Here is a 112,967-nt window from a genome sequence, read left to right as displayed (position 1 = left end):
TCGAGCCGAACATGTGGGGCCTGCACGTGGTGAGCAACCCGCGCTACGGCGGTGACTGGCGGGAGATGGCCGAGCTGCATGTCGAGTTGCTCCAGGCACTCCGGCACGGCGACCCGGCGCAGACGGCGTCCCTGTTCGCGGCGCATGCGGCGGGCGAGGCCTCGCGGTACCGGCAGGAGCATCCCGCGCCGTAGCGCGCGGCGGGACCGGGACGAGTTGCCCCGGCCCCGCGGATGTCACGGTCGTCCCGCACAGTTGACGTCGAGGTCCCACTGGATCACGTCGAGCGCGTACGGGCTGATGGTGTGCTCTTCGTGCGTGGCGTCCTCGAGCAGTTCCCAGTGCCCGTTGCCGATGACCTGAACACGCTGGCGGACCACGGGCTCATAGCTGCGGTGACCGACGCCGTTGAAGCAGCACGCGTCGAAGCGATTGAGGATCTGCAGCTGCCGCCGGTCGCGTCCGACCGCGGCGAGCGCGTACAGATCCGGCCAGTCGCAGATGCGGTAGAACGCCGGGTGCCGGTCGAGCCGCTGCTCCCAGTCGCCCGTGGTGGGGCTCGGCTTGGGCGGAGCGGAGCGCAGGAAGAACGGCAGGGACCCGGCGGTCGGGTAGCTGCGGGTGATCCGGGGGTCGAGCGCCGGGTAGACGGTGCTCGCCCAGCCGCCCCCGGAGAGCCCGATCATCTGCAGGGACGGCGGATCGTAGGCTCGGCGCAGATGGTTGACCCCCAGGGCCAGCGGTTCGAGGAACAGCCGCAGCGTGGAGAACCCGGGGGTCTCCCAGGGCTCGAACTCGTTGTGGTTGCCGACGGTGACGACCGTGTCCGGGTCGGTGGCGCTGCGCATCTCCTTGGGGTTCCAGTGGTAGAGCGGCATGGCGCACAGCAGCACGCCGTACCCGGCGTCGATGAGTGCCTGCACGGTGCGCTGCATGGTGTCGAGCGGTTCGCCGTGCCCGTTGTGGTAGAGCGCGAACCGGCCGTGCCCCGCGGTCCGGCGCGGAAGCAGCAGGTACATGTGGACGCGGAGCCCGTAGGGCAGCTCCGCGGTGAGCCGGTCGATGCGGCGCAGACCGGTGAAGGCGGGCAACTCCTCTGCCGCGACACCCTGTTGGACCTTCGGCAGCGCGTCGGGGAGCTTCCCGTCGGCGGACTTCCACACCTCGGCGACCAGACGCTCCCGCAGCGGCGCGACGTCGCCCTCGCTGTGCACCGTCATCAGCTCTTCGACGTCGACGCCCACGACCTGCTGAGGAAGCGCCCTGTAGTCGATGCTGTGCGCCCGGGCGATCTCCTGGTCGACCGGGGCCACCGGCCGGGGCCGCGCCGCCGCCACGGCGGCCGGCTCCTGGGCGAACGCGGCGGGCGCCACGCCCCCGACCACGACACCGGCGCCCGTGGCTCCCACCGCGCCGAGCAGACCTCTTCTCGTGACCGCTGTCATGACGCTGCCTCACTTCCCTTCGGTACGTGCGGAGTCGGTACGCGGGTCCCAGCCGTCGAGGAGCCGGGCCGGCTCGCGCCACTCCCCCGCCTCGCCGGCGGTGAGCTGCCGCGAGCAGGCGAGTCGCGCGCTGGTGTCGACAGGCGCCCCCGCAAGGTCCTTGCTGCCGTACTCCCAGAACCTGAGCCCCTGCGCCGTGGCGCAGTCGAAGCCGGTGAGCCCCCAGCCGACGGGCGCGATGTGCCGGTCCATGGCCGTGTCGATGAAGACGGCCTGACTGGTCGGGAAACGGCTGTCGATGCGGCTGAGCAGCACGCTTCCATCGGGCACCGAACTCGCCCGCGTGAGGCGGGTGTTGACGAACACGTTGCCGGGCCCGTCCGCGTCGTTGCGGATCTGGCTGATGTACCCGATGTCGAGCGCCTTCAGCTCGGAGTTCTGGACGAAGACGCCACCGGTGCCCCAGACGAAGTCCACGTCGCCCTCGACGTAGCTGTCGGTGACGAACGCGCGGCCCTGAAGCCGCAGGCTGTCCTGGAAGCTGACGACGCGTACGTGGTCGAGGACGATCCGGTCGCCGTTGCCGCGGAACGCCTCGGCCTGCGAGCCGCCCTCGGGCGTCATGTTGTGCACGGTGGCGCGGCTCAGCCGGAAGTCGTCGGCGTCGACGCCGAACGCGGCGCGCCAGCAGTTGAACCGGTCGGGCTGCGGCAGCACGCGGCGCGGGCAGTAGCTCTGCTCGGGCGGCACATCGGCCATCGCGCTGTCCCCGTTGAGCAGGTTGTTGTTCGGATAGCCGATGACGGTCCGGCCCGCTCCGGCGCCGCGGACACGCAGGTGCGGCCGGCCCTGTCCGACGTACACGATCTCCCGGTACGTACCGGGCGCGACGTCGACGGTGACCTTGCGGGTGTTGCCCTGCGGGACGAAGTCGACGGCGCCCTGCACGGTGCAGAAGTCGCCCCCGCCGCGTGCGTCGACACTCAGTTTCGTGCTGCCGGGGCGCGGCCCCGCCGCCGTCCTGAAACGCCAGGCATCGGGGGAGCCGACGCCCGGGAATCCGAGGAAGAAGCCCGGGTCGACGGTGACGTAGTACTCCTGCCCGGGTTCGAGGGAGTGGTGCGGGACGACGGTGGCCGTCCGCCCGTCCACGACCACGGGCTCGTACGTCCAGCGGTGCGGTTCTCCGTAGTCGGAGCGGGCATCGCCGATCAGTCGCTGATACGTGGCCGGGTCGGCGAGGTCGATGACGTCCGCCGCGCTGCCGTCCGCGCGGTGCACGGTCAGCCGCCCCTCCTTGCCGAGGCGGACGGCCGAGTCGAAGGTGGGGCGCAACGGGGTGTCGGCGCACACCCCGGCGTCCGTACCAGCGGGCGCGAAGGACACGGCGCGCCCGGATGCGACGGTGGCGGCGGTCGTCGGCGGCGCGGCGCCGAGTAACAGGAGAACGGCCACCAGGGGTCCCGCCCGCAACTGCGGGCGGATCGTGGACACGAGCTGACGGAACATCGATCTCATGGAACCTGCCCCTCATCTCTGGCATGCCTGTGGCATGCCAGAGATGGAAGCACATGGGTCACCGCCTGAGAAGCCCTGCTGCGACGGTCAACTCTCCTTTGTGCGGCCCTTGTTGGCGGCAGGCCCGGACAGTTCGGGCCCGCCCCCACGCAGGCCCGCCCGGTGTGCGGCACCGTGCAGCATCTTCAGCGCCACCAGAAGCACCCCGATGTCGTCGAGGTAGACCGGGTCGGGCAGCAGGTCGACCGGGGAGATCGTGTAGGCGATGGCGGCCCAGAACAGTGCCTTGTTGTGGAGTGGGATGCCGGCGTCGACGAGCAGTTTGCGCGCCTTGAACACCCGGACCAGGAGCACCACGACAGCCACCAGCATCGCGACTGCCGCGATCGTGCCGAGAACGATCCACGTGGTGCTGTCCATGCCGGTCCCCCTGGGGCGTGCGGGCGAGACGTCCCAGGCTAGACGGTGTGGGGCGGGCAATCCCCCACGTGCGACGGGCGGCTCGCCGGGCGAGGATGTTATCCGAACACACACGCGGGGGTCGTGAGGAGGAGGGGCCGGCAGTGCTGATCTTCGTGGCCATGATCCTTGGAGGGATCGGCGTGATCTGCATAGGCATCACGGCGCGGCGGATGGTGACTGGTGACGTCGCCCTCGGCCCGCCGATCCTGGCACTGGTGACGGCGTTCGCCGCCGCCGCGCTGATGCTGACGGCGACGGCCCTCGGCCAGTGACCCGGGGCCGGGGCCCTGCCCCGTACGGACCTCAGGTCTCGTCGTCCACCACGTGCACGGCGGCCTCTTCCGCCGATGCCGCTCCCCCGCCGTAGCCGGCGTCCTGGGCCAGCATGTCCTTCTCGGCGTCCTCATGGGCGCCCTCGTCCGGTGCGATCAGACGGCCGGCGCGCCGGGTGCCGACCTCTGAGTCCAGTGGTTCGCCGTCGCCGTCGCGCAGATCGCCCACGTCGTCGCCGTCCTCCTCGCCGGACTCCAGCGCCTCGTACGCGTCGATGACGGGGTCGGGCCGCTCCTCCGCGAGGCGCTCGTCGAGCGTCTCGCCCGCCTGCCGCTCGGCCGCCGTGTTGCCGCTGTGCTCGACGGCCAGTGGGCGCTCGGGTGGTGACCATCCCTCGTCGTACGGGTCGACGCCACGGTCGTTCAGGGTGTCCTCGACCTCGAGGATGCCCTCGTCGTCCCGCACGTCAGGGCCCGAGGGCTGATACACCTCGTCGCCCATGGCCGAGTCGTCGCTGCGCTCGGTCATGCCGCGTCACCTCGTCTCCTCGCTCCGTGTCTCATATCAAGCGTGCACCAGTACGCGCCGCCCGGCCGCTTCGGGGGCCTCGCGCGCGTGCGCGAGGATGCGCCCGCAAGACCCGGCCTGTCCTGCCGACACCACCGGTTCGGGGACGGATCCGTCCCTCGTGGGGCGGGGCCTGCGGCCGAATGCTCGGGTCCGGCCGCGAGGACGGGAAGAGAACCTTTTGTCCACTTCCGTAACTCTCGGTTCATCCCCATTCACCATTCGCATCCGCATCCGCATCTGCATCTGCATCTGCATCTGTTCGCCATCTGTCCCATCGATCCGACGGAACGAGGTCGTCGCATGCGCCGCACCGGATTCCTCTCTCTCGCCGCCGCGCCGCTCCTGGCCTTCGCGCCCCTGGCCGAGCCGGCCCAGGCCGAGTCCCTGACCGTCACGGAGCCCGCAGCGGGCTCCGTACACAGCTCGGGCGCCAGCATGTTCGTCACCTGGAACAACCCCACCGGCCAGAAGCTGGACATGTGGCTCGTCCGGGGCGACGACGCCCGCGTCGTGCAGCTCGCGTCGCGGCTGACCGCGGCGCCGCGCAGCCAGACGTCCACCGTCCTGCCGAACGTGCCGGACGGCAACGGCTACGCCATCGAGCTCGTAAGCCGTGAGAACGGCGAGCGCGGCGTCAGCCCCTCATTCGCGGTGGGCTGACCTGCTGCGGCCTCTTCACCCGCGCCGGCAGCGGCAGCACCCCGACGGCGAGCCCGGCGGCCGCCGCGACCATGCCGGTGACCACGACGCCCGGCCAGCCGCCCGCGCCCCACGCCATGGTGCCGACCAGCGAGCCCAGCGCGATCCCGAGGAAGCGCAGCGTGAAGTACACGGTGTTGAGACGGCTGTGCACGGCCGGGTCGAGGGTGAACAGGACGGTCTGGCAGACGGCCTGACCGCCCCACACGCCGACGTCGAGGACGATCACGCCCACGACGAGTGCTACGAGCGAGCCGCCCCCGGCCGGCAGCATGACCAGCCAGCCGACCAGCACGAGCCCGGTCAGCAGGGCGATCGCCCCGCGCCTGCCGAGCCGTTCCGCGCTCCGGCCCGCGTACGGCGAGGCGAGCGCGCTCACGGCGGCGACGAGGCCGAACATCCCGGCGGCGGAGGACCCGAGCCCGTAGGTGTCCGTGACCAGGAACGTCAGGGTGGTCCAGAACGCGCCGAACGCGATGCCGACCAGCGCCCCGGACACCACGACCCGCGCCACGAGCGGCTGCCGGGCGAGGCCGGGCAGCGAGGCCAGTGCCGTCTTGTACGAGGCGGTGGAACGCCCCCGCACCCTGGGCAGCCGGCGGGCGAGCACGCCCATGAGCGCCAGCGTGAGCAGGCAGGACGCGACGTACACGGTGCGCCATCCGGCGAGCTCGGCGAGGGCTCCCGCGTACGCGCGCGAGGCGAGCACCCCAACGAGCAGGCCACCCTGCACCGCGCCCACGGTGCGGCCGCGGCCCGGCCCTCCCCCGCCCTCGTCGGCCAGGGCGACGGCGAGCGGGGTGATCAGCTGCGGCACCGGCGAGCACAGCCCGACGACGAAGCTCGCCACCGCGAGAAAGGTCACCGAGGGTGCGAGGGCGCAGGCGGCAAGGGCGACGGAGGAGGCCGTGCCGAGGGCGAGGATGATCCGGCGCCGGTCGTGGCTGTCACCGGCCGGGACGACCAGCAGGATGCCGAGCGCGTAGCCGAGCTGGGTGGCCGTCGGTACGGCGCCCAGCGCGTCGGGGGACGTGCCGAGGGAGGCGGCGACCGAGCCGAGCATCGGCTGGCAGAGGTAGACGTTCGCGGCGGTCACGGCGCAGGTGACCGCGAGGAGGACCGTCAGGGCTTGGGTTCTGGGAGGTGCGGCGTTCACATACCGCGACGTTAGGGCGCGGATGGATGGCACACTTTCGTGGTCCGGCCAATACCTGTCGAGAGTGCGCCATGTACGGCAAGAGCGAGAATCGGGACGACTACCAGGACGTGCCCCGGCCCCTGGCGGCGATGGCCCGTGACCTGGCGGACGGGCATCACATCCCGCCGCACCACCACCGGCGCGCGCAGCTGATCTACGGCACCACGGGCGCCATCACCGTCACCACCGGGCACGGCACCTGGGTCGTCCCCGCCACCCGCGGCGCCTGGATCCCCGGCGGTCTCACCCACGCGATGACCTGCGCGGGAGCCGTGTCCATGCGCACCCTGTACATCGCCACCGGCGCGGCTGTGAGCCTGCCCGACGCACCCACCGTCGTCTCCGTCTCCCCGCTGCTTCGCGAGCTGATCGAGGAGGCGACCCGGATCCCGGTGGAGTACGACCACGAGGGCCGCGACGGCGTCCTGATGAACCTGCTGCTGCACGAGCTCGCCCCGCACCCGGTGCCCGCGCTGCACCTGCCGACGCCGAGGGATCCGCACCTCGACGCGTTGTGCGCGGCGATCCGGGAGCGGCCCGACGAGCGCTGGACGACGGGGCAGGCGGCCGCGCACGCGCATCTCAGCGCGCGCAGTCTGCAGCGCCGGTTCGCCGCCGCGACGGGAATGAGCCTGGCCCGCTGGGTGCAGCAGGCCAGGCTCGTCCACGCGGTGACGCTGCTCGCCAGGGGCGTGCCCGTCACGACGGTCTCCGGCGCGGTCGGCTACGCGACGCCCAGCGCGTTCACGGCGATGTTCCGCCGGGCGCTGGGCACGCCGCCGACCGCGTACTTCACCTGAGCACGCGCGCGTACCTCACTTGAGGCGAGCGAGCACGCGCGCGTACGTCACTTCAGGGCGACCAGCGAGGCCACGCCCATCAAGCCGACGAGGACTCCGCCGCAGATGCCGACGCAGCGCGCCTTCAGCCGCTCGTAACGCTTGTCGTACTCGGTGCGCAGCTCCGCGGCCCGCGCCACGATCTGGCCGAGCGCGGCCCGGTGGAATACGAGGCGCTCCTCGACGAAGACGCGCCGCACCTCCTCGCGCTGCGCCCCGGTGAGCCATTCGAGCCGGTCGGTGAACGCCTCGGCCTGCGCATGGGCCTCGGTGACCTTGGAGTTCCACAGCAGATAGCCCTCCATCTGCTGGATTCCCGCGTTCACGTCGTGCTCGGTGCTGCTCATGCGGACGCGTCCTCGTGCCGGTTCTCGGCGTGGTCGAGGGCGGAGACGCCGGGGTGGTGCAGGTCGAAGGCCGGGGACTCGGAGCGGACGCGGGGCAGGGTGGTGAAGTTGTGCCGGGGCGGCGGGCAGGAGGTGGCCCACTCCAGGGAGCGGCCGTAGCCCCACGGGTCGTCGACCTCGATCTTCTTGCCGTACTTTCCGGTCTTCCACACGTTGTAGAAGAACGGCAGCATCGACAGGCCCAGCAAGAACGCGGAGATCGACGAGATCGTGTTCAGCGCGGTGAAGCCGTCGGCCGCGAGGTAGTCCGCGTACCGGCGCGGCATGCCCTCGACACCCAGCCAGTGCTGCACCAGGAACGTGCCGTGGAAGCCCACGAAGAGCGTCCAGAAAGTGATCTTGCCGAGACGCTCGTCGAGCATCTTGCCGGTCATCTTCGGCCACCAGAAGTGGAAGCCCGCGAACATCGCGAAGACGACGGTGCCGAACACCACGTAGTGGAAGTGCGCCACCACGAAGTACGAGTCCGAGATGTGGAAGTCCAGCGGCGGCGCGGCCAGGATGACGCCGGTCAGGCCGCCGAACAGGAAGGTCACGAGGAAGCCGACCGACCACAGCATCGGTGTCTCGAAGGACAGCGAGCCCTTCCACATCGTTCCGATCCAGTTGAAGAACTTCACGCCTGTTGGCACGGCGATGAGGAACGTCATGAACGAGAAGAACGGAAGCAACACACCGCCGGTGACGTACATGTGGTGCGCCCACACCGTGATGGACAGACCCGCGATCGCGATCGTGGCGCCGACCAGGCCCGAGTAGCCGAAGATCGGCTTGCGGGAGAAGACCGGGATCACTTCGGAGACGATGCCGAAGAACGGCAGGGCGATGATGTACACCTCCGGGTGGCCGAAGAACCAGAAGAGGTGCTGCCACAGCAGCGCGCCGCCGTTGGTCGCGTCGAAGACGTGGGCGCCGAACTTGCGGTCCGCCTCCAGGGCGAACAGCGCGGCGGCCAGCACCGGGAAGGCCAGCAGGACCAGCACACCGGTCAGCAGCACGTTCCACGTGAAGATCGGCATGCGGAACATGGTCATGCCCGGCATGCGCATGCAGATGATGGTGGTGATGAAGTTGACCGAGCCGAGGATGGTGCCGAAGCCGGAGAAGGCCAGGCCCATGATGCCCATGTCGGCACCGATGCTCGTGGTGTGGATCGCGTCGGACAGCGGCGCGTACATGAACCAGCCGAAGTCCGGGCCGCCCTGCGGGGTGAGCAGGGCGGCGGCCGCGATGAGCGAGCCGAACAGGTACAGCCAGTAGGCGAACATGTTCAGTCGCGGGAACGCGACGTCGGGGGCGCCGATCTGCAGGGGCATGATCCAGTTCGCGAAGCCGGAGAACAGCGGCGTCGCGAACATCAGGAGCATGATCAGGCCGTGCATCGTGAAGGCCTGGTTGAACTGTTCGTTCGACAGGATCTGCATGCCGGGGCGGGCCAGTTCGGCGCGCATGAAGAGCGCCATGATGCCACCGACGCAGAAGAACGCGAACGACGTGATCAGATACAGCGAGCCGATCGTCTTGTGGTCAGTGGTGGTGAGCCACTTGATCACCACGGCACCGGGCTGCCGCGCGTGGGCGGCCTCCGAATCCGGTGCCTCGGCGCTCGCGGCGCTCTCCAGGGACGTCATCAGGTAGTCGCTTCCTTGGCCGTTGTAAGACAGGACACGACCACGACTAGCGGACGTCCGCGCGGGAAGCGGGGACACGCGCGCCCGCGCGTCCCCGGTTCCCTCGAATGCAGCAGCGGACCGTCAGTGCGACAGTCGGATGTCGTGCTGTACGACGCCCAACGTGTCCTCCACGCTGACCAGTTCGGCGCGCGGCGTGTGCTGCGACGCGGAGATCACGAGGGTGTGGGTGCCCGCGGGCAGCCCCTCCACCGTGTAACTCCCCTGAGCCACCGCGGCCTTGGCGAGCCGCTTGCCGCGGGCGCTGATCACGGTGATCCAAGCGGGGCAGCCCGCGGGGTGCTCGGCGCACTCCACCCGGCCGGTGACGCGGGCCCGGCCCACGGGGGCCGCTTCACGACGCTGCTGCGGAGCCTGCGCCTGCGGGGCGGGCTTGGGCGTGGGGGCCGGCCGGGGCTGCGCCTGTGCCTGCGGCTGCGGCTCGGGCCGCGGTTCGCCCCAGGCCGCCATCACCGCGCGGGTGCGGCGCTGCATCGGCGACGCGGGCCGCTGCGCTGCGCCGTTCCCGGTGGCCACGGGCAGGCCCGCCTGCTCGGCGTACGCGGCCAACGTCTCGTCCAGGGCGTCGAGTTCGCGCAGCGCGGTGTGCAGGCGCAGCGCGCGCTGCCCGGAGCCGGCCGGGGCCAGCTCGGAGCGCAGCTCCCGCAGGAGCGGGCTGACCCTGCGGTACGTGCCCTCGGGCTCGCCGGTCGCGAAGAACCGGTCGAGCTCCTTGAGGGACGCGGTGACCGTGGCGGTGACGAGGCGGGCGCGCTCGACGAGCCGCGGCGGCAGGTCCACGTCTATGTCGGCGGCCGAGGCCAGGGCGCGGGCGTGGCCGGTGGCGGAGGTCAGCAGGGCGACGCGGTGCTCGGCCGCCGGGCCGCTGACGCCGACCGGCATGCGCACGAGCGGCTTGGCGACGGACTGCACCTGGAGCAGCGCGGCGTCCACGGCGCGGGCGGCGCCGCGCAGCCGCACCGGGGTGTCGGGCTGCGTCCAGCGCTGCTCGACCTGCGCGACGACCTGGGCGAGTACGTCGACGTAGCCGCGCTCGGCCTCCTGGACGACGGTGCGGCGGGCCAGCGGGAAGATCAGCGCGGCGCAGGCGGTGGCGACGAGGACGCCGATGCCGTTGTCCAGGAGCCGCTCGCCCAGCAGGTGGTCCATGCCGCTCTCGGGCGTGGTCATCGCGTACAGCTGGCACAGGGCGACGACGAGGCCGACGACCCAGCAGGCGTAGGCGCGGGCCATGCCCCAGGCGCCGAAGGTGAGTCCGGCGACGATGACGGCGAGCGTCCAGTAGACGTGGTCGCGACCGATGAGGTGGACGAGCAGGATGCCGAGGACGGCGCCGATGACGGTGCCGACCATGCGGTGGCCGAACTTCCGCAGCCGCTCGTGCGTGGTGTTGGTGCCGAACAGCGTGATCATCACGCCGACCAGGCCCCAGTAGAAGCGGTGCGGGTCGATGGCGTCGGAGATCGGTACGACGATCGCGGCGGCCACGGCGGCGTGCGCGGGGACCCGGATGTACGGGATGGCGCGGCGCCAGCCGGACTCGGTGGTCCCGGCGAGCACGCGGCGGGTGGGGCCCGCGGAGCCGGGCAGCCGGTTGTTCTCCAGGGCGACGGTCGGCTTGAACGGCACCTCGGCCTTGCCCGCGACGGCGCTCGCGCCGAGCGTGAGCCAGTTGTGCAGGGCGCGGGCGAGGGAGTCGAGGAGGTGGCCGACGCGGCGCGCGAGGACCGCGGCCTCCACGTCGTCGGCGGGGGCGGCCGGGTCGGCCAGGATCGCCTCGGCGCGCTCCTGGATGTGGGCGGCGGCCGGCTGGAGGCCCTCGGCCTCGCGTATCGGGGTGTCCCGGGCCAGCACGAGGCCGACCGCGAGCGCCTCGCGCAGCTGCTCGGGGACGTCGAGGCGGGTCAGTTCCTGGACGGCCTGACCGATGCCGCGCAGCGCGAGTTCGGCGTCGAAGAGGTGCCGGTGCAGCAGCTCGGCGGCGTCGGGGTCGGCGGCGACCTCGGGCTGGGCGAGCCGGCCGTCGATCGTCACGGTGGTGATGTTGAGGCGGCGCAGCGAGCGGTCCATGCGGCGCACGGCCCGCTCCTGGTCGGCGTCGGGGTCGACGGCGTCCACGGCGGCGTCGGCGACGCGCCGCGCCTCGACGACGAAGGCGCGCTGGGTGCGCAGCAGGTCCTCGCGGGGCATCGGGTAGCACAGCACCAGCCGCGTCACGAGGACGGCGGCGGCGGACACCAGGGCGACCGCGAACGCCTTGCCGACGAGCGCGACGGGGATGCCCGCGAGCATGCCGACCATCATGCCGTTGAACAGCATCATGCCGGTGACCAGCGGAATCGACCCGAACCTGGCGAGCAGGAAGGTCACGGCGAGGGCCGCGATCATCAGCACCATCTGCGGTACGCGCTCGCCGTTGAGGGTCGCGCACAGCCACAGCGCGGCGGTGTAGGGGAACGGCATCCACAGGATGGCGCGGGCGAGGCGGTCCCAGGTGTTCTCGGCGACCGCGAAGGCGCTCATCAGGCCCATCATCCCTGCGACCATCATGCCGATCATGTCGGGGATGCCGAGCGCCTCGGCCATCGCGTAGCCGACGACGAGCGCGGTCACCATGGCGACGAGGGTGCGCCAGCCGGTCTGCAGCTGACCGAGTCCGGGGTCGGCCGCGAGGACCCAGTCCCACCATCTGCGGGGTCCTGCGACCCGGTGGGGTGCGAGGTCGGCCCCTGGTGGGGCGTCGCTCGCGGCTGTGTGCTGGTCCGGCAGGGTGCCCGGGGTGGTCAACTGGCCTCCGCTTCCATGGCGTTCAACAGGGTGTTCAGCGCATCCCGCGCGGTGGACACCGCGCGCTCCGGGTCGTCGACGGCGCCGCTCTCGAGCGCGGTCAGCAGGGCGGCGGCCATCCGCTGCCGCCCCGTTTCGAGCAGGGCGCGGCCCGCGGGCGTCAGCGAGGTCTCGACGGCGCGCCGGTCGTCCTCGCAGCGCCGCCGCTCGACGAGCCCGGCCTCCCCCAGCTTCTGGAGGAGCACGGTGACGCGCGGCTGCGCCATGCCGGTACGGGCGGCGAGCCCGGTCACCCGGCACGGCCCGCCCTCCAGCGCGTCGAGCAGAGCGACCTGGCTCCGCGTGAGCCCGAACTCGCCTTCCCGGAACAGGGACTGCCCGAGCTGAGCGATCCCCCGCAGCAGCCCTCTGGCGGCACCTTCGATGCGCTGGGCCTCGGTGGCGTCGAGGGATCCCGGAGATAGATGCATATAGAAAGAATATACATGGGACTTACACGGGACTGGTGGGCGGGGGCGGGTGCCCCGTGCTTTCGGCGGTGGGTGGGCATTCCCAGCCCCTGCGGCGCTCGAGCAGCGGGGTCCGGGGCGGAGCCCCGATCTTTCAAGCCCCGCTCTTCCGACGAGAGCCCGCGGGGCCCGGGGCAGAGCCCCGCGACCGCGACCCCGCCCGACCGCACGCACCGCATCCCGCGATAGACGTATCCGCCCCGCCACCCGCTCCCGGCGGACGCCCTCCGGTGCGAGGATCCACCTATGGACGGGGGGATCCTCGAGCGGGATCTCGAACTGGGGCGACTGGCCGACGCCGCAAGGGACGCCGCGGACGGCGACGGTTCGATCACACTCGTCCTCGGCGAGGCCGGCATCGGAAAGTCGTCCCTGGTCCGGGCCCTGCCCACCGTGCTGCCACCCGCCGCCCGCCTCCTCGTCGGGCACTGCGACGACCTGGCCACCGGCCGCCCGCTCGGCCCGCTGCGCGACCTCGTCGGCAGCGTCGGCGCCGATCTGGCCCGCGCCGTGCGCGACGCCGGCGACCGGCACCGGATCTACGAGGCGCTGCACGCCGAGCTGGCCGACGCCCCGCACCCCGCAGTGCTCGTCGTGGAGGACGTGCACTGGGCGGACGAGGCCTCACTGGACGCGCTGCGGTATCTGGTGCGCCGCATCGAACGGCTGCCCGCCGTGCTCGTGCTCACCTACCGGGACGACGAGCTGGGGCGCGGCCATCCGCTGCGCCAGCTGCTCGGCCAGGTGTCGGGCGCGGCCCGCGTGCACCGCCTGCCCCTCGCTCCGCTCTCGCGCCGGGCCGTCGGCAGCCTGTGCGCGGCGGCCGGGCTCGACGCGCCGCAGGTGTACGCGGCGACGTCGGGCAATCCGTTCTTCGTCGCCGAGGTCGTGGCGGCGGGCGGCACCGGCGTCGTGCCGCCGACGGTGGTGGACGCGGTCCTGGCCCGGCTCCGCAGGCTGGACGACCGCACACGCGACGCGCTCGAGCAGCTGGCCGTGGTGCCGTCGGCCGTGGAGCGCGCCATGGTCGACGCGCTGGTCCCGGAGGGCGACGGCGCACTCGCGGCGGCCGAGCAGGGCGGGCTGCTCGTGGTGGCGCCCGACCGGGTGGCGTTCCGGCACGAGATCATCCGCCGCGCGGTCGCCGACTCGCTGCCCGCGGCCCGGCGCATCGCGCTCGACCGCGCGGTGCTGGCCGCGCTGGTGGCCGCACCGGACGCCGACCGCTCCCGGCTCGTGCACCACGCGGCGGCGGCGGGCGACCTCGACGCGGTCGCACGGTACGGGCCCCGGGCCGCCCGTGACGCGGCGCGCGCGGGCGCGCACCGGGAGGCCGCCGCGCATCTGCGCCTCGTCCTGCGGCAGCGCGGGCGCTACGGGCCAGCCGAGCTGGCCGGGCTGCTGGAGCAGTACGCGGTCGAGAGCTACACCATCGGCGATTCGGTCGCCGCCGTCGCCGCGCAACGGGAGGCGGTGGAGCTGCGTCGCGCGCTCGGCGAGCCGCGGGCGCTCGGCGCGGATCTGCGCTGGCTGTCGCGGATCCACTGGTGGGCGGGCGACGCGGTGGCGGCGGAGACGGCCGCGCGGGAGGCCCTGGCAGTGCTCGAACCGGCCGGTGACGACCGGCTGTTGGCGCTCGCTCTCAGCAATACGGCGCAGTTGCGGATGCTGTCGGACGCGTACGCCCAGGCCGTCGAGTACGGCGAGCGGGCCATCACGCTGGCGCGCAGGGCGGGCGACCCGGCGATTCTCGCGCACGCGCTCAACAACGTCGGCTCGGCGCGCTGGCGGGACGGGGATCCGCTGGGGCAGCGGCAGTTGGAGGAGAGCCTCGCGGTGGCGCTCGACTCGGGCGAGGTGGAGCACGCGTGCCGCGCCTACGCCAACATCGTCTGGTCACTGCTCGACGAGCTGCGCTTCACCGAGGCGGACCGGCTCCTCTCCCCCGCCATCGATCTCGCCGACCGTGCCGAGCACCTCGGTTTCCTGACCTACCTTCATGTCGAGCTGGCGCTACGGAAGTTCGCGGCGGGCGACTGGGCGGAGGCCGAGCGGTACGCGCGGCTCGGCGCGGACGTCTTCCCGCCCGCCCGCTGCCCCGCCCTCACGGTCCTCGCCCGCGTCCGCGTGCGCCGTGGCGAGAGCGGCGGCGGTGAACTGCTCGACCAGGCCTGGCGGATCGCGGTCGGCACCGATGAGCTGCAGCGCCTCGGCCCGGTCGCGGCGGCCCGCGCGGAGGCCGCGTGGCTGCGCGGCGACCGGGAGGGTGTGCTCGCCGCCGCCGAGCGGGTGCACGAGCGGGCCCGCCGGCTCGCCGCACCGCAGCGCTACGAGCTCGGCTACTGGCTGGCACGGGCGGGCAGGCCCGCACCGGCCGACGGAGCGACCCACCCGTACGCGCTCCAGGCCGCTGGCCAGTGGGACAAGGCCGCCGAGCTGTGGCACACGGTGGGCTGCCCGTACGAGGAGGCGGCCGCGCTCGCCCAGAGCCCCGACCCGGCCGTCAAGCTGAGCGCACTCGCCACCCTGGACGCACTGGGCGCGGCGCCGCTCGCACGTCTGGTCCGCGCCGAACTCCGCGAACTGGGCGTACGCCGTGTCCCCCGCGGCCCGTACGCGGCGGCGCGCGGCAATCCGGCGGGCCTGACCGACCGTCAACTCCAGGTGGTGCGGCTCCTGATGGCGGGCCTCACCAACGCGGAGATCGCCGAGCGCCTCGTACTCTCGGTCCGCACGGTCGACAACCACGTCCGCGCGATCCTGGAGAAGTTCGACGCGCCCACCCGGCGCCGGGCCGCCCAGCGGGCCGCGGAGATCGGGCTCACGGCGGCCGGTGAAACGTAGGTACCCGCCCGGCCCGAGGTGGGTGTCGCCCACGCATGCCCGACCGTACGCAACGCCCGTAGAACGGAGCGGACGACACCCACTCGACACGGGGGATGGCATGACCAGCACACCCGCACAGGCCGCGCGCCGCGAACTGACCGGATTCCAGGGGACGTTGACCGGACCGGACGACTCCGGGTACGAGGAGGCCCGCGCCGTCTACAACGCGATGATCGAACGGCGTCCCGCGCTCGTCGCGCACTGCGCGGGCGCGGCCGACGTGGCGAAGGTGATCGCCTTCGCCCGCCGCCACGAACTTCCGCTCGCGGTGCGCGGCGGCGGCCACCACGGCGCCGGACTCGGCACCTGCGAGGCCGGCGTGGTCGCCGACCTGGCGCCCATCAACTCCGTCCAGGTCGACGCGGCCGCCCGCACCGTCACGGTCGGCGGCGGCGCCACCTGGGGCCAGGTCGACACGGTGACCCACGAGCACGGCCTGGCCACGCCCAGCGGCATCATCTCCACCACCGGCGTCGGCGGCCTCACACTCGGCGGCGGCCTCGGGCACCTCACCCGGCAGTACGGACTGACCGTGGACAACATCCTGGCGGCGGAGGTCGTCCTCGCCGACGGCACCCTGGTGCGCACGGACGCCGACACCAACACGGATCTGTTCTGGGCGATCCGGGGCGGCGGCGGCAACTTCGGCGTCGTCACGTCCTTCACGTTCCGGCTGCACGAGGTCGGCACAGTGGTGGCGGGGCCGACGTTCTGGCCGGCCGAGCAGAGCGCCGAAGTCCTCGCCGCCTACCGCGAGTTCCTGCCCTCCGCGCCCCGCGACGTCAACGGCTTCTTCCTGTTCGGGTCGGTGCCGCCGGCGCCGCCGTTCCCCGAGGAGCTGCACCTGCGGAAGGTGTGCGGGGTCGTGTGGTGTCACACGTCCGGGGACCCGGAGGCGGCCGAGCGCGCCATGGCGCCGCTGCTCGGCGACCTGCCCGCGCCGCTGCTGCACGCGGTCGCGCCGATGCCGCACCCCACGATGCAGTCGATGTTCGACGGCCTGTACCCGCCGGGCGACCAGTGGTACTGGCGCGCCGACTTCGTCCGCGAGATCCCCGACGAGGCCGTGGAGCTGCACGCGAAGTTCGGGCCCGACACACCGTCCATGCAGTCGACGATGCACCTGTATCCGATCGACGGTGCCGCGCACGACGTCGGGCCGTCCGACACCGCGTTCAGCTACCGGGACGCGCGCTGGGCGAGCGTGTTCGCGGGCGTCGACCCCGACCCGGCCAACGCGGATCTGCTGCGGCGCTGGACGGTCGACTACTTCGAGGCCCTGCACCCGTACTCGGCGGGCGGCGCCTACGTGAACATGATGATGGACGAGGGGCAGGAGCGGGTGCGGGCGAGCTACCGCGGCAACTACGCCCGTCTGGCCCGTGTCAAGGCGGCCCTCGACCCGGACAACGTGTTCCGTGGCAACCAGAACATCCAGCCGGACCCGGCCGCGCAGGACAACGTCCGGCCGTAGCACGGCCGTGCGCTCACGACGCGCCGTCCGGCCTGCGGAAACGTAGCGTGGTCGCATGTGCTGGAGTGCGGCGGCCGATCTGGTGGCGGGTGGCGCGATCGCCGCGGTGGGCGTGGGGTGCGTGTCGCGAGCGGCGCGCACCCGGCCGCGGGCCCTGCCGCTCGCGGCACTGCCGCTGTTGCTCGGGGCGCACCAGATCATCGAGGCGGTGATCTGGAACGACGTCGGTGGCACCGGTCCCGCCGTCCTCGCCTGGGCGGTGATCGCGCTGCCGTTGCTGCCGCTCTGGGTGCCGGTGGGCGTGTGGTGCGCGGTGGCGCCGGACGCCCGCCGTCGGCTGCTCGTCCCGCTCGCGGCAGGCGTCGTGACGGCGGGGGTGCTCGTGTACGTTCTGGCGACGAGCACGGTGGCCGCGGAGGTCCGCGGCCACACGATGGGCTATTCGGTCGGCCTGCCGGGCTCCGGGTGGCTGCTGGCGGGCTATCTGGTGGCGACGATCGGCTCGCTGCTGCTGTCGGGTGAGCGGGGCCTGGTCCTGCTGGGTGCGCTGGCGGCGGTCGCCGCGGCCGTGTGCGCGGCGCTGTGGCGCTGGGAGTTCATGTCCACGTGGTGCGCCGGCGCCGCGCTGTGCTCGGTGGTGCTCTACAGGTGGCTGCGGGCGTGACGCCGCCGGGCCGCGGTCAGTCGGTGATCGTCACACAGGGCAGGCCGACGCTCTCGCCGCCCCGGAAGCCCTCGGCACACAGCCGGGTGCCCGCCGGGAAGTGCCGCTGGGGGTAGGCCTGGTCGCGGTAGGTGCGGAAGGCGTCGACGTCCTCGACCTTCGTGTTGGCGCTCCAGCCGTTCGTGGTCCACACGCGGGCGGAGATGCGGTGCGGCTGGTTGGTGTTCACGACGGACACCTCGACGCGGCCCAGGTAGGTCCCGCTGTCGTAGGTCTCGATGCACACCGCGTTGTTGCACCACTTGCCGTCGGCGGCGGCCGGCTGCCCGGCGGCGATGACGCAGCCGAGCGCGGCGACGGCCGCCGCGACCGAGGCGAAGCTCTTCTTGAAGGCGGCCCGCATGATGTCCCGCATGGGTGACTCCCTGTGTCTCGTACGACGTGGTGCGCGCAGCCCTGTGCCCGCGCTTCGCGCACCTCAACGTCGTACGCGACCAGGGGTTACGTCCCCTGCGTCCGGACGGTGAGCTCCCCGTCGCCGGCCTCGACCCGGATCCGGGCGCCCGCCGCGATCTCGCCGTCGAGCAGCATCCGGGAGAGCCGGTTGTCGACCTCGCGCTGGATGGTGCGGCGCAGCGGGCGCGCCCCGTACTCGGGCTGGTGGCCGCGCCGGGCCAGCCACTCGACGGCTTCGGGCGCGAACTCGATGGTGATGTCCTGGGCGGCGAGGCGGCGCCGGGTCTCGTCGAGGAGGAGGTCGGTGATGCGGGCCAGCTGTTCGGTGCTGAGCCGCCGGAAGATCACGATCTCGTCGACGCGGTTCAGGAACTCCGGGCGGAAGTGCTCCCGCAGCGGGCGCATCACCTGTTCGCGGCGTGCGGTCTCGTCGGCTTCGGCGCCGTCGACGTTGAAGCCCAGCGCGGCGCCGCGTCCGGCGATGGCCTCGGAGCCGAGGTTGCTGGTCATCACGATGACCGTGTTGGTGAAGTTCACCGTGCGGCCCTGCGCGTCGGTGAGGCGTCCGTCGTCGAGGACCTGGAGCAGCGTGTTGAAGACGTCGGGGTGCGCCTTCTCCACCTCGTCGAGCAGGATCAGCGAGTACGGGTGCCGGCGCACGGCCTCGGTGAGCTGCCCGGCCTCCTCGTGGCCGACGTATCCGGGCGGCGCGCCCACCAGGCGGGAGACGGTGTGCTTCTCCTGGAACTCGCTCATGTCGAGCCGGACCATGCGCTCCTGGCTGCCGAAGAGTGCCTCGGCGAGGGCGCGGGCCAGTTCGGTCTTGCCGACGCCGGTGGGGCCGAGGAAGAGGAAGCTGCCGATGGGCCGGTCGGGGCTGGCGAGCCCGGCGCGGGAACGCAGGACGGCTTCGGCGACGGCGGTGACGGCCTCGTCCTGGCCTATGACCCGCTCGTGCAGATGCTGTTCGAGGCCGAGGAGGCGCTCCTTCTCCTCCTTGGTGAGACTGCTGACGGGGATGCCGGTCTGCCGGGACACGATCTCGGCGATGTCCTCCGCGGACACCTCGACGATGTGCCCGTCGCCGGGGTCGGGATCGCGGGCTCCTGCGATCCGGCTGGTCAACTCGTTGATGCGGTCGCGCAGTTCGGTGGCCCGCTCGTACTCTTCGGCGGCCACCGCCTCGTCCTTGTCGCGGGTGAGGTCGTCGACCTGACGTTCCAGGGCGCGTACGTCGGTGGGCTTGGTTCGGTCGCGCAGCCGGACGCGGGCGCCGGCCTGGTCCATCAGGTCGATGGCCTTGTCCGGCAGATACCGGTCGGTGAGGTAGCGGTCGGAGAGGTCGACGGCGGCGAGCAACGCCTCGTCGGCGTACCGGACTTGATGGTGCGCCTCGTAGCGGTCGCGCAGTCCGCGCAGGATCTCCACGGCGTCGGCCGTCGACGGTTCGGGCACCAGGATCGGCTGGAAGCGGCGGGCGAGCGCGGCGTCCTTCTCGATGTGCCGCCGGTACTCCTCCAGGGTGGTGGCGCCGATGACGTGCAACTCGCCGCGCACCAGCGCTGGTTTGAGCATGTTGCCCGCGTCCATGGAACCGCCCTCGGAGCCGCCGCCCGCGCCGACGACGGTGTGCAACTCGTCGATGAACACGATGAGTTCGTCCGGGTGGGCGCGCACCTCGTCGATGATGCCGTTCAGGCGTTCCTCGAAGTCGCCCCGGTAGCGGGTGCCCGCGACGACGCCCGACAGGTCGAGCGAGACGAGGCGGCGCCCGCAGAGCGTCTCGGGTACGTCGCCGTCGGCGATGCGCTGGGCGAGGCCCTCGACGATCGCGGTCTTGCCGACGCCCGCGTCACCGATGAGCACGGGGTTGTTCTTGCCCCTGCGGGAGAGCACCTCGACGGTCTGCTCGATCTCCTCGTCGCGGCCGATGACCGGGTCGAGGCGACCCTGGCGGGCCCGGTCGGTGAGGTCCTCGCCGAACCGGTCCAGGTTGGGGGTGGACGCCGTACTCCTCGCCTGCTGGCCGCCGGGCCGGGGCTCGGCGGATCCGGGAGGCGGGGTCTGCGGCGCCGGGTCCGGGGTGAAGCGGGCCTGGTTGAGGAGGTGGCCCGCCGCCGAGTCGGGGTTGGCCGCGAGCGCGAACACGATGTGGTCGGGCCCGATGTAGGCGACGCCCGACTCCCGCGCGATCACGTGTGCGTCGAGCAGGGCCCGCTTGACCGCGGGCGTGACGGAGAGGGACTGCGGGGTGCGGCTCGGCTCACCGCCGCCCGCGTGCCGGTCGATCTCCTCCGCCAGCCGGTCGGGATCGGCGCCCGCCCGCGTCACGAGGGCGCGGGTGGGTTCGAGGGAGAGCGCCGCCCACAGCAGGTGCCCGGTGTCGAGGTCACCCCGGCCGTGCTCGGTGGCATAGTTCGCGGCCGTGGCGACGAGTTGGCGGGCGGGTCCGCTCATCAGCCTGCCGATGTCGATCTGCCGTCGGCCACCACCGAAGAACCGCGAGAAGAAGTCACCGAAGGGGTCCTGTCCGTAGCCCTCGGGCCCGGTGAATCCGCTGCTCATACCCATCCGTCCCGGCGCGCGCCGTCCGCGTGCGACGGAGCCGCCTTGTCGACGTCCTTCCGGGAAGCGCGTAGCCCGCTGCGGCGTGGATAAACGTGGTGAGCGGTATGGGGCGCCCGTGTCAGGCGAAGGTGCGGCGGTACGTCTGGGGGCTGACACCCGTGGTGCGCTTGAAGCGGTCACGGAACGTGGTGGGCGAGCCGAAGCCGACCTGCGCGGCGATCCGCTCCACGGGGTGCGGTGTCGTCTCCAGCAGGTGCTGGGCCTGGCGGATGCGGGCGCGGTGCAGCCACTGCAACGGCGTGCTGCCGGTCTGCTCACGGAAGCGGCGCATGAGGGTGCGGGTGCTGACACCCGCGTGCGCGGCGATGTCGGCGAGGCCGAGGTCGCGCTCCAGGTTCTCCCGCAGCCAGGTGAGCAGTGGCTCGAAGGTCGAGCCCTGCGGCGTCGGCGCGTGGTCGTGCACGATGAACTGGGCCTGGCCGCCCTCGCGCTCCAGCGGCATGACGGAGAGCCGTGCGGCGTCGGCGGCGACCGCGGAGCCGTAGTCGCGGCGGATCATGTGCAGGCACAGGTCGAGCCCGGCGGCCGCGCCGGCCGAGGTGAGGATCTGGCCGTTGTCGACGTAGAGGACGTCGGGGTCGACCTCGATCTCCGGGTGGCTCGCGGCGAGCAGGTCGGCGCCGATCCAGTGGGTGGTGGCGCGCAGGCCGTCGAGGAGGCCCGTCGCGGCGAGGGGGAAGGTGCCCGAGCAGATGGAGGCGATCCGGGTGCCGTCGGCTGCGGCCGCCCGCAGCGCGTCGCGGACGGTGGGGGCGAGCGGGGCGGTGGGGTCGGCGATGCCGGGCACGATGACCGTGTCCGCGCCCTTGAGCCCGTCGATGCCGCGGTGCGCGCGGATCGTGAACGTACCGGCGTCGACCTCCTCCCGCTCCGCGCACACCCGCACCTGGTAGCCGGGGCGGCCGTCGGGCAGCCGGGTGCGGCCGAAGACCTCGATGGGGGTCGCCAGGTCGAAGGGGATCACCTGGTCGAGGGCGAGGACGGCGATGGTGTGCATGGCGGGAATATAGCCGACCCCCGAACTCTCGCCACAGTGTCCAACAGTGACAAGGACACTCGACGGCCATTGATGGCGATGTCATGGGCCTTGGCGGTATTCCGTTGAGAGTCGTCACTATTGCCACTGGGAGAGCGGTCCGCACCGGATTAGCGTCGACGGCGATCCCGGTCGGACCGGGCGCGTGACCTGCGAAGGACCTCTCCCCCATGCACATCCAGATCGTCCTCTTCGACGGCTTCGACCCGCTCGATGTCGTCGCCCCCTTCGAGGTGCTGCACGCCGGCGCCGTCGCGTCCGGCGGGGCCCTCGACGTGGAGCTGGTCTCCGCCGAAGGGCCGCGCGAGGTCGTCGGCGGGACCGGTGGGCTCGCGCTGCGCGCCACCGCCGCGCTCGATCCCGCGCGGGCGGACATCGTGGTGGTGCCCGGCGCGTCCGGCCCTGTCGGGGACCCCGCCAAGACACCGGACGAGGACGCGGCGGAGGCGACGATCCCGGTGCTGCTCGGCCGCACGCTCTCCACGGAGCTGCCCGCCCTGCTCGGCGCGGCCATGGCCGACCCCACGACGACGGTCGCGACCGTCTGCGGCGGCTCGCTCGTCCTGGCCCTGGCCGGGCTCATCGAGGGACGCCCTGCCACCGGTCACCACCTGGGACTCGACCTCCTCGAAGCCACCGGCGCCCGCGCGGTGCGGGCCCGTGTCGTGGACGACGGCGATCTCGTCACGGGCGCCGGGGTCACCTCCGGGCTCGACCTGGGCCTGCATCTGCTGGAGCGGGAGGTCGGGCCCCAAATCGCGCACGCCGTCGAGGAGTTGTTCGCGTACGAGCGTCGCGGCACGGTCTGGCGGGCGCAGGGCCCGGCGCCCGCGGCCTTCTGAACCGCCGCCTCGGCACCCCCTTGGAAACACGGAAGCACGAAGAGAGGAAGCACCACCGCATGACCGTCGAAGGCACCTGGGACCTGTCCGTCTCGACCCCCATCGGCACGATCGCCGCCGTCGTCGAACTCCGCAGGGAGGACGGGACACTCACCGGCATCGCGCACGGCGCGGGCGAGGAAGTCCCGCTGCGTGAGCTGGAGTTGTCCGGCGACGACCGGCTCACCTGGAAGCAGGCGGTAACCAGGCCGATGCGCCTGAACCTGACCTTCGCCGTCACCGTCGACGGCGACACCCTGACCGGTACGTCGCGCGCCGGGCGGCTCCCCGCGTCGAAGGTGACCGGCAGCCGGCGTCCCGAGCGGGCGGGCGCGGGCCGCTGACCATGACGAAATTCCTGCTCATCCTGCACGTCCTCGCCGCCGTACTCACCGTCGGACCGGTCACCGTCGCCGCGAGCATGTTCCCCAACTCGCTGCGCGGCGCGCTCGGTTCACCGGGAGACGCCGAGGCGCTCGCGACGCTGCGCACCCTGCACCGCATCTGCCGCGTCTACGCGGGCATCGGCGTCGCCGTGCCACTCTTCGGGTTCGCGACCGCGAGCAGCCTCGGGGTGCTCGGCAGCCCCTGGCTCATCGTCTCGATCGTGTTGACGACGGCGGCCGCGGCGGTCCTGGCCGTGTTCATCCTGCCCGCACAGGAGGCGGCGCTCGACGCGGTCCGGGAGCCGGAACCTCCCGCACTCCCCCGGGCGGCCGGCCAACTGGCCATGCTGACGGGTGTGTTCAACCTGCTGTGGGCCACGGTGACCGTGCTGATGATCATCCGACCGGGTTCCACGACCAGCTCCTGACGGGCACCCACACTCCGCAGAACGTACAATTTACGGGTATTCCGGACGTGCCGTGCGTCCGGGAAGGCGAGGTGACGTGATGGCCGGACCGACCCCGACCCGGCTGCACCGGGCCGCGCGGGCGCCCGTCGCCGCGGCGTTCGTGTGCGCGAGCCTGTTCTCCGCGGGACCCGCCCTGGCCGACGACGGCGACGCCAAGGACAAGAGCGCGCAGGAGCTCGCCGACGCGGCGAAGAAGGAACTCCTGGACGCGAAGTCGCTGCATCTGACGATGCGGAACAGCGCGGACGCCAAGGACACCCGCACTCCGGCGCTCATCGATCTGCGTCTCGACGAGGACGGAAACTGCACGGGCGAGCTGCGCATGGGCACCGGAGGGGCCAAGGGCGGCAGCGTCGACCTCGTGAAGCGCGGCGACGAGGTGTGGATCAAGCCGGACGCCACGTTCTGGAAGACCCAACTCCCGGGCCGGAGCGGCGAGTTGGCCGCCGACCTGATCGGCGACCGCTATATGCACGGCAGCACCGACGACCCGATGCTCGACGGGCTGTCCGGCACCTGCGACCTCGACTCGTTCCGCGAGCGCCTCAAGGACGGCTCGGACCGCGCCGCCAAGGACGACCTCGTGAAGGGCGACCAGAAGAAGGTCGCGGGCACGGAGGTCGTGCCGCTGACCTCCAGCGACAGCGGTGACAGCAGGGAGCGCATCACCCTCTACGTGACCGCCGACGAGCCGCACCGGCTGGTGCGCGCGACCGAGAAGGGTTCCGACGAGTCCCTGTCGATGACGCTGACCGACTACGGCAAGGCGGTGCCGAAGAAGACACCGTCCGCGGACGACTCGATCGACGTATCGGACCTGCGCAACACCGAGCCGTCGCAGGCGCCGCACGCCGCCTGAGTCCCGGTAGCGGTCAAGTCCCCTTCGGGTAGCGAACGAAGAGGATCCCCTGGACGTCGCCGTCCGGCGCGCCGTAGATGTGCGGGGCGTCCGCCGCCCACTGGGCGTGACCGCCGGGCCCTGCCGTCGTGGGCGCGTCCGGCGGGCCGACGACGGCCGTCCCGGAGAGCACCATCAGGCTCTCCGTGGTGCGCGGGACATGCGCCGCGGACTCCTGGGTCGCACCCCCGGCGATGGTGACGCGGAAGACATCGGTGGCCGCGTCCGCGTCCTCGTACCGCTCGATCAGCACCGCGGTGACCGCGCTCCCGGAGACACCTGCGGCGCCCGCGCCCACGCTCGGCGGCGGGTCGTCGAGGACGGCGCTGAGCGGGCGGCCGAGCGCGGTGGTCAGGGCGTAGAGGGTTTCGAGGGTGGGGTTGCGGCGGCCGGTCTCGAGCTCGGAGAGCGTGCCCTTGCCGACGCCCGAACGGCGCGCGAGTTCGGACAGCGACAGGCCGCTGTCCACGCGCAGCCGCTTCAGCCTGCGCCCCACTTCGTCACCAAGCCCCATCGCCCGGCCCCCTCCCGCGCCCGTCGGCGCGTGTTGACGTGTCGCCATCCGCGTCCTTAGTGTTCCACAAACAGAACGTTCTGTTCATGGAACGCTCTATGGGGTGCCTCGCGCGCTCCCACCATCCTGCCCTCCCCCTGCCCCCGGAAGTGACACCCGCATGTCCTCGCTCGCCCGCATCCGCGCCCTCGCACCACCCTCGGCCGTGGTGGCGGGGCTCATCGCGACCACCGTCGGTGTCACCAGCGCGGCCGCCATCGTGTTCACCGCGGCGCGGACCGCGGGGGCGGACGCGCGGGAGGTGTCCTCGTGGATGCTGGCGCTCGGGGTCGGCATCGCCGTGACCACCGTGGGCCTGTCGCTGCGCAACAAGGCGCCCGTGCTCACCTCCTGGTCGACGCCGGGGGCCGCGCTCCTCGCCACGAGCCTGAGCGGCGTTTCCATGGAGAAGGCCGTGGGCGCGTTCGTGTTCAGTGCCGTGCTGACCGTGGTGAGCGGTCTCACGGGGTGGTTCGCGCGGCTCATGGACCGCATACCGGTGCCGCTCGCCTCCGCGCTGCTCGCCGGGGTGCTCCTGAACTTCGGGACGGGGCTCTTCTCACAGATGGGCGGGCACTTCGGAATCGCGTTCCCGGTGTTCGCGCTGTATCTCCTCGCCCGCCGGCTGCTGCCGCGCTACGCCGTGGTGGTCGCGCTCGCCGGTGGCGTCGTGGCCTCCGTCCTCGCCGGTGGCTGGCACCTGGAGCGGGTCCGACTGTCGCTCGCGCAGCCGGTGTTCACGGCTCCCGAGTTCGACTGGAAGGTGCTCGTCAGCGTCGGTGTGCCGCTGTTCGTGGTCACCATGGCCTCGCAGAATCTGCCGGGTGTCGCCGTGCTGCGCACGTCCGGGTACGAGGTGCCGATCTCGCCCGTCCTGACGTGGACCGGTGTCGCGCAGGCGGTGCTCGCCCCGTTCGGTGCCTTCGGCCTCAACCTCGCGGCGCTGACCGCCGCGATCTGCACTGGCGAGGAGGCGCACCCCGACCGGAAGCGGCGTTACCTCGCGGCCGTCTGGGCGGGTGTCTTCTACCTCTGCGTCGGCCTGCTCGGCGCGACCGTGGCCTCGCTGCTCGGCGCGATGCCGCACGCGCTGGTCCTGGCGGTCGCCGGGGTGGGCATGCTCGCCACCATCGAGTCCGCCCTGGCCGGCGCCCTGTCGGACCCCCGGTCCAGGGAAGCGGCCGTCGTCACCTTCCTCGCGACGGCCTCCGGCGTGACGCTGCTGGGCATCGGGTCCGCGTTCTGGGGCCTGCTCGCGGGTGTGCTCACCACGGCCGTCGCGTCGGTGGCGCGCCGCCGTAAGGACTCGCCCGCCGCCCAGCCGGTCAGTACGTCGCCGCGCACACCCGAGCGAACCTCCGTGTGACCTCCGACCACGTCACGACGGCCGCACCCTCCTCGGCCACCGCCGCGGCGTGCAGCCGGTCCCGGTCGAAGCCCTGCCGGGCCAGCGGCACCGGGTCCCACCCCGCGATCCGCGCGGCCTCCGCCTCCGGGTGGAACTGGACACCCCAGGCCCGCTCCCCCACCCGGAACGCCTGGTGTGGGCAGTCCTCGGTGGACGCCAACCAGGCGGCGCCAGGCGGCAGTTCGGTGATCTGGTCGACGTGCCGCTCGATCGCCGGAACCGTCGCACCGAGCCCGTGCAGCAGCGGGTCATCCGCGGCCTCGGGTCGCATCCGTATCCGGGTGCTTCCGTACTCCGGTCGCCCGTGATTCCCCCGCACACGGCCGCCCGCGACGTGTGCGAGCAGCTGGCCGCCGAGGCAGATCCCGAGGACGGGCGTGCCACTGTCGAGGCCCTCCGCGACGAGGCGGCGGGTGGCGGGCAGCCAGGGCGCGCGTTCGTCGTCGTCCGGCAGGAAGCCGCCGCCCAGCACCAGCAGGGGCCTGCCGTCGAGCGTCTCGGGCATCTCCGCACCCTCGTACGGGTGCAGCACCTCCAACGCGAGGCCCGCCTCGCGCAGCCGGTCGCCGACCCGGCCGGGGCCGCCGCTCTTCGTGTTCTGCACGACCAGGACGGGAGCAACTGCCTTGGTACTCATCCGCGTTCGCCTCGTTCCGTACGTTGATGGGGCCCGGCCCCCGCGTTGATCACCGCAGCAGAACAGCGCGCGGCATGCGACGTCAACGGCCTCGCGGTCGTCCTACGCTGAGGGGCATGTCAGCACTCGCAGCCGCCGCCACCCGCTTCACCGGCCGCCCGGCCACCGCCCAGCGCCGCCTCTCGTCCCACCTCGGCGAGGTCACCCTCGACGACGGCCGCGTGGTGATGGTGAAGCAGGCCGACGACCCGGCGGCGGTGCGGGCGGAGGCGGCCGGGCTGCGGTGGCTCGCGGCGGCCGGCGCGGTGGCGGTGCCCACCGTGCACGGATACGACGAGCGGTGCCTGGTCCTCGACCGGGTCGAGGAGGGGCGGCCGAGCGGGGACGCCGCGACGCGCTTCGGCGGGGACCTCGCGCGGTTGCACGGAGCCGGAGCCCCGGCGTTCGGCGCGGCGCCGCCCGAAGGGCCGACGGAGGCGTACATCGGGCTCGCCCCCATGCGCAATGTGCCGGGCGACGACTGGCCGCGCTGGTACGCCACCCACCGGGTGCTCCCCTACCTGCGCGAAGCCGTCGACGCCGGGACCGTCTCCCCCGCCGAGGCGGAGCCGATCGAGCGGGTCTGCGAGCGGCTGCCCGAACTCGCGGGCCCCGCCGAGCCGCCCGCCCGGCTGCACGGCGACCTGTGGAACGGGAACCTGTTGTGGGGCGCCGACGGCGCGGCCCGGCTCATCGACCCGGCCGCGCACGGCGGACACCGCGAGACCGATCTGGCGATGCTGCACCTGTTCGGCGCGCCGCACCTGGACCGGATCATCGACGGCTACCAGCAGGTGGCGCCGCTCGCCGCCGGCTGGCGCGACCGCGTCCCGCTGCACCAGCTCTTCCCGCTTCTCGTACACACGGTTCTGTTCGGCCGCGGCTACGCCGAGCAGGCGGTGGCCGCGGCCCGCTCCCAACTCGCGTAGGGGCTACGCCGTCGCGAACCGTGTGAGCACGGCTTCCGGGCGTACGCCGGGCAGCGCGGCCCGGAACGTCCGGTAGTAGCCGAGCTCCTCCTTGCTGCGCAGCTCGGGCGCCCCGGCCTCGGCGGTCGCCGCCGCGAACTCGGCGTCCGTGATGCGGCTGTCCCACAGCGGGCTCAGGACGCCCTCCGCGCCGCTGCCCGTGCCGAACTGCTCCTTGCGCCGCCACAGCAGGTGCTCCGGGAGCCAGCCCGTGAAGGCGCGGCGCAGGTGTCCCTTCTCCATGCCGTCGGCCTCAAGTGCCTTGACGGGCGCGGGCAGTGACATGGCGTGCGCGATGACGTCCCGGTCGAGGAACGGGACGCGTGCCTCCAGGCCGTGCGCCATGGTGACGCGGTCGCAGCGCTGGAGGTTGAGGCCGTGCAACGCGCCTATGGTGCGGCGCAGTTCGGCGTCCAGCGCGTCGGGGGCGGCGTACCGCTCGTGGTAGTAGCCGTATCCGGCGAAGAGTTCGTCGGCGCCCTCGCCGGTGAGCACGGCCTTGACGTGCCTCGAGGCGAGCTCGGACAGGAACCAGTTCGGGACGGCGCTGCGGATGAGGCTGGCGTCGAAGGACTCCACGCACCCGACCACCTCGTCGAGCACCCGCGCCGCGGCCTCGGCGTCGAGCACCGCCTCGTGGTGCTCGGTGCCCAGGAACGCGGCGGCGTCCCGTGCGGCGAGCAGGTCCGGGGAGTCCTCCGTGCCGACGGCGAAGGTCTTCAGGCGACGGCCCTGGCGGGCGTACTCGTCGGCGGCGACCGCGGCGACGAGGCTGGAGTCGAGCCCGCCGGAGAGGAACACGCCGACCTCGACGTCCGCCATCAGATGCCGGCGGACGGAGTCGGCGACGGCCTCGAAGGTGGCCTTCTCGACGACCTGCTCGGACACCCCGTCCCAGGCGCCGGTCACCTCAGGGACCGGCTCAGCGAACCGGCGCAGACCGTCCTCCGGCGTCCACCAGTGACCGGGCGGGAAGATCTCGGCGTGCGGCTGGACCTCGGGGTCGAACGCGCGCAGCTCGGAGGCGAAGTGCACGGCGGTGTCCGTGCGCGCCCAGTACAGCGGCTTGATGCCGATGGCGTCGCGGGCGGCGACGAACCGTCCGCCGGGCGTGGCCGCGCACAGCGCCCACATGCCGCGCAGCCGGAGCAGCCCCTCGGGCCCGTCCGTGCGCAGCACGGCGAGCGCCGCCGCCGAGTCGGAGGAGGAGCCGAAGGCCTCGGCGGGCAGGTCCTCGCGCAGTGTCTGGTGGTTGTAGATCTCGCCGTTGCACACGAGCGACCAGTCGTCGTCGCCGTTCGTGCCACCGAGGGGCTGGTGTCCGCCGTCGAGGTCGACGATGGAGAGGCGGCGGTGGCCGAGCCAGGTGTGGCCGCCGACCGTCCGGGTCCCGCTGTCGTCGGGCCCGCGGTGGGCGAGCCGGTCGAGCATTCCCTGTGCCGCCGCGTCGGCGCACTCGGTGTCGAGACTGTCGAGCTTGTCGAGACTTCCGTGATGACTGTGTATCGCTGCGATTCCGCACATGTGGATCGACCATAGGGCGGCCCGTGCGAATGGAACAATGCGAGTTGCTCTATACGCACGCCGCTGTGGCACGCTTGCGTCATGGCAGCGGAGAACCTGAGCAGCGTGCACCGCGCGCTGGACGTGCTGCGCGCTCTCGCGCAGGGCCCGATGGGCGTACAGGAAGTGGCCCAGGCGGTGGGCCGGGAGAAGACGCAGGTGTCACGGACCCTGAAGGTCCTGGCGCAGGAGGGATTCCTGGAGCGGGATCCGCGCACGCTGCGCTATCGCGTCGGCTGGCAGCTGCTGGCGCTGGCCTCCTCGGCGGGCGAGGAGCGGCTGTACGGGGAGGCGCCGCCGGTCCTGCGGGATCTGGTGCACCGCGTCGGGGAGCCGGCGTATCTGACGGTGCTGTCCGGGCACGGCGTGGTGACGGTGCTGACCGAGCGCACCTCGCGCGGCCTTCAGGCGCACGAGTGGATCGGCCGCACCTCGCCCCTGAACTGCACGTCCGCGGGCCGCGCCCTGCTGTTCGGGCTGCCCGACGACCAGGTGGCGGCGCTCCTGACGACCGAGAACGGGGCGCCGCTGCCCGGCACGGACGCGGCGCCCCGCGACGTACCGGCCGTCCTGGAGCGGCTGCGGGCGGAGCGGGCGCGCGGCTTCGCGCTGGCCGCGGAGGAGATGGAGCCGGGCCTGACCGCGGTCGCCGTGCCGGTGCACGATCACCGGGGCGATGTGGTGGCGGCCGTCAATGTGTCGGCACCGGTGTTCCGGCTGCCGCCGGAGGCGCTGCCACAGGTCGCGGAGGCGGTGGTCTCGGCGGCGCACCAGCTGTCGGCCCGGCTCAATGGCGCGCCGCCGTCCGCGTGACTCAGGAGACCCGTATTCAGGAGATCCGTGCGACGCCCGAGTAGATGCCGCTCGGCTCGGGCGCGGGGGCGGGCTCCTCGCGGAACCACTCCGTGGCGGTCACCAGACCCGGGTCCACGAGGTCGAGCCCCTCGAAGAACCGCGCCACCCCGTCCCGGGTGCGGAAGCCCAGCTGGATCCCGGCCTTCGTGTACTGGGCCACGACCTTCTCGACCAGCTCGGGGAAGATGTCGCTGGAGGCGTTGGACAGCACCAGGTGACTGCCGGGCGGCAGCTCGGACACCAGCCTGGAGACGATGCCGTACGCCTCCTCGTCGTCCGGGATGAAGTGCATCAGCGCGATCAGCGACAGGGCGATCGGCCGGTCGAAGTCCAGGACGGTGCGGGCGTGTTCGAGGATGGCGTCCGGTTCGCGGACATCGCCCTCGATGTAGTCGGTGGCACCCTCGGGGCTGCTGACGAGCAGCGCCTGCGCGTGCCGCAGCACGATGGGGTCGTTGTCCGTGTAGACGACCTTGGCCGAGGGGACGATCCGCTGCACGATCTGATGCAGGTTCGGCGCGGTCGGGATGCCGGTGCCGATGTCCAGGTACTGGTCGACGCCCTGCCCGGCGAGCCAGGCGACGGCCCGGTGCATGAACTCCCGGTTCTGCCGCGCCGCGTCCCGCGCCTCGGGCGGCAGCTGCTCGCCGACGGCCTCGTCGACGGGGTAGTTGTCCTTCCCGCCGAGCAGCCAGTCGTAGACCCGCGCGGGGTGCGCCTGGCTGGTGTCGATACGGGGCCGGGGAGCTGGTGCCGTCATGAGGACTCTCCAACGTCGCTGAGCGGGCGGGGCGATGCGTGTGACCTGCCCGCAGTCTTTCATGCCAACTCCCGGCATTCATCACGGAGTTGCAGGTCACGGCGGGTGCGCGGGCGACAGCGCACGGTACTCGCGGACCGCGGCGGCCACGCCTACTCTTGATCACCCAACCATGATCCACCCGAGGGGCCACCATGCGCGACTGGCAGTCCGAGCTCGACCTGGAGCCGCACGGCGAGGGCGGCCACTTCCGCCGCGTCTACACGAGCCCGCACACCCTGACGACGCCGCACGGCCCCCGCCCCGCGGCGACATCGATCTACTACCTGCTCGACGAGCGGCAGCCCAGCGGCCTGCTGCACCGCAACCGCAGCGACATCCTGCACTTCCTGATCGACGGCGGCCCCCTGGAGTACGTGACCGTCTCCCCCGCCGGCACACTCCACCGCACAGTCCTCGGCCCGGACGACGAGCGCTTCCTGCTGGTGCCGGGCGGCCACTGGAAGGCCTCGCACCTGCTCGGCGACGCCCGCCACGGCCTGGTGGCGGAGGTCGTCACCCCGGGCTTCGACTACACGGACCACGAGTTCGCGACGCGCGCCGTACTGGAGCAGCATCCGCACCTCGCGAACGAGCTGCGGGAGTTCGTACGCGACTGAGCCGAGATCAGCCGAGGGTGCGCACGGGACTCCCCGCCAGATACGCCTCGATGTCCTCTACGGCGCCCTGGTAGAAGCCCTCGTAGTTGCGGCGCGTCACGTAACCGAGGTGGGGCAGGCCGAGGAAGTTCGGGGCCGTACGCAGGGGGTGTTCTGCCGGGAGGGGCTCGGTGTCGAAGACGTCGCTGCCCGCGCCGGCGATCCAGCCCTCGCGCAGCGCCCGCACCAGCGCTTCCTGGTCGACGATCGCGGCGCGCGAGGTGTTGACGAGGTAGGCGGTGCGGCGCATGCGGCGCAGTTCGTCGGCGCCCAGCAGGCCGCGGGTGCGGTCGCCCAGGACGAGGTGGACGGAGACGAAGTCGCCGGCTTCGAGGAGTTCTTCCTTCGAGGCGGCGAGGGTGGCACCGGCTTCGGCGGCCCGCTCGGCGGTGAGGTTCTGGCTCCACGCCGTGACGTCCATGCCGAAGGCGGTGCCGACGCGCGCGACCCGTGCGCCGATCTTGCCGAGGCCGAGCAGGCCGAGCCGGCGGCCGTGCAGGTCGGCGCCGAGGGTGGACTGCCAGGGACCGCCGTCGCGGAGGTTGGCACCCTCGGTGAGGACACCGCGGGCGAGGCCCAGGATCAGGGCCCAGGTCAGCTCGACGGGCGGTTCGGGGTTGCTCGCGGTGCCGCAGACCGTGACGCCGTGCGCGGCGGCGGCGTCGAGATCGATGGACGCGTTGCGCATGCCCGACGTGACGAGGAGCCGCAGCTTCGGCAGGCGCGCGATCAACTCGGCCGGAAATGGGGTGCGTTCGCGCATCACGACGACGATCTCGCAGTCGCCGAGCAGCGCGACGAGTTCATCATGCGTATCGATATAGCGATTCAGGTATGTGACATCGACGCGACCTGACAGGCGGTCCCAGTCGGCAAGTTCACGGGCGACGCCCTGGTAGTCGTCGAGTACAGCGCACCGCAGCATGCTCACATCACTCCTGGTTCGAAGATCGTCGGGAAACCTTAACCGGGAACACTGGTACGGACTTTCTGCGCAGTCCCTTGACGCCCCTTCGCCCCACCCCTTAAATCAACTCTTGAACAGAACACGTCAAGCGCAGCTTTCTTGCCTTCACTTTCTGGCGTGCCGCGGGACGGCACGACCCCCTACCCGAAGTGATGTGATGCCCCATGCGCAGTTCCCTCCGCCCGCTGAGCCGCAGACTCCCGCTGGGCGCCGCGGCCCTGCTGTGCGTCGCCGCGGCGTTCGTGCCCTCGGCGAACGCCGCCGAGACCGACGGCGACGCGCACACCGCGGCGGTCACCTTCTCCGACGACTTCGACGGGCCCGCGGGCTCGGCGGTCGACGGCTCGAAGTGGCAGACCGAGACCGGAGACAACGTCAACAACCACGAGCGGCAGTACTACACGGCGGGCAACAACAACGCCAAGCTCGACGGCCAGGGCAACCTGGTCATCACCGCGAAGCGCGAGAACCCGTCCAACTACCAGTGCTGGTACGGGACATGTGAGTACACCTCGGCGCGGCTCAACACGTCGGGGAAGTTCCAGACGACGCACGGCCACGTCGAGGCCCGGATGAAGATCCCGCGCGGGCAGGGCATTTGGCCCGCGTTCTGGATGCTGGGCAGCGACATCGGCTCGGTCGGCTGGCCGAACTCCGGCGAGATCGACATCATGGAGAACGTCGGCTTCGAGCCGTCGACGGTGCACGGCACGATCCACGGCCCCGGCTACTCCGGCTCGGGCGGGATCGGCGCGGGGTACTCACTGCCGAACGGCCAGGCCTTCGCGGACGCCTTCCACACGTTCGCGGTGGACTGGACGCCCAACAAGATCACCTGGTCGGTGGACGGAACGGTGTACCAGACCCGCACGCCCGCCGACGTCGGCGGCAACCAGTGGGTCTTCGAGAAGCCGTTCTTCCTGATCCTCAACCTCGCCGTGGGCGGATACTGGCCGGGCGACCCGGACTCCAGTACGCAGTTCCCGCAGCAGCTGGTGGTGGATTACGTGCGGGTGAGCACGTGAGTGCATAGAGAACGGAGAGGGGCCCGGCGCCGTGTGTTGTGCGCCGGGCCCCTCTCCGCTGCCTTCAGTCGTCTTCGGTCACGCCGACGTGCGGCACTCCGGGTGGCCCCAGCCGTCGGGGTTCTTGGCGATGTCCTCGCCCGCGGCGTACGAGCGGCCGCAGCGGCAGCGGCCGGGGAACTTCGCCTTGAGGGTGCGCGAGGAGGAGCCCGAAGAGGTGCGCTTGGCGGACGCCGACTTCGCGCGCGGGGGCTTCGCGGCGGACGGGCTGGACGGCGGCGGCTCGGGAGAGCCGAGCGCGCTGCCCGCGTCCTCCTGGGCGACGGCGGCCTGGCTGGCCGCGCGGTCCGCGAAGTCGTTCAGCGGGTCGCCGTCGACCTGGTGCGCGGGCACGTACTTGAACTCGACCTTGCGGCCGTCGAGCAGCGCGTCGATCCGCTGGACGAGCTCCTGGTTGGCGACGGGCTTGCCGGCCGCCGTCTTCCAGCCCTTGCGCTTCCAGCCGGGCAGCCACGTGGTGACCGCCTTCATCGCGTACTGCGAGTCCATCCGCACCTCGAGCGGCACGTCCGCCGAGACCGTGCTCAACAGCCGTTCCAGGGCGGTGAGTTCAGCGACGTTGTTCGTCGCGGTGCCGAGCGCGCCGGCCTCCCACTGCACGGGCTTCTCGTCACCGTCGGCGACGACCCAGGCCCAAGCCGCGGGTCCGGGATTTCCTTTGGACGCGCCGTCACACGCGGCGATCACACGTTCTGCCATGCCCCCGATCATGCCAGGTCAGTCGTCGAGGTCGACGCGTACGGTCAGCAGGTCGACGCCGAGGCCGCGGACGGCGGCGCTGTTGAGGCGCGGCAGGGCCTTGAGGCGGGCGCGGGCGTCGTCGTCGGGCAGCAGATGCGCGGTGCCGCTGTGCCAGTGGCCGCGCAGGCGGACACGGACGCGGGGGTCGGCCTGGATGTTGCGCACGTACTGCGACGTGAACCCGAATTCCGAGACCAGCCAGAAGGCGCCGCCGACGCGCCGCCCGCCGACGGGGGTGCGGCGCGCGAGCCCCGACGTGCGCCCGGTCGTCTCCAGGAGGACCTGGGTCGGCAGGCGCCGGGTCACGGGGTTGGCGACATGGCGCTGGAAGGTCGTGACGAGCCGGTGCTTGGTCTCGTGGAAGCGCGTCATGGGCGAACTGTAGACCGGGGCCCGGCGGCGGTCATGCGCGAACCCCGGACCGGGGTCCGGTGGCGCATGAGGAAGCCCCGGCCGTGACGGGGGACCACGGCCGGGGCGGCTTGGGGTGAACACGGATGGCGGTCGCCTCGCGGCGGAGGGCTCCACAGGGCTTCAGCCGAACGATCTTCCCTGCGGGCGATAGGTTGGGCCCGGGGACACTGTTCCATCCGTGTCCACATATGGGTCAACGGACCGGGTTGCCGGGTTGTTCCCGACGGTGCCGGGAGGCGGCGTGAGGTGAGTCACGACCGGTGCCGCTCGGTGACCGTTCGCCCCGCCCACCGCGAACCCTGACGAAGGAATCGTTGATGCCCGAGCTGCGCGCGGCCCGCGAGGGCGACCATCTCTCGCTCGTACGACGTGTCCAGGAGTGGTGGGGCGACTCGCGCACGCCGCAGGAGGCGCGCGAGTTGTCGCTGCTGCTGCCCCGCCTGTTCCTGCAGTTCTTCGCGGGCACCAGCCTGGTGGCCGAGGACGCTTCGGGTGTGCGGGCGTTCCTGGTGGGCCTGTACTCCGCCGATGACGACACCTCCGCGTACATCCACTTCGTGGGGGTCGACCCGGCGCTGCGCGGCTCGGGTGTCGGGAGGGGGCTGTACGAGGAGTTCTTCCGGCGGGCGGAGCGGGCCGGCCGCAAGGACGTGCGGGCGGTGACCTCGCCGGGGAACGCCGGGTCGATCGCCTTCCACCGGGCGCTGGGGTTCGTGGTGGAGCCGGGTGACCGGGAGGTGGGCGGGGTCGCGGTGCGCGAGGACTACGACGGTCCGGGGCAGCATCGGGTGTGTTTCCGGCACCCGTTGTGAGGGGCGGCCGGGTTTCTCGTTCTAGGCTGCGACGATGATCTTCCGCCCGGCTTCCCGACGTCTGTCGGCTTTGTGCCTCGCCCTGACCGCCGCGTTCGCGCTGTCCGCCTGTTCGTCACCGGAGTCCGGGGGCCGCTCCCCGCGCGTCCAACGGCCGACGCCGGACGCGCGGTTCGACTACCAGCTCGGCGGCGCGTACAAGCCGCCCGCGGGGGTGCGGGCCGTCTCGCGGGACCGCGGGGACGCCCCCGCCCGCGGGCTCTACAACGTCTGCTACGTCAACGCCTTCCAGGCCCAGCCCGACGCGGTGAAGTGGTGGCGGGCCCACCACGACGACCTGCTGCTGCGGGACGACGACGGCAAGTTGGTGGTCGACGAGGACTGGCACGAGCCGCTGTTCGACATCTCCACGAAGACGAAGCGGGCGCGTCTTTCGAACATCGTGGGCGGCTGGATCCGGGGCTGCGCCGACGACGGGTTCCAGGCCGTCGAGCCGGACAACCTCGACTCCTTCGAGCGCTCCGACGGACTGCTCGACTCCTCCGACGCGGTCGCGTTCGCCGAGCTCATCGCGGACCGGGCGCACGGGTCCGGGCTCGCGGTCGGGCAGAAGAACACCGCGGAACTCCTGCCGAAGCGCCGCGACATCGGCTTCGACTTCGCGGTGACGGAGGAGTGCCAGGCCTACGACGAGTGCCGGGGGTACGCGTCGGCGTACGACGACCGGGTCTTCGCCGTGGAGTACCGCGAGGCCGATTTCGAGCGGGCGTGCCGGGAGTGGGGCGACCGGCTCTCGATCGTGCTGCGCGACATGGACGTGCGCCCCGCGGGCACGAAGGGGTATGTGCGGCGGGCCTGTTGAGCGGCGGCGGGGTCAGGCCTTTCGGGCCGGGTCGCTCAGCGCGTCGAGGCGGCGCCTGATCGCGTCGAGGGCGCCGGGACGTCGGCCCGGCACCTGTTCCCGCAGGGCGGTCAGACCGGCGGCGTGGCCGCGGGCCCGGTCCGGGTCGCCGACCTGTTCCCACTGGTGGTGGGCGCGGTCGACGGCCGCCTCCACGTCCTCGTCGGAGGGCGACTCGCCGCGCGCGATGCGGGCGTGTGCCACGGCGATCCACAACTCACAGCTGCGCCCCGGCTCATCGGCCAGCCGCGCGAGGTCGGCACGCACCTCCATCCAGTGCACGACCTGCGAGGACCGCATCCCGTGCACCCGCAACGCCTCCCCTTCCCACGCCGCAGCGATGGACGCGGCCTCGCCATGCCGCCCCGCCTGCACGGCAGCGAGCAACAGGGCGTGCGGGTCGGGGTCGGCGGGGGCCGCGGGCGCGGTGGGGACCGCTGGCGCGGTGGCGGGCATCGGCGGAATGACGGTCGCGGCCGTCGCGGGGGCCGGGCTGGGCGCGGGCGTGGCGGGGACCGATGCGGGCGCGGGCGCCGGGGGCGCGGCAGCGGCAACCGGGGGCGGGGTGACCTGGCTGGGCGTCGGCACCTTGGCGAACTGCACGGCGGGGGCGGGGGCCGAAGAGTGGGCGGGGGCCTCAGACACGGGCCGCGCGCTGACGGGAGCGGCAACAGGGTTCGGGCCGGCCTGACTCGGCGCCGGTGCCTTGGCGAGCTGTACAGCCGGGGCGGAGGCAGGAGCTTGGGCATGGCTCGGACCCGGAGCCGAAACCGTGTCCGCCTCGGGAGCGCAGCCCGGAGCCGAGGCATCTGCGGGTGCCGGAGCCGCGGCGGTGGCCAGGTTCGGCTGAGACCCCGAGGCAGCCGCCGGAGGAACTCCCGGCCCCGCAGACTGGGCCGGAGCCGAGGTCGAGTCCTGAGCCGCTGCCGGCACCCCGTCCGGTGCCGGTGCCCCGTCCGGTGCCGGTGCCGGTGCCGCGACCGAAGCGGGAGCCGAAGCCGGGCTCGGAGCCGGCACTGCCGCACGGGCCGAACCTGAATCCGAAGCCGAGACCTCAACCGACTCCGGAGCAGGCGCAGGTGCCGGCGCCCCGCCCGGAGCAGGTGCCACGACCGAAGCGGGAGCCGAAGCCAGGCTCGGAGCCGGCACCGCCGCAGGGGCCGAACCTGAATCCGAAACCGAGACCTCAACCGCCTCCGGTGCCAGTGCCGGTTGCGCGGGCGGTATCGGAGGCGGGGGCGAGACGTCAGCGGGTCCTGGACCCTCTGACGGGGCCGAAGCCGCGGACGGGCCCGAGTCCGGGGCCCGGCCTGAAGCCGCTCCCGAGTCTGCGGACGAGTCCACAGGCCGACCCGAAACGGAGACCGGCCCCGGAACCACTTCCGCGACTCCGGCCGGGGCCGCAGGCTGACCCCACTCGCGCGCCGGAGGACCTGAAGTGGCCGCCCCACCCTCAGACGAAGGCGGTGCCGGCACGGGACCGGCGCCCGCAGCGGCGGCAGGTGTTCCCGCAGGCTCCGGCCCAGCGGGTGGCCCCGAGGGCGTGCGCTCGCGCGCGTCCACGGTGCCGGGCGCGTGGTCTGTCCCCGTCGCAGGCGCGTGCGCGTGACTGCCGCTGGGCGTGCCCGTCGGCACGTAACCCGAACCCAGGGCCACGAAGAGCGCGTCCTTCGGGCCCGCGTGGGACGCCGCCGTTTCGTGGAGGTCGGGTGGGGTGGGGCGGGCCCCGGTGCGCCAGATGTCCGCGTAGGCGCGGAGGTACGTGGGGGTGAGGGTGGTGCGGCGGGGCGGGGGCGGCAGCACCCGGCCGAAGACATTGGTGCCGTGGCCGAGGCCGAGACCGCCCGCGCCGACGTGCTTCCACGCCTCCGCGTCGGCGACGAGGTCGAGCACGACGGTCGTGGTGTGCGGGCGGCGCAGGGTGAGTTCACCGGTGAGCCAGTGCCACGGCAGCGCCGTGTAACGCAGCGTCGACGGGGTGGTCCTGGCGAGGGCCAGGTGCAACAGGCGCTGGCGCTGGTCGAGGTGGAGCTGGCCCGCGACGTACAGGTGCAGCGGTCCGGGCTGCGCGGCCACCGTCCGCAGGCGGGTGAGGACGGCCTGCGGGTCGAGCGGGTCCGCAAGTTCGACGACGGACGCCGCCGCCGTGCCGGTCAGCACGCTCGGCGGCACCGCCGCGAGCGTGGGCAGCACGGAGACCGCGTCGATGAGGCCCGCCTTGCCGACGGGCGCGGCCGCGAGAAGCAGCGCCGTGCCCGGCTCGGTGGAATATGCCTCGTTGTTGCCTTGCGCGTTGATCACCACAGCAGAACCGTAACCGCAACACAGAGCGTCGCGCTGCCGTCACGGAACCCCAAGTGGCCCCGCCGTGGTCGGTTTTCAGCCCTTTTTGCCCGAAGGGTGCCCGCAGCGCAGCCGGTCTCCGGTAACCGGCGCCCCTTCCACCATGCTGCGGTCGTACGTCACTTGCGTCACACCACGATCGTCATCGCCGACGACGACGCGGAACGCGGGGCCGAATCCGGCCACGGACCGCAGCTTCGCACCGGGGAGCGCGGCGGCCAGCGAGGGCGCGAAACGGGCGCGTTCGGGATCGTACGTGACGACGGTGGGCCCGCTCGGACGGCTGCTCGGCGCGGGCACCTCGCTCACGTCGAAGCCGCTCTCGCGCAACCCGTCGGCGACGCGCGGGTCGTCGACCGTCACCTTGGTCTCCTGGGGCGGCATACCGACCGGGACAGGACCGCCGGATTTCCGCGTGGAGGTCAATGGCCGGTCGGCCCGCAGCGCCCCGAACATCCGCTTCGCCCGCTTGTCGTCCCACAGCAGCGACGAGCCCCACGTGGGGTCCCGGTAGTCGAAGTTCGAGATGGGCACGGTGGCGAACTCCGTCTGCCGCGGCGTGAGGTCGCGCAGCTTCCACGCCAGGGACGTCAGCGTACGGACGTCCGTGTGGCCGTCGGTGCGTACGTGCGACATCAGCGCGCGGGCCGTACGGGCGGTCGCCATCGGGTCCTTGAAGACCTGCGCGTCGGAGAGCCGCGCCAACATGCCGAGCAGCAGCTTCTGTTGGCGGCGGACCCGTCCGAGGTCACCGGGCGGGTTGAGGTGCCGGGCGCGGACGTAGCGCAGGGCGTGCTTGCCGTCGATGTCGTGCGTCCCCGCGGCGAGGTCGAGCCCCGAGTTCTCGTCCCGCAGCGGCTTGTCGCTGCACACCTCGGCGCCGCCCAGGCCGTCGACGGCCGCCACGAACCCGCGGAAGTCGGCCTCCATGTAGTGGTCGATGCGCACGCCGGTGGCGCGCTCGACCGTACGCACGGTCAGGTCCCGGCCCCCGTGGGCGTACGCCCCGTTGATCTTTCCGCTGTGCGCGGGGTGGTCGTGCCGGGCGAAGCGGACGAAGGAGTCGCGGGGCAGGGAGACGACGCTGAGCCGGCGGCCGTCGGCGGCGATGTGCACGAGCATCAGCACGTCGGTGCAGCCGCACTCCTGGCCGCCGACGTGCAGCCGCTGGATCTCCTTGCGGGACATCCCGCTGCGGCGGTCGAGCCCCGCGACGAGCAGGTTGGTCCCCTTGCCCTTGCCGACGGCCTGACCGGATCCGTGGCCGGCGGCGGGGGCGGATCTGCCCTCCGCCGCTCCGGACCCCGCGGGCGCCGCACCCGCGAGCGTGGTGATCAGCAGGGCGGCCGCGGCCACCGCGTGGCGGCGGCGGAGACGGTGCTGAGGGGCCATGGAGTACCTCCGTCGAGCGGATGTCGGGGCGGGTGCGACCTGACCCCTATATTCCGCATCGCCCCTCTCGTCCCACGCCGCCACGCCTGATTCACCGTCATGTACGCATGGGGGCCTCCCCCGTCGGAACCAATCGCCACAACGACGCCGTCTCCGCGGCGACGCGCAGGCCCGCGGCGACCTCGAGGCGTCAGCGGTACCCCGTGACGTCGGCCGGCTTGCCCGCGTCCTGGACCTCGACGAGGTAGCGCCAGGAGTCGGGCCTGCTGCCGTCCAGGTCGGTGAAGCCGTAGATCTTGGCGAGGCCGCCGCTGGACTGGGACGTCCCGTTGAACCGGGCGACGTCCGGGTCCGCGGCGAGCGCGGCGACGGCGCGACCGGTGTAGCGGGGTGTCTCGGAGATGGCGAAGTGCGGCTGCACCCGCACCGCGTCCTGCCAGTTCTCCTCCGTGACGTCGTAGTGCCCGAGCATGATCTCCGAGCGCATCCAGCCCGGCGTGAGGGCGACGGCGGTGGCGCCGCGTGAGCCGAGTTCGTGGCCGAGGGCGAATGCCATGCGCAGGACGGAGCTCTTGGCCAGGTCGTAGAAGAACGACACGCGGTAGTTCGTGCTGTTGTACTCGGCCGTGCCGTCGGTGACCTCGACGACCAGGCCGCCGGGGTTGCGCAGCAGGAGCGGCAGCGCGTAGTGGCTGGTGATCGCGTGTGTCTCGACGGCGAGGCGGTGCAGCCTGAGCCCGTTGTCGAGGTCGTGCTCCCAGACGGGGGTGTCCCATTCGAAGAGGTTCTCGCCGCCCCAGATGTCGTTGACGAGGACGTCGAGGCGGCCCTGTTCGCGGTCGATGCGCTCGACGAGGGCGCGCACCTGGTCCCGTTCGAGGTGGTCGGTGGGGACGGCGATGCCGTGGCCGCCCGCCTCCGTGACGAGGTCCGCGGTGTCCTCGATGGTCTCGGCGCGGTCGTACTCGGAGCGGTGGGCGCGGGTGGTGCGGCCGGTGACGTAGACCGTGGCGCCGGCCGCGCCGAGTTCGACGGCGATGCCGCGGCCCGCGCCGCGGGTGGCTCCCGCGACGAGGGCGACCTTGCCGCGAAGGGGTTGTTCGTCCGTCGCCGGGTGGGCGTTGTCAGGCATGGGGTCGTCTCCCGTGGGTTCAGGTGTGTCGCGTCGGTGCCGGGTGGCACGCGTTGCCGCCGTGTGGCTCGCTCTCACGAGCATGTCCCGGAAACCCGACAACCCTTGTCCTGCTTTCGGTGGGACTTTGTCCGGGACCTTGCCAGGCCCATCGAGCCGGGCACCTGCGGCACACCTACGGGGGCACGCGTTGATACCCTCGGGGGTATACCAGTGAGACAGGAGAGAGACATGAGCACCACCCTCGCCCCCGCCGAGCTGCACGGCAGCGCCGCCGACGACACCCTCGTCCTCGATGTGCGCGCGCCCGCCGAGTACGCGTCCGGTCACGTGCCCGGCGCCCTCAATGTGCCCGCGGAGCTCATCGACGAGCTGCTGCCCGAGCTGCGGGACGCGGCCGCGCGCCGCCGGATCGTCGTCGTGTGCGCGGCCGGGCACCGCTCCGCCGCGGCCTGCGCGAAGCTCACCGAGGCGGGCGTCGACGCCGTGGGGCTCGACGGCGGCACCCAGGCCTGGACCGCCGAGGGGCTGCCGGTGGACACCGCGGCGCGCCCCGAGCGCGCCGTCTGGGCGATGGACCGCCAGGTCCGGTTCACCGCCGGCTCCCTGGTGCTGCTCGGCCTCGCGCTCGGCCGCCGCGCCCCGAAGGGCCGGCTGCTCGCCGCGGGCGTCGCCTCCGGTCTCGTCTACTCCGGTGTGAGCAACACGTGCGGCATGGCGGCGCTGCTCGGCAAGCTTCCGTTCAACCAGCCGGCGCCGGGCGCGCTCGAGACCGCGCGCGCGGCCCTGCGCTCGTGAGCGGTACGGGCGATCCGGAGGCGATGGACGCCGTCCTGAAGCGGCTGCGCCGCGCGCAGGGGCAGCTGACCGGCGTCATCGCGATGATCGAGGCGGGCCGCGACTGCAAGGACGTGGTCACCCAACTGGCCGCCGTTTCACGCGCGTTGGACCGGGCCGGGTTCAAAATCATCGCCTCCGGCATGCGGGACTGCATGAACGCGGCGGACGGCGAGCAGCCGCCGCTCAGCGAGGAGGAGCTGGAGAAGCTGTTCCTGTCGCTGGCGTGACAGCGGCCGTGGGCGCGCCGTCCTCCTTCGGGGCGGCGCGCTTCTTCGGTGCGCCGCGCCCCAGCAGCACGACACCCGCGAGCGTCACGACCCCGCCGGCCACCTCCACGGGCGTCGGCACCTCCCCCAGCCACAGGTACGCGACCACGAGCGCCACACCCGGCACCAGGTACAGCGCGGCGGTCGCCGCCGTCACGGTCAGCCGGGCCACCGCATAGCCCCACACCACGAACCCGGCGGCGGACGGCAACAGCCCCAGATACAGCGCGGCCATGGTGGCACCGGCCGGAGCCCGGACCAGCTCGCCGAACGCACCCGGCGCCAGCGGGAGCAGCAGCGCCGTGCCTGCCCACATCGCGTAGCAGGCGACCTCGAGACCGGTGCGGTGCCGCAGCAGCGGCTTGATGGCGAAGTGGTAGACGGCCTGCACGACGGCCGCGCCCATGACGGCCCAGGCGGCGGTCGTATAGCCGGTCTCCCCGCCCGCGAGGGCGATCAGCGCGCAGCCGGCGAGCGCCGTGCCGGACCCCGCGACCGTGTGCCAGGTCGGCCGCTCCCCGAGGAACGCGACGGCGAGCAGCGCGCTGATGGCGGGCACCGACGCGACGATCAGGCTCGCGGTTCCGGCGGGCACCCTCGTCTCGCCCCAGTTGAGCAGGAGTTGGTACGCGCTCATGCCGCAGGCGCCGACCACGAGGATGCGCGGCAGATCGGCCCGACTCGGCCTGCGCACGCCCAGGAACGGCGCCACGGCGAGCAGCCCGAGCGACGCGGAGGCGAGCCGTACGAAGGAGAGCGCGGCGGGCCCGTAGCCGTCGAGGGCGACGCGGATGGCCGGGAACGCGGAGGCCCACAGCAGCACGGTGGCCGCGAGGGCGAGGGAGGTCTTGTCGAACGTCACGGACTTCACCCTCCCGACCCTGCTCCGTAGAATGAGAAAGGTCCAGTTACTCTTTCTTTCCCTTTCGAGAAGGTGAGCTTTGGTGTTGGAGGTGCGGCGGCTGCGGCTGCTCGCGGAGTTCGCCACGCACGGCACGGTGGCGGCGACCGCCGGGGCCCTGCATCTGACGGGGCCCGCGGTCTCGCAGCAGCTGGCGGCCCTGGAGAAGGAGACGGGGCTGACGCTCCTGGAGAAGCACGGCCGGGCGCTGCGGCTCACCGGCGCGGGGCGGCTCCTCGTGGAGCACGCCCAGGTGGTGCTCGCCGACCTCGCCGCGGCCGAGGCCGACGTGGCGGCGCTGCGGCAGGGGCGGCCGGGCGCGGTGCGGATCGCCGCGTTCCCGTCGGCGGCGCGGGTGCTGCTCCCTCTGGTGTGGCCGGAGCCCGGTGCGGACGCGCCGCGGCTGCACCTCGTCGAGCACGAGCCGGACGCCGCCGACGAGGCGCTGCGGCAGCGGACGGTCGACGTCGCGGTCACGCACGCGTACAGCCTGCTCCCCCGGCCGCTGCCGCCGGGCTGCGAGCAGCGTCATCTCTTCGACGAACCGGTGGAGTTGGCGCTGCATCCCGATACGGCGGCCCGGCACGGTCTCGCGCCGGGCGACAAAGCGGACCTCGCCGCGTTCGCGCAGGAGGCTTGGCTCGTGCCCGGCACCGACACCGCCTGCCACGAAATGACCCAACGGGCCTGCGGGGCCTCCGGGTTCGTGCCGCGCGCGGTGGCGCGGGCGAGCGACTTCGGGGTACTGACGGCCCTGGTGACCCGGGGCGCGGGTGTGGCCCTCGTGCCCCGACTCGCCCTGCCGACACACCTGGAGGGCGCCTCCCTGCACCCGCTGCACTCCCCCGTGCTGCGCACCGTGCGGGCCGTGTACCGGGCGGGCACGGCCGGGCACCCCGACGTCGCGTACGTACTGGACCGGCTCAGCGAGGCCGCTTCCGGTCGGCCCCACTGAACAGGTGGCTTCAGGCGGCCCGCCGCGCCAGCGCGCCGTGGCGGCGCACGAGGTCCGCGTACCGGTGGCCGCTGCCCTTGATGGTGCGCTTCTGCGTCGCGTAGTCGACGTGGACGAGACCGAACCGCTTGTCGTAGCCGTACGCCCACTCGAAGTTGTCGAGCAGCGACCAGGCGAAGTACCCGGCGAGCGGGACGCCCTGGCCGATCGCGCGGGCACAGGCCGCGAGGTGCCGCACCAGGTACGCCTCGCGCTCGGGGTCGTCGACGGTGCCGTCGGGACGTACGACGTCGGGGTACGCGGAGCCGTTCTCGGTGACGTACAGCTTGCGGGCGCCGTAGTCGTGGGTGAGGCGGAGCAGCAGGGCCTCGATGCCGGCGGCGTCGACCTCCCAGTCCATGCCGGTGCGCGGGAGGCCGGGGCGCGGCACGGCGTCGGCGAACGGGGCGGGTCCCGACGGGTCGTCGGCGATGGCCGAGGAGAAGTAGTAGTTGAGGCCGAGCCAGTCGAGCGGTTCGGCGATGGTCGCCAAGTCACCGGATCTCTCCGGGAGTTGGACTCCGTACACCTCCAGCATGTCCGCCGGGAAGCCGCGGCCGTGCACCGGGTCGAGCCACCAGCGGTTGGCGTGGCCGTCCATGCGGCGGGCGGCGGCTACGTCCTCGGGGCGGTCGGTGGCGGGTTCGACGTGGGCGAGGTTGTTGACGATGCCGATCTCGGCGTCCGGCACGGCGGCGCGGATCGCCTGCGTGGCGAGGCCGTGGCCGAGGAGCAGGTGGTAGGAGGCACGGACGGCGGCGGTCAGGTCGGTGAGCCCCGGCGCCATCCGGCCCTCCAGGTGGCCGATCCAGGCCGAGCACAGCGGTTCGTTCAGCGGTGTCCACTGCTTCACCCGGTCCCCGAGGCGTTCCGCGACCACGGCGGCGTACGCGGCGAAGTGCTCGGCGGTCTCCCGCACCGGCCAGCCGCCGCGGTCCTGGAGCGCCTGCGGCAGGTCCCAGTGGTAGAGCGTGACCGACGGGGTGATGCCCTCGGCGAGCAGCGCGTCGATCAACTCGTCATAGAAAGCGAGGCCCTTGGGGTTCACCGGCCCGTCGCCGCCGGGGACGACGCGTGGCCAGGCGACGGACAACCGGTAGGCATTGGTGCCCAGTTGACGCATCAGGCCGATGTCCTCGCGCCAGCGGTGGTAGTGGTCGCAGGCGATGTCACCGTCGTCGCCGCCGTCGATCTTTCCCGGTGTGTGCGCGAAGGTGTCCCAGATGGAGGGCGCGCGGCCGTCCTCGGCGACGGCTCCTTCGATCTGGTACGCCGATGTGGCCGTGCCCCACAGAAAGTCGGGCGGGAAGGCGGCGAGGTCAAGAGGGTCGGACACGAAGTTCCTTTCAGTCATGGCCACTTGACCGTTGACGGTCACTTGACGGCTCCCGCGGTCAGGCCGGTCACGAGGTAGCGCTGGAGCAGCAGGAAGCCGGCCACGACGGGCACGCTCACGACGAGCGAGGCGGCCATGATCTGGTTCCAGTACACGTCGTTGAGGTTGGCGTAGGCGCCGAGGCCGACGGAGAGCGTGCGGGTGGTGTCGTTGGTCATGACGGAGGCGAAGAGGACCTCGCCCCACGCGGTCATGAACGCGTAGACGGCGACGGCCACGATGCCGGGGATGGCAGCAGGGACGATGATCCGGAAGAGCGCGCCGAGCGGCCCGCAGCCGTCGACGAGGGCCGCCTCGTCGAGATCGCGCGGCACCGACTCGAAGTACCCGATGAGCATCCAGATCGAGAACGGCAGCGTGAACGTCATGTACGTGAGGATCAGCCCGCCGCGCGAGCCGAACAGGGCGATGCCGGTGGCGTTGCCGATGTTGACGTAGATCAGGAACAGCGGCAGCAGGAAGAGGATGCCGGGGAGCATCTGCGTCGACAGCACCGTCACCGTGAAGACGCGCTTGCCGCGGAAGCGATAGCGGCTGACGGCGTACGCGGCGAAGACCGCGACGACCACCGAGCAGACGGTCGCCGTGCCCGCCACGACGAGTGAGTTCATGAAGTAGCGGGCCAGCGGGACCGTCGACCAGATGTCGATGTAGGGCCGGATCGTCAGGCTGCTGGGGATCCAGCGGAACGCGCCCTGGACGTCCTGGAGCGGCTTGAGCGAGCTGGACACCATCACGTAGACGGGCAGCAGGACGAAGCCGGCGAGCAGGGTGAGGAAGATCCGGCGGGACCAGAGGAAGGAGCGCGGCGGCGCCGACGGCGACCTGTACCGCGGACGCGCCGGCTGTGTGTCAGACATCGGCGGTCTTCCTCCCCCTGGACGTGAGCACCAGGTACACGCCCGTCACGACGAGCAGGAACAGCAGCAACAGGACGGACATCGCGGAGCCGGTCCCGAAGTCCCATGTCACGAACGATGCTTGATAGATGTGGACCGAGATCAGGTCCGCTGCCTCGGGCGCCGCCTTGCCGAACATCACGTACGGCGTGTTGAAGTCGTTGAACGTCCAGAGGAACAGGACGAGGACCAGGACCTGGTTGACGGGCCGCAGCGACGGCAGCGTGATGCGGCGCAGTTGCTGCCACAGGCCCGCACCGTCGAGGGCGGCGGCCTCGTACAGGTCCTTCGAGATGTTCTGCAACCCGGCCATCACGATGAGGAAGGCGAACGGCCAGCCCTTCCACACGGAGACGGTGAGCAGCGCGAAGAAGCTGTTGTCGCCGATGAGCCAGAACGACGGCTTGTCGGTGAGGCCGAGCTGGTCGTGCAGTACGTGGTTCACCAGGCCGTTGTCGTGCTGGAACAGGAACACCCAGGTGATGACGGCGGCGTACACGGGCAGCGCGTACGGGACGAGGAACAGGGCGCGCAGCAGGCCGCGCCCCTTGAACGACTCCTGCATGAAGACGGCCGCCGCCGTGCCGATCACCCAGCACAGGGCGACCGAGGCGACGGTGAACAGGCAGGTGGTGACGAAGGACTTGAGGAGTGCCTCGCCGATGGCGCCGTCGAAGTCGACGGCGACCTTGAAGTTGTCGAGGCCGCTCCAGGGGGCGGTGGTCCAGTCGCGCAGGAAGAGCCGGGTGAGCTGCTTGAAGCTCATCAGGATGCCCATGGCCATGGGCACCAGGTGGACGAGGAGTTCGAGCACCAGGGCGGGCAGGAGCAGGAGGTAGGGCAGGCCGAACCGGCGGATCCGTCCGGGGCGGCGGGCCCGGCCGCCCGCCGCCTTGGGGGACTTGGGGCCGACGGCCGGCTCGGCCGACCGTTCGACCGTCGTGGTGGGTGTGGTCGTCATCGGGGTTCCGCTCACTTGGTCGGCATCTGCTGCTGCGCCTTGGCGAGCTTGGCCTTGACGGTGGCGGTGGTGACGGGCCGGCCCGCGGCGGCGTCCGCGAAGAGTTCCTTCACGGCCGTGCCGACGGAGGTCTCGAACTGCGACTCGTCGGCGACCTGGGGCAGCGGCGCCGCGCTCGTGGCGATGGTCTCCTTGAGTGTCGCGACGGCCGGGACGTTGAACGCGGCGTCGTTCTGCGCGGACTTGACCGGCGGGATGGACCCGTACGCCTTGTTGAGGATCTTCTGCTCGGGGTCACTGGTCATGAACTTCACGAACTTGGTGGCGCCGCCGAGGTTGTCGGTGTCCTTGAAGACAGCCATGTTGATGCCGGCGACCATCGAGTTGGTGCCGCGGCCCTGGCCCGGCGCGCCGGACTGGACGGGCGCGGGCACCACGCCCCACTCGTCCTCCTTCATGCCCTGCGTCTTGAAGGTCGCGGAGGCGGTCTGCCACAGCACCATCGCCGTCTTGTCCTTGGAGAAGTCGCTCAGGGACTGGTTCTGCGCGTACTCGGCGTTGCCCGGCGCGATGATCTTGTCCTTGGCCATCAGGTCGACGTACTGCTTCACGCCCGCGACCGCGCCCGGCGAGGTGAAGTCGGGTTTGCCGTCCGCGGTGAACCAGTCGGCGCCGTGCTGCTTGGCGAGGACGAAGACCTGGTGGATGTTGTTGGACAGGTTCGAACCCTCGGCGCCGATGCCCCACTTGCCGCCCTTGGAGATCTTCTTTCCGGCGGCGACGACCTCGTCCCAGGTCGCCGGGGGCTTCGCTATGCCCGCGTCCTTGAACATCTGCTTGTTGTAGTAGAGCGCGTACGCCATCGAGTACAGCGGCACCGCGGCCGGGTCCTTGCCCTGTACGCCCGCCGAGCCCAGTGCGGAGGCGACGAACCGGTCCTTGCCGCCGATCTTGTCGAAATTCTTGGCGTCCCAGGGCAGCAGGGCGCCGCTCGCCTGCAACGAAGCGCTCCAGGTGTTGCCGATGTTGAGGACGTCCGGGCCCTGGCCCGAGGTGGTCGCGGTGAGGATCCGGTCGAGGAGGCTGGACCAGGGAACGACCTCCAGCTTCACCTTGATGCCGGACTGCTTCTCGAACTTGTCGAGTTCCGGCTGGAGGACCTTCTTGTCGACTTCGACGCTGGCCCCCTGGTTCGAGGCCCAGTACGTGAGGGTCTTCGGGGAGTCGTCGGATCCACCGCTGGTCGGCGAACCGCCGCCGCAGGCGGTGGCCGCGAGGGCGAGCGAGAGGGTGATGGCACAGGCACAGGCGGCGCGGATTCTGCTCATGGCTCCAGGCGTCCCTTGTCCGGAGGATGGTCCGACGCGTTCAGGAACTGAACGCGGTCAGGACTTAATTTAGGACGTGAGTTAAGCGCCGAGGGGCTGGGGCGTCAAGGACTTCGACAAGTTCCGGGCCCAAGCGAACAGAGCGGGTTCAAGACTCGGACCCGCCGGCGTACCGCGCCGACCGGTCAGCCGATCACGAGGGGCAACTTCCGTGCCAGCGCGCCGAGTTCCTCCTTCTCCCGCTCCGTCGCAGGTCGGCGCCCCGTTCCGACGAGCAGCACGTCCGTGTCGGGCCACGACGCGGGGAACGCGGTGCCGGCGATGCCCTCCAGGAGCGCCCGCGCCCGTCCCAGACCCTCCTCCGGCGGCCCGGGCACGTCCGTGAGGTGGGCGACCAGGTCGAGGTGGTGCAGCGTCCACTCCAGGACGTACGCGGTGAGGTAGTCGCCCACCGTGAGGACCTGCTCCTGCGTGCTCACGCGGGCGTCCGGGTCGGCGAGCCCTGCGGCACGCCCAGCCGCAGAGCCGACGTCGTCGAGGTGGAACGTGAGCAGCGCCGGGTCCTGGTAGGCGGCGGCGAGGCGGACGGTCAGCGCGTCGAGCGGGTCCTCACCGGTCGGCGGCTCGTCACTCACGTGCCAGTACGTCACCGCGTCGACGGTCGGCTCCGCCGACGCGGGGGTGGCGAGGGTGATCAGCACGTCCTGCGCGTCGATGACCAGGTGACACACCAGGTCGCGCACCAGCCATCCGGTGCAGCCGGAGGGCCGCTCGAAGGCCGGCTCGGGGAGGTCGGCGACCGCGGCGCGCAACGCGGCCCATGAGCGCGAGAAGAGTTCCGTCGAACGCGAGGAGAGATCCGCCGAACGCGAGAAGTGATCCACGGCGGCACGCTATGCGGGGCGGGGACGCGGGACAAGCGCATTCGACGTGTGTGGTTCGATGCCCTCGACGGGACCGGCGGCGAGATGGATGTGCGCGTGTGAGCGGGGATACGGGTGTCAGGGCGCGGCGGAGCAGTGATCTGGCCGACTGTGTGGAAGCGATGCGCGCCGTGCACCACGCGGACGGCTATCCGACCAACTGGCCGAAGGATCCCGCGGGTTGGCTGAGTGACGGAGAGGTCGTGGGCGCGTGGGTCGGATGCCACGACGAGCGTGTCGTCGGGCACGTCCTGCTGGCCCGGCCCGCCCCGGGCGACGTGGCACCCACCATCGTCCCGGCAGGCACTCCGGTCGCCGTCGTGGGGCGGCTGTTCGTGGCGCCGTCCGCGCGCGGCCACCGGCTCGGTGCGGCACTCCTGGAGCGGGCCGCGCGCGAGGCCCGTCGGCACGGCGCCCTGGCCGTGCTCGACGTCGTCGCCACCGACTCCGCCGCGATCGCGCTGTACGAACGGCTCGGGTGGCGGTTCCTCGCGCGGGGCCAACAGGAGTGGGGGACGGGCGAGTTGGTGACCGTCAGGTGTTATTCGGCGCCGTCCGGGGACTGACCGCCGGATGCCGGGCGCCTGCGGCGGCGCAGCGGCACCACGTCCATCGACGCCAACCGCTGCTCGTCCGCCACGAGTTCGATGCCGGTGATGCGGGGCGGGTCCGTCGTGAGGTCGACCTCCACGGCGAAGGCGACCTTGAGGGTGCCCGCGTGCGTCCACACGACACCGGCCGTGCCGTCGAGCAGAGCGAGCCGGGCGGCCTTGGCACGGCCCGCGTACAGGGAGGCCACCGCACGCGCGCCGACCACCTCCCGCTCGGAACCCATGGCGATCGCCGCGGCGTCCGAGCGGACCACGACCTCCGGGTCGAGCACGGTGAGCAGCGCCTCGAAGTCACCGCCCTGCGTCGCCGCGAGGAAAGCCTCGACGACCTCGCGGCGGCGCTCGCGGTCGGCCGCCTCCGTGGCGCGCGGGTCGGCCTCGCGCACCCGGCGCCGCGCGCGGCTGGCGAGCTGGCGGGTGGCGGCGGGGGTGCGCTCGACGATGGGCGCGATCTCGTCGAACGGCACGGTGAACAGGTCGTGCAGCACGAAGGCCAGGCGCTCCGCGGGGGCGAGCCGGTCGAGGACGACCATGAGCGCGAGACCCAGGGAGTCGGCGGTGACCGCCTCGTCCGCCGGGTCCACGGGCCCCTCGCCCCTCTCGCCCCTCTCGTCCTCCTGTGCCTCGAGCGGGTCCTCGCGGCGGGTGGCGCGGGCGCGCAGCGCGTTGAGGCAGATGCGGGAGACGACCGTGGTCAGCCAGGCGGCGAGGTTGTCGATGGTGTCGGCCTCGTCCGTGCGACCGAGCCGGAGCCATGCCTCCTGCACCACGTCGTCGGCCTCCGCGGACGAGCCGAGCATCCGGTGGGCGACGGCGCGCAGCCGCGGGCGGTGCTCCTCGAAGCGGGCGGCCAGGGCTTCGGCATCGGCCATCTGTCACATTCCTTCGTGATGTCGTGTCATGGCAGTGCGCCACCCCATCTTGTCCGTAAAGGAGAACCGCATGTCGCAGGCCGCGCCCGCCCGTTCGGCGAAGCAGCGCAAGCAGGACACCCTCGACCGCCTGGAGCGGGAGGTCGACGCGTGGGTCGCGACGGCCGGGTCCGAGGGCGGCACGCCGTACATGATGCCGCTGTCGTTCCTGTGGCGGGACGCGTGCCTGTACGTGTCGACGCGTGCCACCAATCCGGTGGCGCGCAACCTCGTGGCGAGCGGGCAGGTGCACCTCGGCATCGGGCCGACGCGAGACGTCGTGCACATCACCGGACGCTGCGAGGCGCTCTCCGCCGACGAGGTCACCGAACCATTCGCGGACGCGTTCGCGGCGGCCGCCGGGTTCGATCCGCGTGCGGCCGACGGCCCGTACGTGTACTTCCGCATCCGGCCCGTGCGCATCCAGGCCTGGCGCGAGGCGAACGAGCTGACGGGCCGTGACCTGATGCGGGACGGGGTGTGGCTGGACATGGACTGACGCGACCGTGCCCCCGTCGCGCTCCGGAAGCGCGGCGGGGGCACATGTCGTACGGGAGGACGGGACAGGGGCGGAGGTCAGCCGACCGGCTCCGGCTCCTTGTCGGCCGCGGGGCCCGTGTTCTCCGCGTGCCAGTCGGCGTTGTCGGCGAGCGGCTTCTCCTTCAGGACGAAGGCGAGGACGAGGCCGACAGCGAAGACGGGCAGCAGGTACAGGAAGATCGGGACGAGCGCTTCCTGGTAGGAGCTGACGACCGTGTCGCGCAGGTCGGCCGGCAGGGCGCGGACCAGCGCCGGGGTCAGCGAGTCGCTGTCGCCGACCTTGGCGGCGGCCTCGGCGGGGATGCGCGAGGCCAGCTGGTCGGTGAGGCGGCTGGCGAACACCGCGCCGACGACGGCCGTGCCGAGCGTCGCGCCGATCTCCCGGAAGAAGTTGTTCGCGGAGGTGGCGGTGCCGACCTCCGAGCCCGGGAAGTCGTTCTGCACGGCCAGCACGAGGGTCTGCATCATCAGGCCGACGCCCGCGCCCGCGAGGCCGACGTACACGCACACCAGCCAGACCGGGTCGGACACGTCGAGCGTCGACATCAGGTAGGCGGTGAGCATGATGATCGCGGTACCGGCGATCGGGTAGATCTTGTACTTGCCGGTCTTGGACATGATCGCGCCCGACGGCAGGGCGGTGCCCATGATGCCGACGACCATGGGGATCAGCAGCAGTCCGGACTCGGTGGCGGACTTGCCGTAGACCATCTGCAGGTAGGTGGGCATGTAGCCGACGATCGCGAACATGCCGAGACCGATGACGATCATGCCGAGCAGGGTGGCGACGTTGAAGATCGGGCTGCGGAACAGGTGCAGCGGGATGACCGGCTCCTCGGCGCGCTTCTCGGCGAAGAAGAACAGCACCCAGGCGACGACCGCTCCGATACCGAGGCCGATGACCAGCGGGTCGGACCACTCGTACTGCGTGCCACCCCACGAAGCGAACAGCACGGTGCAGGTGACGGCCGCGGCCATCAGCGCCGTGCCGAGGTAGTCGAGCGTGACCTGGACGGCCTTGCGCGGCAGCTTGATCGCGACGGCGGCGACGAAGAACGCGAGGATGCCGAGCGGCAGATTGATCCAGAACGCCCAGCGCCAGGAGTGCTCGTCGGTGAACCAGCCGCCGAGCAGCGGCCCGACGACGGAGGAGAGACCGAACACGGCGCCCATCGGGGCCATGTACTTGGCGCGCTCACGCGGCGGCACCAGGTCGGCGATGATCGCCTGCGAGGTGATCATGAGGCCACCGCCGCCGAGGCCCTGGAGGGCGCGGCCGACGATCAACGTACCCATGTTCTGGGCGAGTCCGCAGACCACCGAGCCCACCAGGAACAGGGCTATGCCCGCGAGAAAGATGTTCTTGCGGCCCATGAGGTCGCCGAGCTTGCCGTAGACCGGCATGCCGATGGTGGCGGCGAGGATGTACGCGGTGGTGATCCAGGCCATGTGCTCGATGCCGTTGAGCTCGCCGACGATGGTCGGCAGCGCGGTCGAGACGATGGTCTGGTCGAGCGCGCCGAGCAGCATGGTCAGCATCAGCGCGGCGAAGATCAGGCCGAAGTTGTGCGGCTTGACCGTGCTCTCTTCGATCCCGTCGGCCGCCGGGTCGGGGCCGGAGTCGATGCCCTCGGAAGCGGGGGCGTGCGTCATTGCGGTGTTCTCCGATGTGGTGTGCGAGTGGAGTGGTACAGGGCTGACCCTGCGGCGGGAGAGCGGTTGCCGCGTACGGGTGATTCGGTGGTGCCGGTCCGGGGAGGAGCGGGGAGAGGGGAGTTCCATGGGTGACCGCGAGGGGGAGGTGGTCACACGGGTGGCGCGCCTACTTCACGGCGGCCGGTCCCAGCAGCGCCCGCAGCGCATCGAAGGATGCGCGTACGCGCTCGGCGGGCCCGGCGCCTTCGTCGGCGTGCGTGCCCGACTGGTGCCATCGCTTGATCCCGCTGCGTACGGTCGCCATGGCGACGCCCGCGAGCAGTTCGGCCGCCTCACCGTCGGGCGGGGTGCCGGTGCGCCGGGCGATGAGTCCGGCGAGGTCCCGTTCGACCGCCTCGCACTGGGCGAGGAACGTGGCCAGGACCGAGGGCACGCCCTCCGCGATGCGCAGCGAGTCCTCCAGTTCCTGCGGCTCGGGGGCCGCTTCCTGGAGGTGGTCGGCGAGAATGTCGCCGAGGTCGCGCAGCACCGCGTCGGTCCCGCTCCCCTCCCCCTCGGCGAACCGCTCCGCGAGTGCGGGCGGCACGGTGCCGGGGAGTGCGAAGAGGGCGGCTTCCTTGCTGGGGAAGTAGTTGAAGAAGGTCCGCGGTGAGACGCCGGCCTCCTTGCTGATCATCTCGACCGTGACCTGCGCGAAGCCCTGCTCCCGGGCCAGCCGGACCGTGGCCGCGTGCAGTTCGCTGCGCGTCTGGCGGCGCCTGCGAGCGCGCAGCCCCTCGGCGGGGGCGCTCGGTTGCTGGTCGGAGACGGTCACGGGCGTGATTCTTGCACACTGTGCAAACCTTGCGCGCACTGCACCCCCGTCCCGCGACGTGCCTCGCGTCACACATTCGCGTTAGGGTCGTATGCCTGCATTCGCCGCATTTCATTCCTTTGGCGGCACGAAACGACCACGACGGACCAACCACGGACTGGGGACTTCCGATGCGCGCTCGTCACGTCACACGTCATGCCACGGCGGCCGTCGCCGCCGCCCTCGCTCTGACGGCACTCACCGTGCCCACCGCGGGAGCGGCCGGCTCCGCCGCGCGCACCGCACTCGAGCGCTGCGGCGAGAACGATGTGACCGTGCGGGCCGCGCCCTCGGACGACAACGCCGACATCCTGAAGCTGAGCGTGCGCAACGACTCCTCGAAGGCCTGCCTCGTCGACCGCGTTCCGACGGTCACGTACGGGGAGCTGGACGGGGCGGCGCTGCCGCTGCCGACGGTGCCGCACGCCGGGCGCACGCTGGCCGCGCACGACACGGCGTACGCGGCGGTCCTGTCGGTCTCCGACGCGGAGGACGCCAAGGACGAGGCGCCCGCCGTCATGTACGTGACGGTGGCCGCGATCCCCGATCAACAGGGCCGCAGCTTCCAGGCGCTGACCCTCGGTTCACCGACGGGCGTGCGGGTGTGGGAGCCCGTGACGACGCTGTGGCAGCCCTCGGCCTCACAGGCCCAGCAGGTACTGGTGGAGCAGACCACGGGCCGCGACACGCTGGCGGTCTGACGGCCCGTAGAACCCCGGTCGGGTCGGGACCAACGCCCCCGCACCGGGGACCTTGGTCCCGGCCCCCTGCCCCGTACGCCGCGCCTAGCCTTGGGTTACTCCCCCGTATCGAGTCCGCACGAGACCGAGGCACCACGATGGCGCATCTCCCCTACCCGAGTGGCCCCCGCCCCTCACGGCACAGGCGGCGTTCGACACGTACCCGGCTCACGCTCGCCGGCGCTGTCGCCGCGGCCGCCGTCGCCATCGGCGTGATCACGGCATCCGGCGGCACCCACACTGTCACCGGTGGCTCGGCACCCGTGGCGCCCTTCGCACACGCGCGGTGAGTGCCGAGTCGTCGTGCACGCGCGCCCCGGGCAGCCGGTGTCGGGCGGCGACGAATGCCGCGTCCACGTCGCTCGTGCCGGTGGCCATGCACAGGCTGTAGCCGATGTCGTCGAGCCGGCGCTGCGCGGCAGGGCCCCCGTCGTCGGCGTCGAGCGCGCTGAGCATCTCGTACTCGCGGATGAGATCGGTCAACAGGGCGGGATGGGCGAGGAGCATGTTCTGCCACTCCCTTCCGTCGTCGTCTGCTGTCACACGGTCCACCCTCTGACTCCCCTGTCACAGGAGACCAAAACACACCCCGGGACGGGATTTCAGAACGCTCATGCGTGCGTCAGCGCGAGGCGGGCGGCGCGGAGTTCACCGGTTCCAGTGCCAGCAGCGTCGCGTCGTCCTGGAGGCGGCCCCCGGCGTGGTGCAGCAGGTCGGCCGAGAGCGCGGCGGTGAAGGGGGCGAGCGGCAGTGCGCTCAGCTCGGTGGCGCGCTCGGCGAGGGGGTAGAACTCACCCTCCGCGTCACGGGCCTCGGTGGCGCCGTCGGTGTGCAGCAGCATGCGGTCCCAGGCGGCCGCGGATATCTGCTCGGCGCCGCACCAGCCGTGCGCGAGGTCGAGCAGACCGAGCGGCGGCGCCGGGACGGGCACGGCGGCCGGCACCGCGGACCCGTCACGGATCAGGAGGGGCGGCGGATGCCCGCAGCACACCACCTCCGCGGACCCGTCGGGTGCGACCGTCACCAGCGTGGCGGTGACGAACCTGTCGGGGTCCTCGGAGTGCGCGACCAGCGAGTGCAGCCGCACCGCGAGCACCTCCAACGTCCGCTGCACGCACGCGAGCCGGCGCCAGGTGCGCAGGACCGCGTCGGCCGTGCGGGACAGCTCGGCGCCCTTGCCCATCACGTCCCCGATGAGCAGCCGGGTCCCGTACGGCGTGTCCACCACGCCGTGCAGATCGCCACCCGCGCCGCCGTCAGGACCCGCGCCGGCCGCCAGCCGCCGGGCGCTGACGCCGAGCGTGCCGAACGTCTCGGGCAGGGAGGTGGTCGATGACGGACGGGTGGTCATGAGGGCCTTTCGAGAGGGGGCCGGACGTCTCGGCTCCGGTTGTGCCGGTGGGGCGCGGCTCGATCGGCGCGACGGCCGTGGCGTTCCCGGAAGTGTAGTCAGCCGGGCGCGCCGTGTGACGGTTTCCCCGAAGTGCGTGCGGAAATCGCGGGAGACGTGCCAACTGCCCATGTTCCCTTTCCCGTTCGAGTGGTCGTCCGGTGAAGGGGGTTCGCTCGCACCCTGTTCCCTCTAGCCTGGCGACGGCAGTCGCAGCATCCGCGCCGCACGAGGTGAGCCCGTATGAATCCCAGTCCCACCCGGCGCACGCCGGGAGACCTGCCCGCCGAGACCACCAGTTTCGTCGGGCGGCGCCGGGAGCTGGGCCAGGTCGAGGACGTGCTGACGCGGGCCAGGCTCGTCACGCTGACCGGGCCCGGCGGCGTCGGCAAGACCCGGACCGCGGTGCGTGCGGCACGCGAGTTGCGGGAGACGTATGCCGACGGAGTGCGGCTCGTGGAGCTCTCCGCGCTGCACGACCCGGCGCTGCTCGCGAACGCGGTCGCGGCGGCGCTCGACCTGCCGGAGCAGGCGGCGCGGCCCGCCATCGAGGTGATCGCCGACCATCTGGAGGGGCGCGAGCTGCTGTTGCTGCTCGACACCTGCGAGCATCTGGTCGACGCGTGCGCGGTGCTCTGCGACGAACTGCTGCGCTGCGCACCCCGGTTGAGGATCGTCGCCACCAGCCGGCAGCCGCTCGACGTGCCCGGGGAGCACGTCCTGGCGATCGGCCCGCTGAGCATGCCGGAGCCCGCGGACGGCGCGGGGCGGGAGTGCGACGCGCTGGCGCTGTTCGCCGACCGGGCGTCCGCTGCGGTGCAGGGCTTCACGGTCGGCGAGGACAACCGGGCGGACGTGCTGGCGCTGTGCCGCCGGCTCGACGGGATCCCGCTCGCCATCGAACTCGCGGTCTCCCGGCTGCGTGTGCTGTCGCTCGACGAGATGCTGGCCCGGCTCGACGACCGGTTCCGGCTGCTCACCGGCGGGCGCCGCACCTCGGTGCCGCGCCATCAGACACTGCGTACGGCGATCGGCTGGAGCCACGACCTGTCGACCGCGGCGGAGCGGCTGTTGTGGGCCCGACTGTCCGTGTTCGCGGGGGAGTTGAGCCTCCAGGCGGCCGAGGTGGTGTGCGCCGACGAGGAGATCCTGCCGGTCGAGGACGTGCTGACCTCGCTCATCGGGCTCGTCGAGAAGTCCGTCGTGGTGCGGGTCGAGACCCCCGAGGGCACGCGGTACCGGATGCTCGACACCATCCGCGAGTACGGCCTGGAGCAGCTCGCCGCGCTCGGCGGCGAGGAGCGGGCCCGGCGGCGCCACCTGGAGTACTTCCTCGACGCGGCGCGCGCCTTCGACCAGGAGTGGACGGGCGACGCGCAGATCCCCCTGCTGCGGGCGCTCGTGCGGGACCAGGCCAATGTCCGGATCGCCCTGGAGCACTGCGTCGCGACGCCCCGGCTGCACTGCGACGGCCTGGAGATGGCGACGGCACTGTGGGGCTACTGGCACGCGACCGGGCTGCTCACCGAGGGCCGCTACTGGCTGCGCCGCACCCTGGACGGCTGCCGCGACGACACACCACAACGCGTGAAGGCCCTGTGGCTGATCAGCTGGTACATGGACATCCAGGGGGAACGGGGCAAGAACGAGGCGCTGTTGAAGGAGGCCGAGCAGATCGCCGCGCGGATCGGCGACCGCGTCGGCGCCACGTGGACGTTCTCCTTCCAGGCGCACCGCCGGTACTTCCTCGGCCAGATGGAGGGCTGCGCCGACGACTTCGACGAGGTCCGGGCCCGGATGACGGCGCTCGGCGACGACACCGGCCTGCTCATGCTGGGCTTCTACGCCGGGTTCATGCTGATCATCACCGGCGACCACGAGAAGGGCATCGCCTGGTGCGACGACTCGCTCGCACGCGGCGCCGCGCATCCGGGCGAGCAGTGGGCGCGCAGCTGGGCCCTGTGGGTCAAGAGCGTGGGGCTGTGGCTGAAGGGCGATCACGAGGCGTCCGTGGAGTGCGCCCGCGAGGGCATCCGCAGCAAGGCGGCGCTGCACGACCTGATGGGGCTCGCCCACTTCCTGGAGGGACTGGCCTGGCACGCGGGGCAGTTGCGGCGCTTCGAGCGGGTCGCGACGCTGCAGGGCGCGGCCGACGCGCTGTGGCGGCGGGCCGCGAAGGAGGCCAGGTTCGGCCTCCCCGTGCTGCACGAACTGCACACGCGGGCCGCGGACCCGGCCCGCGAGGTGCTCGGTGCCGACGGTTACCACCACTCGTTCGAGGAGGGCGCGACGCTGCCGCTCGACGCCGTGCTGGACCTGGCACTCGACGACGAGTCGGCGCCGTCCCCCGACGTGCCTCCGCAGCGCTCGGGCCCCACCGACGGGCTCACTCCGCGCGAGCGCCAGGTGGCCGCCCTGGTCGGCGACGGCTGCACGAACCGGGAGATCGCGGCGAAGCTCGTGGTGTCGAAGCGGACGATCGACTCCCATGTGGAGCACATCCTCACCAAGCTCGGTTTCACCTCCCGTTCCCAGATCGCCGCGCTGCACGCCACATCCGCCGCGGACTCCGTCGTTCCACCCTCCGAGGTGTGACGAAGCAGGTCGTAAGGGCGCGAACAGCCGCTACCTTGAGTACGAAACGACACCTCACCCAGGCCCACGGAGGCCGGATGGCCGAGGACGGTGCACGGGGGTCGGGCCCGCTGCCGAGGTTGCGGCTCGACGAACTGCTCGAGGAACTCCAGGTACGCATCGGCGCGGTCCGGCGTACCCGCGACCGGTTGCAGGGGCTGCTCGAAGCGGTCCTGTCGGTGGGGCAGGAGCTGGATCTCTCCCAGGTGCTGCGGCGCATCGTGGAGGCCGCCGTGGTCCTGGTGGACGCCGAGTACGGGGCGCTCGGGGTGATCGGCGAGGACCGGCGCAAGCTGTCGCAGTTCCTGCCGGTCGGGATCAGCGACGACCTGCGCGCGGAGATCGGAGACCTGCCGTCGGGGCACGGTCTGCTGGGCGAGCTGATCCGGCACCCGGAGCCGCTGCGGCTTTCCGAGCTCGCCGGGCACCCCGCCTCCGCGGGCTTCCCGCCGCGCCATCCGCCGATGCACACGTTCGTGGGCGCGCCGATCCGGGTCCGCGACGACGTGTTCGGGAACCTGTATCTGACGCAGAAGCGCGGCGGCGGCGACTTCGACGACGAGGACGTGGCGGTGCTGCAGACGCTGGGCGCCGCGGCGGGCGTGGCGATCGAGAACGCGCGGCTGTACGAGGAGGTCCGACTCCGGGAGCGCTGGCTGCAGTTGAGCGCCGACTTCACCGGGAGCCTGCTCTCGGGCGCCGACGAGGCCGAGGTGCTGCGCCTCATGGTGGACCGGGCGCGGGAGATCACCGCCGCGGACCTCGGGGTGGTGGCCCTCCTGGTCCCCGGCGACCACCTGCTGCACGAGACACTGGCGCTCGGCGAGCGCGCCCGTGCGCACAGCGACGTGACCCTGCCGCGCGAGGGAACCTTCGCCGGAACGGCGCTCGCCGCGGGCGAGTTGGTCACGTCGGACGACATCCGCAAGGACCCGAGGATCACCTACCAGCCGGACCGCTGGGACGGCCTCGGGCCCGCCGTGGCGGTGCCGATCGGCACGTCGGAGGGGGTGCGCGGGGTGCTGATGCTGGCCCGCCGCGCCGAGCACGCGCCGTTCTCCGCCGCCGAGTTGATACCGCTGGGCGGGTTCGCGGGGCAGGCGGCGCTCGCCCTGGAGCTCGCGGACCGGCGGCGGGACGCGGAGCAGATGAGCCTCCTGGAGGACCGCGACCGGATCGCCCGCGACCTCCACGACCTGGCGATCCAGCGGCTGTTCGCGACCGGGATGACGTTGCAGAGCGCGCAGCGGTTCGTGCACCACCCGGAGGCGGCGGAGCGCCTGCTGCGGGCCGTGGACGACCTGGACACCACCATCAAGATCATCCGCTCCACGATCTTCGGCCTGCGCGAGCGCGGCGCCCCGCCGACCGGGTCCGGCCTGCGGGTGCGGGTCGTACGGGCGGTGGAGGACGCGGCCCAAGTCCTCGGCTTCACCCCGTCGTTGCGCATGGAGGGCCTGATCGACGCGGATGTGCCGGGGCCCCTCGCCGACGACGCGCTCGCCGTGCTCGGCGAGGCGCTCACGAACGTGGCCCGGCACGCGCACGCGTCCTCCGCCGATGTCGCGCTCGTGGTGCGCGGCGGTGCGCTGACGCTGACCGTGGCGGACAGCGGCGTGGGGATCGCCACCGAGGCCGACGGCCATCGCAGCGGGCTCGCCAACCTCGCGGCCCGCGCGGCACGGCGGGGCGGAGCGCTGACGGCCGCGGCACGGGACAGCGGCGGCACCCTCCTGGAGTGGACGGTGCCGCTGACCTCACCGTCCCAGGGCGCGTGAGCCGGTGGCCCTCACGGTCGGTGCCTGTCCTGCGGCAGCCTCGTCGCGATCACGGCTGCCTGGATCCGGCGCTCCACGCCCAATTTGGCGAGCAGCCGGGAGATGTTGTTCTTCACCGTCTTCTCCGACAGGAACAGCCGCCGCCCGATCTGCCGGTTGGTGAGCCCCTCCCCCACCAGCGCGAGGATGTCCCGCTCCCGGTCGGTCAGTTCGACGCCCTCGACCACCGGCGCTCCCGGGTCGGTCGTCGCGGCAGGGCCGCCCTGCTCGGGACCGCGCAGGCTGCGCATCAGGCGGGCCGTCGTCGCCGGGTCGAGCATGGACTCGCCCGCGGCGACGGTGCGTACCGCGGAGACCAGGTCGGAGCCCTTGATCTGCTTCAGTACGTAGCCGCCCGCGCCGGCCATGATGGCGTCGAGCAGCGCGTCGTCGTCGTCGAACGAGGTGAGCATCAGACAGCTCACGTCCGGGATGAGCACGCGCAGTTCGCGGCAGATGGTGATGCCGTCGCCGTCCGGGAGGCGCACGTCGAGCACGGCCACGTCGGGACGGAGCGCGGGTCCCCGCGCGAGCGCCTGCGCGGCGGTGGCCGCCTCGCCGACGACGGTCATGTCGGGTTCCGCTCCGAGGAGGTCGCGCAGGCCGCGCCGCACCACTTCGTGGTCGTCGAGCAGCAGGATGCGAATGGGCCGGTCCGCTGAGAAAGTTCGTGGTTGTGGCATACGGCCCCCTCGGATGTGGTGTCCCCGCACGGGTGGGTGCGAACCCGTCTTGATCCTGGGGCCGGACGGACTGATCCGCCAGGGCCGAACGGTACCGTTCATCCGGCCCTGGCGGCCCGGCGTGCGGGCTACGCGGCCCCCGACCCGTAGGGGGCGTAGAGGTCGAGCAGACGGGTGCGGGTGACGCTGAGGCGGTGGGCGAGCACGCCGCCGACCCACTGGGCCACGAAGGAGCCGAGGTCGGGGTCGGACGCGCACAGGAGGCGGACCGTGAAGGCGTCGAACTCGTGGGCCCTGACCCGGGTTTCGGCCCGCGCGCCGAGCTGCCACACGTACGGCGGGAACAGCCATGACCAGCCGATCAGTTCGCCGTGGCCGAGGTATTCGACGACGGGAGCGGGTCGGCCCGGCACCCGCATGTCGAGGGCGACGGTGCCGGTGCGCAGGATCCAGAAGCGGTCGGCGCGAGAGCCCTCGGCGAAGAGCCGGGTGCCTTCCGGGAAGCTCATGTCACGGGCGAAGCGCATCAGCCGGCCGCGGTACTCCTCGGGCAGGGTCTGACTCATCCGTGGTGCCGTGGTGGTCATGGGCGGACTCCTTCCGGATCTCCGGTGGCGTCATCGCGTCGTGCGGACCACGTCCTCGCGATACCTCGACGATGCCGGGCCCGCGCCCGCGGGGGCAGGGGCCGAACGGCTCCGGCGCGGGGCCCTGTCGGCTCTGCAGGTGGGCCCTTCCGGGCCCCTGAGCAGGTGCTCCGTGGCGCCGTCGAACTCACGTCCGGCGCAGCGGCGGCCCGGCGCTACGCGTGCCGCCGGCTCCACTCGGGCCCCACTCGGCTCCAGTCCCGCTCCCATGCCGCGATCCTGCGGTGATCGAGGACGCGGCGCAGGAAGAAGCGGGCGAGGAGGGCGAGGGTCGCGGTGATGATGGTGACCAGGAAGGCAGCGGTGAGCGCGCGGGCCCAGATGGCCTCGGTGCCCCAGGGCTCGGTGGTGACCCGGCCGCCCGGGTCGAGCCAGACGGCGGTGCGATCGCCGCGTTCGAGCCCGGCGGGGACGGGCGCCGTCGCCACGACGCTGCCTCGTACGTCATCGCGCCAGCGGACCTTGACCGGGTACGTGACCGTGTTCTGTACGCCGCTCTGGGACGGCACGTCGTCCGGGGCGTCCTCGACCAGTTTGGCCCGCACCATCTGCCGCTGAGCCACCTGTACGCGGGCTTCCCCGGCCGCGTCGGCATGGGTCGCCCAGCCGGCCACCGCACCCGCGGCGGGCGCCATCAGGAGGGCGAGCAGTCCGAGCAACAGCGCCGCCCACCCCTCGACCGCGTCCGACCTGCGCCGCAGGGGGTTCCCCTTGGCTTGCCTGAACTTCTTGCAGGTCGTCATCGTCACCTCCCTGCCAGCGTAAAGCCACGCTCGCGCTCCCGGGCCGCCCGGCACAGGGGCCGAACGGCCCCTCGTCGAGGGCCGGTTCGCCTCTGCCTGCGCAGGTCGGACCGGTGAGAGGGTCCCGGACACCGGGGCCCGTGAGCACCCGATCCGTCCGTGCTCCACACGAGTGACCACCGCCAGGCGTGGAACCCGCGGCGGAGGCACACCGTCCGCGTCACCGCCACGGAGAGGTTCCCGTCATGACCAGTAGCCGCGTACTGAGCGTCGGGACGGACGCTTCACGCGAGAGCGTGCACGCCGCGGACTGGGCGGCCCGCGAGGCACTGCGCCGCCGCCTCCCGCTGCGGCTCGTGCAGGCGGCGGGCACGCAGCGGCCCGCGCCCCGGCTCCCGGACGTCGATCTGCCCGACCGGGGCGTCCTCGACCTGGTCGCGCTCCGGCTCTCGTACGCCCACCCCGCCCTGGAGATCATCGCCCGGCGGCGCGCCGAGCAGCCGGTGGCCGCCCTGCTGGAGGCGGCAGCCGAGTCGGAGGCCCTGGTGCTCGGCTCGCGGGGCTTCACCGGCTACTCGGGATTCCTCGTCGGCTCGGTCGCCCTCGCGGTCACGGCGCGCGCCACGCGTCCGGTGGTCCTGGTGCGGGCCGGCGGGCTGCCGCAGGACGAGCGGGAGGGCCCCGACTTCCGTCCCGTGGTCGTGGGGCTCGATGTGACGGCGCCCGCCGACGAACTCCTCTCGTACGCCTTCGAGGCCGCGGCCCTGCGCCGCGCCCCGCTGCAAGCACTGCACGCCTGGACGCTGCCGCCGATGCGCGGCGACCGGCCGGACGGGGCGAGGCCGGGCGACGCCGCACGCCAGGAGGAGCGGCTGCGCCGGTCCCTCACGGAGGCGGTGCGGGCCTGGCGCACGAAGTATCCGGAGGTGCGGGTCGAGGAACGGCTCCTGTACGGGCAGGCGGGCCACCATCTCCTCAAGGCGGCCACCGGGGCGAGCCTCACGGTGGTGGGGCGGCAGAGCGACGTGTCCCATCTGGGCTGCACCGCGCACTCGGTGGTGCACCATGTGACCAGCCCGGTCGCGATCGTCCCGCACAGCTGACCGCGCGGGCCCCTCCGGGCACCGCCGTGCCGGAGCCGGAATCGCCGGGTTCCCGTGGGCGATTCGACGCGAGGCCTCAAGATCGTCGAGACTCGCCGTATGCGATACGGCGTAAATCTTCTCAACTTCGGCGACGGCATGACCCCCGAGCACCTGGTGCGCCAGGCCACGGACGCCCGGGACCTCGGCTTCACCTTCGCGATGATCTCCGACCACATCGTGGTCACCCCGGACGTGCACTCGGTGTATCCGGCCCCGTTCTACGACCAGTTCACCCTGGCCGCACACCTCGCAGGACGCGTGCCCGGTCTCACGCTCGGCACGACGATCACCGTCATCCCCTACCGGCACCCCCTGCACACGGCCCGCCTCGCGGCGAACGTCGACCAGTTGAACGACGGCGGCTTCATACTCGGCGCGGGTGTCGGCTGGTCCGCGGAGGAGTACCGCGTGCTCGGCGTCCCGTTCGAGGAGCGCGGCGCCATCACCGACGAGTACCTCGCGGCGATCCGCGGCTCGTGGACGCAGGATCCGTTCACCTTCAAGGGCAAGTACGTGGAGTTCGAGGGCGTACGGACCGGGCCCGCGCCCTCGTCCACGCCGGGGCTTCCGGTGTGGGTCGGCGGCGACTCCCCCGCGGCGCTGCGCAGGGCCGGCAGGCTCGGTGAGGCCTGGCACCCGTTCATGCCGACGGTCGCGAAGCTGCGTGCGCAGCTGCCGCGTCTTGCCGAGGAGGCGGAGAAGGCGGGCCGTCCGGTGCCGGAGTTCGCGCCGCGCGTCCAGCTGATGATCGGGGACGTGCCGGACACGGAGGACCGCCCGCTCGGGCACGGGAGCGTCGAGCAGATCAAGCAGGACGTGGCGACGCTCGAGGAGTTCGGGGCGACGCACATCCTGTTCGACACCTACCCGGGCTCCCCGGAGGCCTGGCTCGGTCCGGACGAGGACCGGCGGATCCTCCAGCTGGTGAAGGAGAAGGTGCTCGGCTGAGTCCGGTTCGCGACCAGGGGGCGTCCGTGCCCCCTGGACAACCGTGGCCTCGGCGAATGTCGCCATCACGCAAACAGGACGCAAGTTCTTGCGCTAATCTTGCGCTCCATGACGCGCAGACTTGCTCAAGTGGCGAAGAAGGTCGGGGTCAGCGAGGCCACGGTCAGCCGGGTGCTCAACAACAAGCCCGGAGTGTCGGAGGCGACGCGCCAGTCGGTGCTCACCGCACTCGACGTCCTCGGCTACGAGCGGCCGACCCAGCTGCGCGGTGAACGGGCGCGCCTGGTCGGCCTGGTCCTCCCCGAGCTGCAGAACCCGATCTTTCCCGCGTTCGCGGAAGTGATCGGTGGCGCGCTCGCCCAGCAGGGCCTCACTCCGGTGCTGTGCACGCAGACCAAGGGCGGCGTCTCGGAGGCGGACTACGTGGAGCTGCTGCTCCAACAGCAGGTCTCCGGCGTGGTGTTCGCGGGCGGCCTGTTCGCGCAAGGAGACGCCGAGCACGGCCACTACCAGCGGCTCGCCGAACGTCAGGTGCCGGTGGTGCTCGTCAACGCCGCCATCGAACGGCTCGGTTTCCCCTGCGTGGCGTGCGACGACGCGGTCGCCGTGGAGCAGGCGTGGCGGCATCTGTCCTCGCTCGGCCACGAGCGCATCGGCCTGGTGCTCGGCCCCGACGACCATATGCCTTCGCAGCGCAAACTCGCCGCGGCCCGCGCCCTGGAGGGCAAGCTCCCGGCCGCGGCGGTCGAGCGGGCCATGTTCTCCCTGGAGGGCGGGCACGCCGCGGCGACCCGGCTCATCGACCGCGGCATCACCGGCATCATCTGCGCCAGCGACCCCCTGGCGCTCGGCGCGGTGCGGGCCGCCCGCCGCGCGGGGCTCTCCGTGCCCCGTGATGTCTCGGTGGTCGGCTACGACGACTCGGCGTTCATGAACTGCACCGAGCCCCCGCTCACCACCGTGCGCCAGCCCATCGAGTCGATGGGCCGGGCCGCCGTCGAGTTGCTCGTCGCACAGATCCAGGGCGGCTCGGTGCCGCCCGGTGAGCTGCTGTTCGAGCCCGAACTGGTGGTGCGCGGGTCCACGGCGCCGCCGGCTCCGGTGTCGTAGAGGACGCCTCAACTCCCCCGACAAACCCGCCTGTTCATTTTTTGCGGAATACGCGCGACATCTTGCGCCCATCGGTCGGCGGTGCTTGAGTGTGGCTCGCTCCGGCGCCCGGTCTCACCCACCGCGGTGCCGCGGGCCTCCACGTTCCTGCCTGCACAGGCTCAGGCCCTGAGGGGACCCACCGATGAGAAGCACTTCCGTGAAGGTCGTCGTCACCGCGTTCGCACTGGCCTCGCTCGCGGCCTGCGGCACCAGCAGCTCCGACGACGACGGCGGCGGGACGGGCGCCGGCTCGAAGGCCGACATCAGCGCCCCGCTCGACCCGAAGACCAAGGTCTCGCTGACCATCGACTGCATGCCGCCGAAGGCGAAGGCGGCCGAGCGGCGGCAGTGGAACGAGGACGTCAGGACGTTCAACAAGAAGTATCCGAACGTGACGATCGACGGGAAGTCGACCGCCGGACAGTGCGAGGAGCCGGCCCGGTTCACCGCCGCGCTCAAGGCGAAGTCCCAACCGGACGTCTTCTACACGTACTTCACCGATCTCCAGCAGGTGCTCGACAACAACGGCGCCGAGGACATCACCCCGTACGTCACCAAGAAGACCGTCCCCGCGCTCGACTCGATCGACCCGAACGTGCTCGCAGCGCTGAAGAAGGACAACAAGCTCTACGGCCTGCCCACCAGCAACTACACGATGGGCCTGCTCATCAACCGCAAGCTGTTCAAGCAGGCGGGCCTCGACCCGGACAAGCCGCCGACGACCTGGGCCGACGTGCGCACGGCCGCGAAGAAGATCGCCGGGCTCGGGGGCGGCATCTCCGGGTACGGCGAGTACAGCGCGGAGAACACCGGCGGCTGGCACTTCACGGCGACGATGTACGGGCTCGGCGGCGACGTCGTCACCTCCGACGGCAAGAAGGCCGCGTTCAACGACGCCACCGGGAAGCAGGTCGCCAAGCAGCTGCACGACATGCGCTGGAAGGACAACAGCATGGGCAAGACGCAGCTGTTGAAGTGGGGCGACCTCCAGAAGCAGATCGCGTCGGACAAGCTCGGCATGTTCCTCGCCGCGCCCGACGACGTGACGTACATGGTGCAGCAACTGGGCGCCGACTACGCCAACTTCGGGATGGGGCCGATCCCCGGCGGCAAGGCCACACTCTTCGGCGGCAACGACTACATGATCAAGAAGGGTTCGTCGCCCGACAAGATCAAGGCCGCCATCGCCTGGCTGAACTTCAAGACGCTCACACCCGGCAAGGGTCAGTTCGACTGGGCCAGGACCAAGGCGGACAAGCTCCCGGTCGGCCTGCCGCAGCCCAACTTCTTCACCGGCGCTGTGAAGTCGGACGACCTCCAGTCACGGACGAACAACGCCACGATGCCCGTACGCAACTTCGAGCCGTTCATGGCGAATCCGGTGCGCGGCAAGGCGGAGCCGCCGAAGGCGCAGGAGGTCTACAAGGTCCTCGACAACGTCATGTCGGGCGTCCTGACCAACGAAAACGCCGACGTGGACAAGCTCCTGTCCAGCGCCGAGCAGCAGGTCAACCAGGTGCTGGCCAACCAGTAGGACGCCCACGGCACGCAGGACGCCCCACCGGTACCTGATCCTTGATCCGAGGAGTGACCATGTCGGCCCCGACGCTGCCCGCGAAGCCCCGGCAGTCCGCACCGCCCGCACGAAGGCACCAACTCACGCCGCGCGACGGCTCGTTGACGCGCACGGTGAAGCGCAATCTCTCCGCCCACGGCTTCCTGATCGGCGCGGTGCTCTGCTTCTCCTTCTTCTCCTGGTATCCGATGGTCAGGGAGTTCCTGCTGGCCTTCCAGAAGACGAAGGACGGCCGCACCACCTGGGCCGGCTGGTCCAATCTCACGTACGTCTTCAACGACCCGGCCTTCTGGCAGGCCTGGCGCAACACGCTCCTGTTCACCGCCCTGGCCCTGCTCCTGGGCTTCGCCGTGCCGTTCCTCGTCGCGGTCCTGCTCAATGAGTTCCGGCACGGCCAGGGCTACTTGAGGATGCTGGTCTATCTCCCGGTGATGCTGCCGCCGGTCGCCTCCGTGCTCCTCTTCAAGTACTTCTACGACCCCGGCTACGGGCTGTTCAACCGGATCCTCGGCGTCTTCGGGATACCGGAACAGCAGTGGTTGCAGTCCACCGACACCGCGATGCTGTCCGTCGTCATCGCGGCGACGTGGATGAACATGGGCGGCGCGACGCTCATCTATCTGGCGTCGCTCCAGGGCATCCCGGGCGAGCTGTACGAGGCCGCGGAGCTGGACGGCGCGGGCCTGTGGCGCAAGATCTGGCACGTGACGATCCCGCAGACGCGGCTGATCCTCTCGCTGATGTTCCTGATGCAGATCATCGCGACGATGCAGGTCTTCACCGAGCCGTTCCTGCTGACGAACGGCGCGGGCCCGGAGGGCTCCACGACCACGGTCGTCTATCTGATCTACCAGTACGCCTTCAACTTCAACAACTACGGCGGCGCGGCGGCCCTGGGCCTCGTCCTGCTCGTCCTGCTCGCGGCGTTCTCCGCTGTGTACGTACGGCTGAGCCGCGCATCGGACGACTGAGGAGACGGCACCCATGGCCACCGACACGATGCGCCCCCGCACCCTGATCTCCCCCGCCCAGCTCGACCGGCGGCGCGGGAAGGTCCTCTACTGGACGGTCTTCGGCGTCACCATGACCCTGTTCACGCTGGTCTTCCTCGGCCCGCTGTACTGGATGGTGACCGGCGGCCTCAAGACCACGGCGGAGATCGTCCAGTCCCCGCCGACCCTGGTGCCCGACAGCGTGCACCCGAAGAACTACCAGGACGCCTGGAACGTGATGGACCTGGCCAAGCTGCTGTTCAACACGCTCTACTACGCGTTCGGCGCGCTCGCCTTCCAGCTCGTCCTCGACGTGGCCGCCGCGTACTCGCTCTCCAAGCTGCGCCCGCTGTTCGGCAACGTCATCCTCGGCATGATGCTGGCGACGCTGATGATCCCGGCGACCGTGCTCGTGGTCCCGCAGTATCTGACGGTCCTCGACGTGCCGATCTTCCAACGGAATCTGCTGAACAGCCCCTGGGCGATCTGGCTGCCGTCCGTCACCAACGCCTTCAACATCTTCCTGCTCAAGCGGTTCTTCGACTCGATCCCGCGGGAGCTGCTCGACGCGGCGTCCATCGACGGCGCCTCGTCGCTGCGCACCCTGCGCTCGGTGGTGCTGCCGATCTCCCGGCCGATCCTCGGCGTCGTCTCCATCTTCGCGGTGGTCGGCGTGTGGAAGGACTTCCTCTGGCCGATGCTGACGCTCCCCGACCCGGCGAGGCAGACACTCAACGTCGGCATCTACTCGCTGTCGAACGGCGTCCCGCAGAACCAGCTGATCGCCGCGCTCACCATCGCTTCCGTGCCGACGCTGATCCTCTTCCTGCTCTTCCAGCGGAACATCATGAGCGGTCTGACCGCCGGCGGCCTCAAGGGCTGACCCGCCCCGCTCCGCACACGGCCGACCCGCCCTGCTCCGCGCACCCAACACCCTTGTGTGAAAGGACCCTTCGTGGTGGTCGACGACTGGTGGCGCAGTGCCGCCATTTACCAGGTGTACGTCCGCAGCTTCGCCGACGGCGACGGGGACGGCACCGGCGACCTCGCCGGCGTCCGGTCCCGCCTGCCGTATCTGGCCCGGCTCGGCGTGGACGCCATCTGGTTCACGCCCTGGTACCGCTCGCCGCTCGCGGACGGCGGCTACGACGTGGCGGACTACCGGGCGATCGACCCGGCGTTCGGCACCCTCGCGGAGGCCGAGAAGCTGATCGCGGAGGCGCGGGACCTGGGGATCCGCGTGATCGTGGACATCGTGCCGAACCATGTCTCCGACCAACACCCCTGGTTCCAGACCGCGTTGGCCGCCGGCCCCGGAAGCCCGGAACGCGAGTTGTTCCACTTCAGGCCGGGCCGCGGCACGCACGGCGAGCTGCCGCCGAACAACTGGCCCTCCCAGTTCTCGGGCTCCACCTGGACCCGGGTGCCGGACGGCGAGTGGTACCTGCACCTGTTCACTCCGGAGCAGCCGGACCTCAACTGGGCGCATCCGGCGGTACGTCAGGAGCACGAGGACGTGCTGCGGTTCTGGTTCGAGCGGGGCGCGGCGGGCGTACGCGTGGACTCCGCGGCGCTCCTCGCCAAGGACCCGGCGCTCGCCGACGCGAGCGGCGACGACACGAGCGGCTACGTCGACCGCGACGAACTGCATGCCGTCTACCGCTCCTGGCGCGCGGTCGCCGACTCCTACGACGGCGTCCTCATCGGCGAGCTGTGGGTCCCCGACCCCGAGCGCTTCGCCCGCTATCTGCGCCCCGACGAGCTGCACACCGCCTTCAACTTCGACTTCCTCGCCCGCCCCTGGGACGCCGCCGAACTCCGCGCGTCCATCGACGCCACCCTTGCCTTCCACGCCCCGGTGGGCGCGCCCGCGACCTGGGTGCTGTGCAACCACGACGTGACCCGCACGGTCACCCGCTACGGCCGAGCCGACACCCGCTTCGACTTCGCCACCAAACGGTTCGGCACCCCCACCGACCTCGGGCTCGGCCTGCGCCGGGCGCGCGCGGCGGCGCTCCTCTCGCTGGCCCTCCCCGGCTCCGTATACCTGTACCAGGGCGAGGAGTTGGGTCTGCCGGAGGTGGAGGTGGGCCGCGCGCACATCCAGGACCCGATGCACGCCCGGTCGGGCGGCGTCGACCCCGGCCGCGACGGCTGCCGCGTGCCGCTGCCGTGGACCGCCCACGGGGCGACGTACGGCTTCGGGGACCCGGACTCCCACGAGGCGTGGCTGCCGCAGCCGCCCGACTGGGGGACGTACGCCGCCGAGCGCCAGGAGGCCGATCCGCGCTCGATGCTCTCGCTGTACCGGAGCGCACTGCACCTGCGGGCATGCCAACCGGGCTTTCGCGGCGATAAGTTGACGTGGCTGGGCGCACCCGAAGAGGTACTCGCGTTCGCCCGCGGACACGGCCTCGTGTGCGTCGTGAACCTCGGCACGGAGCCTGCCCCGCTTCCTCCCCACCAAGAGGTGTTGCTGACCAGCGACGCGCTGGACGGCGACGGGCGACTTCCGGGCGACACGGCGGTCTGGCTGCGTACGTAGGTGTGGCTACGCCGATCGGATGGGTACGCATCACCGTACGTATGAACGCGGCATACGCCATCCCCGGCCGTGCGTTCGAACGCGAGCCACGAAAGGGTCCACCGGAAGGACAAGGGCATATGCCATAAGCACCACCGCATCGTGTATGGCCAAATCCCTTACGGGGCAACGCGGCCTGTGCCAGAGTCTTTAGCGGTCCTTCCGTCAGCCCCGGCCACCCGTGCCCCGCATCGGAGTTTCCTCATGCCGCCCCATACCTTCGCGGACCGCCCCGCCGGCCAACCGCCGGAGCGTGGCGCCGTCGACGCGCTGATCTCGCAGACGCGCCGCCTGCTCGGCGACGTCGACGCGGTGCGCCGCGAATCGGTGATGACGGACGAGGCCGACCCCGAGTCCCGCTGGCAGCGCGCCCTGTACGAGCTGGCGGTGCACCAACTCAGCGACCTCGACCGGCACTTGGCGCAGCTGCGGGAGGGCCCCGCCCCCCGGGCGGGCCTACCGCCCCAGCGGGTCACCGCGACGCCGCCGCCCGGCTCCCTGCTGAGCCGGGTCGGCAGCGCCGAGTGGAACCTGCTGACCGACGAGGCCACCTGGTCCGGCGAGCTCTACCAGATCCTCGGCAGGGACCCCGCCGCCCCCGCGCTCACGCTCGACGAACTGCCCGCCCTCGTGCACGCCGACGACCAGTCGAGGCTGACCGCGATGGTCACCGACTGCCTGATCGACGGGAAGCCGATCGACGGGGAGTTCCGCGTCGTACGCCCGGACGGATCCGTGCGCACGGTGCACATGATGGGCGAGCCCGTGCTCGACGCCGACGGCGCGACCGCCTCGATGTGGGCGGTCGTACGCGACGTCAGTGAACTGCGGCGCAGCCAGCGCGCGGTGAGTGAGACCCGTGACTCGCTCCAGCGCCAGCGGCACATCGCGCAGACCGAGCACCGGCTCGCGGTCGAGCTGCAGGAAGCCGTGCTACCGCCGTGGCGTGGCTCCCTGCGGCTCCCGCGCAGCGGCCCCGGCGGCCTCGATCTGGCCGCCCACTACTTCCCCTCCTCCGTCGGCAACCTCGTCGGCGGCGACTGGTACGACGCGCTCGAACTGCCGGGCGGCCGCACCCTGTTGACCGTCGGCGACCTCACCGGGCACGGCGTCGCCGCCACCTCCGGCATGGCGATGCTGCTCGGCGCGGTCCGCGGCATGGCGATGTGCGACACCCCGCCGGGCGAGCTGCTCGGCTCCCTCAACCACCTCCTCGACTCGTCCGTGCAGCCCGCGCTCGGCAGCGCCCTGTGCTGCCGCTACGACCCCACGACCCGGGCGCTGGCCTGGGCGCAGGCGGGACACCCCGCCCCGCTGCTGTTCCGCGACGGGACCGGGCGTGCGCTCACACCGCCCGAAGGTGTCCTCCTCGGTGCCACGTCCGGCGCCGGCTACGGGCAGGCCGAAGAGCCGCTGCGCGCCGGAGACCTGCTGCTCCTGCACACGGACGGACTCGTGCCACGGCGTGGCTCGACCGCGTCCGCGGGCCGGCTGCTCGCACTGGCGGAGCCGCTGACCGCCGCCCGAGACGCGCAGGACTGCGTGCGTGTGCTCCGGGAGGAGTTCGGTCAGGGCGAGCGCGAGGGCGACGCCTGTGTTCTCATCGCCAGGATCGGTTCCTGACGACGTACGCGTACTTCCTGCCGGTGCCTGTGGCGATGTCCGGCGGTTACGCCTGGATCCGCTTGCCCGTCGACCTCGGCAGCGCCAGCTTGATCTCCTGACGCAGGTCGTCGATCTTCGGGTAGTCCGCGTAGGTCCCGGTGAGCCGGTACATCTCGCGCAGCCGGTCCCAGGTGCGGTGCGAGGAGTTGGAGCCCATCGAGTTGAGCGCCAACCGCGCGTACCTGTCCGCCTGTTCGGGGTCGTCGGCGATGAAGCAGGCCGAGGCCATCGACAGATGGTCGAAGATGTTCGACCGGTCCCGGCCTCCGCCACGCAGCGCCAGGGCCTCGTGGGCATGCTGCTGCGCGATGACGGCGGCGGACGGATCGTGCTCGGCGAGGGTGCGGTAGGCGAGGGCCTGCATTCCGTGCAGGTCCGCCTCGTCGAACATCTGCATCCAACTCGGCGGCGGCACATCACCCTTGTCGGAGACGAAGAGCTCCTCCGCCTGCCCGAGCGTGCGGCGCATCGCCTGGCCCTTGCCCATGGACGCCTGTGCCCAGGCCTCGATGGTGTAGAGCATCGCCTTCGTACGCGGCAACACCTCGTCACCGGAACCGGACTTGGCGAGCTTCATCAGGTCGAGCGCCTCGCCGGGCGCCCCGAGGTGGATCTTCTGACGGGCGGCCCGCGACAGGGCCTCGCCGGCCCGCGGCCGGTCCCCGCCCTCGCGCGCGGCGTGCGCGGCGATGACGAAGTACTTCTGCGCCGTCGGTTCCAGGCCGACATCGTGGGACATCCAGCCCGCGAGGACGGCGAGATTGGCGGCGACGCCCCACAGGCGCCGCTGCAGATGGTCGGGGTGGCGGTAGGAGAGCATTCCGCCGACTTCGTTGAGCTGGCCCACGACCGCCTTGCGCTGCAACCCGCCGCCGCGGGAGGCGTCCCAGGCCCGGAACACCTCGACCGAGCGCTCGAGTTCCTCGATCTCCTGGGACCCGATGGGGGCGGCCTCGTAGCGATCGAACCCGGCCGCGTCGGCGTTGGCCGGAGAGGACAGCGGATCGTTGGTCCTGGGGGCATCGGCCGCGAGGGCCGGGTCGGTGTGCAGCCAGTCGTGCATGGCGCTGCTGAGTGCGGAGCCTGCGGCGAGCGCGGCACCCGCGCCCACCAAGCCGCGTCGGTTGAGCATGAGGTCCATTCCCGTGAATTCGGTGAGGACCGCCGCTGTCCGCTCGGGCGCCCACGGCACTCCGTCGGGGCCTTGTTGTTCCAGGCCGCCGCCTTGCCGTTTCCCTACGCGCCCGTGTCGGACGAGACCGAGGTCCTCGATGGTCACGACACGGCCGAGTCGCTCGGTGAACAGCGCCGCCAGCACCCTCGGCACCGGATCGCGCGGGATCTCTCCCGTGTCGATCCACCGCCGCACCCGCGAGGTGTCGGTCGCCAGCTGCGCGTGGCCCATGGCCGCCGCCTGCCGGTTGACCAGTCTCGCGAGTTCGCCCTTGGACCAGCCGGCCAGGCCGAACAGGTCGTTCAGGCGGGTGTTGGGTTGTCCGTTCACGTAAGCCCCCAGGTTCTCGGCTGAAATTGACAGTAGCCCTCTGTCAGTTGCAGGGCGACTATTCGCCAGGGTTCGCCAGGGTGCGCCAGCTGTTGTGCTCTTGGGCGCCTGGTGTCAGGTAGGAGTGCGCCACCCCGACCCGGTCGCCACAGGGCATTCCCCAGGGTGTACCGAATCGGCCGGGCCGGGACGGCGCAGGCACTCACTGGCACACGAAGGGATCTGTTTCGCCCATGTACGCAGCATCGTCCTCCGTGTCCGCCCCGCCCCGGCCGCTGCGCCCCGCCCGTCCGGCGGTCGGCGGAAGCGGCCCGTACCTCGACCCCGCGCGGCCCGCGGCTCCGACGCTGAACGGCATCGCCCGGCCGCGTCGCGCCCCGGGGCTCGGCACGCAACCGCTCAGCGGGAGACTCGACTTGTCCGGCCCTCAGGGCGCCCAGCTGCGCACGGCGATCGCGTCGGTGCACCGGATCTGCCCGGAATTCCATCCGGTGCAAGTGTTGCGCCGCTCCCCGCGCTCCGTGCTCCTCGTCGGTACGACAGGGCGCAGCACCGCCGTCGCGAAGTGTTTACTGGACCACGCCCCCGCCTACACCGCGCGGATCCGGCACGAGATAGCCGCATACCGCTCGTTCGTCCGACACCGGCCCCCGGTGCGGGTTCCCCGGCTCATCGCCGCGGACCCGGACAACGGCACGCTGGTGATCGAGCGGATGCCCGGTCGGGTGGCGGCCCTGCAGCGCCACCCGGTCGAGGCACCGCCCCGGGCGGATGTGCGTGCCGCGCTCGGCGCGATCTGCCGGGTCAACCAGTGGCGGCCGCCGGCGGGCACCTTCGACGCACCCCTGGACTACGCGGCGCGGATCAACCGCTTCCATGACCTGGGCCTGCTCACCGACCGGGACATGGGTGACCTGCAGAAGCTGCTGCACGGGATCGCGCACACCGCGGGCCGCGGCGGCATGGGCCAGTTCTGCCACGGCGACGCCCTGTTGTCGAACGTGCTGCTGGCTCCCACCGGTCCTGTGCTCGTGGACTGGGAGCACGCGGGCTGGTACCTGCCGGGCTACGACCTGGCGACGCTCTGGTCCGTGCTCGGCGACGCCCCGGTGGCGCGGCGTCAGATCAGTCAGCTCGCACAGTCCGGCGGGCCCGCGGCGCGCGATGCCTTCCTGGTCAATCTGATGCTCGTACTGACACGGGAGATCCGTACGTACGAGACGGCCGTGCAGCGTTCCCTGCACGAACAGACCCCGGCGGCACCGTCGGTTCAGGCCCACGCCGGTGCTGCGCCGTCCGGTGAGGAGCAGCGGCTGTTGCTGCGCCGCCTGCACGACGACTGCAATATGGCCCGCAAGGCGGTGCGAGCGGCAGTCGGCACTCGCTGACGGGGACGAAGATCCGCGGGGCGCCCGGGAGGAACAGGGCGCACCGCGGATCTTCGTATGTCCGGGCGGGTCTTCGTATGTCCTGGCCGAATGGGCACGGGCCGGAAATCCGGGGGAAACTCCGCCGGGCACCGCATGATTGACGGATCGTCGGCGGGCCGATAGCACTGAGCCATCATCGGCCCGCAGGCACCGCGCGGCATCCCGAACCCGGCGTTCCCAGGAGGCACCGTTGTCCCGATTCCTCAGCGAAAGACGTTCCCGTGCGGGTGTGCGGGTGGCGGGCGGCACCATCGGGGTGGCGGCGCTGCTGCTGCCGCTGCTCGGCGCATCCCCGCCCGGTGCCTCGGCCGAGGCACCTTCGGGCCGGTTGCAGGACGCGTTCGCGTCGGCGGCGGCCGAGTACCAGGTGCCGCAGAGCGTGCTCCTCGGTGTGTCGTATCTGCAGTCGCGGTGGGACGCGCACGACGGGGCGCCGAGCGTCACCGGCGGCTACGGACCCATGCACCTGACGGACGCGCGCACCGCCTTGTCGAAGGTCGCGGCGCACAGTCATGCGGAGGGTGACCCGCGCGGCGACGACTCGCGGGCCCCACTCAGGGCCACGGAGGCCGTCCCGAAGAACACCCAACTCCCGGCGCGCCTGCGGACGTTGCCGCGTGCCGCGCAGCTCACCGGCCTGTCCGCGGAGCGGCTGCGCGAAGACTCGGCGGCGAATGTGCGGGGCGGCGCCGCCCTTCTCGCGGCCGCCCAGAAGAAGCTCGGCAAGCCGCTCAGCGACCGGCCCGCCGACTGGTACGGGGCGGTCGCGGCGTTCTCCGGCGCGGACGACGCCGCGACGGCCGGCACGTACGCGAACGATGTGTTCGCGGTGATCCGCGACGGCGAGCGGCGCACCACGGACGCCGGCCAGGAGGTCACCCTCCGCGCCCGGCCGGACGCCGAACCGCAGGCCGCGCAGATCGAGAAGATGGGCCTGCGCAAGGCGGACGCGGGCGGCACCGAGTGCCCGAGGACCGTGTCGTGCGAGTGGATCCCGGCGCCGTACGAGGAGTTCGGCGACGGCGACTACGGCAATCACGATCTCGCGGACCGTCCGAAGGACCAGAGCATCGACTACATCGTCATCCATGACACGGAGGCGACGTGGGAGCAGACGCTCAAGCTGGTCCAGGACAAGACGTATCTGGCGTGGCACTACTCGCTGCGCTCGACGGACGGGCACATCGTCCAGTCCATCAAGAACAAGGACGTCGGCTGGCACGCGGGCAACTGGTACGTCAACGCGAAGTCGATCGGCCTGGAGCACGAGGGGTTCCTCGCGCAGCCGGACTCCTGGTACACGGAGGAGATGTACCGGTCCTCCTCGCGCCTGGTGAAGTACCTGTCGAAGAAGTACGGCATTCCGCTGGACCGGCAGCACATCCTGGGTCATGACACGGTGCCGGGCACGACGGCGTCCACCATCAAGTCGATGCACACGGACCCGGGCCCGTACTGGGACTGGTCGCACTACTTCGCCCTGATGGGCAAGCCGTTCCACCAGACGGCGGGGCCGAACGGCGGCCTGGTGACCGTCGCCCCCGAGTTCGACGAGAACCAGCCGAAGTTCACGGGCTGTGAGAAGGCGGGCGTGGCCTGCGCGCCGCACGGTTCGAGCGCCGTGCGTCTCTACTCGGAGCCCAGCGAGGACGCCCCGCTGATCAAGGACATCGGGCTGCGCCCGGGCGGCGAACCCTCGACGATCGACGTCAACGACATGGCGTCGCGGGTCTCCGCGGGCCAGCAGTACGCGGTCGCCGGCCGCGAGGGCGACTGGACGGCCATCTGGTACCTGGGCCAGAAGGCCTGGTTCAAGAACCCGTCCGCGCAGCCGACCGCCGTACCGGCCAAGGGACTTGTGGTCACGCCGAAGCCGGGCGCGAGCGAGGTCCCGGTGTACGGGCGGGCCTACCCGGAGAAGGAGGCCTACCCGTCGGGCATCACGCCGCAGGCGATCTCACCGCTGCCGTACAAGCTGCTGTCGGGCCAGCGGTACGCGACGGGCGGGGCGACGAGGGGTGAGTACTTCTACTCCCCCACGTTCGACACCTCGTCGCACAAGGTGGTCAGGGGCAAGGACGTGTACTACGAGATCCAGTTCGGGCACCGCGTCGCGTATGTGCGGGCGGCGGATGTACAGGTGCTGCCCTCGACCGTCTCGTAGGACCCGGGTACTGACCCGTCGTGCTGCTCAGCCCTGCTGGAACAGCTCCGCCGGCAGCGGCTTGAGCAGCGCGTACAGGTCGTCCGTGATCGGGCGGTCCCAGGACGCGATGGTCACGAGCACATTGTCGCTGCGGTCGAACTGGACGCAGGAGATCCGCGTCTCCGAGAGCTTCAGGCGGCGCACCACGAGGAGGTTGTCGCCCTGCATCACCGGGACGTCCTCCACGTCGGTGACGGTGACTTCCTCGTCGTTCTCGAGCGCGACGAGGAGCTGCGCGACCTCGAAGGGGATCTCGCCGTCGTCCACCTCCCGGGCCGGGGAGCCCTCGGGAAGATTACCGATGACCATCGCGGGGCCGCGGCCGCCGAACAGGTCGTAGCGCAGGAAGACACCCTGGCAGGTTCCGTCGGGGGCGGGCAGCAGACCGGCGCCCAGGTTGCCCGGCCAGTCGCCCGGATCCATGGCCAGGACGTCGAAGTCGGGACCCGCGGGGGTCGCAGCGCGGCGGCGGAGGAAGGACATACCGCAATGGTACGTCCACGCTCCGCGTGGATCCGGCTCGGGTCGTCCTCGTTGACGCCCTCGTTCTCGTTCCGCCGCGAGCGGTGGGCACAGCGGTGGCCTACTCTCCCAGCGCCGCCGCCAGCCCCTTCGCGTCCGTGCCCAGCTTGCGGTAGGCGGACGACAGCAGTCGGACGACCGTGGGCTCGTCCATGTGGAGGTCGCGCGCGATCTCCGCGGGGCACGAGCCGCGCGCCGCGCCGGACACCGCCGCCCGCTCCCGCGCGGTGAGGGTGTCCGTGACCGCGCCGTGCAGGGGCCGCGGTCGCAGACCCGCCGCCGCCAGCTCGTCGCGGGCCTGCTGCGCCAGGCCGTCGGCGCCGCAGCCGATCGCCGTGTCGAGCCCTCGGTAGAGGTGGTCCGCCGCTTCCTTGGCGCGGCCCTTGCGGCGCAGTTCCGCGCCGAGGGCGACGAGGGAGCAGGCCAGCTCGAAGCCCGCGGGTGAGCGCTCCAGGTGAGCGACGGACTCCTCCAGGAGTTTGGCGCGCTCGGCCCCGGAGGAGACCTCGGCCACGGTACGCAGGGCCTGGCCCACGGCGGACGGCGCCCCGTAGTGCCGGGCCCGCTCGACGGCGTCCTCGGCGAGCGCCCGGGCCCGCTCGGGTGCGTCGGGCGCCTCGGCGCGGGCGAGGTGCAGCTGCCAGGGGCACCACGCGGGGTTGCGCATGCCGCGCGGGTCGAGGCGGCGGCCCGCCGCGGCGAGCTCCTCGACGGCGTCCTCGGGGCGGCCGAGCGCGAGGAGGAGTTCTCCGTACACGGTCTGTGCGTCGGGGAAGACGACGGCGGCGGGGAACGGGGGCCCGAAGGCGTGCTCGTCCGCCACCTCCTTGGCCTCGGGGGCCCGGCCGCGCGCGAGCAGCACCTCGACGAGGGTGCCGACGGCGTACCAGTGGGCGGGGGTGCCGGGCCCGACGCGCCGGGCGAGGCGCAGGCCCGCGCGCACGAAGTCCTCGGCCTCGGCGAGCCGCCCGCGCCGGTAGCGGATGTAGCCGAGGAGCGTGTACGCGAAGGAGAGGTGGGCGCCGCGCCAGCCCGCCTGCTCGAAGTCGGCGATGCCCTCGACGAAGAGTTCCTCGGTGCGGCCCGGCCGGTCGGCGTAGAGGAAGGCCATGGCGACGAGGACGGGGACCTCGAAGCCGCGGTCCTCGTCGGCGGCCCAGCGCAGTCCGCCGGCCAGGGCCCGCTCGGCGTGCCGGATCACGGTGTCGGCGGGCTCTCCGCGCAGGGTGGCGTCCCAGGTGCGCAGGCCGATGAGGTAGCGCTCGGTGAGGTCGCGGCCGGTGAGCCGGTCGGCGAGTTTGGCGAGGCGTCGGGAGCGGGCCGGGGAGTCGGGTTCGTCGGCGCGGAAGGCGTCCCACATGAACTGCTCGGCCTGCATGCGCAGGCGTACGCGCGGGTCGTCGGTGACGCGGATCTCGCGGGCGAGGGTCTCGGAGGCCTCGGCAAGGCGGTCGGTGTGGGCGAGGACCTGGGAGAGGCGGTAGACGATGCCGTGCCGCAGGGCCGGGTCGGTGATGGGCTCCTCGAGGGCGGCGCGCAGGTGGTTGACGGTGGTGGCGGGCTCGGTGAGCAGGGAGGCGCTGCCGAGTTCGTAGAGGACGGCGGCGCGGTCGTCGAAGGCCGGGGGTTCGCGCAGGGCGCGGGCGAGGTAGCGGCGGGCGGCGTCGGGGGCGCCCGCGCGGACGGTCTCCGCGGCGGCGGCGCGCAGCTGCCGCACGACCCACGGGTCGCCTTCGGGGTGGGTCTCCAGGATGTGCCGGGCGGCGGCGCAGGGGCCGAGCCCCGCGTCGAGGACGGTCCAGGCGGCCTGTCCGTGCAGGGCGACGCGGACGCCGCCGGGGATGGCGCGGTAGACGGCGGTGGCGATCAGCGGGTGGACGAATTCGAGCGCGTCCGCGCCCTTGAGCACGCGCGCCGCCCTGAGCCGGTCGGTGGCGTCGGCGGCCTCTTCCGGGCCCAACCCGGCGACGTTGGCCGCGAGTTCTGGTGCGATCTCGGTGCCGATCACGGCGCAGGCCCAGGCGTAGCGGACGGTGGAGGTGCCGAGGCGTTCGATGCGGGCGACGAGGCCGCTGCCCTTGGCCGCGGCGGCGAGGTCGCGCAGCAGGTGGGCGCCGGTCTCGGTGGGGACGAGACCGCGGTCGCGGACCTTCGCGGTCAGCTCGACCGCCTCGAAGGGGTTGCCCGCGGTGACGGCCCAGCATTCGCGGCAGAACGCGTCGTCGGCGTGGCCGCCGAGGGATTCGCGGACGAGTCCGGCGATGGCGGAGGCGCTGAGCGGTTCGAGTCCGAGGGCGCGCCGGCCCGAGCGGCCGGGCAGGCCGCGCAGGGCCTCGGCGTGGTCCGGGAGTTCTTCCGGGCGGTAGGCGACGACGAGCAGGAGCGGCAGTTCCTCGGCGCGCGGGGCGAACGCGGCGAGCCAGCTCAGGGACTCCGGGTCGGCCCAGTGGGCGTCGTCGAGGACGAGGACCATGGGGGCCTGCTGCACGGCGATGTGGGTGAGCACCCAGTCGAGGCCGTCGCGCAGGCCCTGGGGGTCGGGCGGCGCGCCTTCGGTGGGGGCGCACAGGCCGAGGGCGGGGCCCACGATCGCGTACCAACTGCCCAGCGTGGCGCGGAGGTCGGCGGCGGAGGCGCCCGCGAGGCGTGGCTGGAGGAGCTGGCGGGCGACGTGGAAGGCGACGCCCTGCTCCTGGTCGCCGCCGCGTGCGTACAGGACGGTGCAGCCCTTGGCGGCGGCCTTGCGGCGCACTTCGGCGAGGAGGCTGGTCTTGCCGAGTCCGGCGGTCGCGGCGACGGCGAGCAGCGCGCCGTGCGGCCGGTCCGGGGGTTCCCCGCCGTCCCGCGGGAGTCCGGTCAGCTCGTCCAACGCCACGTCCACGACGGCGAGTTCACTGTCCCGCTCGAACAGCTTCCGCCTGCCCCGGCCATCGCTCCGCACCATGGCGCACCCCCACCCGCGGCACGGTCGCGCACCGCGGTTTCCAGGAACCTCAGCGTACGCCGGGGCGCCCCCGCCGGAGCGTGATGCGTCATTTCCGGTACGAAAATCGGTGCGGTTCGCGGTTCCGGTGCGGTTAAGGTACGGCGTCATGAACGGGACGGTGCTCGACCACTGGCGGGGCGGCCTGGACGCCGTACCCGAGGAGGTCTGGCGCCATCCCGAGCTGGAGGTCCTCCTGCTGGCCGACAACCGGCTCGTACACCTTTCCGAACGCATCGGCACGCTGACGCGCCTGCACACCCTCGACCTCGGGCACAACCGGCTCACCTCGGTCCCATCGGAACTCGGCGACCTCACCGGCCTGAGCCGATTCCTGTATCTGCACGACAACCGGCTCACCGCACTGCCGGAATCGCTCGGCAACCTCGACCTGCTCGCGTATCTGAATGTCGGCGAGAACCGGCTGACGGCGCTGCACTCCACGCTCGGCGCGATGACCGGCCTCGTGGAGTTGCGCGCTCAGCACAACCGGCTCGACGCGCTGCCGGACGGCATCGGCGGGCTCACCTCGCTCCGGGAGCTGTGGCTGCGCGGCAATCTGCTGACCGCGCTTCCCGCGTCCGTACGGGATCTTGCGGAGCTGCGGGAGGTGGAGCTGCGGGACAACGCGTTCGCCGTCGTGCCCGAGTCACTGCGCGCTCTTCCTCGGCTGCGTCGGCTCGATCTGCGCGGTAATCGGCTGCGCGAGGTGCCGGGGTGGATTGCGGGGCTGCCCTGCCTGGAGAAGCTCGACCTGCGCTGGAACGAGGTGCGGCTCGCGCCCGGTCTGCTCGACGAGCTGACCGGGCGCGGCTGTGTCGTGCTGCGCTGACCCTGGCTGTGTCGTGCTGCGCCGAGTGGGACGCGGCCTGCAGGGCTCAGTCGGCCTCGGGTGGGATCACCGCGACAGGGCCGGCCGCGTGCAGCAGGGCCGCGTGCGTGACCGAGCCGAGCATCGGAGCGGGGCGGGTGAGGCGGCGGCGGTGGCGGCCGACGACGACCAGTTCCGCGTCGCGCGAGTTCTCGACGAGGTGGCCCGCCGCGTCGCCCGGCACCACCAAAACCTCAACCTCAACTTTAGGGTGAGATTCCCGTAGCTCGGCGAGAGTCTCATCGGCCACTCGAAGCGTGTCGCGTTCGGTCGCCTCCTGGTCGACGGCGGTGGGAGTGAAGTCCCCGTACGCCGTCCACGCCAGGACCGGCCACGGGTACGCGACCACGACCTGGAGCCGGGCGCCCGTACGGGCCGCGTGGGCGAACGCGAAGGCCAGCGTCGCGTGGTCCGGCGCGTCCGCCTTGAGCCCGACGACGACCCGCGGCCCCGGCGGCACCTCCGCGTCGCCGTGCACCTCGCGCCCCGGCGGTGGCACCACGACGACCGGGCAGGCCGCGTCGCGCGCCGTCGACACACTGTTCGAGCCGAGCACCAGTCCCGCGAAGCCGCCGCGACCGCGCGAGCCGACGACAAGGAGCTGGGCCTCGGCGCTCATCTCGGACAGCACCACGGCCGGCAGACCGACCCGGCTGATGAACTCGAGCGGCGGCAGCCCCTCGCGCCCCTCCAGATCCTTGCGCAGCTCCGCGAGGACCGTGTCGTTCTCGGGCTCCTCGTCGAAGTCCGCCACGAGTACCTCGGCCTGGAGGAACGGCGCGTACTGCTGCACATGTACGACGCGCAGCTCGGCGCCGCGTCGGACCGCCTCGGCGAGCGCCCATTCCAGGGCGCGGCGGCTGTCGTCGGAGCCGTCCACCGCGGCGAGGACGGGCAGGTGGTGCGGTGTTGCCATGATCTCTTCGCCTCCGACACCGGGCGCGTCGCCGCGCCCTCATTGACCGGCTGTTCCTGTGGCCAGGCTCGCAAATGCCGGGGCCACAGGACAGTGCCGTTGGTCCCGTGTCGGAACTGCGTGAACAAAGAGCCGAGAAAGCGACTACGTGAGGTCGAACTCGCCCTCTCGGGCACCGCTCACGAACGCCCCCCACTCGGCCGGCGTGAAGATCAGGGACGGGCTCTCTGGGTGTCCGCCGTTGCGCATCGCGATGAAGCCCTCGACAAAGGCGATCTGGACATCGCCCTGCCCCCCGCTGCTGGACCGCCAATCCGCCTTGCTGAGGTCCAGGTCCGGCTTCTCCCACCCCATGAGCGGGTGCTGGTCGATGGTGCTCTCGGCCACGTCCGTGCTCCTCCCGGTTCGTCGTCCGTGCGCCAGCCTAGCGATCGGTCCGTGCCGCGCACAGGCCGCGAGGGGCAGTGAAGGTCAACGCGCGTTCATCGGGTGGGTGGTTCGGCGCCGACGAGCCACATGGAGAAGAACTGCGAGCCGCCTCCGTAGGCGTGCCCGAGGACCTTCCGCGCGCCGTCGACCTGGTGTTCCCCGGCCTGCCCGCGCACCTGGAGCGCCGCTTCGGCGAAGCGGATCATCCCGGAGGCGCCGATGGGATTGGTGGACAGGACGCCGCCCGACATGTTGACGGGGAGGTCCCCGTCGAGCTCCGTGACACCGGATTCGGTGAGCTTCCAGCCCTCGCCCTCGTCCGCGAACCCGAGGTTCTCCAGCCACATCGGCTCGTACCAGGAGAACGGCACGTACATCTCGACGGCGTCGATCTCGCGGCGCGGGTCGGCGATCCCGGCCTGTCGGTACACGTCCGCGGCACAGTCCTTACCGGCCTGTGGCGACACGAAGTCCTTGCCCGCGTGGAGGGTCGGTTCGCTGCGCATGGCGCCGCCGTGCATCCAGGCGGGCGGCTTCGACGAGCGGGCCGCCCCCGCGCGGTCGGTGAGGACCATCGCGCAGGCACCGTCGGACGACGGGCAGGTCTCGGAGTAGCGGATGGGGTCCCAGAGCATCGGCGAGGCCTGGACCTTCTCCAGGGTGATGTCGTGCTCGTGGAGGTGGGCGTACGGGTTCTTCAGCGCGTTGCGGCGGTCCTTGTAGGCGACGACGGAGCCCACGGTGTCGGGGGCGCCGGTCCTGCGCATGTAGGCGCGCACGTGCGGAGCGAAGAAGCCGCCGGCGCCTGCGAGCAGCGGCTGCTGGAACGGGATGGGCAGCGAGAGCCCCCACATCGCGTTGGATTCCGACTGCTTCTCGAAGGCGAGGGTGAGTACGGTGCCGTGGACGCGCGCCGCGACGAGGTTCGCGGCGACGAGCGCGGTGGAGCCGCCCACCGATCCGGCGGTGTGCACGCGGAGCATCGGCTTGCCGACGGCGCCGAGCGCGTCCGCGAGGTACAGCTCCGGCATCATGACGCCCTCGAAGAAGTCGGGCGCCTTGCCGATGACGACGGCGTCGATGTCGGCCCACGTCAACTCGGCGTCTTCGAGGGCTCGTTGGGCCGCTTCGCGGACGAGGCCCGCGATCGACACGTCCCTGCGGGCGGCGACGTGCTTGGTCTGCCCGATCCCGACGACCGCTACCGGCTCTTTCGACACGGCCTTGCTCATCGCTGGTCCTCCCCTTCGAGTACGGCGACCAGGTTCTGCTGGAGACAGGGCCCGGAGGTGGCGTGGGCGAGGGCGCGCCGGGAGCTCCCGCCGTGGATGCGGGCGGCGGCCTCGCCGATGCGGATGAGCCCGGCGGCCATCACCGGGTTGGCGGCGAGCGCGCCACCGGACGGGTTGATGTCGATGTCGTCGCCGAGGCTCAGAGCGCGGCGCAGGACGACTTCCTGCGAGGTGAAAGGGGCGTGCAACTCGGCGGTGTCCACAGGCCGTTCGAAGGCCCCGGCGTTCTCGGCGGCGAGCCGCGTGGAGGGCGAATCGGTGAGGTCGCGCACCCCGAGGCTGTGCGCCTCGATGCGGTGGTCGATGCCGCGGATCCAGGCGGGCCGCTCACACAGTTCCCTGGCGCGGTCACCCGCGGCGAGGATCACGGCCGCGGCGCCGTCGCCGATCGGCGGGCAGTCCCCGGTCCGCAGCGGATTTACGACGTAATCGCCGTGCGGCACGCTTCCCCGCAGCTGGGCGTGCGGATTGCCCGTGGCGGACTCCCGGCTGCGGGCGGCGACCCCGGCGAGCGCGGGCTCGTCGGCGTGTCCCCCGTCGATCAGCGCCTGCGCCTGAAGCGCGGCGAGCGCGACGGAGTCGGGCCACAGCGGGGCGACGTAGTACGGGTCGAGCTGGCGGGTCAGGACATCACGTACGGAGCCCGGTGAGGACTTCCCGTAGGAGTAGACGAGCGCGGTGTCGGCCTCGCCGGTCAGCAGCTTGGTCCATGCCTCGTACAGGGCCCACGCGCCGTCCATCTCGACGTGGGACTCGGAGATCGGCGGCCAGGCGCCGACGCCGTCGAGCGCCATGGTGAACGAGAAGGCGCGCCCGGCGAGGTAGTCGCTCGATCCCGAGCAGGTGAACCCGATGTCACTGGTCTTCAGGCCGGTGCTGGCGAGGACCTGGTGCAGGACGGGCATCAGCATCTCGACTTCCGACTGTTCGTCGGAGGTACGTGTGTGGTCGGTCTGCCCGAAGGCGACGACGGCGATGTCCCGGATCGGCGGCCGCATCAGATCATCTCCCTGTACGTGTCGTAATCGGCGTCGGGTTCACCGGTGGGCCGGTAGTGGTCCGGATAGCGCCCGCCCTCCGTCCACACGGGTTCGACGCGCAGCCCCATCCGCACCTGGTCGTACGGGATGCCGGCGATGCGGCCGTGCAGGGCGAGGTCGGCGCCGTCGAGGGCGATGTGGGCGTAGACGTACGGGACTTCGATGTCGAGGTTCTTGGCCTTGATGTTCACGATGCAGTACGTGGTGACGGTGCCCGCGGGCCCGACCTCGACCGCTTCCTCGGTGGCGACGCCGCAGGTGGGGCAGGCGCCGCGCGGCGGGATGTAGACCTTGCGGCAGGAGGGGCAGCGCTCACCGACCGTGCGACGTTCGGCCAAGGCGTTGATGTACCGGGTCTGGGCGGCGCCGGGGCTGTAGGTGTAGTCGAGGCGGGCGGGGGCGACGATGCCGGTGACGGCGTCCTCGAACTCGCCGCTGTGCGGCGCTGGTTGGGATGGCGTGTCATCACCCTCGTACGGTTCGAAGCACGCGATGTCCGTGATGGCGCCCTCGCGCTCCTCGGCCCAGCGGACGCGCACGCGCATGCCGGAGTGCACGGCGTCGGGGCCCGGGGCGTCGAGGGCGTGCAGCAGGGCGGTGTCGGCGCCGTCCAGCGTGACGAGGACCCAGGCGAAGGGGGTGTCGAGGGGCTGACCGCGCCGCGGCTCGGGGTTCCAGGCCCAGGTGGTGACGGTTCCGGTGGCGCCGACCTCGACGAGGTCGCGGATCTCCTCGGCGGTCACGGGATCGTATTCGACCGGCGGCACCAGGACCTTCCCGTCGCCGGTCCGCACGCCGAGCACGGTGCGGTCGCGCAGACCGCTGAGGAAGGCGGACTGGACGGGGCCGAGGGAGCGGGTGAACGGGAACTCCACGACCAACGGCGCGCGCAGCACCTCTGGTTGGGCGGTGGATGTCATGAGGCCTCCTTGACGTATGGGCGTACGGGACGGAATGGCACGGCCGCGGGCCTCACTCGCGCCGGAACTCGGCCGGCCGCTTCTGGGCGAACGCGCGGGCGCCTTCCTTCGCGTCCGCGGTGTCGAAGATGGGCCAGCCGCGCTTCAACTCCGAGGCGAGACCGTCCGTTTCGGTCATCTCGGCGGTCTCGTAGACGGACGCCTTGACCGCCTCGACGGCCAACGGGCCGCACGCGTTGACCTGTTCGGCGATCTCCAGCGCCACGTCCAGCGCGGTGCCGTCGGGCACCACGCGTCCGACGAGCCCGATCGCCGCGGCCTCCGGCGCCGGGTAGGGCCGTCCGGTCAGCAACATCTCAAGGGCGTGGGTACGGGGAACCTGGCGCGGCAGCCGTACCGTCGAGCCGCCGATGGGGAACAGGCCGCGCTTGACCTCGAAGAGCCCGAACGTCGCCGACTCCCCCGCCACCCGGATGTCCGTGCCCTGGAGGATCTCGGTGCCGCCCGCGACGCAGTGCCCCTCGACGGCCGCGATGACGGGCTTGCGCGGCCTGTGGTGGCGCAGCATCGCCTTCCAGTGCAGGTCGGGGTCGGCCTTGAGGCGGTCCCGGTAGTGCTCGCCCTCCATCCCCTTGCCCGCGAGCGCCTTGAGGTCCATGCCGGCGCAGAACACACCACCCGCACCCGTGAGCACGATGGAGCGGATCGAGTCGTCCGCGTCCGCCTCCCGCCACCCGTCGTAGAGGCCGACGAGCATCGGCAGGGACAGCGCGTTCTTGGCCTCCGGCCTGTTGAGCGTAAGTACGAGCGTGGCGCCCTCGCGCCGGACGTCGAGATGTTCGGTCCCACCCATGAGGGGTCCTCCAGTCAGCCGCAGCCTCGGACCTGGAACAGGTTGCAGTAGGGCACGTGCCAGTTCAAGAGTTTTCTGACACTCAGTCAGTTTTCTTGTGCGGAGCCCCTTCCCCCTTACTCCCGGTTCTGTTCTGATGACGGCCAGGAGGCGCCCGGGAGACATCCGGCCCTGGATCATCTGGATCAGGAGGAGCGCGGTGGAGTACAACCTTGCCGACCTGTTCGAGTCGGTCGTCGACGTGGTCCCCGACCGCGAGGCGCTCGTCTACGTGGATCATCCCGGAACGGGCGCGGAGCGCCGGCTCACCTACGCCCAGCTGGACGCGGCGGCCAACCGGGTCGCCCACCACCTGATCGCGGCCGGGATACGCCCCGGCGAGCACGTGGGTCTGCACCTCTACAACGGCATCGAGTACCTGCAGACGGCGCTCGGCTGCGTCAAGGCGCGGGCCGTCCCGGTGAACGTGAACTACCGCTATGTCGAGGAGGAGTTGGCCTACCTCTACCAGGACGCGGATCTCGCGGCCCTCGTCTTCGACACGGAGTTCACGCCGCGCGTGGCGGCGGCGCTGCCGCGTGCCGAGAAGCTGCGCCACCTGGTGCGGGTGGGAGCCCCCGAGGCGGACGCACCGCCACTGAAGGCGGTGGACTTCGAGGAGGCGACCGCGCAGTCCTCCCCCGAACGTGGCTTCCCGCCACGCTCCCCCGACGACCAGTTCATCATCTACACCGGCGGCACCACGGGCATGCCGAAGGGTGTGATGTGGCGTCAGGAGGACCTGTTCTTCGCCGGGTTGGGCGGTGGCGCGCCCACGGGTGAGCCGGTGTCACGGCCCGAAGAACTGGCCGAGCGGGTGGCGGCAGGCGGCGACGGCATCACGTTCTTCCCCACTCCCCCGCTGATGCACGGCACATCGACCCTCACGGCCTTCATCGGCTTCAACTTCGGCCAGCGCGTCGTCATCCACCGCAAGTTCGCCCCGGAGGAGGTGCTGCGCACCATCGAGAAGGAGAAGGTGACGAGCATGTCCCTGGTGGGCGACGCGATGCTGCGCCCGCTCATCGACGCGCTCAAGGGGCCACTGAAGGGCACGGACTGCTCGTCGATGTTCAGCGTCTCGTCCTCGGGCGCGATCATGTCGGACACGGTGCGCGCCCAGTTCCAGGAGCTGGTGCCGAACACCATGCTGCTCAACAACTTCGGCTCGTCCGAGTCCGGCTTCAACGGCACGGCGACGGCCGACTCGGGCGCGGGATCCGGCTTCCACGTCCAGGTCAACTCCCGTACGCAGGTGGTGGATCCGGCGACGTACGAGCCGGTCGCGGTCGGCGAGGTGGGGCGGATCGCGCAGCGCGGGCACGTCCCGCTCGGCTACTACAACGACCCCGTGAAAACAGCCGAGACGTTCTTCCAGAAGGGCGACGAGCGCTGGGTGCTGCTCGGTGACATGGCGACGGTCGACGAGCAGGGCATCGTCACGGTCCTCGGGCGCGGCTCGCAGTGCATCAACACCGGCGGCGAGAAGGTGTACCCGGAGGAGGTCGAGCAGGCCCTCAAGTCCCACCCGGACATCTACGACGCGCTGGTGGCCGGCGTGCCGGACGAGAAGTGGGGCAACCATGTGGCGGCGGTCGTCCAGCTCATGGACGGCGCTGAACCGCTGACCCTGGACACCGTCCAGACGCACTGCCGCAGCCACCTCGCCGGTTACAAGATCCCCCGCCAGCTGGTGGTGACGGACAGCATCCAGCGCTCGCCGAGCGGGAAGGCGGACTACCGGTGGGCGCGGTCGGTGGCGGCGGAGGGGAACGCGTAGGCCCCCTCCGCGCGGCTCGTGCTCGGTCTCGCCTCAGTCGAGGCAGAACTCGTTGCCCTCGATGTCCTGCAGCGTGATGCACGACTCGTTCTCTTCATCGGCGCGCTGCGTCAGGACGTGCGTCGCGCCGAGCTTGTACAGGCGCTCGGCCTCGGCTTCGAGCACCGCGAGCCGCTCGTCGCCGACGAGCCCTGCCCCGGCCCGCACGTCGACGTGCACCCGGTTCTTGACCACCTTCCCCTCCGGAACGCGCTGGAAGAAGAAGCGGGGCCCGTCGCCCTCGGGGTCGGCGCAGGCGGACCAGGACTCGTCCTCGTCGGCCCCGGGCGGCATGACGTATCCGAGCACCTCGCACCAGAAGCGGGCGACCCGCACGGGCTCCGCGCAGTCGAAGGTGATCTGGACCTTCTTGATCGATGTCATCGGCGCACCATAGCAAGGGTGTTCCATGGCGCCACCGGATTTTTCTCGGTTGCCCGGCCGTCGTCCCGGTGCTGAAGTTCGCGCATGAATCATGCAGCGGTCAGAGACCTGTTCGATCAGCAGATGCGGCGCGAGGCGCAGCCCGACGAGCCCGGTGCTCGGGTCGAGCGGGTCGGCGACGTGGTGCGCCACGTCGGCCCGGCGGCGGGGTGGAACGGGGTGCTGTGGTCGGGGCTCGATGAGCGGACCGCCGATGCGGCGATCGCCGAACAGGTGCGGTTCTTCGGCGAGTTGGGCCGGGAGTTCGAGTGGAAGACGTACACGCACGACCACCCGTCCGACCTTCCCGACCGGCTCAAGGCCGCCGGGTTCGTACCGGAGGAGCCGGAGACACTGCTCGTCGCGGAGACGGCCGCGCTGCCCCTCGACACCGCGCCACCCGAAGGGATCCGGCTGCTCCCGGTCACCGACGAGTCGCAGGTCGAGCTGGTGGAGCGGGTGCACGAGCTGGCCTTCGACTCCGGCCGCTCCGCCATCGGCCACCAGCTCAGGGCCCAGCTGGCCCAGGACCCGGCCACCGTCCCCGCGGTCGTCGCGCTGCACGGGGACGAGCCGGTGAGCGCCGCCCGCATGGAGCTGCACCCGGGAACGGCCTTCGCGAGCCTGTGGGGCGGCGGCACGGTGCCCGAGTGGCGGGGCCGCGGGATCTACCGCTCGCTCGTCGCGTTCCGCGTCCGCATCGCCGCCGAGCGCGGATTCGCGTACGTCCAGGTGGACGCGTCCCCGTACAGCCGGCCGATCCTGGAACGCCTGGGGTTCGTGGCGCTCGGGACCACCACGCCGTACGTCTGGGAGCCCCCGGCCGGCCGCTGACACCGGAACCGGCGCGTCGCATGTCTTGACGAGCGCGGTCAGTCCTTGAATTACTGATCGACAGCAGGGCAACCGAATGATCGGTCGGGAGTTTCGGGAGTGCGTGCGATGGCGTCGATGGCGACGGACTGGCGGGACGAGGGCGAGCGGCTCGGCGCGGACGAGCTGCGCGCACTGCAGCTGGAGCGGCTGCGCGGGACGCTGTACCGGGTGTACGAGCGGGTGCCGTTCTACCGCGAGGCGTTCGACAAGGCGGGCGTACGGCCCGAGGACTGCCGCACCCTGGCGGACCTGGGGCGCTTCCCGTTCACGACGAAGGCGGACCTGCGGGACAACTATCCCTTCGGGATGTTCGCCGTGGAGCAGTCCGAGGTGCGGCGGCTGCACGCGTCGAGCGGCACGACGGGGTTGCCCACGGTCGTCGGGTACACCGAGGCCGACCTGTCGATGTGGTCGGACATGGTGGCGCGGGCGATCCGCGCGGCGGGCGGCAGGCCGGGGCACAAGGTCCATGTGGCGTACGGGTACGGCCTGTTCACCGGCGGGCTCGGCGCGCACTACGGGGCAGAGCGGCTCGGGTGCACGGTCATTCCGGCGTCCGGCGGCATGACGTCGCGCCAGGTGCGACTGATCCTGGACCTGAAGCCCGAGATCATCATGGTGACGCCCTCGTACATGCTCACGCTCCTCGACGAGTTCGAGCGCCAGGGCGTCGATCCGCGCACAAGCTCCCTCAAGGTCGGCATCTTCGGTGCGGAGCCGTGGACCGAGGAGATGCGGCGCGAGATCGAGGAGCGGGCGGGGATCGACGCGGTCGACATCTACGGCCTGTCGGAGGTCATGGGTCCTGGCGTGGCGCAGGAGTGCGTAGAGACGAAGGACGGGCTGCACATCTGGGAGGACCAGTTCTACCCGGAGGTCGTCGACCCGATCACGGGTGAGGTGCTGCCGGAGGGCGAGCACGGCGAGCTGGTCTTCACCTCGCTGACCAAGCAGGCGATGCCGGTGGTCCGGTACCGGACCCGGGACCTGACGCGGCTGCTGCCGGGGACGGCCCGGCCGGCGTTCCGGCGCATGGAGAAGATCACCGGGCGCAGTGACGACATGGTGATCCTGCGGGGTGTGAACCTGTTCCCGACGCAGGTCGAGGAGATCGTGCTGCGCACGCCCGGCGTCGCCCCGCACTTCCAGCTCCGCCTCACCCGCGAGGGCCGCATGGACGCGCTCACCGTACGCGCCGAGGCCCGTCCCGACGCGACACCCGAGGAGCGGGAGTCGGCGGCGCGCGCCATCGCGGCCGGGATGAAGGACGGGGTGGGGGTGTCGGTGTCCGTGGAGATCGTGGAGCCGGAGTCGCTGGAGCGGTCGGTGGGGAAGATCAGGCGGATCGTGGACGAACGGCCTCGCTGAACGGACCGCCGACCACCCCGCATCCGACGGCCGGATGGTGGCAAACCGCCTGTTTGCGGTATGCCACCATCCGGCCGTCTCCCGTTCCACCGTCGTTCAACTCCCGTGCTCTGTGCGCTTCTTGTGCCCTTCCTAAGGTCCGTGAGGTCTTGAAGGAAGGGACTCATGGACGACAGACAGCTGGACGACGGCCCGGGTGACGGGCCCCTCGCGCTGCGGGCGCGCGGCATCACCAAATGCTTTGGCAACGTTGTCGCCCTGGACGGCGTCGACCTCGATGTGGCGCCGTGCCGGATCCACGGTCTGGTGGGCCCGAACGGCGCGGGCAAGACGACCCTGCTCGGCCTGCTCCTCGGCCTGGCCGTCCCGGACTCCGGCAGCCTGGAGGTGCTGGGCACACCGGTCGGCCGGGCCCTCGATGCGCCTGCCGGGGTGGCCGGGTTCGTGGACGGGCCGGGCCTCTACCCCTCGCTCACCGCGCGGCAGAATCTGGCCGCGCTGGCGGAGCTGCGCGGCCTCGACGCCCCGTCGGCGCCGATCCGAGAGGCGCTGGACGAGGTCGGGCTCGGCGAGGTCGCCGATGACCGGGTGCGGGGCTTCTCCCTCGGGATGCGGCAGCGGCTCGGGCTCGCGGCGGCGCTGCTGACGCGGCCGCGGCTGCTGGTCCTCGACGAGCCGTCCAACGGCCTTGATCCGGCGGGAACCCGGCATGTGCACCGCGTGCTGGGCGCTCTCGCCGCGGCCGGCACCGCGGTCGTGCTCTCCAGCCACCGGATGGACGACCTCGAGGCGCTGTGCTCCGAGGTGACGATCCTCGCCACCGGCCGCGTCGTCTTCTCCGGCCCGCTGAGCAAGCTGGCCGCCGAGCACCAGGACCTGGAGTACCGGCTGCTCACGTCCGACCCGCCCGCGGCCCGCGCACTCGCGGCGGCGACCGACGGGATCCATCCGGTCGAGGGCACGGAGGCCGCGTCGCGCTACGGCGCCGAGGCCCTCGTCGTGCGGGCCCGGGTGGACGCCGTCGACGATCTGGTGACGCGGCTCGTGGGCGAGGGGGTCGCGCTGCGCGAACTGGCCCCGGTCGTCTCGCCGTTGGAGGCGGCTTTCCTGGCGCTGACCGAGAGCGCGGACACCGGTCGGCGGGAGGCCGCGTGATGACCTCCACCGTGACCACGCCCGCCACCGAAGGCCCCGTCGAGGACCCCGCCGAGAGCGGGCCCGCCGTCGACCGTCCCGTCACCGTGCGGCGCGGCTACCGCTTCGAGCTGGTCAAGCTGGTGTCCCAGTGGCGGGTCCGGCTCCTCGTGCTGGTCTGCTGGCTCGCTCCCGGGCTGTTCGTGGCCGGAGTCGGCCTCCAGAGCACGCTGCCCACCGACACCCTGTTCGGCCGGTGGATGCACGCCACCGGGTGGGCCGGTCCGCTCGTCATGCTCGGATTCGCGGGCGTGTGGGCGCTGCCGCTGCTGACCTCGCTCGTCGCCGGTGACGTGTTCGCCGCCGAGGACCGGCTCGGCACCTGGCGGCATCTGCTCGTGGCGGTCCGATCGCCGGGCCGGATCTTCGCCGCGAAGGCGCTCGCCAGCCTCTCCGTCCTGCTGGTGCTGGTGGCCGGGCTCGCCGTGTCGAGCGTGGTCGGCGGGCTCCTGACGGCCGGTCACCAGCCGCTCGTCGGCCTCGACGGCGCGGACATCGGGGCCTCGGACGCGGCGGGCCGGGTACTGCTCGCGTGGCTGTGCGCGCTCGCCCCGACGCTGGCCCTCGCCGCGCTCGGCCTGCTGGGCTCTGTGGCGCTCGGCCGTTCCCCGATGGGGCTGCTGCTGCCCGCCCTGGTGGCGCTGGTGCTGCAACTCGCGCAGTTGCTGCCGCTGCCGGTGAGTGTCCGCGTGGCGCTGCCCGGATACGCGTTCCTCGCCTGGAACGGGCTGTTCACCGGCCCCGTGCAGCTCGCTCCGTTGGTGATCGGCGTGGTGATCGCCCTCGTGTGGGCGGCGGCCGCGACCGGGCTCGCGTATCTGCTGTTCGTACGGCGGGACTTCACGAACCCGGCCGAGGACGCGTCCGGCCGTCGTGCGCTCACGCTCGGCGCGCTGCCGCTGGTCGGGCTGCTCGTGGTGAGCGTCGTCGCCGTCGGCGTGGCCGCTCCGGCCGAGGGGTCGGGGATCACGCAGGAGAAGGTCCAGCGCTCGGTCGCCACCGCGTTCGCCCACCTGTACCGCACGCAGGCCGAGCAGTTGCACCGCCCCGCCGTCACCGAGGACCGACTGCACACCTCGGCGGCGTGCACGAAGGGCGATGTCCACGACGGGGCCGAGGGGGCGGGCAACGACTGGCGCTGCGTCGTCTCCTGGCACCTGCCCGACGTCGAGGCCACCGGTCAGGCCATCTATCAGCTCGACGTCACCGCTGACGGGCGGTTCGTCGCCGACGGCGACGGGCCGAAGGAAGTGAACGGCTACTTCCTGGTGCACACCCCGACCGGGGACACACCGAACCCGCTGTGGCAGTTCGACGGCACCGTCGAGCTGCTGTCCGCGACACCGCACAAAGTGAACAAGGTTCCGAAGGGATGAACTCCATGCAGGTAACACGCCGCCGCAGGCGCGTGCCACGGGCCGGTCTCGGCACGCTCGCCGGGCGCATCGGCCGCCGCAGACCGCTCGCCACCGCGGGCATCACGGCCCTCGCCCTGGCGCTCGCGGGCACCGCCTTCGCCCAGACCCACCAGTTCGGCACGGACCAGGTCGGCCAGGACACCGCGAACGGCAAGGTCGTCTCCAGTGACCAGTACATAGCCCCGTACGGCGACCGGACGGTCATCGACAACGGGAAGATCATGTCGTCCGAGGTCAGCCCGGACGGCTCGCACCTCGCGGCCTCGCTCACCGACGGCGGCTCCGCCCTCGGCATCGTCGACCTGAAGACGTGGAAGGTCCAGCAGCTCGTCAGCAACGCGGCCTCGTCGTCGCCGCGCATCAAGAGCAACAACGTCGGTCAGGAGGGCCCCACCTACTCCCCCGACGGCAAGCAGCTGTGGCTCGGCCAGATCGACGGCTACACCAGGTTCACCGTGAAGGACGACGGTTCCGTCGCCGACCCGACGTACGTCACCATCCCGGCGGACGGCGCGAAGCACGCGCTCGTCGGTGAGCCGGTGTTCTCCAAGGACGGCTCGACCGTCTACTCGGCGGTCAACGGGCAGAACCGGGTCGTCGCCCTGGACGCCGCGAGCGGTGCCATCAAGAAGAGCTGGTCCGTGGGCAACGCGCCGCGCGACCTGGCGCAGGTCGGCGACAAGCTGTACGTCAGCAACGAGGGCGGGCGCCCCGCGAAGCCCGGCGAGTCCACCATCAACTCGTACGGCACCGACGTGCCCGCCGACCCGAAGACGGGGGCGACCACCACCGGCACGCTCAGCGTCATCGACCTGGGCAACCCCGACGCCGCCGTCCGCTCCATCGACGTGGGCCTGCACCCGACGGCCCTGTACGCGAAGAAGGGCGCGCTGTTCGTCACGAACACCGCCACCAACGACGTCTCGGTCGTCGACACCGCCAAGGACAAGGTCGTCCAGACCGTCTCCACCAAGCCGTGGCCCGAGGCCTCGGTCGGCTACGAGCCGAACGCGGTGACGCTCTCCGACGACGGGCGCCTCCTGGTGACGCTGGGCCGCGCCAACGCGGTCGCCGTCTACCGGTACAAGTCCCCGCAGGAGCCCGTGAGTTACGTGGGCCTGCTGCCGACGGACTACTTCCCCTCGGAGATCAGTACCGCCGGGAACCAGGTCGTGGTCTCCAACACGCGCGGCATCGACGCCCGCCGCCCCACCACGAAGGCCGGGCACACCACGCACGACACGACGTCCAGCGTGCAGCACTTCACGCTGCCGGGCGACGACGTGATCAAGAAGCAGACCGGCAAGGTGTTCCGGCAGAACGGCTGGACGGCCGGCGCCGCCAAGAAGGCGAGCAGCGGCAGCCGGGCGAAGCCCGTGCCGGTCCCGGCCCGGCTCGGCGACCCGTCGACGATCAAGCACGTGTTCCTGATCGTCAAGGAGAACCGGACGTACGACCAGGTCTTCGGCGACATGAAGGAGGGCAACGGCGACGCCTCGCTGGCCGAGTTCGGCGAGAACGTCACGCCCAACCAGCACGCCATGGCCCGGCAGTTCGGCCTCTACGACAACACGTACGACATCGGCACGAACTCCGCCGAGGGCCACAACTGGCTGATGCAGGCGGACAACCCGGAGTACACCGAGTCCTCGGCCGGTGAGTACGCGCGCAGCTACGACACCGAGGACGACGCGCTCGGCCACCAGAAGTCCGGCTTCCTGTGGAGCGGCGCGCAGTCCGCGGGCAGGTCGGTGCGGGACTTCGGCGAGTTCCACCAGTTCCTCGACAAGCCGGCCGACGCGAGCTGGCAGAACCTGTACTGCGACAGCAAGAACATGGCGGCGACCGGGAAGGACACCGCGTACAAGCTGACGTCGTCCTCGCCGATCCCCTCGCTCAACTCCGTGTCCGTGCCGGGCTTCGCGAAGTTCGACACCTCGGTGCCCGACGTGTACCGCTCGGAGATCTGGAAGCAGGACTTCGCCAAGAACGGTCCGGCGAACCTGAACATGTTCTGGCTCTCCAGCGACCACACCGGCGGCCCGGCGAGCGCGCCCGCGCAGGTCGCGGACAACGACCTGGCGACGGGCCGGATCGTCGACACGATCTCGCACAGCAAGTACTGGAAGGACTCCGCGATCTTCGTGGTCGAGGACGACTCCCAGGCGGGCCTCGACCATGTCGACGGCCACCGCGCCCCGGTCCAGATCATCAGCCCGTGGGCGAAGCGCGGGACGGTGGACAGCCACTACTACTCGCAGATCACGATGATCCGCACCATCGAGCAGATCCTCGGGATCCACCCGATGAACCAGAAGGACACCGCGGCCAGCCCGATGGCCGCCGCGTTCACGAAGAAGGCGGACACCACGCCGTTCACGGCGGTGCCCAACCGGACCTCGCTGACCGCGGGCCTGGCGACGCCGCCCTCCTGCGGCGAGGACAAGCCGGCGGCCCAGGACCCGAAGGCACTGGCCGTGCCGTCCACGAAGGTCCCGGCGGACCGGCAGAAGCTCGCCGACACCTGGCAGGCCTGGAAGTCGAAGCAGCGCCTCACGGGTGAGCACGCGGTGCCGGACTACGCCAACCCGGCGCAGATGAACCACTTCACCTGGTACGAGACACACGGCTGGAAGAAGCCGTACCCCGGCGAGAGCAAGATCTACGCGCCGAAGGACGTACCCGGCGCGTTCATCCCCTCGGCGGAGAACGACGGCTAGAGCGGACCCGCACGTCTAGCCTTCGGCGAACCGGTCCCGCAGCTCACGCTTCAGGATCTTGCCGGAGGCGTTCCGCGGCAGCTCGTCCACGAAGACGACCCTCTTGGGCGCCTTGAAGTGGGCGAGCTGCTCGCGCGCGTGGGCGATCAGATCCTCCTCCGTGACGTCCGTGTCGCTGCGCACCACGACCGCCGTGACCGCCTCGATCCAGCGCTCGTCGGGCAGCCCGACGACGGCGGTCTCGGCGACGGCCGGGTGCGTGTAGAGGGCGTCCTCGACCTGGCGGGAGGCGACGAGCACGCCGCCGGAGTTGATGACATCCTTCACCCGGTCGACGACGGTGAAGTAGCCCTCACTGTCGCGCACCGCGAGGTCCCCGGACCTGAACCAGCCGTCCCGGAAGGCCTGTTCGGTCTCCTCGGGCTTGTCCCAGTAGCCGTCGCACAGTTGCGGGGAGCGGTAGACGACCTCGCCGGGTGTGCCGTCGGGCACGTCCTTGCCCTCGTCGTCGACGACCTTCGCCTCGACGAACAGCACAGGACGCCCGCAGGAGTCCATGCGGCCCTCGTGCTCGTCGGGCCCGAGGACGGTGGCGAGCGGGCCGATCTCGCTCTGTCCGAAGCAGTTGTAGAAGGCGAGTCCCGGCAGCCGCTCGCGCAGCCGTTCCAGGACCGGGACCGGCATGATCGAGGCGCCGTAGTACGCCTTGCGCAACCCGCTCAGGTCGCGGGAGGCGAACCCGAGGTGCTGGGAGAGCCCGATCCACACCGTCGGCGGCGCGAACAGGCTGTCCGCCTCCCCCGCCTCCACGAGGTCGAAGACCGGGTCGGCGGCCGGCGCGTCGAGAATCGTGTTGGTGGCGCCCACGGCCAGGTACGGCAGCAGGAACACGTGCATCTGCGCCGAGTGGTACAGCGGCAGCGCGTGGACGGGGCGGTCCGTCTCCTTGAGGTCGAGCGCGTGGATGGCGCTCACGTACTCGTGGACGAGCGCGCGGTGCGTCATCCGGGCGCCCTTGGGGAGTGCGGTGGTCCCGGACGTGTAGAGCAGTTGCGCCAGGTCGTCGGCGTCCGGCACGTCCCCGTCGTACGGGGTGCTCGCCGCGAGTCGCGTGAGCAGTGCTTCGTCCGCGTCGCGCAGCGCCAGCACCGGTACGTCGCCGGGGAGGCGGTCCGCGATGCCGGGGTCGGCGAGGACGAGCGAGGCGCCGGACTGGCGGACGATGTACGCGAGGTCGTCGCCGGTCAGGTTCTGGTTGACCGGGACGTGCACGAGGCCCGCGCGGGCGCAGGCCAGGAAGCCGATCAGGTACGCGTCCGAGTTGTGCCCGTAGGCGCCGACCCGGTCGCCCGGCGCGAGGCCCTCGCCGCGCAGGGCCCCGGCCGCGCGGGACACGGCGTCGTCCAGCTCCCCGTACGTCCATGAGCGCGGCCCGTAGCGCAGGGCGACGCGCCCCGGCGTGCGGCGGGCGCTGCGGCGCAGGACTCCGTCGACGGTGCTGCTGGCGGCCTCGGAATGGAGCCTCCCCTGCTCGAGCGGAGCCGAGAGCTTGGGGAAAGGTGACCTCGTCATGGCGTGATCCTGTGCGGTGGCGGGCGCCGGGTCAAGGGTGGCGGGCGCCGCGGGTCGGCGAGCGATGCGGTGCATCCGATCCGGGCGTTCGGGGCGAAGGGAGGAGTGAGGCAGCGGGTTCCACCTCGCCCGCTGATCCCCTTCGCCGCTGACGCCGGGTGCCTGCTCGCCTCGGTGTCAGCGGCCCTCGTCGCCCGGCCTGCCGGTACCGGGCAGGCCCGGTCTCGCCCCGGGACTTCCCGTGCGGGTTCCGCTCCCGCCGACCCCTCCGCACCGGACATACCCGTTGGTACGCTCAGCGCTCTCACGTCGCTCAACCACCTCAGCCCGCACTGCAGTTGGGAGCACGATGCGCACACGTCCGGGACACAGACGCCTCGCGGCCCTCGGGGTCGCCCTGTTGACCGCGCTCAGCGGCACCGCGTCGGTGTCGTCCGCCGCGGCCGACCGTGACACACATCCGCGTGGCGGTGGCCTCTCCGCCACCATCCGCTACACCGAGTACGGGATCCCGCACATCGTCGCCAAGGACTACGCGAACCTCGGTTTCGGCACGGGGTGGGCGCAGGCCGCCGATCAGGTGTGCACGCTGGCCGACGGGTTCGTGACGCTGCGCGGTGAGCGTTCGCGCGTCTTCGGGCCCGACGCGGCGCCCGACGGCTCGCTGTCGTCGGCGGCCAAGAACCTCTCAAGTGACCAGTACTTCAAGGGTGTTCGCGAGGCGCACACCGTGGAGAAGCTGCTCGGCATCCCCGCGCCCGCGGGCCCGAGCCGCGACGTCAAGGACGCGATGCGCGGCTGGGCCGCCGGGTACAACGCGTGGCTGAAGCAGAACCGGATCACCGACCCGGCATGCAAGGGCGCGGACTGGGTGAAGCCGGTGACCCCGCTCGACGTGGCGACGCGCGGCTTCGCGATCGCGGTGCTCGGCGGGCAGGGGCGCGCGATCGAGGGCATCACGGCCGCGCAGCCGCCGACCACCGGCGCCGCGCGGACCGGGCCGGACAAGGCCGAGCCCGACAAGACTGAGCCGGACAAGGCCGATACCGCCCGCGCCGCCCGCGAGTTGTTCGCGCAGGACGACTCCGACATGGGCTCGAACGCGGTCGCCTTCAGCGGAGCGGCGACGGCGAACAAGCGGGGCCTGCTGCTCGGCAACCCGCACTACCCGTGGCAGGGCGGCCGCCGCTTCTGGCAGTCGCAGCAGACGATCCCGGGCGAACTCGACGTCATGGGAGGCTCGTTGCTCGGCACCACCGGGATCTCCATCGGGCACAACGCGAACATCGCGTGGAGCCACACGGTCGCCACGGGCGTCACGCTCAACCTCCACCAGCTCACCCTCGACCCGTCCGACCCGACGACGTACGTGGTCGACGGCAAGAAGGAGCGGATGACGAAGCGGTCCGTGAGCGTGCCCGTGAAGGGCGGCGGCGACGTGACCCGCACCCAGTGGTGGACCCGCTACGGCCCCGTCGTCACGAACCTCGGCGCCCAGCTCCCGCTCCCCTGGACCGCGACGACGGCCTACGCCCTGAACGACCCCAACGCGGTCAACCTGCGCGCCTCCGACACCGCGCTCGGCTTCAGCAAGGCCCGCTCGACCGCCGACATCCTCGCGTCGCTGCGCCGCACACAGGGCCTGCCGTGGGTGAACACGATCGCCGCGGACTCCTCGGGCCACTCGCTGTTCACGCAGTCGCAGGTGCTGCCGCGGATCACCGACAAGCTGGCGGGGCGCTGCTCGACGCCGCTCGGCAAGGCGACGTATCCGGCCTCAGGTGTCGCCGTCCTCGACGGTTCGAAGAGCGACTGCGGTCCGGGCAGGGACAAGGACGCCGTGCAGCCGGGCATCTTCGGCCCGTCGAAGATGCCCGTACTCAAGGACGCCCCGTACGCGGAGAACTCCAACGACAGCGCCTGGCTCGCCAATGCGGACCGCCCGATCACCGGCTACGAGCGGGTCTTCGGGAACGTCGGAACGCAGCGCTCGATGCGCACGCGCGGCGCCGTCGAGGACGTCGCGGGAATGGCGGACAAGGGCGGCCTGACGGTCGCGGATCTGCAGCGGCAGCAGTTCGCCGACCGGGTGCCCGCCGCCGACCTGACGGCCGCCGACACCGCGAAGGCGTGCGCGGCCCTGCCCGGCGGCTCGGCAACGGGCAGCGACGGCAAGCCGGTTGATGTCTCCCAAGCCTGTGACGTGATCGGCGCGTGGGACCGCACCATGAACACCGACAGCCGGGGCGCCCTGCTCTTCGACCGGTTCTGGCGGAAGCTGACGGCGGCGGTGCCCGCGGCCCAGCTGTGGAAGGTGCCGTTCTCGGCGGCGGATCCGGTGCGTACGCCGAACACGCTGAACACGCAGGCGCCCGGTTTCGCCACGGCGCTCGCCGACGCGGTGGCCGAACTCAGGGCCGCCGGCATCCCGTTGGACTCCCGGCTCGGCGACCACCAGTTCGTGACGCGCGGCGGCGAGCGCATCCCGGTGCACGGCGGCACGGAGTCGCTCGGCGTGTGGAACAAGGTCGAGCCGGTGTGGAACGCCGCGGGCGGCGGCTACACCGACGTCACGACCGGGTCGAGCTACATCCAGGCGGTCGGCTGGGACGGCGGGCGCTGCCCGGTGGCACGCACCCTCCTCACGTACTCCCAGTCGTCGAACCCGAACTCGCCGCACTACAGCGACCAGACCCACCTGTTCTCGAAGAAGAAGTGGGTCACGGAGCGCTTCTGCGAGAAGGACATCCTCAGGTCGCCGGCGCTGAAGGTGGTGCGGGTGCGCGACTGACGGACGCCCCCAGGACCGGGGCGGCCTCACACTGGTTTCAGACCGCCCTGGTCCGCCCCTCCCAGTAGGGGTCGCGCAGGCGTCGCTTGTAGAGCTTGCCGTTGGGGTCGCGGGGCATCGTCTCGATGAAGTCGACGCTCTTGGGCCGCTTGTAGCCCGCGAGTTGGGTCTCGCAGTGGGCGAGGATCTCGGCCGCGAGCGCGTCATCGGCGGTTCGGCCCTCCGCGACCTCGACGACCGCCTTGACCTCCTCGCCCCAGTCGTCGTGCGGGATGCCGAAGGCAGCCGCGTCGGCGACGGCGGGGTGCGTCAGGAGCGCGGACTCGATCTCCGCGGGGTAGATGTTGACCCCGCCCGAGATGATCATGTCGATCTTGCGGTCGCGCAGGAAGAGATAGCCGTCCTCGTCGATCACCCCGAGGTCACCCACGGTGAAGAAGTCGCCGATGCGGTTCTTCTTCGTCTTGCCCTCGTCCTTGTGGTACGAGAATCCGCCGGTCTTCATCTTGAGGTAGACGGTGCCGAGTTCACCGGCCGGCAGCTTGTTGCCGTCGTCGTCGTAGACGGCCAACTCGCTGATGGGCCAGGCCTTTCCGACGGTGCCCGGCTTCTTCAGCCAGTCCTCGGCGGTCGCGAACGCGCCGCCGCCCTCGCTGGCCGCGTAGTACTCCTCGACGCACATCCCCCACCAGTCGATCATCGCGCGTTTGACGTGGTCGGGGCAGGGCGCGGCGCCGTGGATCGCGTGCCGCATGGACGTGACGTCGTAGCGGTCCTTGACCTCCTGCGGCAGCGCGAGCAGGCGGTGGAACTGGGTCGGCACCATGTGCGTGTGCGTGCACTTGTGGGTGTCGATGAGGCGGAGCATCTCCTCGGGCGTCCACTTGTCCATGAGGACGACGGGGTGCCCGATGTTCAGGGCGGCGCCCGCAAACTGGAGCACGGCGGTGTGGTACAGCGGGGAGCACACGAGGGCCACGTTGTCGTCGAACGGCTTGATGCCGAAGATTCCGAGGAACCCGCCGAGGTAGGCCTCCTCGGGCAGCTTGCCCTGGAGCGGCCGGCGGATGCCGCGCGGGCGGCCCGTGGTCCCGGACGTGTAGTTCATGACCCAGCCGAGCGTGCGGTCCTCGGGCGCGGAACCGCTCTGCCCTGCGAGGAGTTCGGCGTACGGGCGGAAGCTCGCGATGTCCCCGACCGCGTACCGGTGGCTGTCGGGCAGGCCCGCCTCGTCGGCGGCGGAGCGGGCCGCGTCGGCGAACCGCTCGTGCGCGATCAGCACCTTGGCGCCCGAGTCGGAGACGATCCAGGCGATCTCGGGCCCTACGAGGTGGTGGTTGACGGGGACGAGATAGAAGCCGGCCTGCGAGGCGGCGAGGTAGGCGGTGAAGAACTCGACGCTGTTGGGGAGCACGACGGCGAAGGCGTCACCACGCTCCAGCCCGGCCTCGCGCAGCCCGTGCACCATCTTGTTGGCGGCGGCGTGCAGCCGGCCGGCCGTCCACGGTTCGCCGTCCGGTGCGATCAGGACCGTACGGTCGGGATCGGCGGTGGCCTGCGCCCAGAATCCGTTGGGGGGTGTGCTGTTGGCGGCTGTGCTCATGCTCTTCCCTCACCGTCCTGCGATCTTGTTGATGCGGTCGATCGCCTTCTCGAAGCCGCGCGTCAGGTCGTCGAAGACCGCCTGGACGCTGCGCTCCTCGTTCATCCGGCCCACGATCTGCCCCACGGGCGTGCCGAGCAGGGGCTCCACCTCGTACTTCTGGATCCGGGACACGGCCTCGGCCACGAGCAGGCCCTGGAGGGGCATCGGCAGGGTGCCGGGGCCCGCCGGGTCGTCCCACGCGTCCGTCCACTCGGTGCGCAGCTGGCGCGCGGGCTTCCCGGTCAGCGCGCGCGAGCGCACCGTGTCGCCGGAGCCCGCGGCGAGCAGCTTGCGGGTGACGGCCGGCGAGTGCATGTCGGCCTCCGTCGTCGTCAGCCACACCGAGCCCAGCCACACCCCCTGCGCGCCGAGCGCGAGCGCGGCCGCGACCTGCTGCCCGCTGCCGATGCCGCCAGCGGCCAGGACCGGCAGCGGGTCGACGGCCTCCACGGCCTCCGGGGTGAGCACCATGGAGGCGATCTCACCGGTGTGCCCTCCGGCCTCATAGCCCTGCGCGACGACGACGTCGATGCCCGCGTCGGCGTGCTTTCGGGCGTGCCGGGCGCTGCCGGCGAGCGCGGCGACGAGGATGTCGTGCTCGTGCGCGCGGGCGATGACGTCGGCGGGCGGCGATCCGAGTGCGTTGGCGAGGAGTTTGATCGGGTAGTCGAAGGCGACGTCGAGTTGGCTGCGGGCGACCTTCTCCATCCAGCCGGTGATGCGCCAGCCGGACGCCTCGCCCTCGGCGAGTTCCGGGACGCCGTACTTGGCGAGGGTCTCCTGGACGAACTGCCGGTGTTCCGGCGGGATCATCGCCTCGATGTCGGCCTCGGTGACGCCTTCGACCTTCTTGGCGGGCATGACGACGTCGAGGCCGTAGGGCCGGCCCTCCGCATGTTCGTCGAGCCAGTCGAGATCGCGTTTGAGTTCGTCGGGTGCCGCGTAGCGGACCGCACCGAGCACGCCGAAGCCTCCGGCCCTGCTGATGGCCGCGGCCACCGCAGGGAACGGCGTGAAGCCGAAGACGGCGTGCTCGATCCCCAGTTTCTTGCTCAGCTCCGTCTGCATGCGCGCAGGATGCCGCAGCGCGGCGGACGACGGAAGAGGTTTTCTGATGCGGCGTCAGATTCTTCACCGGCCGGTCATGACGCGCGGGTGGCGCAAGGGTGTTGACACGAGGCGGCGCTGACAGAGAAGTTTCATCCGTCGCACGAGATCACGAAAGATACTTTCAGGAGGCCTTCCATGGGCTCAGCGGAAGCAGACAGACCGTCGGCCGGCCTGACCAGGCGTCACCTGGGCGCGGCCACGCTGGCGCTGGGTGGCGCGATCGCCCTCGCCCCGTTCCCTGCGGGCCCCGCCGTGGCGGCCGCCGACGCGCCGGCACGCCCCACGCTGCGCCGCGGCTCCCCCGAGCGCGCGGGGCTGCTCGCCGGCCATCTGCGGCAACTGGTCGTGGACGCCGAGAAGTTCCTCGGCCCCTCGCCCAAGCACCCCTGGTACGCGGGCGCGGTGCTGCTCGCGGGCCGCGGCGGCACGGTCGCGCTGCACCAGCCGATCGGCAAGGCGGTGCGCTACTCCCACTACGACGACAAGACGGACACGGGGATCGAGTTCCCCGCGGACCAGCAGATCGACATGGCCGACGACACGGTCTTCGACCTCGCCTCGATCTCCAAGCTGTTCACCTCCATCCTCGCGGTGCAGGAGATCGAGCGCGGCGCGCTGGACCTCGAGGCGAAGGTCGTCACGTACCTGCCCGAGTTCACCGGCGGCGGCAAGCAGGACGTCACGATCCGCCAACTCCTCACCCACACCTCCGGGTTCCGGCCCTTCCTGGCCTTCTACAAGGAGTCGGAGCACGCCGCGCAGCTCGCCCTCCTGTGGAAGGAGGCGCTGCTCAACCCGGCGGGCACCACCTACCTGTACTCGGACCTCAACCTCATCACGCTCCAGCTCGTCGTCGAGAAGCTCACCGGCAAGCCCTTGGACGTGCTGCTGCCCGAGCGGATCACGGGGCCGCTCGGCATGACCCGCACCCGCTACAACCCGCCCGCCTCCTGGAAGCCCAAGGTCGCGGCGACCGAGGACGCCCGTGCGCCCTGGTCGGGCCTGGACCGGGGCCTGGTGTGGGGCGAGGTGCACGACGAGAACGCGTACGCGTTCGGCGGCGTCGCGGGCCACGCGGGCGTCTTCTCCTGCGCCTGGGACATGGCGGTGCTCGGCCGGGCGCTGCTCAACGGCGGGATCTACGGCAAGGCCAGGATCCTGTCCCGGAAGTCCGTGGACCTGATGTTCACCAACTTCAACACGGACTTCCCCGGCGACGAGCACGGCCTCGGCTTCGAGCTCTACCAGCACTGGTACATGGGCGCGATGGCGACACCGAGCACGGCGGGCCACACCGGGTTCACCGGCACCTCGCTCGTGCTCGACCCGACGACCGACTCGTTCCTCATCGTGCTCGGCAACTCCGTGCACCCCGTGCGCAGTTGGCGATCCGGTTCCGCTCCCCGGGTCGCCGCGGGCAACAACATGGCGCGCGCGGTCGCGGTGCGCCCCAAGCACGGCCGTACCGCCTGGTTCTCCGGCATGGCGAGCGCCACGTCGGCGACGCTGACACTGCCCGATCTGCGCCTCGCCTCTGAAGGGGCGCGCCTCGCCTGCGACCTGTGGTGGGACACGGAGCCGCACTCCGACTTCCTGTTCCTGGAGACGTCGACGGACGGCGGCAAGAACTGGAAGCCGCTGCCGTTCACCACGGGCCGCTCCGAGGCCCACCCGTCAGGTGCGGTCGACGGCTACGCCGACCGCACCTGGCACCGCCTCACCGCCGACCTGGGACCCTTCGCCACGGCGCAGCTCCGGCTCCGCTGGCGCTACGCGACGGACCAGTTGTACGTCGGCCGGGGCGCCTACGTCGACGGCATCCGCGTCCTCGACGGGGACGAGGTGGCGTTCGACGACGCGCGCCCGGCGGACGCGTCCCGCATCGAGGCGAAGGGCTGGACCGCCTCTCAGGACTGAGCCCGGCGGGGTCAGTGGCCGAGCACCGCCATCGCGGCGTTGTGCCCCGGAATCCCGCTGACCCCGCCGCCGCGCACGGCGCCCGCGCCGCACAGCAGGACGTTCGCGTGGCCGGTCTCGACACCCCAACGACCGGTGCTTTCCGAGGCGTACGGGAACGCGAGCTCCCGGTGGAAGATGTTGCCGCCGGGCAGCCGCAGGTCCCGCTCCAGGTCGAGCGGGGTCTTCGCCTCGATGCACGGCCGGCCGTCCGCGTCCTCGGCCAGACAGTCCTCGATCGGTTCGGCGAGGTGGGCGTCGAGCTGGGCGAGCGTGGCCTTGAGGAGGTCCGCGCGGGCCGTGTCGTTGTCGGTGGCGAAGAGCCGGGCCGGGGTGTGCAGGCCGAACAGGGTGAGCGTCTGGTAGCCGCGTTCGACGAGGTCCGGGGCGAGGATCGTCGGGTCGGTCAGCGAATGACAGTAGATCTCGGAGGGCGGCGCGCCGGGCAGGGTGCCCGCGGCGGCCTCGGCGTGCGCCGCGGCCAACTGGCCGTACCCCTCCGCGACATGGAAGGTCCCGGCGAACGCCTCGCGCGGGTCGACGGAGGTGTCCTTGAGGCGCGGCAGCCGCTTCAGCAGCATGTTGACCTTGAGCTGGGCACCCTCCGCGGGGGCCGGCGGGGTGTCACCGGTGAGCCGGGCGAGGTCCTGCGGTGAGGCGTTCACGAGGACGTTGCGGGCGGCGACGGTGCCCTCGGAGTCGGCCGTCCTGTACGTGACCTCGGCCTCGGTGCCGTCCGTCTCGATCCGGGTCACCTCGTGCCCGGTGACGAGGTCGGCGCCGGCCGAGCGGGCCGCGGCGGCGAGCGCGTCCGTGAGGGCGCCCATGCCGCCGACGGGGACGTCCCAGTCGCCCGTGCCGTTGCCGATCACGTGGTAGAGGAAGCAGCGGTTCTGGGCGAGGGACGCGTCGTGGGCGTCGGCGAAGGTGCCGATCAGGGCGTCGGTGAGGACGACGCCGCGCACCAGGTCGTCGGTGAAGTACTCCTCGATGCCGACGCCGATGGGGTCCTCGAACAGCAGCCGCCAGGCCTCCTCGTCACCGACCCGCTCGCGCAGCGCGTCCCTCGAAGGGAGCGGCCCGGTCAGCGTCGGGAAGACCCGTTCGGCGACGCGCCGGGTCGTCTCGTAGAAGCGGTTCCACGCCTCGTACTCCCGCTCACCGCCGGTGAGTTCGCGGAACGCGGCGCGGGTACGCTCCTCGCCGCCGCCGACGAGCAGCCCCGTCGGCCGCCCGTCGCGGACGGTCGGGGTGTACGAGGAGACGTCGCGGGTCGCGGTCGCGAAGCGCAGCCCCAGGTCGGCCACGATCTTCTTGGGCAGCAGGCTGACGAGGTACGAGTAGCGGGAGAGGCGGGCGTCGACGCCGGGGAACGGGCGGGTGGAGACGGCGGCCCCGCCGGTGGCGCCGAGGCGTTCGACGACGGCGACGGACTGTCCTGCGCGGGCCAGATAGGCGGCGGCCACCAGACCGTTGTGGCCGCCGCCGACGACGACCGTGTCGTAGCGGGCGCGGAGATCATGTGCGGGCATGGCCCTTGGTAACACGGGCCGCGCGCGGTGGGCCAGAGGGCGGGCCCACGGTCACGCGCGCGGCGCCCCCTGTTGGCGCAGCGCGGCCACCCTTCGGTAGAGGGCGACCGCGTCCGCCGTGCGGCCGAGCTGCTCCAGGCAGTGGGCCTCGTCGTTGCGGCTGGCGAGGGTGCTGGCGTGGGCCTCGCCGAGGACGCGCTCACGGGCGGTGGACACCGCGCGGTACTCGCCGAGTGCGTCCCGCCAGCGTCCGAGCCAGCCCAGGCCGACGGCGACCTCGCGGCGGCTGACGAGCGTGTCCGGATGGTCGGCGCCGAGCACCCGCCCGCGGATCGCGCACACGTCGCGGGCCTCCGCGAGGGCCTCCTCCCAGCGGGCCAGCCGCCCGAGGTTCACCCCGAGCCCGTGCCGGGCGCGCAGCGTCTCGGGGTGGTGCGGCCCGCTGACCCGCGTACGGTCGTCGATCAGGTCGCGGTAGAGCGTGAGGGCCTCGGCGCTGCGGCCGAGCCGGCCGAGGCTGATGCCCACCTCGTAGCGGACGGCGAGGGTGTCCGGGTGGTCGCCGCCGAGGGCCCGCGCCCTGGCCCGGGCGACCTCCTGATAGATCGCGAGGGCCTCGCTCCACCGCCCCAACTGCCCGAGCGCGTAGCCGACTTCGCAGCGCGTGACGAGCGTGTCGGGGTGGTCGGCGCCGAGCACGCGGCCGCGCGCGTCCGCCACCTCCTGCGCCATCCGGTACGAGTCCTCCAGGCGGCCGAGCCTGCTGAGGTTGAAGGCGAGGTTGTGGCGGCAGCGCAGCGTGTCCGGGTGCTCGGGCCCCATGGCCCGCTCACGGGCGGCGAGGACGGTGCTGTACACCTGGTGCGCCTCGAAGTGCCGCCCCAACTTTCCCAGGACGTACGCGACTTCCTGCCGCGCCCCGAGCGTGTCGGGGTGCTCGGGCCCCAGCACCCGCTCGCGCCCCTCGACGACGCCTCGGTACTCGCGCAGCGCGTCGGCCGCCTGCCCGGTGCGGCTGAGGGTGAAGGCGACCTCGTAGCGGCTGGCGAGGGTGTCGGGGTGGTCGGGGCCGAGGGCGTGCTCCCGCTCGGCGGCGACCGAGCGGTGCACCTCGCCCGCCTCGGCCCAGCGTTCGAGCCGCCCGAGGCTGAGTCCCGCGTTGTGCCGGGAGGCGAGGGTGGCGAGCAGTTCCGGGGCGGGGGCGGCGCGCCCGGCCACTTCCGGCACCGCGGGGGTGTGGTCGGTGTCGCGCGGGATCCACTCACCGGAGAGTCCGGCCGCGGTGTCCGGGGGTGTGACGCGCGGCCCTGGGCCGCCGGCGGCCTTGTGTCCTGTGGTCATGCCGCGGGTCCAGGAGGGCAGCCGGGGCTCGCGCGACCCGGGCTGCTCCCGTACGGGCTGTTGCGGCAGTTCGGGCTGTTCACGCTCGGGCGCGTCCGTGCGCGGCCCGATCTGTGGCGCCCGCACCGTCGGCACATACGTCTCCGGACCGGGCCGCGCGCCCTGGGTGATCCGGCGCTCCAACTCCCGCGCATCACGTGGCCGTTCCTCGGGGTCCTTCGCGAGCAGGTCCAGGATGATCCGGTCGAGATAGTCGGGCAGCTCGGGCCGGTGCCCGCGCGGCGCCTCGGGCACGGTGTCGCGGTGTCCGACGAGCACCGACCACGCGTCCTCCAGGTCGAACGGCGGGGCGCCCGTGGCGACTTCGTAGAGCACACATCCCAGCGAGTACAGGTCGCTGCGCTCGTCGACCTGGTCGCCGCCGATCTGCTCGGGCGACATGTAGTGCGGGGTCCCCATGGCGATGCCGGTGCCGGTGAGGCGTGCGGTGAACCCGATGTCGTGGCCGAGGCGGGCGATGCCGAAGTCGCAGATCTTGGCGGTGCCGTCGCCGAGCCGCATGATGTTCGCCGGCTTCAGATCGCGGTGCACGACGCCCTGTTCATGGGTGTACGCGAGGGCGGAGGCGACCTGTTCGGCCATGTCGACGATGTCGCCCACGGGCAGCGGGTGGTGCCGATTGTCGTCGAGGAGCTGGCTCAGGTTCTTCCCGTCGAGCAGCTCCATGACGAGATAGAGAATGCCCTCGTACTCACCGAAGTCGTGCACGACCGTGATGCCCCGGTGCTGGAGCGCCGCGGCGACCCGCGCCTCCCTGCGGAAGCGCTCCCGCAGGATGCGGGTGAAGCTCTGGTCGCGCTCGGGCCCGAGCGGCTTGAGGCACTTCACGGCGACGTGCCGGCCGAGCGCCTCGTCGCGCGCCCGCCAGACCTCGCCCATGCCGCCCCGGCCGATCAGGTCGAGCAGCTGATACCGCCCGTGGATCAACCTGACTTCCCGCGTCTCCCCCACCCCTGGCATCTCCCGCCGTCGCCCCCGTCGCGTCGCTACGCCCTCCCCGGCCCGTCCAGTATGGCTTCCCCTCTGTCGACTTTGTACGGGGCAGGGCGGGCGTCGGCACCGAGTCTCCCCATCGCCCGCAGGATGTGTTTGGGCGGCAGTTGCCAGCGCACACGGGCGGGAATCAGGCGCAGCGCGGTGCCCGTGGCGCGCAGCCGGCGTGTGACGGCGCGCGGTTCGGGGGCTGGTCTGCCGTACAGCTCATGGGCGTACGGCGGCAGGGAGGCGTACGCGAGGTTGGCCACGCGCCGCCAGAGGGCTTCGCGCGCGGGGATCAGCAGCAGGCGGGTGGGCGGCCGCTGCAGGAAGTCGTCGACGTCGCGCGCCTCGGGCCCGGAGGCCAGCTCGGGACGTACGGACTCGAAGTACGCCGCCAACTCCACCTGGCTGCCCGGGACCTGCTCCGGGTCGAGGCCGACGAGCCGGGCGCTGGTGCGGTGCTCGGCGATGTACCGGTCGGCCTGCGCCTCGGTGAGCCGGAACCCGGAGCGGCGCGCGACGTGCAGATAGGAGTCGATCTCGGCGCAGTGCACCCACAGCAGCAACCCGGGTTCGTCGACGCCGTAGCGCTCCCCTGTGTCCGGGTCGGTCACCCCGAGGTGGCTGTGGATCCGCCGCACGCGCGCCCCGGCCTTCTCCGCGGCCTCGCTCGTCCCGTACGTCGTCGTGCCGACGAAGCCCGCGGTCCGCATCAGCCGGCCCCAGGCGTCGCGCCGGAAGTCGGAGTTCTGCATGACACCGCGCACGGCGCGCGGGTGCAGCGCCTGGAAGTACAGGGCGCGCACGCCCGCGATCCACATCATGGGGTCGGCGTGCAGCTGCCAGGTCACCGAGTCGGGGCCGAAGAGCCCGGGGTCCGCTTCGCTCATGTCGCACAGCACCTCCTGTCCGCAGCGTACGCACCCGCCCCCGGTCGGCGGACGGTCCCGGCCCCCCGTCAGTGCACCGTTCCGGTGGCGAACGCGGGTACGGGGGCGGGCACCAGCGGCAGCAGTACGTCCAGGGCGGCCTGGCAGGCGGCCACGATGCGCGCGTTCTCCTCGGTGTCACGGACCGCGATCCGCACGGTCCGGCCCTCGTACGCCGTCGACAGCGGTGACAGGTCGCGCAGGTACACGCCGTGGCGGCGGCACTCGGCGACGAGCCGCGCGGCACTCGGTCCGCCGTGCGGCAGGGTCACGTTGAGGAAGTTCGCCACGCCGTCCTGCACGCTCACCCCCTCCCCCAGCTCGGCGAGTTCGGCGGCCAGTCGCGAGCGCAGGGCGTGGGTGCGCAGCCAGTGGTCGGTGTAGTACGCGGGCTCGCGCAGGGCGGCGACGGCGGCCAGCTGGGCGGGGAGGCCGACGGGCCAGGGCGGCGTCCAGCGGCGCAGCCGGGCCGCGGTGTCGGGGTCGGCGACCAGGTAGGCGGCCCGGACGCCGGAGAGCGCGTACATCTTGGAAAGGGAGCTGCAGACGACGACGCGCGAGTCCTTCGCGGCGAGCGGGGCGAGCGATTCGGCGGGGTCGACGTAGCCGAGGTAGGCCTCGTCGATCCACCACCGGGTGCGCCCGGACGTGGCGGCGATCGCCCGGCGCAGGTCGGCGGCCGGGAGGTGGACCCCCGTGGGGTTGTTCGGGTTGACGATCACGACGAGGTCGTAGCGGCCGGAGCCGACGGCCGCGGTGAGCCGGTCGGTGTCGATGCGCCAGCCGTCCTCGCGGCGCAGCCGGAACCGGTCGGCGCGGCAGCCGATGACCTGCTCGGTGACGTGGGCGTACTCGCCGTAGCCCGGGTCCATGAGGAGGACGCGGCTGCTCGGGGTCAGCCACTGGCCGAACGCCCGGAAGATCAGGTCGGAGGAGCCCGCGCCGACCGCGAGCGCCTCGGCGGGCAGGCCCCTGCTCTCGGCGATCCGG

The 112,967-nt window shown here is 71.9% G+C and carries 97 protein-coding genes and 1 pseudogene (2 of these 98 running past the window's edge); 45 read left to right on the top strand and 53 right to left on the bottom strand.

Annotated elements, in window-relative coordinates:
• A protein-coding gene (locus ACOKM3_RS41455) for a GntR family transcriptional regulator (protein WP_426906468.1) crosses the window boundary here: on the top strand, positions 1-194 show its 3' portion. Its footprint begins 1,024 nt before the window's first position; only the last 194 of its 1,218 coding nucleotides appear in the window; its start codon lies off the left edge, out of view; the stop codon is at positions 192-194.
• 42 nt (positions 195-236) lie between these two features.
• Here ACOKM3_RS41455 and ACOKM3_RS41450 read toward each other — a convergent pair whose 3' ends face one another.
• The 3 genes from ACOKM3_RS41450 to ACOKM3_RS41440 all read right to left on the bottom strand — a co-directional run bounded on the left by ACOKM3_RS41450 (position 237) and on the right by ACOKM3_RS41440 (position 3,383).
• On the bottom strand, positions 237-1,445 hold the full coding sequence (locus ACOKM3_RS41450) for a hypothetical protein (RefSeq protein ID WP_426906467.1): 1,209 nt from the start codon (positions 1,443-1,445) through the stop codon (positions 237-239).
• Between the two features lie 9 nt (positions 1,446-1,454).
• Entirely contained in the window at positions 1,455-2,963 is a 1,509-nt protein-coding gene (locus ACOKM3_RS41445; protein WP_426906466.1) for a pectinesterase family protein, read from the bottom strand.
• Between the two features lie 87 nt (positions 2,964-3,050).
• Positions 3,051-3,383: a YkvA family protein gene (locus ACOKM3_RS41440; RefSeq protein WP_426906465.1), complete on the bottom strand. Its 333-nt coding sequence runs from the start codon at positions 3,381-3,383 to the stop codon at positions 3,051-3,053.
• Between the two features lie 143 nt (positions 3,384-3,526).
• On the opposite strand from ACOKM3_RS41440, the gene ACOKM3_RS41435 reads away from it, so the two are divergent.
• A complete protein-coding gene (locus tag ACOKM3_RS41435) occupies positions 3,527-3,697 on the top strand; it encodes a hypothetical protein (protein ID WP_426906464.1) in 171 nt (56 codons plus the stop codon).
• Between the two features lie 31 nt (positions 3,698-3,728).
• Here the strand turns inward: ACOKM3_RS41435 and ACOKM3_RS41430 are convergent, their stop codons facing one another.
• Entirely contained in the window at positions 3,729-4,226 is a 498-nt protein-coding gene (locus ACOKM3_RS41430) for a DUF5709 domain-containing protein (protein ID WP_426906463.1), read from the bottom strand.
• Between the two features lie 342 nt (positions 4,227-4,568).
• Here ACOKM3_RS41430 and ACOKM3_RS41425 point away from each other — a divergent pair, with 342 nt between their 5' ends.
• Positions 4,569-4,928: a Ser-Thr-rich GPI-anchored membrane family protein gene (locus ACOKM3_RS41425; protein ID WP_426906462.1), complete on the top strand. Its 360-nt coding sequence runs from the start codon at positions 4,569-4,571 to the stop codon at positions 4,926-4,928.
• Here the strand turns inward: ACOKM3_RS41425 and ACOKM3_RS41420 are convergent.
• Positions 4,903-6,123: an MFS transporter gene (locus ACOKM3_RS41420; RefSeq protein WP_426906460.1), complete on the bottom strand. Its 1,221-nt coding sequence runs from the start codon at positions 6,121-6,123 to the stop codon at positions 4,903-4,905. The two genes, ACOKM3_RS41425 and ACOKM3_RS41420, sit on opposite strands and share 26 nt — an antisense overlap.
• A gap of 71 nt (positions 6,124-6,194) precedes the next feature.
• On the opposite strand from ACOKM3_RS41420, the gene ACOKM3_RS41415 reads away from it, so the two are divergent.
• Positions 6,195-6,965 carry an AraC family transcriptional regulator gene (locus ACOKM3_RS41415; RefSeq protein WP_426906459.1) on the top strand — a complete coding sequence of 257 codons (771 nt, stop codon included), beginning with the start codon at positions 6,195-6,197 and terminating at the stop codon, positions 6,963-6,965.
• Between the two features lie 47 nt (positions 6,966-7,012).
• Here ACOKM3_RS41415 and ACOKM3_RS41410 read toward each other — a convergent pair whose 3' ends face one another.
• The 4 genes from ACOKM3_RS41410 to ACOKM3_RS41395 all read right to left on the bottom strand — a co-directional run bounded on the left by ACOKM3_RS41410 (position 7,013) and on the right by ACOKM3_RS41395 (position 12,359).
• Positions 7,013-7,351: a hypothetical protein gene (locus ACOKM3_RS41410; RefSeq protein WP_426906458.1), complete on the bottom strand. Its 339-nt coding sequence runs from the start codon at positions 7,349-7,351 to the stop codon at positions 7,013-7,015.
• Positions 7,348-9,042 carry an aa3-type cytochrome oxidase subunit I gene (gene ctaD / locus ACOKM3_RS41405; RefSeq protein ID WP_426906457.1) on the bottom strand — a complete coding sequence of 565 codons (1,695 nt, stop codon included), beginning with the start codon at positions 9,040-9,042 and terminating at the stop codon, positions 7,348-7,350. Before ctaD ends, ACOKM3_RS41410 begins: the two co-directional genes overlap by 4 nt.
• 123 nt (positions 9,043-9,165) lie before the next feature.
• Complete coding sequence (locus ACOKM3_RS41400) at positions 9,166-11,889, bottom strand: FUSC family protein (protein ID WP_426906456.1); 2,724 nt, start codon at positions 11,887-11,889, stop codon at positions 9,166-9,168.
• Positions 11,886-12,359, bottom strand: coding sequence for a MarR family winged helix-turn-helix transcriptional regulator (locus tag ACOKM3_RS41395; protein ID WP_426906455.1), 474 nt, complete (start codon positions 12,357-12,359; stop codon positions 11,886-11,888). Before ACOKM3_RS41395 ends, ACOKM3_RS41400 begins: the two co-directional genes overlap by 4 nt.
• 285 nt (positions 12,360-12,644) lie before the next feature.
• Here ACOKM3_RS41395 and ACOKM3_RS41390 point away from each other — a divergent pair, with 285 nt between their 5' ends.
• From ACOKM3_RS41390 to ACOKM3_RS41380, 3 genes are all read left to right on the top strand, one after another.
• The gene (locus ACOKM3_RS41390; protein ID WP_426906454.1) at positions 12,645-15,242 is read left to right on the top strand and encodes an ATP-binding protein; all 2,598 of its coding nucleotides are present in this window, start codon (positions 12,645-12,647) and stop codon (positions 15,240-15,242) included.
• 100 nt (positions 15,243-15,342) lie between these two features.
• The gene (locus tag ACOKM3_RS41385) at positions 15,343-16,758 is read left to right on the top strand and encodes an FAD-binding oxidoreductase (protein WP_426906453.1); all 1,416 of its coding nucleotides are present in this window, start codon (positions 15,343-15,345) and stop codon (positions 16,756-16,758) included.
• A 55-nt stretch (positions 16,759-16,813) separates the two neighbouring features.
• Positions 16,814-17,422, top strand: a complete 609-nt coding sequence (locus ACOKM3_RS41380; protein ID WP_426906452.1) for a DUF6629 family protein — start codon at positions 16,814-16,816, stop codon at positions 17,420-17,422.
• 16 nt (positions 17,423-17,438) lie between these two features.
• Here ACOKM3_RS41380 and ACOKM3_RS41375 read toward each other — a convergent pair whose 3' ends face one another.
• From ACOKM3_RS41375 to ACOKM3_RS41365, 3 genes are all read right to left on the bottom strand, one after another.
• Positions 17,439-17,837: a hypothetical protein gene (locus ACOKM3_RS41375; RefSeq protein ID WP_426906451.1), complete on the bottom strand. Its 399-nt coding sequence runs from the start codon at positions 17,835-17,837 to the stop codon at positions 17,439-17,441.
• 86 nt (positions 17,838-17,923) lie between these two features.
• Positions 17,924-20,443 carry an ATP-dependent Clp protease ATP-binding subunit gene (locus ACOKM3_RS41370; protein WP_426906450.1) on the bottom strand — a complete coding sequence of 840 codons (2,520 nt, stop codon included), beginning with the start codon at positions 20,441-20,443 and terminating at the stop codon, positions 17,924-17,926.
• Positions 20,444-20,564: 121 nt separating this feature from the next.
• Positions 20,565-21,503: a GlxA family transcriptional regulator gene (locus ACOKM3_RS41365; protein WP_426906449.1), complete on the bottom strand. Its 939-nt coding sequence runs from the start codon at positions 21,501-21,503 to the stop codon at positions 20,565-20,567.
• A gap of 209 nt (positions 21,504-21,712) precedes the next feature.
• On the opposite strand from ACOKM3_RS41365, the gene ACOKM3_RS41360 reads away from it, so the two are divergent.
• The 4 genes from ACOKM3_RS41360 to ACOKM3_RS41345 all read left to right on the top strand — a co-directional run bounded on the left by ACOKM3_RS41360 (position 21,713) and on the right by ACOKM3_RS41345 (position 24,138).
• A complete protein-coding gene (locus ACOKM3_RS41360; RefSeq protein ID WP_426906448.1) occupies positions 21,713-22,384 on the top strand; it encodes a DJ-1/PfpI family protein in 672 nt (223 codons plus the stop codon).
• 59 nt (positions 22,385-22,443) lie between these two features.
• Positions 22,444-22,767 carry a hypothetical protein gene (locus ACOKM3_RS41355; protein WP_426906447.1) on the top strand — a complete coding sequence of 108 codons (324 nt, stop codon included), beginning with the start codon at positions 22,444-22,446 and terminating at the stop codon, positions 22,765-22,767.
• A gap of 2 nt (positions 22,768-22,769) precedes the next feature.
• Positions 22,770-23,237, top strand: coding sequence for a DUF2269 family protein (locus ACOKM3_RS41350; protein WP_426906446.1), 468 nt, complete (start codon positions 22,770-22,772; stop codon positions 23,235-23,237).
• Between the two features lie 79 nt (positions 23,238-23,316).
• A complete protein-coding gene (locus ACOKM3_RS41345; protein WP_426906445.1) occupies positions 23,317-24,138 on the top strand; it encodes a hypothetical protein in 822 nt (273 codons plus the stop codon).
• 13 nt (positions 24,139-24,151) lie between these two features.
• Here ACOKM3_RS41345 and ACOKM3_RS41340 read toward each other — a convergent pair whose 3' ends face one another.
• Positions 24,152-24,691 (bottom strand): helix-turn-helix domain-containing protein, encoded by a 540-nt coding sequence (locus tag ACOKM3_RS41340; protein ID WP_426906444.1) that lies wholly within the window; start codon positions 24,689-24,691, stop codon positions 24,152-24,154.
• A 160-nt stretch (positions 24,692-24,851) separates the two neighbouring features.
• On the opposite strand from ACOKM3_RS41340, the gene ACOKM3_RS41335 reads away from it, so the two are divergent.
• The gene (locus ACOKM3_RS41335) at positions 24,852-26,096 is read left to right on the top strand and encodes a benzoate/H(+) symporter BenE family transporter (protein ID WP_426906443.1); all 1,245 of its coding nucleotides are present in this window, start codon (positions 24,852-24,854) and stop codon (positions 26,094-26,096) included.
• Here ACOKM3_RS41335 and ACOKM3_RS41330 read toward each other — a convergent pair.
• A complete protein-coding gene (locus ACOKM3_RS41330; protein ID WP_426906442.1) occupies positions 26,056-26,775 on the bottom strand; it encodes a type 1 glutamine amidotransferase in 720 nt (239 codons plus the stop codon). The two genes, ACOKM3_RS41335 and ACOKM3_RS41330, sit on opposite strands and share 41 nt — an antisense overlap.
• Positions 26,776-26,891: 116 nt before the next feature.
• Here ACOKM3_RS41330 and ACOKM3_RS41325 point away from each other — a divergent pair, with 116 nt between their 5' ends.
• Positions 26,892-27,743, top strand: a complete 852-nt coding sequence (locus tag ACOKM3_RS41325) for a fructosamine kinase family protein (protein WP_426906441.1) — start codon at positions 26,892-26,894, stop codon at positions 27,741-27,743.
• Between the two features lie 3 nt (positions 27,744-27,746).
• On the opposite strand, the gene asnB is transcribed toward ACOKM3_RS41325, so the two are convergent.
• Positions 27,747-29,306, bottom strand: coding sequence for an asparagine synthase (glutamine-hydrolyzing) (asnB, locus tag ACOKM3_RS41320; RefSeq protein WP_426906440.1), 1,560 nt, complete (start codon positions 29,304-29,306; stop codon positions 27,747-27,749).
• An 81-nt stretch (positions 29,307-29,387) separates the two neighbouring features.
• Here asnB and ACOKM3_RS41315 point away from each other — a divergent pair, with 81 nt between their 5' ends.
• A complete protein-coding gene (locus ACOKM3_RS41315; protein ID WP_426906439.1) occupies positions 29,388-30,158 on the top strand; it encodes an IclR family transcriptional regulator in 771 nt (256 codons plus the stop codon).
• A gap of 16 nt (positions 30,159-30,174) precedes the next feature.
• On the opposite strand, the gene ACOKM3_RS41310 is transcribed toward ACOKM3_RS41315, so the two are convergent.
• Positions 30,175-30,960, bottom strand: a complete 786-nt coding sequence (locus ACOKM3_RS41310) for an SAM-dependent methyltransferase (RefSeq protein WP_426906438.1) — start codon at positions 30,958-30,960, stop codon at positions 30,175-30,177.
• A 194-nt stretch (positions 30,961-31,154) separates the two neighbouring features.
• Between ACOKM3_RS41310 and ACOKM3_RS41305 the strand changes: the two genes are divergently transcribed.
• Complete coding sequence (locus ACOKM3_RS41305) at positions 31,155-31,619, top strand: cupin domain-containing protein (protein WP_426906437.1); 465 nt, start codon at positions 31,155-31,157, stop codon at positions 31,617-31,619.
• Between the two features lie 7 nt (positions 31,620-31,626).
• Here the strand turns inward: ACOKM3_RS41305 and ACOKM3_RS41300 are convergent, their stop codons facing one another.
• A complete protein-coding gene (locus tag ACOKM3_RS41300; RefSeq protein WP_426906436.1) occupies positions 31,627-32,583 on the bottom strand; it encodes a D-2-hydroxyacid dehydrogenase family protein in 957 nt (318 codons plus the stop codon).
• A 206-nt stretch (positions 32,584-32,789) separates the two neighbouring features.
• Between ACOKM3_RS41300 and ACOKM3_RS41295 the strand changes: the two are divergent.
• A pseudogene (locus ACOKM3_RS41295) lies at positions 32,790-33,647 on the top strand (glycoside hydrolase family 16 protein); the annotation flags it as partial.
• An 81-nt stretch (positions 33,648-33,728) separates the two neighbouring features.
• Here ACOKM3_RS41295 and ACOKM3_RS41290 read toward each other — a convergent pair.
• Both ACOKM3_RS41290 and ACOKM3_RS41285 read right to left on the bottom strand, forming a co-directional pair.
• The gene (locus tag ACOKM3_RS41290; RefSeq protein ID WP_426906435.1) at positions 33,729-34,421 is read right to left on the bottom strand and encodes a ribonuclease H family protein; all 693 of its coding nucleotides are present in this window, start codon (positions 34,419-34,421) and stop codon (positions 33,729-33,731) included.
• Between the two features lie 6 nt (positions 34,422-34,427).
• Positions 34,428-34,823, bottom strand: coding sequence for a nitroreductase/quinone reductase family protein (locus ACOKM3_RS41285; RefSeq protein ID WP_426906434.1), 396 nt, complete (start codon positions 34,821-34,823; stop codon positions 34,428-34,430).
• Between the two features lie 359 nt (positions 34,824-35,182).
• Between ACOKM3_RS41285 and ACOKM3_RS41280 the strand changes: the two genes are divergently transcribed.
• The gene (locus ACOKM3_RS41280) at positions 35,183-35,677 is read left to right on the top strand and encodes a GNAT family N-acetyltransferase (protein WP_426906433.1); all 495 of its coding nucleotides are present in this window, start codon (positions 35,183-35,185) and stop codon (positions 35,675-35,677) included.
• A gap of 34 nt (positions 35,678-35,711) precedes the next feature.
• Positions 35,712-36,539 (top strand): endo alpha-1,4 polygalactosaminidase, encoded by an 828-nt coding sequence (locus ACOKM3_RS41275; RefSeq protein ID WP_426906432.1) that lies wholly within the window; start codon positions 35,712-35,714, stop codon positions 36,537-36,539.
• Positions 36,540-36,551: 12 nt separating this feature from the next.
• On the opposite strand, the gene ACOKM3_RS41270 is transcribed toward ACOKM3_RS41275, so the two are convergent.
• The 3 genes from ACOKM3_RS41270 to ACOKM3_RS41260 all read right to left on the bottom strand — a co-directional run bounded on the left by ACOKM3_RS41270 (position 36,552) and on the right by ACOKM3_RS41260 (position 41,445).
• A complete protein-coding gene (locus ACOKM3_RS41270; protein WP_426906431.1) occupies positions 36,552-37,223 on the bottom strand; it encodes a hypothetical protein in 672 nt (223 codons plus the stop codon).
• A gap of 1,734 nt (positions 37,224-38,957) precedes the next feature.
• Positions 38,958-40,313: an LCP family protein gene (locus ACOKM3_RS41265; protein WP_426906430.1), complete on the bottom strand. Its 1,356-nt coding sequence runs from the start codon at positions 40,311-40,313 to the stop codon at positions 38,958-38,960.
• 190 nt (positions 40,314-40,503) lie between these two features.
• On the bottom strand, positions 40,504-41,445 hold the full coding sequence (locus ACOKM3_RS41260) for an SDR family oxidoreductase (protein WP_426906429.1): 942 nt from the start codon (positions 41,443-41,445) through the stop codon (positions 40,504-40,506).
• Positions 41,446-41,676: 231 nt separating this feature from the next.
• On the opposite strand from ACOKM3_RS41260, the gene ACOKM3_RS41255 reads away from it, so the two are divergent.
• The gene (locus tag ACOKM3_RS41255; protein WP_426906428.1) at positions 41,677-42,243 is read left to right on the top strand and encodes a rhodanese-like domain-containing protein; all 567 of its coding nucleotides are present in this window, start codon (positions 41,677-41,679) and stop codon (positions 42,241-42,243) included.
• A 23-nt stretch (positions 42,244-42,266) separates the two neighbouring features.
• Positions 42,267-42,512, top strand: a complete 246-nt coding sequence (locus ACOKM3_RS41250; protein WP_426907026.1) for a metal-sensitive transcriptional regulator — start codon at positions 42,267-42,269, stop codon at positions 42,510-42,512.
• On the opposite strand, the gene ACOKM3_RS41245 is transcribed toward ACOKM3_RS41250, so the two are convergent.
• Positions 42,469-43,413, bottom strand: a complete 945-nt coding sequence (locus tag ACOKM3_RS41245; protein WP_426906427.1) for a DMT family transporter — start codon at positions 43,411-43,413, stop codon at positions 42,469-42,471. The genes ACOKM3_RS41250 and ACOKM3_RS41245 overlap by 44 nt on opposite strands.
• 82 nt (positions 43,414-43,495) lie before the next feature.
• On the opposite strand from ACOKM3_RS41245, the gene ACOKM3_RS41240 reads away from it, so the two are divergent.
• Positions 43,496-44,407, top strand: coding sequence for a LysR family transcriptional regulator (locus ACOKM3_RS41240; protein ID WP_426906426.1), 912 nt, complete (start codon positions 43,496-43,498; stop codon positions 44,405-44,407).
• A gap of 10 nt (positions 44,408-44,417) precedes the next feature.
• Here the strand turns inward: ACOKM3_RS41240 and ACOKM3_RS41235 are convergent, their stop codons facing one another.
• From ACOKM3_RS41235 to ACOKM3_RS41215, 5 genes are all read right to left on the bottom strand, one after another.
• Entirely contained in the window at positions 44,418-45,800 is a 1,383-nt protein-coding gene (locus ACOKM3_RS41235; RefSeq protein ID WP_426906425.1) for a GH1 family beta-glucosidase, read from the bottom strand.
• 20 nt (positions 45,801-45,820) lie between these two features.
• On the bottom strand, positions 45,821-46,702 hold the full coding sequence (locus ACOKM3_RS41230; protein WP_426906424.1) for a carbohydrate ABC transporter permease: 882 nt from the start codon (positions 46,700-46,702) through the stop codon (positions 45,821-45,823).
• The gene (locus ACOKM3_RS41225; RefSeq protein ID WP_426906423.1) at positions 46,695-47,702 is read right to left on the bottom strand and encodes a carbohydrate ABC transporter permease; all 1,008 of its coding nucleotides are present in this window, start codon (positions 47,700-47,702) and stop codon (positions 46,695-46,697) included. Before ACOKM3_RS41225 ends, ACOKM3_RS41230 begins: the two co-directional genes overlap by 8 nt.
• A gap of 11 nt (positions 47,703-47,713) precedes the next feature.
• Positions 47,714-49,030: an ABC transporter substrate-binding protein gene (locus ACOKM3_RS41220; protein ID WP_426906422.1), complete on the bottom strand. Its 1,317-nt coding sequence runs from the start codon at positions 49,028-49,030 to the stop codon at positions 47,714-47,716.
• Between the two features lie 185 nt (positions 49,031-49,215).
• Positions 49,216-49,914, bottom strand: coding sequence for a maleylpyruvate isomerase N-terminal domain-containing protein (locus tag ACOKM3_RS41215; protein WP_426906421.1), 699 nt, complete (start codon positions 49,912-49,914; stop codon positions 49,216-49,218).
• 98 nt (positions 49,915-50,012) lie between these two features.
• Between ACOKM3_RS41215 and ACOKM3_RS41210 the strand changes: the two genes are divergently transcribed.
• Positions 50,013-50,519 (top strand): GNAT family N-acetyltransferase, encoded by a 507-nt coding sequence (locus tag ACOKM3_RS41210; protein WP_426906420.1) that lies wholly within the window; start codon positions 50,013-50,015, stop codon positions 50,517-50,519.
• Here ACOKM3_RS41210 and ACOKM3_RS41205 read toward each other — a convergent pair.
• Positions 50,495-51,436: a sigma-70 family RNA polymerase sigma factor gene (locus ACOKM3_RS41205; protein ID WP_426906419.1), complete on the bottom strand. Its 942-nt coding sequence runs from the start codon at positions 51,434-51,436 to the stop codon at positions 50,495-50,497. The genes ACOKM3_RS41210 and ACOKM3_RS41205 overlap by 25 nt on opposite strands.
• Positions 51,437-51,506: 70 nt before the next feature.
• Here ACOKM3_RS41205 and ACOKM3_RS41200 point away from each other — a divergent pair, with 70 nt between their 5' ends.
• Complete coding sequence (locus tag ACOKM3_RS41200; protein WP_426906418.1) at positions 51,507-51,974, top strand: pyridoxamine 5'-phosphate oxidase family protein; 468 nt, start codon at positions 51,507-51,509, stop codon at positions 51,972-51,974.
• A gap of 77 nt (positions 51,975-52,051) precedes the next feature.
• On the opposite strand, the gene ACOKM3_RS41195 is transcribed toward ACOKM3_RS41200, so the two are convergent.
• Both ACOKM3_RS41195 and ACOKM3_RS41190 read right to left on the bottom strand, forming a co-directional pair.
• Positions 52,052-53,668, bottom strand: coding sequence for an MDR family MFS transporter (locus ACOKM3_RS41195; protein WP_426906417.1), 1,617 nt, complete (start codon positions 53,666-53,668; stop codon positions 52,052-52,054).
• 169 nt (positions 53,669-53,837) lie between these two features.
• On the bottom strand, positions 53,838-54,485 hold the full coding sequence (locus tag ACOKM3_RS41190; RefSeq protein ID WP_426906416.1) for a TetR/AcrR family transcriptional regulator: 648 nt from the start codon (positions 54,483-54,485) through the stop codon (positions 53,838-53,840).
• Between the two features lie 170 nt (positions 54,486-54,655).
• On the opposite strand from ACOKM3_RS41190, the gene ACOKM3_RS41185 reads away from it, so the two are divergent.
• Positions 54,656-55,225, top strand: coding sequence for a DUF4232 domain-containing protein (locus tag ACOKM3_RS41185; RefSeq protein WP_426906415.1), 570 nt, complete (start codon positions 54,656-54,658; stop codon positions 55,223-55,225).
• 282 nt (positions 55,226-55,507) lie between these two features.
• Here ACOKM3_RS41185 and ACOKM3_RS41180 read toward each other — a convergent pair whose 3' ends face one another.
• Both ACOKM3_RS41180 and ACOKM3_RS41175 read right to left on the bottom strand, forming a co-directional pair.
• Complete coding sequence (locus ACOKM3_RS41180; RefSeq protein ID WP_426907025.1) at positions 55,508-55,771, bottom strand: DUF5133 domain-containing protein; 264 nt, start codon at positions 55,769-55,771, stop codon at positions 55,508-55,510.
• Between the two features lie 115 nt (positions 55,772-55,886).
• Positions 55,887-56,615 carry a PP2C family protein-serine/threonine phosphatase gene (locus ACOKM3_RS41175; RefSeq protein ID WP_426906414.1) on the bottom strand — a complete coding sequence of 243 codons (729 nt, stop codon included), beginning with the start codon at positions 56,613-56,615 and terminating at the stop codon, positions 55,887-55,889.
• Positions 56,616-56,897: 282 nt separating this feature from the next.
• Here ACOKM3_RS41175 and ACOKM3_RS41170 point away from each other — a divergent pair, with 282 nt between their 5' ends.
• Together ACOKM3_RS41170 and ACOKM3_RS41165 are read left to right on the top strand one after the other, a co-directional pair.
• Positions 56,898-59,249, top strand: a complete 2,352-nt coding sequence (locus tag ACOKM3_RS41170; protein WP_426906413.1) for a helix-turn-helix transcriptional regulator — start codon at positions 56,898-56,900, stop codon at positions 59,247-59,249.
• A gap of 77 nt (positions 59,250-59,326) precedes the next feature.
• Complete coding sequence (locus ACOKM3_RS41165; RefSeq protein ID WP_426906412.1) at positions 59,327-61,066, top strand: sensor histidine kinase; 1,740 nt, start codon at positions 59,327-59,329, stop codon at positions 61,064-61,066.
• Positions 61,067-61,077: 11 nt separating this feature from the next.
• Here ACOKM3_RS41165 and ACOKM3_RS41160 read toward each other — a convergent pair whose 3' ends face one another.
• From ACOKM3_RS41160 to ACOKM3_RS41150, 3 genes are all read right to left on the bottom strand, one after another.
• Positions 61,078-61,788: a response regulator gene (locus ACOKM3_RS41160; RefSeq protein ID WP_426906411.1), complete on the bottom strand. Its 711-nt coding sequence runs from the start codon at positions 61,786-61,788 to the stop codon at positions 61,078-61,080.
• Between the two features lie 128 nt (positions 61,789-61,916).
• Entirely contained in the window at positions 61,917-62,375 is a 459-nt protein-coding gene (locus ACOKM3_RS41155) for a Crp/Fnr family transcriptional regulator (protein WP_426906410.1), read from the bottom strand.
• 215 nt (positions 62,376-62,590) lie between these two features.
• On the bottom strand, positions 62,591-63,178 hold the full coding sequence (locus ACOKM3_RS41150; RefSeq protein ID WP_426906409.1) for an Rv1733c family protein: 588 nt from the start codon (positions 63,176-63,178) through the stop codon (positions 62,591-62,593).
• Between the two features lie 245 nt (positions 63,179-63,423).
• Between ACOKM3_RS41150 and ACOKM3_RS41145 the strand changes: the two genes are divergently transcribed.
• From ACOKM3_RS41145 to ACOKM3_RS41110, 8 genes are all read left to right on the top strand, one after another.
• A complete protein-coding gene (locus tag ACOKM3_RS41145; protein ID WP_426906408.1) occupies positions 63,424-64,281 on the top strand; it encodes a universal stress protein in 858 nt (285 codons plus the stop codon).
• Between the two features lie 99 nt (positions 64,282-64,380).
• Positions 64,381-65,271 (top strand): TIGR03619 family F420-dependent LLM class oxidoreductase, encoded by an 891-nt coding sequence (locus ACOKM3_RS41140; protein ID WP_426906407.1) that lies wholly within the window; start codon positions 64,381-64,383, stop codon positions 65,269-65,271.
• A gap of 108 nt (positions 65,272-65,379) precedes the next feature.
• Positions 65,380-66,381: a LacI family DNA-binding transcriptional regulator gene (locus ACOKM3_RS41135; RefSeq protein ID WP_426906406.1), complete on the top strand. Its 1,002-nt coding sequence runs from the start codon at positions 65,380-65,382 to the stop codon at positions 66,379-66,381.
• A 184-nt stretch (positions 66,382-66,565) separates the two neighbouring features.
• The gene (locus ACOKM3_RS41130) at positions 66,566-67,957 is read left to right on the top strand and encodes an extracellular solute-binding protein (protein ID WP_426906405.1); all 1,392 of its coding nucleotides are present in this window, start codon (positions 66,566-66,568) and stop codon (positions 67,955-67,957) included.
• 59 nt (positions 67,958-68,016) lie between these two features.
• On the top strand, positions 68,017-68,970 hold the full coding sequence (locus ACOKM3_RS41125; protein WP_426906404.1) for a carbohydrate ABC transporter permease: 954 nt from the start codon (positions 68,017-68,019) through the stop codon (positions 68,968-68,970).
• Positions 68,971-68,998: 28 nt separating this feature from the next.
• On the top strand, positions 68,999-69,874 hold the full coding sequence (locus ACOKM3_RS41120) for a carbohydrate ABC transporter permease (RefSeq protein ID WP_426907024.1): 876 nt from the start codon (positions 68,999-69,001) through the stop codon (positions 69,872-69,874).
• Positions 69,875-69,946: 72 nt separating this feature from the next.
• On the top strand, positions 69,947-71,536 hold the full coding sequence (locus ACOKM3_RS41115; RefSeq protein ID WP_426906403.1) for a glycoside hydrolase family 13 protein: 1,590 nt from the start codon (positions 69,947-69,949) through the stop codon (positions 71,534-71,536).
• A gap of 243 nt (positions 71,537-71,779) precedes the next feature.
• Positions 71,780-73,198 carry a PP2C family protein-serine/threonine phosphatase gene (locus ACOKM3_RS41110; protein ID WP_426906402.1) on the top strand — a complete coding sequence of 473 codons (1,419 nt, stop codon included), beginning with the start codon at positions 71,780-71,782 and terminating at the stop codon, positions 73,196-73,198.
• A gap of 46 nt (positions 73,199-73,244) precedes the next feature.
• On the opposite strand, the gene ACOKM3_RS41105 is transcribed toward ACOKM3_RS41110, so the two are convergent.
• Entirely contained in the window at positions 73,245-74,744 is a 1,500-nt protein-coding gene (locus ACOKM3_RS41105; protein ID WP_426906401.1) for a DNA-binding protein NsdB, read from the bottom strand.
• Between the two features lie 233 nt (positions 74,745-74,977).
• Here ACOKM3_RS41105 and ACOKM3_RS41100 point away from each other — a divergent pair, with 233 nt between their 5' ends.
• Positions 74,978-76,132: an aminoglycoside phosphotransferase family protein gene (locus tag ACOKM3_RS41100; RefSeq protein WP_426906400.1), complete on the top strand. Its 1,155-nt coding sequence runs from the start codon at positions 74,978-74,980 to the stop codon at positions 76,130-76,132.
• 232 nt (positions 76,133-76,364) lie between these two features.
• The gene (locus ACOKM3_RS41095) at positions 76,365-78,338 is read left to right on the top strand and encodes an N-acetylmuramoyl-L-alanine amidase (RefSeq protein WP_426906399.1); all 1,974 of its coding nucleotides are present in this window, start codon (positions 76,365-76,367) and stop codon (positions 78,336-78,338) included.
• A 27-nt stretch (positions 78,339-78,365) separates the two neighbouring features.
• Here the strand turns inward: ACOKM3_RS41095 and ACOKM3_RS41090 are convergent, their stop codons facing one another.
• Together ACOKM3_RS41090 and ACOKM3_RS41085 are read right to left on the bottom strand one after the other, a co-directional pair.
• Entirely contained in the window at positions 78,366-78,863 is a 498-nt protein-coding gene (locus tag ACOKM3_RS41090) for a hypothetical protein (RefSeq protein ID WP_266724986.1), read from the bottom strand.
• A gap of 100 nt (positions 78,864-78,963) precedes the next feature.
• On the bottom strand, positions 78,964-81,846 hold the full coding sequence (locus ACOKM3_RS41085) for an ATP-binding protein (protein ID WP_426906398.1): 2,883 nt from the start codon (positions 81,844-81,846) through the stop codon (positions 78,964-78,966).
• A 148-nt stretch (positions 81,847-81,994) separates the two neighbouring features.
• On the opposite strand from ACOKM3_RS41085, the gene ACOKM3_RS41080 reads away from it, so the two are divergent.
• The gene (locus tag ACOKM3_RS41080; RefSeq protein ID WP_426906397.1) at positions 81,995-82,717 is read left to right on the top strand and encodes a leucine-rich repeat domain-containing protein; all 723 of its coding nucleotides are present in this window, start codon (positions 81,995-81,997) and stop codon (positions 82,715-82,717) included.
• A 46-nt stretch (positions 82,718-82,763) separates the two neighbouring features.
• Here the strand turns inward: ACOKM3_RS41080 and ACOKM3_RS41075 are convergent, their stop codons facing one another.
• The 6 genes from ACOKM3_RS41075 to ACOKM3_RS41050 form a co-directional block, all read right to left on the bottom strand.
• The gene (locus ACOKM3_RS41075) at positions 82,764-83,672 is read right to left on the bottom strand and encodes a universal stress protein (protein ID WP_426906396.1); all 909 of its coding nucleotides are present in this window, start codon (positions 83,670-83,672) and stop codon (positions 82,764-82,766) included.
• Positions 83,673-83,816: 144 nt separating this feature from the next.
• On the bottom strand, positions 83,817-84,059 hold the full coding sequence (locus tag ACOKM3_RS41070; RefSeq protein ID WP_425825175.1) for a DUF397 domain-containing protein: 243 nt from the start codon (positions 84,057-84,059) through the stop codon (positions 83,817-83,819).
• A 95-nt stretch (positions 84,060-84,154) separates the two neighbouring features.
• A complete protein-coding gene (locus ACOKM3_RS41065) occupies positions 84,155-85,321 on the bottom strand; it encodes a thiolase domain-containing protein (protein ID WP_426907023.1) in 1,167 nt (388 codons plus the stop codon).
• Between the two features lie 8 nt (positions 85,322-85,329).
• On the bottom strand, positions 85,330-86,391 hold the full coding sequence (locus ACOKM3_RS41060; protein WP_426906395.1) for a thiolase domain-containing protein: 1,062 nt from the start codon (positions 86,389-86,391) through the stop codon (positions 85,330-85,332).
• A complete protein-coding gene (locus ACOKM3_RS41055) occupies positions 86,391-87,353 on the bottom strand; it encodes a Zn-ribbon domain-containing OB-fold protein (protein ID WP_426906394.1) in 963 nt (320 codons plus the stop codon). The genes ACOKM3_RS41060 and ACOKM3_RS41055 overlap by 1 nt, the downstream gene beginning before the upstream one ends.
• A gap of 52 nt (positions 87,354-87,405) precedes the next feature.
• Entirely contained in the window at positions 87,406-88,206 is an 801-nt protein-coding gene (locus ACOKM3_RS41050) for a crotonase/enoyl-CoA hydratase family protein (RefSeq protein ID WP_426906393.1), read from the bottom strand.
• A 199-nt stretch (positions 88,207-88,405) separates the two neighbouring features.
• On the opposite strand from ACOKM3_RS41050, the gene ACOKM3_RS41045 reads away from it, so the two are divergent.
• Positions 88,406-90,025, top strand: a complete 1,620-nt coding sequence (locus ACOKM3_RS41045) for an acyl-CoA synthetase (RefSeq protein WP_426906392.1) — start codon at positions 88,406-88,408, stop codon at positions 90,023-90,025.
• Between the two features lie 33 nt (positions 90,026-90,058).
• Here ACOKM3_RS41045 and ACOKM3_RS41040 read toward each other — a convergent pair whose 3' ends face one another.
• Complete coding sequence (locus ACOKM3_RS41040; RefSeq protein WP_426906391.1) at positions 90,059-90,448, bottom strand: VOC family protein; 390 nt, start codon at positions 90,446-90,448, stop codon at positions 90,059-90,061.
• Between the two features lie 84 nt (positions 90,449-90,532).
• Here ACOKM3_RS41040 and ACOKM3_RS41035 point away from each other — a divergent pair, with 84 nt between their 5' ends.
• The 5 genes from ACOKM3_RS41035 to ACOKM3_RS41015 all read left to right on the top strand — a co-directional run bounded on the left by ACOKM3_RS41035 (position 90,533) and on the right by ACOKM3_RS41015 (position 98,063).
• A complete protein-coding gene (locus ACOKM3_RS41035) occupies positions 90,533-91,321 on the top strand; it encodes a GNAT family N-acetyltransferase (RefSeq protein ID WP_426906390.1) in 789 nt (262 codons plus the stop codon).
• Between the two features lie 108 nt (positions 91,322-91,429).
• On the top strand, positions 91,430-92,731 hold the full coding sequence (gene paaK / locus ACOKM3_RS41030) for a phenylacetate--CoA ligase PaaK (protein WP_426906389.1): 1,302 nt from the start codon (positions 91,430-91,432) through the stop codon (positions 92,729-92,731).
• Positions 92,732-92,896: 165 nt separating this feature from the next.
• Entirely contained in the window at positions 92,897-93,886 is a 990-nt protein-coding gene (locus ACOKM3_RS41025) for an ABC transporter ATP-binding protein (RefSeq protein ID WP_426906388.1), read from the top strand.
• Positions 93,886-95,301 (top strand): ABC transporter permease, encoded by a 1,416-nt coding sequence (locus tag ACOKM3_RS41020; protein ID WP_426906387.1) that lies wholly within the window; start codon positions 93,886-93,888, stop codon positions 95,299-95,301. Before ACOKM3_RS41025 ends, ACOKM3_RS41020 begins: the two co-directional genes overlap by 1 nt.
• Positions 95,302-95,306: 5 nt before the next feature.
• Positions 95,307-98,063, top strand: a complete 2,757-nt coding sequence (locus ACOKM3_RS41015) for an alkaline phosphatase family protein (RefSeq protein ID WP_426906386.1) — start codon at positions 95,307-95,309, stop codon at positions 98,061-98,063.
• A gap of 15 nt (positions 98,064-98,078) precedes the next feature.
• On the opposite strand, the gene ACOKM3_RS41010 is transcribed toward ACOKM3_RS41015, so the two are convergent.
• Complete coding sequence (locus ACOKM3_RS41010) at positions 98,079-99,635, bottom strand: acyl-CoA synthetase (RefSeq protein WP_426906385.1); 1,557 nt, start codon at positions 99,633-99,635, stop codon at positions 98,079-98,081.
• A 349-nt stretch (positions 99,636-99,984) separates the two neighbouring features.
• Between ACOKM3_RS41010 and ACOKM3_RS41005 the strand changes: the two genes are divergently transcribed.
• A complete protein-coding gene (locus ACOKM3_RS41005) occupies positions 99,985-102,426 on the top strand; it encodes a penicillin acylase family protein (RefSeq protein ID WP_426906384.1) in 2,442 nt (813 codons plus the stop codon).
• Positions 102,427-102,463: 37 nt separating this feature from the next.
• On the opposite strand, the gene ACOKM3_RS41000 is transcribed toward ACOKM3_RS41005, so the two are convergent.
• Positions 102,464-104,029 carry an acyl-CoA synthetase gene (locus ACOKM3_RS41000; RefSeq protein ID WP_426906383.1) on the bottom strand — a complete coding sequence of 522 codons (1,566 nt, stop codon included), beginning with the start codon at positions 104,027-104,029 and terminating at the stop codon, positions 102,464-102,466.
• A 9-nt stretch (positions 104,030-104,038) separates the two neighbouring features.
• Positions 104,039-105,139: an NAD(P)H-dependent flavin oxidoreductase gene (locus tag ACOKM3_RS40995; RefSeq protein ID WP_426906382.1), complete on the bottom strand. Its 1,101-nt coding sequence runs from the start codon at positions 105,137-105,139 to the stop codon at positions 104,039-104,041.
• A 177-nt stretch (positions 105,140-105,316) separates the two neighbouring features.
• Here ACOKM3_RS40995 and ACOKM3_RS40990 point away from each other — a divergent pair, with 177 nt between their 5' ends.
• The gene (locus ACOKM3_RS40990; protein WP_426906381.1) at positions 105,317-107,098 is read left to right on the top strand and encodes a serine hydrolase domain-containing protein; all 1,782 of its coding nucleotides are present in this window, start codon (positions 105,317-105,319) and stop codon (positions 107,096-107,098) included.
• 11 nt (positions 107,099-107,109) lie between these two features.
• On the opposite strand, the gene ACOKM3_RS40985 is transcribed toward ACOKM3_RS40990, so the two are convergent.
• The 4 genes from ACOKM3_RS40985 to ACOKM3_RS40970 form a co-directional block, all read right to left on the bottom strand.
• Positions 107,110-108,669, bottom strand: a complete 1,560-nt coding sequence (locus tag ACOKM3_RS40985) for a phytoene desaturase family protein (RefSeq protein ID WP_426906380.1) — start codon at positions 108,667-108,669, stop codon at positions 107,110-107,112.
• 51 nt (positions 108,670-108,720) lie between these two features.
• The gene (locus ACOKM3_RS40980) at positions 108,721-111,030 is read right to left on the bottom strand and encodes a serine/threonine-protein kinase (RefSeq protein WP_426906379.1); all 2,310 of its coding nucleotides are present in this window, start codon (positions 111,028-111,030) and stop codon (positions 108,721-108,723) included.
• 26 nt (positions 111,031-111,056) lie between these two features.
• Complete coding sequence (locus ACOKM3_RS40975; protein ID WP_426906378.1) at positions 111,057-111,938, bottom strand: oxygenase MpaB family protein; 882 nt, start codon at positions 111,936-111,938, stop codon at positions 111,057-111,059.
• A gap of 68 nt (positions 111,939-112,006) precedes the next feature.
• Positions 112,007-112,967: the 3' portion of a histidinol-phosphate aminotransferase family protein gene (locus ACOKM3_RS40970; protein WP_426906377.1), read on the bottom strand. It continues 806 nt past the right edge of the window; only the last 961 of its 1,767 coding nucleotides appear in the window; its start codon lies off the right edge, out of view — the gene reads right to left on this strand; the stop codon is at positions 112,007-112,009.

Origin of the sequence: Streptomyces nidicola, assembly GCF_050106155.1 — a bacterium.
In the GTDB taxonomy this organism is placed as follows: Bacteria; Actinomycetota; Actinomycetes; order Streptomycetales; family Streptomycetaceae; genus Streptomyces.
This window is presented reverse-complemented; position numbering and strand designations above follow the sequence as displayed.

Bases quoted from the DNA above. Each gene is read 5' to 3' on its own strand.
- ACOKM3_RS40995 (WP_426906382.1), bottom strand. From the start codon at position 105,139: ATGCAGACGGAGCTGAGCAAGAAACTGGGGATCGAGCACGCCGTCTTC.
- ACOKM3_RS41285 (WP_426906434.1), bottom strand. From the start codon at position 34,823: ATGACGCGCTTCCACGAGACCAAGCACCGGCTCGTCACGACCTTCCAG.
- ACOKM3_RS41195 (WP_426906417.1), bottom strand. From the start codon at position 53,668: ATGACGCACGCCCCCGCTTCCGAGGGCATCGACTCCGGCCCCGACCCG.
- ACOKM3_RS41015 (WP_426906386.1), top strand. From the start codon at position 95,307: ATGCAGGTAACACGCCGCCGCAGGCGCGTGCCACGGGCCGGTCTCGGC.
- ACOKM3_RS40980 (WP_426906379.1), bottom strand. From the start codon at position 111,030: ATGCCAGGGGTGGGGGAGACGCGGGAAGTCAGGTTGATCCACGGGCGG.
- ACOKM3_RS41315 (WP_426906439.1), top strand. From the start codon at position 29,388: ATGGCAGCGGAGAACCTGAGCAGCGTGCACCGCGCGCTGGACGTGCTG.
- asnB (WP_426906440.1), bottom strand. From the start codon at position 29,306: ATGTGCGGAATCGCAGCGATACACAGTCATCACGGAAGTCTCGACAAG.
- ACOKM3_RS41335 (WP_426906443.1), top strand. From the start codon at position 24,852: ATGTCCTCGCTCGCCCGCATCCGCGCCCTCGCACCACCCTCGGCCGTG.
- ACOKM3_RS41255 (WP_426906428.1), top strand. From the start codon at position 41,677: ATGAGCACCACCCTCGCCCCCGCCGAGCTGCACGGCAGCGCCGCCGAC.
- ACOKM3_RS41265 (WP_426906430.1), bottom strand. From the start codon at position 40,313: ATGGCCCCTCAGCACCGTCTCCGCCGCCGCCACGCGGTGGCCGCGGCC.
- ctaD (WP_426906457.1), bottom strand. From the start codon at position 9,042: ATGACGTCCCTGGAGAGCGCCGCGAGCGCCGAGGCACCGGATTCGGAG.
- ACOKM3_RS41340 (WP_426906444.1), bottom strand. From the start codon at position 24,691: ATGGGGCTTGGTGACGAAGTGGGGCGCAGGCTGAAGCGGCTGCGCGTG.
- ACOKM3_RS41300 (WP_426906436.1), bottom strand. From the start codon at position 32,583: ATGCTGCGGTGCGCTGTACTCGACGACTACCAGGGCGTCGCCCGTGAA.
- ACOKM3_RS41050 (WP_426906393.1), bottom strand. From the start codon at position 88,206: ATGGGTGGGACCGAACATCTCGACGTCCGGCGCGAGGGCGCCACGCTC.
- ACOKM3_RS41290 (WP_426906435.1), bottom strand. From the start codon at position 34,421: ATGATCGGGGGCATGGCAGAACGTGTGATCGCCGCGTGTGACGGCGCG.
- ACOKM3_RS41145 (WP_426906408.1), top strand. From the start codon at position 63,424: ATGACCAGTAGCCGCGTACTGAGCGTCGGGACGGACGCTTCACGCGAG.
- ACOKM3_RS41205 (WP_426906419.1), bottom strand. From the start codon at position 51,436: ATGGCCGATGCCGAAGCCCTGGCCGCCCGCTTCGAGGAGCACCGCCCG.
- ACOKM3_RS41170 (WP_426906413.1), top strand. From the start codon at position 56,898: ATGAATCCCAGTCCCACCCGGCGCACGCCGGGAGACCTGCCCGCCGAG.
- ACOKM3_RS41025 (WP_426906388.1), top strand. From the start codon at position 92,897: ATGGACGACAGACAGCTGGACGACGGCCCGGGTGACGGGCCCCTCGCG.
- ACOKM3_RS41425 (WP_426906462.1), top strand. From the start codon at position 4,569: ATGCGCCGCACCGGATTCCTCTCTCTCGCCGCCGCGCCGCTCCTGGCC.
- ACOKM3_RS41055 (WP_426906394.1), bottom strand. From the start codon at position 87,353: ATGACATCCACCGCCCAACCAGAGGTGCTGCGCGCGCCGTTGGTCGTG.
- ACOKM3_RS41035 (WP_426906390.1), top strand. From the start codon at position 90,533: ATGAATCATGCAGCGGTCAGAGACCTGTTCGATCAGCAGATGCGGCGC.
- ACOKM3_RS41250 (WP_426907026.1), top strand. From the start codon at position 42,267: ATGGACGCCGTCCTGAAGCGGCTGCGCCGCGCGCAGGGGCAGCTGACC.
- ACOKM3_RS41085 (WP_426906398.1), bottom strand. From the start codon at position 81,846: ATGGTGCGGAGCGATGGCCGGGGCAGGCGGAAGCTGTTCGAGCGGGAC.
- ACOKM3_RS41275 (WP_426906432.1), top strand. From the start codon at position 35,712: ATGATCTTCCGCCCGGCTTCCCGACGTCTGTCGGCTTTGTGCCTCGCC.
- ACOKM3_RS41185 (WP_426906415.1), top strand. From the start codon at position 54,656: ATGCGCGCTCGTCACGTCACACGTCATGCCACGGCGGCCGTCGCCGCC.
- ACOKM3_RS41225 (WP_426906423.1), bottom strand. From the start codon at position 47,702: ATGACGACCACACCCACCACGACGGTCGAACGGTCGGCCGAGCCGGCC.
- ACOKM3_RS40975 (WP_426906378.1), bottom strand. From the start codon at position 111,938: ATGAGCGAAGCGGACCCCGGGCTCTTCGGCCCCGACTCGGTGACCTGG.
- ACOKM3_RS41110 (WP_426906402.1), top strand. From the start codon at position 71,780: ATGCCGCCCCATACCTTCGCGGACCGCCCCGCCGGCCAACCGCCGGAG.
- ACOKM3_RS41280 (WP_426906433.1), top strand. From the start codon at position 35,183: ATGCCCGAGCTGCGCGCGGCCCGCGAGGGCGACCATCTCTCGCTCGTA.
- ACOKM3_RS41220 (WP_426906422.1), bottom strand. From the start codon at position 49,030: ATGAGCAGAATCCGCGCCGCCTGTGCCTGTGCCATCACCCTCTCGCTC.
- ACOKM3_RS41235 (WP_426906425.1), bottom strand. From the start codon at position 45,800: ATGACTGAAAGGAACTTCGTGTCCGACCCTCTTGACCTCGCCGCCTTC.
- ACOKM3_RS41430 (WP_426906463.1), bottom strand. From the start codon at position 4,226: ATGACCGAGCGCAGCGACGACTCGGCCATGGGCGACGAGGTGTATCAG.
- ACOKM3_RS41150 (WP_426906409.1), bottom strand. From the start codon at position 63,178: ATGACGACCTGCAAGAAGTTCAGGCAAGCCAAGGGGAACCCCCTGCGG.
- ACOKM3_RS41310 (WP_426906438.1), bottom strand. From the start codon at position 30,960: ATGACGGCACCAGCTCCCCGGCCCCGTATCGACACCAGCCAGGCGCAC.
- ACOKM3_RS41325 (WP_426906441.1), top strand. From the start codon at position 26,892: ATGTCAGCACTCGCAGCCGCCGCCACCCGCTTCACCGGCCGCCCGGCC.
- ACOKM3_RS41100 (WP_426906400.1), top strand. From the start codon at position 74,978: ATGTACGCAGCATCGTCCTCCGTGTCCGCCCCGCCCCGGCCGCTGCGC.
- ACOKM3_RS41380 (WP_426906452.1), top strand. From the start codon at position 16,814: ATGTGCTGGAGTGCGGCGGCCGATCTGGTGGCGGGTGGCGCGATCGCC.
- ACOKM3_RS41160 (WP_426906411.1), bottom strand. From the start codon at position 61,788: ATGCCACAACCACGAACTTTCTCAGCGGACCGGCCCATTCGCATCCTG.
- ACOKM3_RS41175 (WP_426906414.1), bottom strand. From the start codon at position 56,615: ATGACCACCCGTCCGTCATCGACCACCTCCCTGCCCGAGACGTTCGGC.
- ACOKM3_RS41370 (WP_426906450.1), bottom strand. From the start codon at position 20,443: ATGAGCAGCGGATTCACCGGGCCCGAGGGCTACGGACAGGACCCCTTC.
- ACOKM3_RS41000 (WP_426906383.1), bottom strand. From the start codon at position 104,029: ATGAGCACAGCCGCCAACAGCACACCCCCCAACGGATTCTGGGCGCAG.
- ACOKM3_RS41040 (WP_426906391.1), bottom strand. From the start codon at position 90,448: ATGACATCGATCAAGAAGGTCCAGATCACCTTCGACTGCGCGGAGCCC.
- ACOKM3_RS41305 (WP_426906437.1), top strand. From the start codon at position 31,155: ATGCGCGACTGGCAGTCCGAGCTCGACCTGGAGCCGCACGGCGAGGGC.
- ACOKM3_RS41120 (WP_426907024.1), top strand. From the start codon at position 68,999: ATGCGCCCCCGCACCCTGATCTCCCCCGCCCAGCTCGACCGGCGGCGC.
- ACOKM3_RS41075 (WP_426906396.1), bottom strand. From the start codon at position 83,672: ATGGCAACACCGCACCACCTGCCCGTCCTCGCCGCGGTGGACGGCTCC.
- ACOKM3_RS41395 (WP_426906455.1), bottom strand. From the start codon at position 12,359: ATGCATCTATCTCCGGGATCCCTCGACGCCACCGAGGCCCAGCGCATC.
- ACOKM3_RS41165 (WP_426906412.1), top strand. From the start codon at position 59,327: ATGGCCGAGGACGGTGCACGGGGGTCGGGCCCGCTGCCGAGGTTGCGG.
- ACOKM3_RS41385 (WP_426906453.1), top strand. From the start codon at position 15,343: ATGACCAGCACACCCGCACAGGCCGCGCGCCGCGAACTGACCGGATTC.
- ACOKM3_RS41140 (WP_426906407.1), top strand. From the start codon at position 64,381: ATGCGATACGGCGTAAATCTTCTCAACTTCGGCGACGGCATGACCCCC.
- ACOKM3_RS41010 (WP_426906385.1), bottom strand. From the start codon at position 99,635: ATGACGAGGTCACCTTTCCCCAAGCTCTCGGCTCCGCTCGAGCAGGGG.
- ACOKM3_RS41415 (WP_426906459.1), top strand. From the start codon at position 6,195: ATGTACGGCAAGAGCGAGAATCGGGACGACTACCAGGACGTGCCCCGG.
- ACOKM3_RS41360 (WP_426906448.1), top strand. From the start codon at position 21,713: ATGCACATCCAGATCGTCCTCTTCGACGGCTTCGACCCGCTCGATGTC.
- ACOKM3_RS41355 (WP_426906447.1), top strand. From the start codon at position 22,444: ATGACCGTCGAAGGCACCTGGGACCTGTCCGTCTCGACCCCCATCGGC.
- ACOKM3_RS41135 (WP_426906406.1), top strand. From the start codon at position 65,380: ATGACGCGCAGACTTGCTCAAGTGGCGAAGAAGGTCGGGGTCAGCGAG.
- paaK (WP_426906389.1), top strand. From the start codon at position 91,430: ATGGCGTCGATGGCGACGGACTGGCGGGACGAGGGCGAGCGGCTCGGC.
- ACOKM3_RS41060 (WP_426906395.1), bottom strand. From the start codon at position 86,391: ATGCGGCCGCCGATCCGGGACATCGCCGTCGTCGCCTTCGGGCAGACC.
- ACOKM3_RS41125 (WP_426906404.1), top strand. From the start codon at position 68,017: ATGTCGGCCCCGACGCTGCCCGCGAAGCCCCGGCAGTCCGCACCGCCC.
- ACOKM3_RS41350 (WP_426906446.1), top strand. From the start codon at position 22,770: ATGACGAAATTCCTGCTCATCCTGCACGTCCTCGCCGCCGTACTCACC.
- ACOKM3_RS41375 (WP_426906451.1), bottom strand. From the start codon at position 17,837: ATGCGGGACATCATGCGGGCCGCCTTCAAGAAGAGCTTCGCCTCGGTC.
- ACOKM3_RS41155 (WP_426906410.1), bottom strand. From the start codon at position 62,375: ATGACCACCACGGCACCACGGATGAGTCAGACCCTGCCCGAGGAGTAC.
- ACOKM3_RS41080 (WP_426906397.1), top strand. From the start codon at position 81,995: ATGAACGGGACGGTGCTCGACCACTGGCGGGGCGGCCTGGACGCCGTA.
- ACOKM3_RS41410 (WP_426906458.1), bottom strand. From the start codon at position 7,351: ATGAGCAGCACCGAGCACGACGTGAACGCGGGAATCCAGCAGATGGAG.
- ACOKM3_RS40990 (WP_426906381.1), top strand. From the start codon at position 105,317: ATGGGCTCAGCGGAAGCAGACAGACCGTCGGCCGGCCTGACCAGGCGT.
- ACOKM3_RS41130 (WP_426906405.1), top strand. From the start codon at position 66,566: ATGAGAAGCACTTCCGTGAAGGTCGTCGTCACCGCGTTCGCACTGGCC.
- ACOKM3_RS41330 (WP_426906442.1), bottom strand. From the start codon at position 26,775: ATGAGTACCAAGGCAGTTGCTCCCGTCCTGGTCGTGCAGAACACGAAG.
- ACOKM3_RS41020 (WP_426906387.1), top strand. From the start codon at position 93,886: ATGACCTCCACCGTGACCACGCCCGCCACCGAAGGCCCCGTCGAGGAC.
- ACOKM3_RS41180 (WP_426907025.1), bottom strand. From the start codon at position 55,771: ATGCTCCTCGCCCATCCCGCCCTGTTGACCGATCTCATCCGCGAGTAC.
- ACOKM3_RS41005 (WP_426906384.1), top strand. From the start codon at position 99,985: ATGCGCACACGTCCGGGACACAGACGCCTCGCGGCCCTCGGGGTCGCC.
- ACOKM3_RS41450 (WP_426906467.1), bottom strand. From the start codon at position 1,445: ATGACAGCGGTCACGAGAAGAGGTCTGCTCGGCGCGGTGGGAGCCACG.
- ACOKM3_RS41230 (WP_426906424.1), bottom strand. From the start codon at position 46,702: ATGTCTGACACACAGCCGGCGCGTCCGCGGTACAGGTCGCCGTCGGCG.
- ACOKM3_RS41440 (WP_426906465.1), bottom strand. From the start codon at position 3,383: ATGGACAGCACCACGTGGATCGTTCTCGGCACGATCGCGGCAGTCGCG.
- ACOKM3_RS41445 (WP_426906466.1), bottom strand. From the start codon at position 2,963: ATGAGATCGATGTTCCGTCAGCTCGTGTCCACGATCCGCCCGCAGTTG.
- ACOKM3_RS41365 (WP_426906449.1), bottom strand. From the start codon at position 21,503: ATGCACACCATCGCCGTCCTCGCCCTCGACCAGGTGATCCCCTTCGAC.
- ACOKM3_RS41390 (WP_426906454.1), top strand. From the start codon at position 12,645: ATGGACGGGGGGATCCTCGAGCGGGATCTCGAACTGGGGCGACTGGCC.
- ACOKM3_RS41345 (WP_426906445.1), top strand. From the start codon at position 23,317: ATGGCCGGACCGACCCCGACCCGGCTGCACCGGGCCGCGCGGGCGCCC.
- ACOKM3_RS41090 (WP_266724986.1), bottom strand. From the start codon at position 78,863: ATGTCCTTCCTCCGCCGCCGCGCTGCGACCCCCGCGGGTCCCGACTTC.
- ACOKM3_RS41200 (WP_426906418.1), top strand. From the start codon at position 51,507: ATGTCGCAGGCCGCGCCCGCCCGTTCGGCGAAGCAGCGCAAGCAGGAC.
- ACOKM3_RS41260 (WP_426906429.1), bottom strand. From the start codon at position 41,445: ATGCCTGACAACGCCCACCCGGCGACGGACGAACAACCCCTTCGCGGC.
- ACOKM3_RS40985 (WP_426906380.1), bottom strand. From the start codon at position 108,669: ATGCCCGCACATGATCTCCGCGCCCGCTACGACACGGTCGTCGTCGGC.